This is a genomic window from Flavitalea flava, from assembly GCF_054461575.1.
In genome coordinates, this window is sequence record NZ_JBTLQH010000021.1 from 1 (window position 1) to 115,343 (window position 115,343).

Sequence of the window (115,343 nt, forward strand, 5' to 3'; positions counted from 1 at the left end):
CTCTAATATAGTCTCATCTTGCTTAACGGCATCGCCGGGTTGTTTGTGCCATTTCAGAATAGTGGCTTCCATGATACTTTCCCCCATCTTTGGCATTACCAGGTCAACAAGAGGCATAATGGTTGTTAGATTTTGGGTGTAAAGGTAATTATTTCCTCTTAAACGGTTGAATTCAATAAATTAGGTATCCGACAAGATAAATTTTCTCAAGAGATTCAAGGCATTTGTTGCAGTTAATTCAATGTTTCGCTGTCTGTCGAACCTGAAAAAGAATTTTTGAGCGATGATATTTCGATGGTTTCCAACAGCTATCCACACTGTACCCACCGGTTTATCGGTTGATCCTCCATCCGGCCCCATTATACCGGAAGTGGCAACCACATAGTCGGTGTTCAATACAGACAAGGCGCCTTCCACCATTTGCCGCACGGTCTCCTCACTAACGGCCCCTACACGGGCAATAGTATCCGCCCCGACTTTTAATACCTTTTCCTTTACCTCATTGTCATAACTGACCACACTGCCTTTATAATAATGGCTGGAACCAGGGATAGCCGTAAATAAATGGGCGATATATCCTCCCGTACAACTTTCCGCGGTCCCCACGGTTCTTCCTTTCTCCTTAAGCAGCTGCCCCAGCGCCTGCTGGATGGTCAGATCCTGATCGATCACCAGCCATTCTGTTACCTGTACCTTAAGGGTTTCGAACTGCTCCTCCAATTCCCTGGTCGTCATTTCCTTATCGGATCCCATTGCCGTCAGCCGGAGGCGCAGCATACCATAATTTGGCAGATAGGCCAATTTGATATGAGCAGGAAGGGCCGTTTCAAAGGATTGTATATGTTCCGCAAGATAAGACTCTCCGATACCTGCCAGCAGCAAGGTTCGGTGGGCGATAAAGGGCAGTTTAAAACGCCGCTGCAATTCGGGTAGTACGTAATCGGTCATCATCCCCTTCATCTCATGCGGCACCCCCGGCATGGATACAAAGATCTTACCGTCTTTCTCGAACCACATACCCGGAGCAGTTCCCCGTTTATTAGGGATGACCGTACATACATCCGGTACTTCCGCTTGTTTCAGGTTACGTTCGATCATCGGACGCTGGATGACCTTCTCAAAAATATGTTTGACGTTGGCCAGTGCACCTTCGTCCACCACCATCTTACCTCCAAAATAATCATTGAGCAGCGGTTTGGTGATGTCATCCGCCGTCGGCCCCAATCCGCCTGTGATCAGGATGATCTCCGCCTGCTGTGATTCCTGATCAAGCGTATCCCAGATACCCGACCAAACATCCCCCACGGCTACCCGGCGTCTTACCCAAACGCCAATCTTATTTAGTTCCTGCGCCATCCAGGCGCTGTTCGTATCGAGTACCTGCCCGATTAGCAATTCATCTCCGATCGTAATGATAGTGGTAAGGACCATAGTGCTTTATTTTTCCGGGGCAAAGGTATTGAAGTTTATGGTTAAGGGAAAGTGGATGATACGGTTAATGTATGACCGAATATATTACCGGGAACCATTTCTCCGGGTGAAAAAAATGGTTAAATTTAAGAAAGTTATACCCCATACCACTAACAAATACCCCAAACCTTAAACTATGCGCATCCAAAACTACCGCAATCACCGACGAACCGTTGTCCTTTATCATGGAGTTACCTTGCCCGCCATTCTCGCCCTGTTGGCCGGATCCCTGGTTAATCTGTTTAATCTCCTGCGCACATCCCATGAGGATCTTTTTTGTGCTGCTTTATTGGTGCTGGTCTCCCTGGTCCTTTTAAGCCTGTACTTCCATGGCCGGTATTTTCCCCTCCGCGCCCAGGACAGGGCGATTCGGGCAGAGGAAAACCTGCGTCATTTTACCCTTACCGGCAAACCACTGGATAAACAACTAACCATGCGCCAGATCATCGCCCTTCGTTTTGCCAGTGACGAGGAAATGGCAGGTCTTGCGAAAAGAGCGATCGACGAGGCCCTGACGAACGATGAGATTAAAAATGAGATCAGGAACTGGAGGCCCGATCATGCCAGGGTCTGAAAAAAGGGCGCCAGCTTTTTTCTCAGTTCTTCGGGCATGGTTGTCTTTTCCATGCTTTTGGCCTTCAGAAAATAAAGGCGAACCTTTCCGACTGTCAATAACTTTCCCTCTTCATTGTACACGTCCTGGTGGAATTCGATGCGATAGTCTGCCCGCAACTCCTTCAGGGTAGTTTTTACGGTCAGCAGGTCATCGTAATGGGCAGGCCGGAGGTATTTGGCTGTCCATTCAATGACGGGCATGATAACCCCCATGGCCTCCATATCCTTGTAGCTTAATCCTAACTGGCGGATCGATTCAACCCGCCCAACTTCGAAGTATTGCGCATAATTACCATGATAGACCACATTCATCTGGTCTGTTTCGGCATAACGTACCCGGATCTTCATTTCATGGGTGAACATATCGGAATCTATTAAAATTATCTCCCTGTATTTACACTTAATCTCTTCCCAAACTCCCCCTTTAGGGGGTTGGGGGGACCTATTTCCCCATCATCCCATCTACGCTTATCCTTCCGGGACCAAGCAGCAGGATCGAGAAAAAACCAGCCAGGTATAACAAGGCCGGCTCGTGTTCGGTTATAGATTGCCCTTTATGGAACAGAATAGCCGCTACAGCCAGGTTGATCACCAGCACCAGGGCAGCTACCCGGGTGAATAATCCCAATACCAGCAGCAAGGCGCAGAATATCTCTGCAAAAAGGACAAGGATCAGGGACCAACGGTGACCAATATGGAAAGGGTCGAAGAAAATGGCTTGCTGATTGCTGAAATGCATCAGTTTAGGAAATCCATGATCGATACAAAGCAACAGCCCGAAAGTCAGACGGAGGAAAAGGGTGGCCAGGTTAAACCCGGATTCGGCATACCCGGTGGACAAAAACTTCTTCATGCAATGGGAATTTTGGCCGAAGATATGGGGTCTGCGCCTGTTAAAAAAAAATTAACGTTTCCAATAGACTTAACAGCGTGGGGGTGCGAGAGGGGGGCGAGGGGGTGCGTTGATAGCGGTCGGGAGCGGGCCTAAGGCCCGGTAGGCCGTAGGGCCCGGGTCTAATAATGGCCCTTCGGGCAGTAGGCCTGTGGCCTACTTATCCACAGGTGTTTGGAACGATGTTTGGTAGAAGGTAAAATAAGTAGAAACTTTAGCCCGTAAATTATATGGTCCGAAACGGACGGAACGCCCGGCGGCGTTCTTAGAAAATCAAATAATTTTCACGTGAAGTATACTGTATTGTTTTTTTTCGTCATTCTTCTTAGCTCATCGTCAATTGCTCAGCAGACCAAATATTTTGACGACCCGCAAGCCAGTTTCAAACAGGCCAGGGAATTCTTCCAGAACGAATATTATAGCCTTGCCTATCCCATTTTCAGGGATCTGAAATATTCTCTGCGGGAGACGGACCGGAGCAATAACGACATTGAATACCAGGACATAAAATATTATTACCTGGTTTGCGCCCTGAAACAAAACGACAAAGGAGTCGTGGGCGCCGCACAGGATTATATTGCCCTGGAGAAGAGCGCCGGCCGGGTAGGGATGATGAGTTTTCACCTGGCTGAGTTTTATTTCCGGCAAAAAGATTATGCAGGTGCCGCCCGTCTTTATGAAAGTGCGGATATCGATAATCTGAGCAACCGGGATATAGCGGACCTGAAGTTTCACCAGGGGTACGGCTATTTTACCCAACAACAGTTCGATAAGGCTTTGCCTTTATTCAATGCCATACGTCAGTTACCGAAGGACCCGAATTATGTGGACGCCAATTACTACTATGGGTTTATCTGCTTTTACCAAAAGAAGTATGGCGAAGCCCTCACGGCCTTCAAAGTGGTAGAGAATGATCCCAGGTATGAAAAGGTCGTTCCCTATTATGTAGCCAATATTTACCTGGTACAGGGACAAAAAGACAAGGCCATCGAGTATGCAGAGGCCCGTCTCAAAAAAGGTAACCAGTATTACGATCTGGAGCTCCGGCAACTGGCTGGTCACGGCTATTATGAAAAACAGGATTTTGCCAAAGCTCTTCCTTACCTGGAGCAATATGTCAATCAATCCAAAAAGGTTACCCGGGAAGATCTTTACGAGCTTTCTTATTGTTATTACCAGACCCAGAACTGGAACAAGTCGATCGCCGGTTTCAAACAGCTGGGTGGCAAAGAGGATTCCCTGGCACAGAATTCCATGTACCTGCTCGGAGATGCCTACCTGCGGACCGGGCAGAAAGCCAATGCCCGCAATGCTTTTCTATTCTGTTCTTCCAACAGCAGCAATCCGGCGCAAAAAGAGATCTCCCGTTTCAATTATGCCAAACTTTCCTTTGAATTAGGCTACCAGGATATCGCCTTATCCGAATTACAGGATTTCCTTCAGCAATACCCCGCTTCCACTTACAATAAAGAAGCCAGGGAAATACTTGTCACCGTACTGGCCAAAACAAATAATTATAAGGATGCTTTAGCCCTGATCGATAGCCTGGACCACCCTTCAGAGGCCAGCCAGCGGCTCTATCCCCGGATCCTTTATGGACGGGCAACAGAAATGGTCAATGACGGTTTGTTGATCAGTGCGAACGAATTACTGGATAAGGCATTAAAGAATCCATACAATGCATCGGTCCTTCCCTATATACAATTCTGGAAAGGGGAGATCTCTTTCCGGTTGAATAAGCTCGATGATGCAGTCCATTATTATACCGATTACCTGAAGAGCGGTAATAGTAATGGCGAGGTCAACCCGGTGAATGCCAAATATAATCTGGGGTATTGTTTTCTTAAAAAGGAAAATTACCGCCAGGCGCAGGGTTTTTTCGAACAGGTCGCCGGTACCCCGAAGATCAGTTCATCCCCCATGGAACAGGATGCTTATATCCGAAACGCGGATTGTTATTATATGAACCGTGATTTCAAGACTGCACTGGCCATGTATAATAAAGTATTGGATCTTTCCTGGCCTTCCAGTGATTATGCCACCTTCCAAAAAGCAATGATCGCCGGGGTGAATAACGGAAAGGAAAAGATCAATTTGCTGAATTCCGTCAATCGAAAATTTCCCTCTTCCAGCCTGGCTCCCGATGCCAATATGGAGATCGCCGGTACTTACCTCGCCGCCGAACAGTATAAAGAGGCGCTGCCTTATCTGAAGAACGTTCTTCGCGGTTCCGGGGCAGATGCGCTGAAACCACGGGCCTATCTGCAATCCGGGATCGCCTGGTATAACCTCGATAATAATAAAGAGGCCCTGAACCAATATGACTCCCTGTTAAAACTGTTCCCCAATTCACCCGAAGCACAGGATGCCCTCGATAATGCCAAGACCATTTATGTAGAGGAAGGAAGAAGCAGCGAGTATGTGAATTTTGCCAAATCGATGGGTGTGGAAGTAAGCGCCAGCCAGGAAGATCAGCTGGCCTATTCGGAAGCCGAGGTTCAGTTCAATAACGGAAATTTCGTGGTTGCCAGCCAGAAGTTCGAAGACTATCTGTCCAAATTCCCGGATGGAAAATTTTCCCTGGAAGCCAGCTATTATAAGAGTGAAATTTATTTCTCGAGAAAAGATTGGGCAAAGGCCGCAGGCGGTTATGAAGCGGTTGCCGATAAAGCGCCGAACAAATTCGGAGAGAAATCCCTGCTGCAGGCCGCCCGCCTGAATTTTTTCGAATTGAAAAATTATACCAAGGCTGAAAAATATTTCGGTAAACTGAAGGATTTTGCCTCTTCCCAGGAGAATAAGATGGAAGCCATGCGGGGCCTTTTGCGCAGCCAGTACCAATTGGAGGAATGGCCCATTGCCGTAGAGAATGCCAAAGGTCTGCTTACTCAAAAAGGGGTAAGTACGGATGATAAGGTTCTGGCGAATATGGCAATCGCCAAGTCTTACCAGGTCGCCGGAAAATGCGAGACGGCCCTTCAGTATTTCAGAACAGCGGCATCACTCAGCAAATCTGCTTATGGGGCCGAAGCCAGGTATGAGGTCGCTGCCTGTCTGGTCGAGCAAAATCAACTCAAGGATGCCGAAAAGTCCTCCTTCGAAGTGATCAACAAATCCGGATCCTACGAAGTCTGGGTCACGAAGGCCTACCTGTTGTTAGGAGATATTTATTTTAAGGAGAAAGATCTTTTTAATGCCAAGGCTACCTTCCAGAGTATCATCGATAATGCGAAATCGGAAGAGTTGCGTAAGCAGGCTCAACAAAAGCTCGAAGAGGTAAAAGCGGAGGAAATGAAGGGGAGTAAGGTAACCCCCTAAAGGGGGAATGAAAGACATTATAAATAAGGGAAAGTATAAAAATAGTAGAGTCGAAAAAATATTGAAGCGTAAAGTATGTCTGAAAAAAATATAATACAAGGTTCGTTCAGGTTGGGTTTGTTCGTCCTGCTCCTGCATTCCGGTATTTCTACCAGGGCACAGGATACGACCAAACGCAGAACCATCGAAATCACTTCAGCCTTTAAGCCGGTACTCAGGGAAGCAGTCAAAATTAATTTTAATGCTGCACCACCCATTACTGATACGTCTAAGCCCAGACTTAGTTATTCCATCCCTGCCCAATACCTGTTCCTGAGCTACCAGCCCGGGGAAATGAAACCGGTCGCCATACGGGCAGATACCCTGGCACCCTGGGAGAACTATAACTGGGTAAAGGTCGGCTTTGGAAATGTGCATATTCCATATATCCGGACCGGTTTTAGTTTTGGGGATGGGAAAAACACCTTCTTCAATGTATTTGCCAATCAATTGAATTCCAAGGGTAATCTTTCTTATCAAACCAACAGTCTTACGGATGTGAAACTGGTTGGAACCGTAAAGACAGCAAATAACCTGGAATGGAATGGCAGTATCGGATTTAAGAATGACGGTTATTCTCTTTACGGGTACCGGCCCGATACGCTCAACTATTCAAAAGAAGATCTCAAACAGACTTTCCAGACTTATGAAGGCAGGCTCAGTCTGCGCAATATCGAGCCTACTGAATTCGGCTTGCTTTATCATCCCAATATCAAAGTATCCGTTTTTGCGGACAACCATAACCCCAAAGCAACCGAATCGAATGCTGTCCTGAATCTTCCCCTTGAAAAAACCTTTGGAAAGGAATATGCTTTCGATCTGGGTTTCACGGCTGATCTTACCAATTATAAAGTGAGCAGCGTGCCTTCCATTCAGAATAACGTTTATTGGGTGACACCGGCCTTCCTGGTCAAGACCCAGAACCTGTTCCTTCAGGCTTCTGTCGCGCCTTCCTGGGATAATAAGGATTTTCACCTATTACCCAATTTCATAGCGAATATTTCTACTTCCGACCAGCGTTTTGGCGTTCAACTTGGCTGGATCGGCTATTATGACAAGGGCTCCTATCAACGTTTCGAATCGATCAATCCGTGGCTGGCCCAACCCGGCATGCTGCTGAATACCCGGATACAGGAACGGTATGTAGGTTTAAAGGGATCCCTGGATAATCATTTTTCCTATTCGGGTAAGGTTGGATTCCTGCAATATAAGAACACGCCTCTTTTCGTAAACGATACCCTGAATGGCGGCAAACAGTTCCTGGTCCGGTACGAAAGCTCCATGGATGTGTTTCAGATTCATGGGGAAATAAGTTATATGCAGGGTGAACAGTTCAGCGCCACGGCGAGCGTTAATTTTAACCAGTACAATAAATTACAGACCGAACCCAAACCCTGGGGACTGCTCCCGGTAGAGCTGAACGCCGCCTTTAAATGGCAGGCCTTTAAGGATTTCTGGGCAAAACTGGACCTTTTTGCCTTTGACGGAGCCCAATACAGGGCCACCAACGGAGCCTCCTTTAAAGGAGATGGCGCCCTTGATCTGAATGCTGGAGTCGAGTTCAAGATCACCCGGCAACTGAACCTTTGGGTACAAATGAACAATATTTTCAATAAGAAATATGAACGCTGGCACCAATACCAGGTCTATGGATTTAATGTCCTGGGCGGGATCGTATTTTCTTTCGGCGGGAAATAAGGTTTTTTTTAATAGATTTGAGGCATGTTTTCTGTATTGAACGCCTATTTGTTCCAACATAGAAGTATCAGTATCCCCGGTTTGGGTTCCATTTACCTGGAAACCCATTCTGCTAACGTGGATGTTGCGGAACGCACTATCCTTCCACCTGTATACCAATTCCGTTTCGATAAGTATTTTGACGCGCCTGACAGAGAGTTTTTCTCTTTTATAGCGACCCAACGGAATATCCTGGATTTCGAAGCTATCAAATGGTATAATGAATTTTCTTTTGAATTGCGAAACAGGATCCGCACGGAAGACCAGGTAGACTGGGAAGGAGTGGGGATCCTTAAAAAAGATAATACGGGTAACGTGATCTTCGAACCTATCGCAGACAATGGGCTTTTTATGACCCCGACCCCGGCACTTCGCGTCAATCGCCAGAATGCCCAGCATACCCTGCTGGTAGGCGACCAGGAAAAGACTAATTTCGAAATGAACGAATGGTTGCATGAGGAAGCTTCCGGAAATAAGAAACTATCCTGGAAGCTGGCCGCCCTGATTATTGGTTTATTGGCTATTGCTATCCTGGGCTGGCATTTCTATTCGAATGGCTGGACCTGGGGTAATCAATTAAAGATGTAAAGGATCCTGCTTACAAAACTCCCTGAAATTCAACAATGGCTGAAGAATTACTGATACATTATGATAGCTGTCCCTCTTGTGGCTCGACCGATCTGCAAACTGCCCTGAGCGCAACTGATTATACTGTTTCCCATAAAAAATTCGAGATCCTTTCCTGCGATAATTGCCTGCTGCGGTTCACGCAGGATGTCCCGGATGCGTCCTCGATCGGACGGTACTACCGCTCGGACGATTATATCTCTCACACCGATACCAATAAAGGACTGGTGAACAGTCTTTACCACATGGTACGCAAACATACCCTGGGCAATAAGTATCGGTTGATCCAATCCGCCACTCGTCTTAAAAAGGGTGCCTTGCTGGATATCGGCGCCGGAACCGGGGCCTTTGCCGCTCATATGATAGAAAACGGCTGGTCCGTTACTGGTCTGGAACCCGACGAAGACACCCGGAAAAGAGCAATGTCCCTTAACCAAATACAACTTTATCCCATAGAAAAACTGTATTCTCTCCCTTCTGAAAGTTTTGATATCATCACGCTCTGGCATGTTCTGGAGCATGTACACGATCTCCATCCCTACCTGGATCAACTGAAACGGCTGATCAAACGGAAAGGAACCATTTTTATCGCGGTTCCCAATTATATGTCCTTCGATGCCCGCGTATACAAAGGAGCCTGGGCTGCCTACGATGTACCCCGTCATCTTTACCATTTTTCTCCCGCCTCGATGGAGCAGCTGCTGGAATTGCATGACCTCCAATTGCTGGGGAGCCGCCCTATGTGGTACGATAGTTTTTATATCAGCATGCTGAGTGAAAAGTATAAGACTGGCAAAGGTAACCTGGTGAAGGCCTTTTTTACAGGGGCTATTTCGAACCTGAAGGCATTCGTGGATAAAGCGAAGTGCAGCTCGTTGATTTATGTGGTGGGGAAATAGACTTTCTTTGATGCTTCTGGCAGCTTTATAGGTATGCCGGCGAGGTGCCTGTGTAGGCCATTAAATTAAGATTCTATTTTTAAAAGAGATGAGAAGAACGATTAAACTATTTCTGCTATTTCTGATTTGATAATCTCCCAGTGTTTTCCTAAAAGGCAGATTGGGTCAAAATCCTCATCGGCCAGAGAAAAGTCAGTAAAATGGTTTATGATTAAATTTTCATCATGGGAATAGGGATAGCGTTCCTTATGCAATGAAAGCATTTCCGTTAAGGAAAATTGATCCATTAAGATGTGCAAGTCCCAAAAGTCTTTTTTTCTCCCTCTCCGTTGAACTACATCCAATTTCATAGCAGTTATCTCTTCTAAAGAGGCAAGACGAATAACATCAGCTTTTTTAATGTCCCTTATGAATGGATCTGTATAGTACAGGTCGAGTTTGACCGCTTCTTGTGGGTTATCTCCCAGAATGTAAGAACGCCCCATTCCGACAATTCCTGGCGTTGGCTTACTAACGTATTTGTATTTAGAGCGAAGGAAGGCGTCCAATGCATGAAAATCCAGAGAGCCATATTTTGCATCAGTAAATAGGTCCACATCTACTGACAATCGGTGCCCGAGCTGGAGGCTTAGCGAAGTACCCCCAACGAGACGAAAAGGCTCGAAAAGTGGCTCATTCATTAACAACTCAAGGGAGTTGCGAAGAGGTTCGGTTACGGTATTCCAATGAATGGTATTCAGATGATTGTTTCTTTTATAGATTTTGCGATGCGTTTTACCTCAGTTTTTCCATAAAACCGCAAGAGCTCTTTTTTTTCAGATAATGTACCGCGTCCCAATACTCTTTCAATTACTGCCCTTTTTTGTTTTATCCAGTTAATTTGCTCCATTTTGGTATCCCAGAAAAGAGCGGGGCGAAATTGTTTTATATTAGGAATGTCAGATGATTGTTCCTTTTGCCTTTCTTGTTTGATGTCATAGAAGACCTGGAGCGTCATAAAAAAACCTTCTTCCATTCCAAAAGCATTTTCTATCCGAATGGCAAGTGAGGTGTTCATTCTGCGTTTCCCTTTGGTAATTGCTCCCAATATCTGTGGATATTCACCGATAGAAAGAGCAAATCGACCTTTGGAGATTTTTCTCTTTTTTAATTCACTTTCAAGGACAATTCCCGGGTGAATACCTTTGAGATATTGAAACGAATTCATATCTCAAAAGTAATCAATTTTATATAATCTAAAAAGTATAATCAATTTTGATTATTTTTAACAATTTTATTCTTTAGAACCACATCGTTAAAATGCTGAAAATCAATAATTTAAAAGCTGATTCCTGGAAAGTAAGGGAAAGTAAAGGAGCGGCGAAACTGCGATTTTTTGAAAATGGCGCGGCAGCTTAATACGGAAATTTGATTTCGTAAAGGTTCGGCCATAATTTCCCGGTGACATATACTTTTCCGGCAGTGGAGTCATAGGCAATTCCATTGAGGACATCGCTGGAAGGGTATTTGTTCTTTACCTCATTTACCAGGGAAGTCAGGTCCAAACGCCCGGTCACTTTGCCGCTGGATGTATCGATCTTCAGGATATAATTGGTTTGCCATACATTGGCATACAGGGATCCTTTGATCAGCTCCAGTTCATTGATATTGCTCACGGGGCCGTTGTTGTCCGTCACACCGAGAACCTTGATCAGGCGGAAGGTATTGGGATCCAGCCAGCTAATATTACTCGAGCCGTCGCTCATGATCAGGGAATTGCCATCAGTGGTCATTCCCCAGCCTTCTTTGCTGGGAAAGTTAAACTCTCCTATCTTTTTGAAAGTATGGGCATCATAGATAAAACCAACTTTTGTGGTGTAGGTTAACTGGTACACTTTGCCCTTCAGAAAGGCAATCCCTTCCCCGAAATATTTATTCCTGTCCAGTTCGACCTTTTTGTCGATGGCTCCCGTTTTGAGGTTCAGTACCCCGAATAAAGATCTGCGGCTTTCCGGCATGGAAGGCTCTGTTCCGGTGCTTTCATATAACTGGCCTTCATGGAACAACAACCCTTCGGTAAAAGAGGATGTATCGTGAGGCATTGCCTGCATGACGCTGAAATTGATAAGGGGAGGGGTATTGTCGCCGGCCGTTCCGGTACTTGTATTATCTCCACCGTTCCCTGAGCGGTCCGAATTGGTACAGGATATGAAAAAAGTCAAGAGAAAACCAGCGAATAGAAGAAACCTGCTCTTATAATTCATAGATAAACCGATAAGGGACAAATTTACACTTCAGCCTCTTCAATATGAGTGGGGAAATGCAAAATTTCTTCTAAAAACTTGCATTTCAGGTAAAAAATGTGTTCTTTTACAGTGCTTATTATCTGAATACCAACCCTACCGCCCCCCTTTCTGCCTTAATGTCCTTCGGACGGGTGTATTCTAAACCAGTTTACCGTATAATATCCTTCCTTGATTAGCCTGCCAATCTCCTCTAAGAACCTATTGCCATGCCCGCAATCCGTCACCTGTTTTGTTACCACCAGGGTACAAACGTCGAAATGCTGAAAGCTAAAGCGCCGCTAAAAGCACTTTTGGATTCTTTCAGTCTTTGCCGGGTTTGCTGCAATATTTATCCACCTAGAATTTGTCCAAGCGATAGTTTAGTATTTCTGGTTACCTGTCGTCCAATCCCTCCCATGAAAGCCCCTTAAAACAGGTTTCATGAAAATTTTTCTACCCTTAACGGTATTTTTATTAATAGCTCATCTGGGAACGATTGCTCAGGCCGACTGTCGTTCATCCCAATATAAGGAGGACCTGATCCGTAACACCCCGGGCCTTGCTATCCGTTTACAGGAAATCGAAAGTTTTACCCGCCGTCAATTGCAAAGACCATCTGTTGCCGTTACCGGGATCGACCACGGGACTTCACAAGGTAATAATAATGTGATCACGATTCCCGTTGTAGTACATGTCCTCTATAACTCATCCAATCAGAATATAACTGACGCACAGGTTAGATCCCAGATAGACGTACTCAACAGGGATTACCGGAAACTAAATCCGGATACGCTTCAGATCCCCGCTTATTTTAGTTCACTGGCTGCCGATTGCGGTATCCGGTTCGAACTGGCCAGGGTGGACCAGAATGGATATGCCACTACAGGAATTATACATAAACATACCAATGTACAGGCCTTTTCGGTCAATGATGCCATTAAGCTCACGTCGAAAGGCGGAGACGATGCCTGGGACAGGGATAGTTACCTGAATATCTGGGTGGGTAACCTGAGCCAGGGTATCCTTGGATATGCAAGCCCTGTGGGCTGCACCAAAGGAACGGACGGGGTCACGATCCGCTTTACTGCTTTCGGAACGATGGGAACAGCTTTTGCTCCCTTTAACCTGGGACGGACGGCTACCCATGAGATCGGTCATTGGTTAAACCTGATCCATATCTGGGGTGATGCTTCCTGTGGAAACGACCAGGTGGATGATACCCCGCAACAACAGAATTCCAGTTCCGGAAACCCCAGTGGTATTATCGTTTCCTGCGGCAACGGAAGTTATGGTAATATGTATATGAATTATATGGATTTTACCGATGACATCGGTATGCATATGTTCACCTCTGGCCAACGTAGCCGGATGCAGGCACTGTTCGCAGAAGGAGGTTTCCGCCGGCCCCTGCTTTCTTCCACCGCTCTTACTGCAGTTGCCATTCCAAATCCCAATCCTCCGGAGCCCGATCCTACTGCTTCCGGAGACGGCGAAAACGGAGCGGGTTTCCACATTTATCCCAATCCGGTTATCAACACCGTATCGGTGACCATTACCGAACCTTCCCATGCCGGATCCCTCCTGGAAATTTATAATCTTACCGGCCAAAAGGTCCTGTCTTTCCGGATCACGGCTAACCTTTTTCAGGAAGATCTTTCCCAACTGTCAAGAGGTATCTATTTTGCAAGGATCAATGACGGAACGAAAAGAGATGGATTTAAACTGGTTAAATTATAGGGGGTAGTTTTATATTTATAATAATATTTTATTTCCTTAGCACCTGTACAGGACCATTATAACCTGCCGCTACCAGGAATTGATGTTTGCCACCTTTCAGACCGATCAGGCTGCGGGTATCTCCTGGGATGTAAAGCCCGGTTTGTTCATAGGTAAGTGGAGTGAATTCTCCCTTGCCGTTTCCTTTCCCGCCATATTCAAGGATCAGGCCCATACCCGCATCCAATGGCCCAAGCTGAGCGCGAAACGGGTAAAAATTTCCCGCAAGAATTAGATTTCCTGTTCCCGCGGACCCCGGTTCAGGCACGATCCCATTGATCATGCTGATCTGTGCATAATTGGGGAGGGGGAGGATCGTCCATTTGCGGTTACCTTCATTATGCAAACAGATGGACGACAGGATCCGGACATTGCCGATACTTGCCCTGGCAAGCTGGTCGGGTGTCAGGAGATCTTCTATTTGAGCATCCGCATAATCGGCGTAACGGGAGAATTTTTTTTGCTGGGCCGGGAGTTCCCGGAACAATTCATCACGGGAGGCATAGGGATAACTTTTGCCTTGTATATAATAGGTGAGGAGCGGGTCGAAAGTGCCATTGCCGCTGAAATCCCCATAATAGATCTGCAAAGGTTCTTTTTCCGAGGCCCGGAATTGATTATTGGTGCCCATATTGCCGATAACCAGATCGGTATCGCCGTCTCCGTCAACGTCCAGTGCGGACAGGCAGGTCCACCAACCTTCGGAATGGGAAAGGCCATTGGCAGCGGTCTGATTAACCAGCTTGCCCTTCCTGTTCTCGAATAGGGTAACAGGCATAAAAGCGCCAACGACCACCAGGTCTGGCCATCCGTCTTTATTCAGATCTATCCAGCAAGCGTCCGAGACCATGCCGGGAGAGCCGAGGGTGCTGTCCCGCTGGTCTGCATCCTTTTCAAAACGGATATGACCCGGTGTGCTGTTGTTTTTGAGTAAAAAACTTTCAGGCGCTTTGGGAAACAAACCGGGACTGATTTTGCCGCCTACAAAAAGATCGGGTTTTCCATCTTTATTATAATCGGCAGCGCGAACACAGCCACCGCTGACGGTCTCTGCCGGAAGGGCACCTGGCAGAAAAGTGAAATTGCCCTTGCCATCGTTTTCGAAAAAGCGGTCCTGGTAATTCTTGCTGCCCTGTGGATAGTCTGCGCCTCCGCTCACCAGGTAAAGATCCTGATCACCATCTCCATCCGCATCGAAGAATAAGGCACTCGTATTGGCATGCTCCTTATCCTGGTTCCAGGGTTGTGAGCCGGCGATGTGGAAGTTGCCATCCGCCGTCTGGAGATAAAGCGCACTCTCCTGACCGTTAGTGCCTCCGATAAAGAGGTCTTCCAGCCCATCTCCATTTACATCGCCTTTAGCCAGACAGGGACCGACCCGGGATACCTGGTAGGGAAGAAGAGGGGAGATCTTAAAATCTACAAAATTGCTGCCTTTATGCACATAACTGACGCCGGAATTTTTCGTGATGTCCGAATAGACAGGATGGGCCAGTTGGGGTTTTGTAATGGCAGAATTGAATGTATTGGATAAAATGGATGGGGACGCTGGAGGTAAAGCGGCTTTTTCAAAAAGGGTAAGGAGGGTATCGGCCCGGAAGTTTTCCATTACCGATCTATTTCCTGTTGTCCAGATCACGGTCAGGGATTGGATCATTGAATCGATTCCGCACCCGATATGCATGACCGGATCAACCGAAGATTGAAATCCACGGGAAAGATATTGTTCCTGGTATTGTTTGCCTGCGGTTGTTTGTACGATAACCTTGGCGCCGATCCCGAACGTGTTCGGTTTGTCCCCTTCGAAACGAAGACGGAGATAATGGCCCTTGTGCATCACAGCAGCATTGTTCCTGTAAATAATCGGTCCGTCGTTCAGGGTATTGATGACGAGGTCCAGGGCGCCGTCATTGTTCAGATCCGCATAGACGGCACTGTTACTAATACTTTTTCGGGTAAGCCCCCAATCGGCAGATGTATTGGTAAAACTGAGATCATGGTTATTATGGAAAAAATAATTGGTCATTTTGGTGGAGGGCATGTCCTGTACCAATTTCCACATTTCCACCTTATTGCCGGTCTTTTCCCCCTGCCCCATGGAATATCCGGAGGTATATTTTACAAAATCCAGGTTGGTAATATCCCTCAGGATCCCATTGGAAATAAAAAGATCTTTCCATCCGTCATTATCAAAATCGGCCAGCAGAGGAGCCCAGCTCCAATCCGTATTGGACATGCCCGCCAACTGACCCACTTCACTGAACTTTGGAATGCTGTCCGGTCCTACACCATTGTTTAACTGAAGGGTATTGCGCATTTGCTGGTGATGAAAACCATGGTCCGCGCGAAGGGTATATTTATCATAGTTATCCGCACCCCTCAATAATTTCTGCCGGTGATTACTTTCCGGCAGCATGTCGAGCACGACGATATCGGGTTTGCCGTCATTATTGTAATCGGCGATCTCCGAACCCATCGCGAATTCGGAAATATGGCCGGTCGCCCTGGTGAGCACTTCCCGGAAAGAACCCCTATGATTATTGAGATAAAGGAAGTCCCGTTCGTCATAGTCATTGGTCACATAGATATCGGGCCATCCGTCTCCATCGACATCGCTGATAGAAACGCTCAATCCAAAATTGAGCCCGCTCCCGTCGATATGCGCCTGTTCACTGATATCTGTAAAATGCCCGTTGTCATTACGATAAAGCCGGTTCCCGAAACGGGGGTGCCGCTGCGCCCTTAATTTGTCCGTATTAAAAAAAGGATTAAAGAACATATCCGCATGGTTCACCATGAACATATCCAGATCTCCGTCATGATCGAAATCAAAGAAGGCTACGGTGGTCGTATAGGTTCCCGGGGCATCCAGGCCATATTCTTTTGCACTTTCCCTGAATACGGGTACGCCGTCCTTTAGGCCCTGGTTGATGTATAATTCGTTGGCCCTTGCTGCGTCGGTCCCCGGACCTGAATAACAAACATAGATGTCCAAAAGCCCATCCCCGTTCACATCCACCATTACGGCCCCGGTCTTCCATTTGTCACGTCCACGGACACCTGCTTTTTCGCTTACATCTTCGAATTGGAAATTTCCCTTATTCAGATAAAGCCGGTTGGGGGTCATATTCCCGGTGAAATAAATATCGGCCAGCCCATCTCCGTTGACATCTCCAACCGCTACGCCACCTCCATTATACAGGTACTCATAAGTAAGGATATTATAGTCCTCATTTTCCCTGATATCATTACGGAAATCAATATGCGTAGTTTCAGCAGGTATTTCGGTGAAAAGCGTATCGTTTTTTTGCGGATGGTCGCAGGCAAAGAAAAGAAGAAACAGAACGAAAGGGAGCCTTAACAATTTGTTCATGGGCTGAATTTATTAAAATAATATTAAAATATTTCTTTTAACTTTAATTTGCGAATCAAAACGAACTGATTAGTAACTGCTATGCCAATTCATATGGGCGTGTTATTTTCCGATAATGAGAAAGATGGCAGATCGCTGTTCGAAGCGATCGCCCTGGGGGATACCGCAGCATTTTCCAGCTTGTTCAAAAGTTACAGGGCGAGGGTCTACAGCCTTGCCTTTAAATGGACGAAAAGCACCTATGCAGCGGAAGAGATCACCCAGGACGTATTTATCAGTATCTGGACCGGAAGGACAAATCTTCCCTCCGTCAAAGATCCCCGTGCCTATCTCTACACGATCGTTTATAATAAGATAAGCAGGCATTTAAAGAAAGAAGCCAATAAAAACCGCATTCTCCTGTTGTCTCAATGGCATACCAGGGATGCTGTCAATGAGACAGAGGAAAAGATATATCTATCTGAAGGACAGCGTTTTGTGAATAGCGCGCTCGCAAAATTATCTCCTCAAAAAAAGATAATTTATGATCTGAGCCGGAATAAAGGTAAAAGTTATGAGGAGATTGGGGAAAGCCTGCATCTTTCTCCGCATACCGTAAAAAGCCACCTGGGAACCGCACTGAAATTTATCCGGAATTACCTGAAAAATAATGCTTTATTACTGGCCGGGTTGCTGTCTTCTTTTTTCTCCCATTGATTTTCCCTTCTTTTTCGCCCGTTGATTTTAGCTTCCCAAAAAAAATAGTTTTAAAATAACTTCCATCCCGCTCATCCTTTTTCTTTTGAGGTGACTCTATTATAGTAAGGAAATAGTTACGCTACTTATTATGGGTAAAGACAGGATTACTTATTTACTGCACCAATACAGTAATAACAGGGCTTCCCGGGAGGAGGTCGCCGAGATGTTCGAATGGCTGAAGACTGCTCAGGGCTCCGCGGCACTCAAAGAAATCATCCTCGATCCTGCTCATGAGCAGGAAAAATCTCTTGTTCGGGAGCAGGATTCACTCCTACCTGCCCCGGAAGATTGGGCCAGGATATGGTCCGGTATTAAACCGGCCGGTACAGTCCGTTTCATATCCCGGGCCCGTTTACGGGTTGCTGCGGCCCTTCTTTTACTGGCGATGACCGGCGCCTCTTTTTGGTTCTATGTTAACGGAAAAACAAAGACAGTCGCATCGCACCATACGATCACCGATCCCTATAAAAACGATATTGCTCCGGGTGGACAAAGAGCCCTGCTGACGCTGGCCAATGGATCGACGATCGTGCTGGATAGTGCAAAAGATGGAATGCTGGCACAACAAGGCGGCACACCTATCCTTAAACTGGATGCAGGTGCCTTGGCCTATAATGCAAAAAACAAGATGCCATCCGGTGAAAAGAACACAGGAGATGGAAGAAGTTCCGCAGAAGTATTATTCAACACCATTGCCACTCCTGCGGGGGGGCAGTACCAGGTCGTACTTCCGGATGGAAGCCGGGTCTGGCTGAATGCCTCTTCCTCGATCCGCTTCCCGACGGCTTTTACGGGGAAAGAAAGATCAGTGGAACTGACAGGTGAGGCTTATTTCGAAATAACCAGAAATCCAACATTGCCCTTTCACGTTCGGGTAGGAGGAGGCATGGATGTGCAGGTATTGGGAACGAATTTTAATGTTATGGCTTATTCGAACGAGCAAAATATCCGCACCACCTTGCTGGAAGGCGCTGTCAAGGTATTTCCCGCTGGCAGCGCGGGTATCAGAGCAGATCACCACGGAGAGGGAGGAATACCTAAGCAGGGAGTAAGGCTGGAACCCGGAAAACAGGCGGTCATCGATAACGAATCGCATGAGTTGAAGGTCGCCGATGCCAATATAGAACAGGTTGTCGCCTGGAAGAACGGCCAGTTCCGGTTTAAAGAAGCCCCGATCAGGGAATTGATGAGGCAGGTGGAAAGATGGTATGATGTAAAGGTTATTTATCAAACAGACCGGAAGGATCAGGACTATACAGGAATCGTACCCATTAATCAACCTGTATCGGCCTTGTTGCAAACATTGGAACTGACGGGAACGGTACATTTCCGGATCGAAGGCCGAAACATTATTGTATTACCCTAAAATATAACCCGTTGAAAAAAAACGTAAGAGAATAAACACCAGGAATAAGCCGGTAAAAAAACGGGAGCGGTTGGAGCCGCTCCCGGGAAAATAGTCCGGTTTTTAAACAGGCCCAAAGCTATAGGTCACTGAATTTTTAAACCAAACTTCTCAAAAGTATGAATCTAACTGCACACGGCAAAGTCACGCCTGTCAAGGGGCGATTGCCGGCCAAAATGCTAATGATTATGCGTCTAACTGCCATTTTACTGCTAACTGCCACGTTGCATGTCAGCGCTACCGGGCTCGCTCAAAAGGTTACTATTTATCAAAAGAATGCCCGGCTGGAGGAAATATTCGAGATCCTTCAAAAACAAAGCGGTTATAATTTTATGTATAACAGCCACATGCTGGCCAAGGCAAAAAAGGTGACGATCCGGGTCACCAATGCCTCCGTCGAAACTATCCTGGCCCTGTGTTTCAAAGATCAGCCCCTTACTTATGTCGTCCAGGATAAGATCATTGTGGTAAAGGAAAAGGAAGAACTGAAAAACACGACCTCTACGGCTCCTCCGGTTCCTCCTCCGCATCTGAGCGGTACGGTTCGCGACGAAAACAATAATCCCGTTGAAGGGGCCGCCATTACGGTCAAAAGTCTGAACACAGGTACGGTCACGGATAAACAAGGTAAATTCCAGCTCAATATTCCCGATGGAGCCTATGAGGTGGAGATCTCTTTTGTAGGCTATAAATCAGAAAAAAGGACGGTTACTGTTGCAGGTGGTCAATCTCCTGCGCTTACCATTACCCTGCACGTTGGGGCTTCAGGTCTTAATGAAGTGGTCGTGGTTGGTTATGGTACACAACGCAAAAGAGATGTGACCGGTACGATCAGTACGGTCAAGGGTGACGATCTGAAGAATGTTCCCGTCAGTAACCCCGCAACTGCCCTCCAGGGTCGTGCTTCCGGCGTCGATATCGTCCGCGCAGATGGTTCTCCCGGCAGTGTTCCCACCATCCGGATCCGGGGTACGGGTACGCTTAACAATGCCGACCCCCTTGTCGTCATCGATGGCGTTCCTGCAGGAACCCTGAATGATATCAATCCGAATGATATCGCCTCTATCGAAATTTTAAAGGACGCCTCGTCCTCCGCTATTTATGGAACCCGTGCCGCTAATGGCGTAGTGCTGGTGACCACTAAAAAAGGAAGTTTCGGGGATCAGATGAAAATTAGCGCCAATCTGTATACGGGTAATTCCAAGATCGTTAAATACCTGGACCTGTTGAAGGCGCCCGATCTGGCGCCGCTCAAACTGGAAGCCTATACGAATGATGGAGTTACCAGCGGTCCCAGTGTGGATTTCTGGAGCGATCAAGCCAATGCCATTCAACGGACCGATTGGCAAAAGGCGTTGTTCGGGACGGGCAAGACCAATAATGCGGATCTGGCTATACGGGGAGGAAATGCCAGTTCGAGTTACAGTTTCTCCGCGAACTATTATGATGAAAAAGGATTGATCATCAATTCCAATTTTAAACGTTACAGCGCACGAATCAACTCGGAGCACAAATTGAGCAACCGTATCCGGGTCGGAGAGAACTTCCTGTATTCGAAACGAAGCGGTTCGTCGCCTGATACCCGTTCTACGCAGACGGGGCTTGTCTGGAGTGCGCTCCGGTTCAATCCTTCCATTCCCGTGTTTGTCGATTCAACCGGTAAATGGGGATCATCAAAAGGCAAGTCCGAACAGGGGGATATCAATAACCCCGTTTTTACGGCAACAACCAATGACATTTCTCTTACCAATAACAATTTGCTGACCAATGCCTACATCGAGATCGATTTGCTGAAAGGGCTGAAGATCCGGGGAAATATCGGCTATGATCAGGAAGTAGAAGAACGGTATGAATTTTATCCCGCTTCTCCCGATCAGACCCGCGTACAACAATTAGCCAGTCTGAAACGGCAGCACCAGGAATATTCTTCTCTGCTCAATGAAATTTACCTGACCTATAACGGGCAGTTCGGCAAGGATCATAGCCTGATCTTCACCGGCGGTTATTCCGCACAGACATCCAAAGGGTATTATTATTATGGTCAGCGGACCGGGTTCACTGATACCGATCCTAACCAGATCGTGCTGAACAATGGAAACGGCGCCAATCAGTTTTCGGGTGGGGGCTCTGATAATTCCGTAGGTTCGAATACCCCAACCGGTCTTCTTTCTTATTTTGTCAGGGGTAATTATTCCTTTAAAGGAAAATACCTGTTAACGGGAACGATGCGTGCAGATGGATCCGGCAAATTCCCTCCCGGAAAAAGATGGGGTTATTTCCCTGCCTTCTCTCTCGGATGGCGGATCTCGGATGAGAATTTCTTTAAGAATAATATCACCTTCCTCAACAATCTGAAATTGACAGGGGGATGGGGACAACTGGGGAACCAGAATGTAAACGATTTTCAATTCCTGGGTATCCTGCAGAATGGTGGCCAGTATGCTTTTGGCGCACCCAGCAATGTTGTCAATGCCTCTTTTATCACCAGTCTTTCCAATCCAAATATTACCTGGGAAAGGGCGGAGATGACCAATATCAGTGCTGAGTTCGGTTTGTTAGGCAATCACCTGACGGGAACGGTCACCTATTTTAATAAGAACACCAGGGATATGCTGGTGCCTGCCTCCATTGTAGAAACTTATGGTGCGGCTCCCAGTATCTACGGAAATGTCAGTGTTCCCGACCAGAATCAGGGAATCCTGAATAACCACGGGGTGGAGATCGACCTCACTTATCAAAACACTTCCGGAAAACTGAGTTATGCATTCGGTGTGAATGGTTCCTTCATTAATAATAAGGTTACGCATCTGTACGGTACCAAGACCGATTATATCGGATCTGTTTTTTATGGCCGTGAGTCATTGGAAACATCACGTACCTATGAAGGCCAGCCGATCGCTTCCTTTTACGGATTTAAAACCAATGGTCTGTATCAGACCCAGGGTGATATCGATAAGGAACCCGGTATCGCCAATGATCCGAATAAGGCGAATATCCTGCCGGGTGATGTCCGTTTCGTCGATATTAACGGAGATGGAATCATCGATGATAAAGACCGTGTAAACCTTGGAAACCCCAATCCAAAATTCACTTTTGGTTTTCACGGCAACCTGGCCTACAAAGGCTTCGATCTGAGTTTCAATTTCGCCGGCCAGACGGGCAGCAAATTGTACAATGCCGACCGGATGGTAGGATTGGACGGCACACAGTTCTTCAATATGTATGAGGAGGCCAGGAACAGGTGGCACGGGGCAGGGACGAGCAACAGCGTACCCCGCCTGAGCAAGGCCAATCTGAACGTCAATAACAGGTCCTCCGATCTCTGGATCCAGAGCGGCAATTATATTTCCCTGAAGACAGTAGCGTTGGGATATACCTTCCCTAAAACGATGATCGGAACCCTGCAGATCCCGGAATCAAGGATCTATGTGAGCGGTTATAATGTATTTATGCTGACAGGTTATAAAGGTTATTCTCCCGAGCTGGGCTATACGCAGGCCGGTAATAACAGGCAAAGAGGGGTGGATGTGGCTCAATACCCATCGGCCAGAAGTATTACGGTTGGGGCAACGTTTAATTTTTAGCATGTAAAGTTCGGTCCGGTTGCCGGAATCCGGCGACGGTCCAGAATTTTTGAGAACCTTTAAAAGAAAAAATATGATTCCGAGTAAATCAAAATATAGTAAGATCCTGCTGGGAGGGCTCATGGCCAGCCTGATAAGCATGACCTCCGGCTGCGTAAAAAATGCGCTGGATGTAAAACCGGTCGGGCAGTATACGACGGCTACCTATTGGCGTAACCAGGACGATGTGATCACCGGAATCAACGGGATCTATAATGTGCTTACCCAGGAAGAAGGAGTTGGCCATAACCTGTATGCATTCGACGATCGGTCCGATGATATCGCCATTGACGGAGATCACCCGGATCTTTGGGCCATCGAACGGTTCACCGACGATGCTACTGCCTACCAACTGCATCCCACCTGGAGCTGGTCGTATGAACAGATCGCACGGGCAAATAATGCGATCATTTATGTTCCCAAGGTTCCGGTGATGGATGAAACCATCCGCAAACGTTCCATGGGAGAAGCCTATTTTCTGCGGGCCCACGGTTATTGGGTGCTGAGTCAGATCTTTGGCAGTGTACCGCTTATCCTCGAAGCGAATGTGCTTGACGGGGCCTATAATATTCCGAAAGCCTCCATCGATTCGGTTCGCTCACAGATCGAGTCCGATCTGCTGAAAGCCGCCGATATGCTTCCCGGAAGTTATGACGCGGTTGATAAAGGAAGGGTTACCAAGGGCTCTGCCTGGGGTTTGCTGACCAAACTTTATATGACCTGGGAAAAACTGGATAAGGCGATCACGTATGGAGAAATGGTGATCAACGACCCCAATTATGCGCTTGCCCCGAAATATACCGATAACTTTATGCTGGGCGCACAGGACAATAGTACGGAGCTGTTGTTTGCCGTATGGAATAAAAACAATTTCAACAATTCACCGATCAATATTTACTTCACCCCAAGAGCCTGGAACGGCTGGGGTTTCCATCATCCAACCGAGAATTTCGTTAGTCAGTTCGAACCGGCGGATTCCATCCGTAAAAGGACTACTATTCTCGCGGTAGGCGACTCTATTCCCTATCAGACGGCCCTGATCGAGATTACGGCGCCTGATGCCTACCAGATGTTCACCGGCATGACCGGAAAATCCACCGGTCGTATGCTGCCCAGTAATTCACCGACCACCGGTTATTGTATCCGTAAGTATACCGCCTACAATCCCGATGGATCCGGCAACCTGGATGGGGATCTTAAACAACCCCTGTTACGGACGGCCGATATCTATTTACTGGTAGCAGAAGCAAAGATCCGGACAAGTGGTGCGGGCTCAGGCGATGCGGAGATCAAGGCCGTAAGGGAAAGAGCAGGATTGACGGCCATCACGGGAGCCACGATCAATGACCTTATCCATGAACGCCGTGTAGAACTAGGCGGCGAGAATACGCGGTTCCAGGATCTTTTGCGCTGGGATAAAAAAGGCATCGTGAATCTGGACACCATTGTCGGTAAACCAAAGTTTGCATCGCCCCTGCCGCCGTTCAACGGAGCTGTGGCACTTCCGGCGAGGACTTTCCTCCGGCCAAAGAATTATTATTCACCCATTCCGCAAATCATCATCGATGAAAGTAAGGGCGTGATCACGCAGAATTAGTATTATGAAGCTATTAATGATGGTCCTCCTGTTCCGGTCTTTTGTTTTTGCACAGGTACCTGCATCTGATACCCTTGCTTCCTCCAGACCCGTATCCGCTACGCCCGAACAGATTGCCGTTATTCCTGTGCCGGTTTCTGTGAAGACCCTGGCCGGACCAGGCTGGCGTTTTGATGCCGGAGTGCGGCGGGCAGTTGCTGGTGGGGATAAGGGGAGCGTTGCCGGGATTTCCTTTCATCGGTTGGCCAAACGGGATTCGATCCTGGGCAATGAAGGGTACCGGTTAGGAATAAATGTCCACGGAGTAAGGATAGAGGCCAATGAACCTGCAGGACTTTTCTATGGCAGACAGACCCTGCTGCAATTATTGCCGGTTTCCGGTATCGGGGTTTTACCGGCCATGCAGATTATTGATTATCCCCGTTTTGCCTGGCGGGGATTGATGCTGGATGTCAGCCGGCATTTTTTTTCCAAGGCGGTCGTTAAAAATTATATCGACCAAATGGCTAAGTATAAATTCAATGTCTTTCACTGGCACCTCTCGGACGACCAGGGATGGAGGATCGAGATCAAATCCCTGCCTGCCCTGACGCAGACAGGAGCCTGGAGGGTGCCCCGGACGGGACAGTGGTGGACATTCGAACCTCCGAAAGAGGGGGAGAAAGCTGGTTATGGCGGTTATTATACCCAGGACGATATCAGGGAAGTCGTACAATATGCGGCCGACCGATTCGTGACAGTCCTTCCGGAGATCGATGTACCCGGCCATTCTTTAGCCATGATCGCGGCTTACCCCGAACTATCATCTACCGGTCTGCCCTATACGGTGAACAATGGTTGCAAATTCTACGGGAAAGTAGATAATGCGCTTTGCCCGGGTAATGAAAAGGTATTCGAAATATTGGATAAAGTGTTTTCGGAGGTTGCCGGCCTTTTCCCATCGCCGTATATCCATATAGGGGGTGACGAAGCCATGAAAGGATTCTGGAAAGATTGTCCAAAATGCAACCAACGGATGAAGGATGAGAACCTGAAGACGGTTGAGGAATTACAAAGTTATTTTGTTCGTCGCCTGGAGAAAATGTTATTGGCCAAACATAAAAAACTGATCGGCTGGGATGAGATCCTCGAAGGCGGGCTGGCTCCTGAGGCAACGGTTATGAGCTGGAGAGGAATGGAAGGCGGTATCAAGGCCGCCAAACAAGGACATTCCGTGATCATGACCCCCAATGACCATTGTTATCTCGATCTTTACCAGGGCGATCCCAGCGTAGAACCGGATACTTATTCGCGTCTTCGCCTGGAAGATTGTTATCATTTCGAACCCGTGCCGGAAGGTGTACCAGCGTCCGTAATCCTGGGCGGGCAGGCAAACCTGTGGACCGAATCGGTTTATAATGAACGTCATGCCCAATACATGACCTGGCCCCGGAGCCTGGCCACCGCAGAAGTATTGTGGTCGCCAAAAGAAAATAAGGATTGGAAAGGGTTCGTGCGACGAATGGAAAAGAGTTTTGTACGTTTCGATTCCGCCAAGGTGAATTATGCGCTAAGTGCTTATGATCCTATCGTTAGCCTTTCTGAGGAAAACGGAGTAAAGAGAATCTCTATCCGTACAGAGATCCCCGGATTGGCGCTTCATTATAGTTTCGATAACGGAAATCCGGATCTCTTTTATCCGTCCTATTATACGCCGCTGTCACTCCCTCCCGGAGCGACCTGGATAAGAGTGGCTGCGTTCCGGAATGGGAAACAAATTGGAAAACAGATCAATCTGACTATCACCGAACTGGAAAAAAGAAATAAAGAATGAGGAGATCTCTCTTCTCCTGGTTGTCCGGCTTCTGGCTTATGTTTGCGGGTTCCGGTTTGAATGGGTTGCATGCACAGGCACAAGGATCCGGAAGCCCGGTCGGGAATATTGATGATGCTATTAACCGGATAAGGAACCGAGACAGCATCGATCTTCTTTCTTATGTGAACCCTTTTATCGGAACGGCAAAAAGCAATGTATTTACCAGGTGGGGCAATGAAGGAGGTACTTTTCCCGGCGCGGCGGCTCCCTGGGGTTATATGCAGCTGACGCCCGAGACGCGAATGGGCGGAGGGTATGATTATGGGGATCCTTCCATCTGTTTTTTTAGTTGTTTTCATCATATGAGCGGTTACCCGGGAGGATCGGCCGGGCTGATACAAGTCATGCCGGTTGAAGGCGGTATGCGGGGAACTTCTGCAAACGCAGGAAGTCAGGGCAACGATTTTTTATCTGCCGGCTATTCCCGAAAATTCCTGCACCAGGATGAAATTGCAGAACCCGGTTATTACCGTGTTTTATTCCGAGATAATAATACCCTGGTCGAAACGACGGTTACCGAGCGAACCGGTATTTTCCGTTTTTCTTTTGCTCCGGGGGTAACCCCCAGGATTTTTATAAAGACACGTGGAAAGATCAGCCGCCGCTCCTCCGGATCTTCCCGGGAATGGCAGGGGTCTGGTCTGCCCGTAATCTTTCGGTTCAGTGAGACCTCCAGCCGGGAAGAAATTACGGAGGGCGGATTAATGCTGAGTTTCCCATCTTCATCTACCCATGACCGGGTGATCTTGCTGCGAACCAGCATTTCTATGGTCGGTCCGGAGAGTGCAGTAAAAAATATCGATGCGGAATCTGGCAACCTTGATTTCGATTTTCTCCGAAAAAGAGTGCAACAAACCTGGCTCAAGGAATTGTCGGTTGTCAGGATCGGTGAGGATTTGGCTGATCATAAGGATGATCATAAGAATGATCGCTACGAAGAAAAGAAAAAGATCTTTTATACCGCTCTTTATCATTCGATGCTACTCCCCTGGGTCATTTCCGATGTGGAAGGAAATTATCTGGGTAAGGATAGTGTAATCCATAAGACGTCTGGTAAAAAAGAATACGGAGGTTTTTCGCCCTGGGATACTTTCCGGTCGCTTCATCCCTTATTATGTCTTTTATTCCCGGAACGCCAGCAGGACATGGTCTTGTCGATGCTGGATATTTCCCGGCAAACAGGGTATCTCCCAACCGACCCCATGACCGGCAATCATTCCGTTCCGATCATCCTGGATTCTTATGCAAAAGGGATTCGGGGATTTGATCCGCAATGGGCCTATTCGCTAATGAAAAAAGGTCTGCTGCATGCCCCATTTCCCGAGAAGGATCGTAAGATCTATGGGGAACAAGGTTTTATTCCGTATACCTATCCCGAGTCCGTGACACGAACCGTTGAATATGCTTTTGACGACTGGGCCATTTCGGAATTTGCCAAACTGATCCATAGTAAGGATAAAGATGGGAAACTGGCGGAACGACAAAGTTTTAATTACCGGAACCTGCTGGACCCGGTTACTTTATTTCTTTTACCGAGAAGGGTTGAACCGCTCCAGGCTGGTGATCAGCCGTTCATCCGCCGTCCGGGTAATGCCGGTTATAAAGAGGGCGACAAATGGGTATACACTTATTTTGTACCTCAACACCCGAATGATCTGGTGAACCTGATGGGCGGCGTTCCGGAATTTACTGCCCGTCTGGACTCCGCGCTTGCCAACAAGGACATTCTGTTCGATAACGAAACGGTCTTTCATATTCCTTATTTTTTTAATTATTCCGGAAGACCGGACAGGGCTCAATGGTGGGTGCGCGAGATAATGAATAAACGTTTTTCAGCATCGCCGGGCGGACTACCTGGCAACGATGATCTGGGTTCTGTGTCCAGTTGGTATGTTTTCAGCGCCATGGGATTTTTTCCTTTCTGCCCCGGCCGCCCGGTCTATACGATCGGATCGCCTTTATTTCATTCCTTGACTTTAAGCCCTGAAGGGCGTAAGGAGTTTACCATAAAGACCATGGACGGAAATAGTGCAGACCAGGGAAAAAGTTATGTCCGTTCCCTGCTTGTCAATAATAAACCTTATTCCGGTCCGGAGATCCCTCATTCGCTGTTTTTGGAAGGAGGCGAATTGATTTTTGTGATGGGAGGGGATATGAATACGATCGCCCGAACGGATGAACCGGATTTTTATATGACGGATTGCTCCGTAGCCAGGAATCAGGTGGCTCCGAACGAATTATTCTGGCTGCGGTTTAATCTTGTCAATAAGGGTGGACCCGGTACAAAGATCCTGCGATTGAAAACGAATGGAAAGGAGATCAGTCATAAAAATTGCCTTCTGCTTTCCGGCACTACGGTTAAGGATTCCCTGCCTTGCCGTCTTTACGCTTTCGGCCGCACAAAGCTGGAGATGGAAGGAATGAATTCCATCGACATGGAGGTGATGGATAATAAATTTGATTCGGGTATGAATTCGGATATGGATTTGGTGATGGATTCGGAGATGGAAAAAGTACCTCTTGAAATCACCGGTCTTGCAATCAGGTCCTTGCTAAAAGAAGGGGAAAATCAATCCCTTTCCTTTTCCGCCCAAAATACCGGAGGAATTACCCGTCAATTTTTTATACCGGTTACTCTTAATGATATTGTGATCCAGACCGATACCATAGTGTTGGAGCCCGGAGAGAGAAAAGCCATTTCTCAGGAGTTACCAGTCAGCAGATCCGGATGGCAAATGATTCGGGTCGGGTGGGGAGCAAAGGTGAAATTCAAGGTATATAAGGGGAATATGGAATCCCTCCTGTTGGATCTGTCTAAGGATAGTCTGAAGGATCTGTCTGGTTTTGGTAATCATGGGAAGATCATAGCCGATACGGTAATAAAAAAGAATGGGCTTTTGTCGTATGGAAAAGAGCTTTATGCTGAGATTCCTTCCTCCCCAAGTCTAGATGACCTGGGAGAAACCCTTACGATGATGATCTCGGTTTATCCCACAGCCGCTTCCAGGGGATTGGTAGATCTTTTCAGCAAAGGGGATCATCATGTTTTGCAAATTACCGGAAATAAATACCTTAGTTTTTTTGCAGGGGGGTGGGGACGTGGGGATTGCACGGTTAAACTCCCTGCTAACTGGCTGAACCACTGGCATCAACTGGCCGGGGTCTGCACCGGAGATTCCCTGCGGGTCTATATTGACGGAGAATTGAAGGGAAGTTCTGCGGTCGATGGAAAGATTAATTTATCTGCCCCAGCTACCTGGACCCTGGGCAGGAACGAGGAATTCCCGGGTGAACGGATTTTCCAGGGATATCTGGATGATGTTAAGCTCTTTGCAGCTCCCCTGACAGAACAGGAAATAAGAGTTCTCTCTGGAAAAGAAAAATAATTCCCTACTAATTTGGTAGACTTGTAGTTTATGCTTTATATTTGTGCCGAAACCAGGAAGCTATATATTTACGCGTATTAACTATTAACTGTTATGGGAGCTATATTCTCATTGAAATCTTTATCCATTAAGCCGGCCGCCCGGAACGGCTTTTATTGCGGAATCCTGTTAAAGGAATGCTGCTGTTGTTGTTGCTGATAAATTCTGTTTGCAACCCTACCCTGATCTATTGCACATTTTATTTCCCGACGTATTGCATTGCTGTTTTGTATGAACCGGATGGTATTTCCTGAGTGTCATTCATTGATTTCAGGCAGACGTCAGGGAATATTGAATAAAATACTTCATTAATCATTAAAAAAAACAACTTAATGACTTAAATCGATCCAAAAAAAACCGGCAAGAATTGCTTCTTGCCGGGCAGGGGATGGGATCAGCGTAACGCCAATCACTAACTGATCTTCATCCGGATTACATTAACGATAAAAATATCATCAATATGAATCTGTTTCAAAGGTATATAAATTATACCTCTCTACCCGTATTGTCACCTGTATTGCCTCTTAAAACAGGATTAAAAATTGTCATTTTTCTTACAGCAGGTGTTTCATTTTTTCCTGTACATGCACAAACGCAGGTTCCTTCTCCAGCCCAGGGGCAGCCTTCTTCCCAGCCCCCTCATAATGTGTCCCTGCTCGGTCGGGTGGTGGATGAAAAAACAAAAGAGCCTTTGTCCGGCGCCGTCATTCATATCAAAGGGACAACCCATGAAGTAATTGCCGATAATAGCGGGGAATTCAAATTTATCACCGGTCAGCATGTTCCTGTCGTATATATCGTCAGTTACGTCGGTTATAAAACCCGCGAAGTTCCGGTGGATAGTTATGGCCATGCGGAGATCCGTTTGCAGGGAGGTAGTTTGTCCCTGAACGAAGTCGTCGTGGTCGGTTACGGTACCCAGCGAAGAAGTGATATTACCGGGTCCGTTGCCAGTGTTTCGAAAAGTCTGCTCAGCCAACCGGCTGCTTCCTTTGACAATTTGCTGCAAGGTTCCGTTCCCGGTGTAGCCGTAACGCAGAGTTCCGGTCAGCCCGGGAGCACGGCTACTATCCGCGTCCGCGGTGGTAATTCCATCAGTTTTGGAAATGCGCCTCTTTATGTGATTGACGGCTTCATTATCTATAATAACAATGATTTTACGAATACCGGCGCATCGAATGGCGCTACGGTAAATGCGCTCTCTACCATCAATCCAAGCGATATCGAATCCATCGAGATCCTGAAAGATGCCTCGGCCACTGCTATATATGGCTCTCATGGAGCCAACGGGGTAGTGATCATCAATACCCGGAGGGGAAAAAAAGGCACGGATGAGGTCAATTACAGCGGTTATTACGGCCAGCAGCAAGTGACCAAAAAACTGTCCCTGCTAGATGGGGCCCAATGGGGCTCGATGGTAAATGACCTCAATGTCAGCACCGGCAATCCGAAAACCTTCAGCGATTCAGCCCTATCCGCAATCGGCAATGGATCGGACTGGCAGCATGCAGCGCTCCGTAAAGGACCCATTCAAAATCATGAGCTGTCCATTTCAGGAGGTGATGATAAATCCCGGTATCTGATTTCCGGAAATTATTTTAACCAGCAGGGTACCGTTCTGAATACCGGGTTTAAACGATATTCAGCCAGGGTCAATTATGAACGGTTCGTTTCTGAGCGGTTCAAGGTTTCCACCAATGTATTCGGCAGCCAGACGGCGGAGGACAAACTGTTTGGAAGCACCTACAACAGTATCAATTTTGGCGGCGCATTTTCTACTTTGCTCCTTTCTTCCCCGGTGGACCGGATCAAAAATGCGGATGGAACTTATTTTACCGGCAGCTCTTATACGGCGACTCCTACGAATGCCCTTCAGGATATTACTGCTACAACTAACCGTAGTAACCTGACCCGGTTACTGGGAAGTATTTCCGGTGAATACAAACTCCTGAAATCCCTGGTGTTGAAAGTATCTGGAGGCGCCGATCTGATTAATACAAAACAAAATTATTACGCACCGTCTTTCACGACGCCGGGTTTTACCACCAGCGGATTTGCCTCCGTCGGTACGGCTACAGCCGTGAGCTGGCTGAACGAAAATACCCTGACCTATGATCAGACCTTTCATAACAGCCATTTCTTAAATATACTGGCAGGGTATACCACCCAGTTTCAAAAGGACGAATCAGCTGTAGCGAGCGCCCAGAAATTCCCGAATAATCTTACGACCTATAATAACCTGGCCTATGCAGGTACTGCTGTGGTTTCCGCGTCCAATGGCCACAGTTCTGCCTTAAACTCCTTTCTGGCCAGGGTCAATTATTCCTTTGACCATAAATACAATATTACCCTTTCTGAAAGAGCGGACGGTTCCTCCCGTTTGGGAACAAATAATAAATGGGGCTTTTTCCCCTCCGTTGGTTTGTCCTGGAATGTGGATAAAGAAGATTTCTTCGACCCTCTCAAAAAATGGATCAGTAATGCCAAACTACGTATAACGGCAGGAAAGACGGGTAACTCCGAAGTACCGCCATACAGTTCCCTGGCGGCTTTATCACCAACGAATTATTATTTCGGTAATACACTGGTGACGGGTATTTCCCCCTTACAATTGGCCAATCCGAATCTCAAGTGGGAGACGACTACCCAATACGATGCGGGTCTCGATCTGGGATTATTCGGCAATCGGATCAACCTCGTGTTCGATGCCTATTATAAAAAGACGACCGACCTCCTGTTGAATGTGCCCATTCCCCTCTATTCGGGTTATTCTTCCGTCCTTAAAAATGTCGGCAGCGTGGAAAACAAAGGGATCGAATTTGCGATCAACTCCGATAATATCAGGGGGCACGATCTAAACTGGAAATCGACCCTGATCTTTGCAGCCAATAAAAATAAGGTACTGAACCTTGGGCAGGGAGTAAGCAGCTTTTTCCCATTGGCACCCACCGGACAGGTTTCTCCGGTTATTGTACAGGTTGGCCTTCCTGTAGGGACTTTCTGGGGGTATTCCACCAACGGACTTTTGACGGCCGATGATGTGGCTAAAGGAGCGCCGGTCCTGGCCGGAGTTTCACAAAAGGCCGGCGATCAGCGTTATGCCGATCGTACCGGTGATGGGGTAGTAACGACTGCAGACAAACATAATCTGGGAAGTTCGCAGCCAAAATTTACGTTCGGCTTCTCCAATACGGTAAATTATCAGCATTTCGATCTGTCCTTTTTCTTCCAGGGTTCCTCCGGCAACAAAATTTTTAATCTGCTGCAGCAAAAACTGGAAGTGACGACCACCACGCTGAATGCTTCTTCTACCCTGCTGAATCGCTGGGATGCGGCGAAGAACCCCAACGGTACTTTCCCGAAAGCCGTCAATGCACCTGTTCCCCAGGTCATCGACCGGTATATCGAAGACGGCTCCTATATCAAACTCAAAAATATTTCCCTGGGTTACACTTTTTCAAAAGGGCTTATCTCGAAGATCCGGGCCAAACAATTGCGGCTGTATGTCTCCGCTCAGAACCCGATCGTTTGGACAAAGTATACAGGTTATGACCCGGAAGTGAATTTTTACGAGAATGACAATACCAAACAAGGGATCGATTATGGACTTTATCCATCGAATAAAACCTTTTTGGCAGGTTTGAATATCACTTTCTGATTGCTGAATGAATTAAGGGTAACTAAAAATTAAATTAAGATGAAAAATAAAATAGTTCTTGCGCTATTGCTGGTATCCTGCAATAAACTGACAGAAAATCCAAGCTCGGTCATCGTAGCTTCCCAGTTCTATAAGACAGCGGCCGATGCCACTGCCGCCGTAAGCGCCGTTTACAGTTCGCTGAACAGCGATGCGGCGGGGGATTTTCCAATTTACGGCCGCAATCTTAATCTGCTGACCGGCAATGGCAGCGATGACCAGGTCTACGCACCATCGAATACGAATCCTGACGTACGTGCCCTCGGAACGGCCACCTATGTGCAAGCCAATGACCGGGTCCGTAAGAACTGGCAGCAGCATTATTATGGTATCAGCAGGGCCAATGTCGCCATCGATAATATAGTAAATATCGCCATCGACACGACGCTGAGGTCCCGGCTGATCCGGGAAGCTAAATTCGTCAGGGCATTGTTGTATTTTAATATCGTTCGTTTCTGGGGCACCGCCCCACTGATTCTTCACGATCCTGTTTCTGTCGACGTGAATAGCCAGCAAATAAAAAGGGCATCAAAGGACAGCCTTTACGGGCAGATCATTGCAGACCTTACTGACGCAACCAACCTCCCTAAATCCTATGGAGGTTCGGATGTCGGCCGGGCAACCAGCGGCGCTGCCCATGCCTTGCTGGCAAAAGTTTATGTAACCCGGGGGTATTGGAATAGTGCGCTGGCGGAATTACAACAGGTCATCACCGCCGGTACGTTGCCGGGTAGCTCCGGTTCCTATGGGTATGATCTTTTTGCCAATTATAAGGATGCATTTCAACAGGCTACCAAGAATGGTAAAGAACATGTTTTCTCCGTTCAGTTCGGAACGAACCTGGGAGCGGTGAACAGCAGCCAGGTGCTGAGTTCCGCCTGTTTTAATTCCTTCAACCCGGCCGTTTATCCCGGCGATATTCCTGCCGACAGCACGTTGTGGAATTTATTCGACACTGCCGATACCCGACGGGCGGTCACTTTTTATACCTCCCTGTTCAATGCAGCCGCCAATAAAACGGTCGTATTTCCCGGAGCCCCACGTTTTGGCAAGTTCATCGATTTCAGTTTGTCCCCGCTGACCAGTCAGGGGATCAGCGGTCTCAACTTTCCGGTAATCCGATATGCGGATCTGCTGCTCCTTTATGCAGAAACCGTTAATGAAATCAATGGCGCACCGACTGCGGATGCTTATACCGCTATTAATATGGTCCGGACCAGGGCCAATATTACGGGTCTTACTGCCGGATTGAATCAATCGGATTTCCGGGATTCCATTTTTCTGGAAAGAAGAAAAGAATTTATCCAGGAAGGTAACCGCTGGTTCGATCTGTCAAGAAGGGGAGGGACCTATCTGTTCGACGCCCTTAAACAAATACCGGCCAAAACAGGCGCCGCGGTGAAGGATACGCTTTTCCCCGTGCCGCTGACCGAGATCCAGTTGAATCCCCTGCTGGGTCAAAACCCGGGATGGAATTAAAACCAGGATGACTGCTTGCCAGGAATAGCCGGACTTTCTATAACATCAAAAACATCTAAAAAAAACCATAATGAATAAACAGAATTTTCTCGCCTGGGCCTTACTGGCAGGCAGCACTATAGCCTCGTTCTCTGCCAGGTCGCAGGAGCAGCAACCCTACCAGGGCGTTGTCGGTAAAACCCTGGCCGAATCCAAAGAATGGTGGCCGGAACCGGTGAAGGCACCGGCAGGAGCACCAAATGTGATCTGGATCTTGCTGGACGATGTCGGCTTCGGAGCTTCCAGTTCTTTTGGGGGATTAATACGGACTCCTGTATTCGATAGCCTGGCCGGTCAGGGTTTGCGTTATACTAACTTTCACACTACGGCCATTTGCGCACCTACCCGGGCAGCGATTATGACCGGGCGTAATTCACATGTCGCCCATATGGGCGGCTTTGCTCATACCGCCTTGTCTGCCGGTTTCCCGGGGTATGACGGACGGATACCCTCCGATAAAGGGACTATCGCCGAAATCCTGAGAGACAATGGATATAATACTTTCGCTGTGGGTAAATGGGGGTTGACTCCGGATGAAGATGCCACAGATGCCGGGCCTTTTGACCGCTGGCCTTCCGGAAAGGGTTTTGATCATTTTATCGGGTTCCTCGGATCACAGACCGATCAATATGTTCCCGACCTGGTAGAAGAGAATGCGCATATCACACCAGACGGAAGACATCTCAGCGATCAGATCACCGATAAAGCACTTGGTTATATCGCCAGACAGCATAAGGTGGCCCCAAACAAACCCTTTTTCCTCTATTATGCACCGGGTGCAACACATGCCCCACACCAGGTAGCCAAGGAATGGAGCGATCAATACAAGGGAAAATTCGATGAAGGCTGGGATGTCTACCGGGAAAAGGTGATTGCCAACCAGCGTAAATTGGGCGTCATTCCTGCCAATGCCCAACTGCCTGCCCGTAATCCTTCTCTGAAAGCCTGGAACACGTTGTCGGCTGATGAAAAAAAACTGTTTGCCCGGTTCATGGAAGTATATGCCGGTTACCTGACCTATACGGATTATGAAGTAGGACGCATCGTGAATTATCTGAAAGAGATCAATCAACTGGAAAATACCCTGATCTTTATCGTTATCGGCGACAATGGCGCCAGCAAAGAAGGATCGCAACAGGGTGTCATCGTCAAAGGCGGCCCATTCGGTAAAAAACTGTCCCGCGAAGAAGCCTTTCAAACCAATCTGAACGAAATTGGCGAAATCGGCAAACCGGAAGGCAAACAAACCAATTATCCCCTGGGCTGGGCACAGGCTGCCAATACACCGTTTAAATTCTGGAAACAGGATGCCAATTCCGAAGGTGGAACACATAACCCGCTGATTGTCTTTTATCCAAAAGGGATCAAGGATAAAGGAGGAATCCGAACCCAATACGGACATGTGATCGATCTGCTGCCTACCACACTTGAGTTTGCCGGGATTCAGTCCCCGGAATATATACGAGGAGTGAAACAGGATTCCATACAAGGTACCTCCTTGTTCTACTCTGTCGGCGATGCCACCGCGCAGAACAGGCATACCGATCAATACTATTATATTTTTGGCTCCCGCTCTATTTATAAAGACGGATGGAAAGCGGCAACCGCCCATCACCCGGATTATGTCGATTTTTCCGACTCTGTTGCCGGTAAAGGCCCCGTCGAGAGGAATTATGATAAGGATGTATGGGAATTATATAATCTGAACGAAGATTTTAACGAACGTAATGATCTGGCCGCGAAAAACCCGCAGAAATTAAAAGAGTTGCAGGATCTCTATGACCAGGAAGCCAGACGTTATCATATCTATCCTTTTATCGATTGGGACGATGTCTTCAAAAGAAGGATTCACAATAAAGGTACGATCCCCGGTGCGGCGTTGGGGGGAGGCCATTAACAGATAAATTACTTTTTATGACATTCCAGGATATTTTCATTTTGATAAAAAAGATCGCGATCGGGATCGTTATATTTCTTATTCCGCTGCTGATCTTCCTGGTCGGATTAAAGTTAGTCCGGCATATTTGAGTGTACATTTTTAAATCTTGTTTTATGCAAATCAAAAAAGAACTTGCGCGGAAAATAAGCAGGGATGCAGCCATCAGCCTGTTCATTTACGCTCTTCCCATTGCCTTGTTATTCTTTTATCTAAAGGGAACCGGTCAGCGGCCCTGGGAGGAAACAAAAACCATTGTTCCTTTCGCTTTTCTGCAGCCTGTGGTGTTGAATCTTACCAGCTGGGGATTGCCGGTTATTATCCTGGTTGTTGGCGTTGCGGAATTTTTATTGGGTCTTTATGATAAACGGTGGGATAAAAATGAAAAGATCCTGGACGTCGTTTGTTTCGTAGGCTCCAAGATTTTCATTCGTCCGGCGGTCGTATATTTTACCCTTTGGCTTTTGCCCCTGGGTCTTCCCGGTCTGAAGAATGTTTTTTCCTGGGTACCTTTCTGGTGGGGTTTCTTCATTATCGCTGTAGCCGACGACCTTACCCAATACTGGTATCATCGTCTGCATCACCAGGTTCCTTTCCTCTGGCGTTTTCACCGCACGCATCATTCGGCTCCTTATATGGGTATGTCGATGGCCAGCAGGCAAAATATCCTGTATACTATATTTTTTTCACAGATCTATCTTACTGCAGCCCTGACCTATCTTGGCCTTGGGTATGCCGCCCTTTTCGTAACCGGTATTAAATCCCTGATTACGCTGGCCGCGCATTCCAGTATTCCCTGGGACAAACCTTTTTATAAATACAAGGCGCTGCATCCCGTTGCCTGGGTGCTGGAAAGACTCATCTCTACCCCCGCCACGCATCAGGCGCATCATGCGGATTCGAATGACGACGGGATAGGACACTATAAAGGGAATTTTGGGAATATGTTTTTTCTGTGGGATGTAATCTTTGGAACGGGGATCATTACCCGTAAATACCCGGCTGCTTTCGGGCTGCAATATTACCAGGGTGAAGAATGGTATGCCCAATTCCTCTGGCCTATCTTTAAATCCAAAAAAGAAGGAAGCGAATTGTCACGCGGCGGTCCGCTGGTATCGGATGAAGTGCCGGTCGGGGCAGTTGGCCCCGATGCACGGTTGGTGACGGCCGGAGATGGAGACTTATGGGTTCAGGCGGATTGATTAAACCCATCGGTTGATAATTAAAAGACTGTATGCGATCATGGGACAGACTCTGGAGTTAATTCTGACAAAAGGAGGGCTTGTTGACAAGGATTTTCTATATTAGTTCCCGATAAAGGCCTTGTTATAAAGTGTCTCATTTTGTTTGCTATGAAAAAACGTTCTGTCCTCCGGTCTTTTTATTGGGTTGCTCTTCTTTTCCTGTCAGCCTATATTTTCGTAGCTTTCAACGGGCCATATGCCCTGGCAGGCTGGTGCCTGATGCTGAGCCTGTTCAGCGTGGCTGTCGCTTTTCAGGGAAATAAGGTGCTCAAAGGTTTTTCTTTTACCCTGACTATTCTCGCCGTTGTAAGCCTCGCACTTTATTATCCACAATATTTTATCCGGGTGGACGGTTTCAAATTATCCGGTCTCATCGTGCCTTTATTGCAGGTGATCATGTTCGGTATGGGAACGGAATTGAGCCTGAAGGATTTTGCGCAGGTTTTGCGGATGCCGAGAGGTGTGATCGTTGGTGTTATCTGTCATTATACTATTATGCCTTTTGTTGGATTCGCCCTGGCACGGAGTTTTCATTTCCCGCCGGAGATTGCTGCAGGCATCATCCTGGTTGGCTGCTGCCCCAGCGGCCTGGCTTCCAATGTCATGTCTTTTCTGGCGAAGGCCAATCTGGCCTTGTCCGTTTCGGTGACTACGGTCTCTACCTTGCTGGCCCCCTTCCTGACCCCTTTGATGATGCGTTTGCTGGCAGGACAATTCATAGAAGTACACTGGCAATCCATGATTTGGGATATTACAAAAATGGTGATCTTTCCCGTAATTGCCGGTCTGCTGTTCCATTACCTGGTCAGAGGCCGGTTCAAAGGCCTGGATAAGGCCATGCCGCTGATCTCCATGGCGGGCATTGCCCTGATCATTGTAGTCATTACTGCAGCAGGCAGGGAAAGTTTGTTAAAAGTTGGTCCCCTGCTTGTACTGGCCACTTTATTGCACAATACTGCCGGTTATTTTCTCGGTTACTGGTCGGGGCGTCTCCTGCGGTTTTCCGAAAAAGATTGCCGCACTATCTCGTTGGAGGTGGGTATGCAGAATGCAGGTTTGGCCTCAGGATTGGCGCTCACCATGGGTAAACTGGCTACAGTGGGATTGGCGTCGGCCGTTTTTGGTCCGCTGATGAATACGACAGGTTCTTCACTGGCCAGCTGGTGGCATAACAGGCTGCCGGAGCCGGAGAAAGAAGCCATGCCATAAAAAAAGAGGCTGCTTCCCAGTAGAAACAGCCTCTTTTGGCCAATTGCAGATATCCAATAATTTGAACTATGGATTATTATTTATTCCACCATACATGCGTGAGCAGGTTATCGGTGCCCTGAACCTGGACTGCATTCAGGTAATTGGCGGAATTGATCGTTTGTTCGGAAAGGGGATACCTTGCACGGCGTGCCCATTCGGAAATAGAACTATTCGGGCCGGTTGCCGTTTCTTTAGGAACTCCGGTTCTTCTCCATTCGGACCAACCTTCAAAACCATTGTAGAATAAAGCGAACCATTTTTGCAAGCGGATCTTGTACAATTTTTCGTCCTGTGAACCGGCATAAGCCACTCCTGGCTGTGTAAAATAAGAAGGGTCGGGGGTGATGTCGGTCGGAACGGGATAAGTGAATCCGCCAGCATTCAGACGGCTTTGTAAGTAGGCAAACTGATCGGTGATCCCATTCATATAATAGATTTCGGCGGTAGAACCGGCACTGATCAGCCCGCGTTCTTTGGCTTCGGCCAGAATGAACTGTACTTCCGCATAAGTCAGCAACACCCCTTGGGCAGCGGTCCTGGAAGCCTGAGAGAAAGCTGCAATCGGCTGCAAAGCGGGGGATACCTGGGATTGGTAGTTGGATCCGCCATTATAGGAAGACTCTACCGTTCCGATCCCATTGGGTACGCCTGCATAGACAGGAGTTCCGGCTGCCACGCTTGCTGCGGTCGGCATAGCATAATAGCCGATGCGCTTGTCATTCAGATTTTTCAGATTTGTTTCCAAGGTCGTGCTCAAGTGATAATCCCCGATTGGATTATTGTGATAAGCCGGGAATTCATTGCCCTGTTCCGACAGGTAATTTAATGCCGCCTGGTCTGAGTAGGAACCGAATAAAGGATAGGTCGCTGGGTCGTTTACGATGGCATTCATTTCCGTTGGAACATCGATCTTCAGACCGGTCTTGGAAGAAACGCGCATCAGCAACCGTAAACGTAGGCCATTGGCAAACATTCTCCAGCGAAGTGCACTGCCGCCCATAAGGATATCGGAGTTGATCGGATCCTTGCCTGTGGTCAACAGGGTATTGGCTCTTTTCAGCGTATCCATTAAGGCGTAATAGATATCTTCCTGTTTGTCGAATACCGGAGCGAAATTGCCCGTCGCCTTTCCCTGGATGGCCTGGCTGAAGGGGATATCACCGAAGATATCTGTCATCACCTGGAATTGCCAGGCTTTCAGGACAAGGGAGATGCCCTCATTGTTGTCGTATCCTTTTTTATGGCTCAGGACCCGCAGGTTCTCTACATCGCGTAATTGCTCGTAGAAAGACCAAAGAAATGCCCCTGTGACCGATGTAGCGGTCCAGGCATCGTCGAAACCACTGGTGTACTGGTTGGCGTAATAATCGCAGGCAACACTGGCCGTGAACTCAGAGGTATAGGAATAGGGACGGACCGAATTGATGATGATCGATGGGATCAATAATTGTGGATTCTCCACGTCCTGTGCGCTGTTGGGATTTTGGTTGATGCTGTCGAAATGTTTGGTACAACCACCGCAGAACAACAGGGTTAAGGCAAGACTTCCCGCCAGAAAACCGGTACCCTTTCGAATGCTCATTCGTCTGTTTTTTATTTGATTATTCGTAATTCGTTTCATACTAAACGGCATTATATGGTTTAGAAATTAATATTCAGGTTCACACCCAGACTACGGGTCGTTGGCAAACTGAGGTTTTCGAAACCTCCTACCAGACCGGCTCCTGTGGAAGCTCCGGTTTCGGGATCAAAATGCTGATTCTTTGTCCATAAAGCCAGGTTACGTCCTACCAGGGCGAATGATATGTTCTGTACGGGCAGTTTGTTGTACAATTTCCTGGGAATATTGTATCCGATCTTCAATTCTCTCAATTTGACAAAAGACCTGTCGATCAACTGTGCCTCGGAGTTATGATCGTAATAACGTTTGTAGAAATCACGCGGACTGGTCCCATTTAAACCCTTGCTGTAAGATCCGTCAAATACCTGGAGGTTACGGAGATAAGATCCGTCATTCTGAAGGACTGCTCCATCCCGGTAATAAGTAGCATCATATACATGATCTTTTTCCCGTGTAATCCTGGCTCCCTGGGTTTCGATCAACTGACCGGCGCCAATCGCCTTGTTGATGAAACGGGATACCATTACGCCTCCTTTGCTGATATCCAACAACCCTTCCACGAAGATACCTTTGAAAGAGAACCTATTGGTGATACCCATGGTCCAATCCGGATTGATATTACCGAGGTATAAGGATGAAGAAGATGTTACAGGGCGTCCATTGGAACCGATGATGATCATCCCTTTCAGATCTCCTGTCGCAACGCGTGTAAAACCCGGGCCGTATAAGGCGCCCATCCGCTGGCCCACATGGGCTTCGATTGTGGCGTCTTCGCCGGGGGCCGCCTGTACGATCTTGGTTACACCGGGATATAAGGTTTCGACCTTACTGATGTTCTTTGCGAAATTGACATTCACGCTCCATTCAAAGCTATTCTTCAACCTGACCGGAATGACATGTAACTGCACTTCGACTCCTTTATTGGAGATCTCTCCTGCATTGATAATACGTGCGTCATATCCGGAAGAGGACGGAGTGGGAAGAGGCAGGATCTGGTTTTTGGAACTGGTCTTATAAACCGTTACATCCAATCCCAGTCTTCCGGCAAACATATCCAACTCGGCGCCGATCTCCATCGTGCTGCTTTTCTCAGGTTTCAGGTTCAGGTTATTCAGCTGGGAACTTTCTGACAGGGAGGGGATACCCGCCCACAAAGCCTGATAATTGTATGCTGTTATGATCTGATAAGGATCTGCATCGTTACCGGCCTGTGCAAAAGCCAGACGTAATTTAAGCAGATCTACCTTTGGCGTCATGGCGAATATCTTGTTCAACAGGATACTGGAATTGACCGAAGGATAGAAATAGGAGTTATGGGCTGCAGGTAAGGTGCTGGACCAGTCGTTACGACCTGTTACATTGACATAGACCTTGTCCTGGTAATTCATCTGAAAAAAGCCATACAGACTGTTCGTCTTTCTTTTCTCATCATAAGAACCTCCCTGCAAAGCCGAACTGGTATTGTTCAGCGAGTAGATGCCCGGGATCAGCAAGGTGTTGGCTGTACTGCTCCTTGTGCTGCGGGTCCGCTCCATCGTATTGCCACCCGCGGAAACATCGAAATGGAAGTCTTTCACACTGGTCTTATAATTGATAAGGAAGTCATAGTTGTTCTCCTGGCTCTTCAGTACTGTCTCCTGGTAAAAACCGGTGGGAGAGTTGAACGTACTGTAGGCCATTCTTCTTGGCCGGAAGTCATTAAAATAATCCGTTCCCACACGGCCCATGATACTTAGATTATCCAGTATCTTGTAATTCAATTTGATATTCCCGTATAACTGATCCTTATTCTGCGCGCTTGTATTCTCGTAAGCATAAAAGAAAGGATTGTCATGACCATTCCCATAGTCATTGGAGAACTGCTGCAGACCTTCGAGGCCGGGCTGCCAGTAGTTGCGCAGGCTGTTGATATTGACATTCCGGTTCATCCATACAAATTCGTACATGGGCGTACCTTGTCCGTATCCCAGATCGGGGCGGCTGGTGCTGGTGGTCTTGGCGTAATTCACCGTGGCATCTGCCGTTAACTCATTCGACAATTTATACCCTGTCTTCAGGTTAAAGGAATTACGGGTTAGGTTATTATTAGGAGTAATACCTACCTGATCATTGTTCGTATAAGAAAACCGGTAGTTGGAAACATCGTTGCTGCCGGAAAGCGCCACGGAATTGAACCGGGTATGACCGGTTACGAAAAAATCCTTCATATTGTTGGGGGCAGCTACCCAGGGAGTGGCAATGATATTGCCTCTGTTAGGAAGGTATACATCACCCCCGCGAAAACCGTTGTCGGTTTTGGAGTCGAATTGGGTCATAGGCGAACCGTCCAGGGCCGGTCCCCAGCTTTCATCCCAATCTTCGTTGATGCCGTCCGCATAAAGGCCACCGTTACTGTACCCGAAATTGGAGCCTTTGTATTGGCCATTCTGACCTGCACCAAAGGAATTCTGAAATTTTGGTAAACGCAAAGGATTTTCCCAGGTATACCCCCCGGTATAACTTACCCCGATACCTTTTCTGCCTTTACCGGATTTGGTGGTGATCACCAGCACCCCGTTAGCTGCCCTCGATCCATATAAGGCAGATGCTGCGGCGCCTTTTAATACATTCACCGATTCAATGTCCGCGGGATTCAGTTCGCCGATCGAGCTTCCGAAATCCGGAACAGTGCCTCCGTTATTCTGTACCGGATCATTTCCTACCGGCACACCATCAATGACGACCAATGGCTGATTTTTCTGATAATTTAAGGAAGATTCTCCCCGGATCGTGATGCGGGCGCTGCTTCCTACTCCGGCACCGGAGATGATATTGACCCCGGCAACCCTTCCGGAAAGAGAGTTCACGAAGTTATTATCCCTGGCCTCATTCAGGACAGCTCCCTTGACTTCCTGAGAAGCATAACCCAGGGATGCTTTTTTCTGAACGATACCCAGGGCCGTTACTACAACCTGACCCAACTGCTGATTTTTTGGCCGCAGGATCACCGATAAGGATAAATGGGTGGTCTCATTGATCGTATATCCCTTCAACGTGTCGGAGGTATATCCAACATAACTCAGGATAAAATGATAGGGGCCTCCTACAGGAAGTTTGGAGAACAGGAAGATCCCTTTCTCATTGGATGCAGTCGTGGCAATGGACTTGCTGTCCTCATTCTCCACCTTTATTACCACTCCGTGTAATACTTCTCCATCGTCATTTTTGACAATACCGATGGCGGCGGGTTTGGCATCCTGCGCCTCTACCTGCCAGATGCAGGCATTCAGACAGAGCAGAAGCCCTAAAGCCTTGCGAAATCTCTTAGCATGTTTGATTTTGACCTTCATATTGTTTGGGTTTAGACAAAACGTTTCCATGGCACCGTTGACCGTTGCGGTACCCCGTAGGGCATTTACCTTTTGTTATTGAATTATTGAGTGATCGTAATAACCTTATTATTTTGTTTTAGGTTAAGGCTGTTCAGGGTTCCGAGCGTATTTAAAAAACTTTCCAGGGATTCCTTATGGGCATCGAATACTCCTGTAAAATTCATATTATCGAGCAATCCTTCTTTATACTCAAAACGGAGATGATAGGTCGATCCAATGGTATTCAGAATATTGACTAAGGATTCGTTATTAAAGGTCAGGATTTTTTTGACAGCCAGGGCCGCTGCCTTTTGCCCATCCGGTGTGTTGGTTGGTCTGACCCTGTCGATGGAAACCGTATAGTGCAGATTCTCCAGAAGCATGGCCTGACCGGGTTGTAAATAGATTTCTTTTACCCCGTTTTTTTGCAGATTACTATCCGGTCTCACTACGCATCTGCCGCTTAACAGGTAAACCCTGGTATTGGAAGACCCCTGGTTCTCCCAGGCGGTGATCTTAAAAACAGTGCCCAATGCAGTAGTGTATAAACCGCCGGCATAGACCGTAAAAGGTTTGTTTTTGTCATCCGCCACTTTGAACAAGGCCTGTCCCTTTAACTGAATAACTCTTTTATCGCCGGCAAAAGGTTCCGGATAAGTGATCCCGCTTTTGTCCGCGAGTTCGACTACTGTCCCGTCCTGTAAACTAAAACGCATCAATTTGCCGGTATGATTACTCCTTTCTTTCCATTCCGGCTGGTCTTTTTTCGGAGCTTCTTTAGAGGCAGCGGCAATTCCCTTTCCGGTCATCTCTTTACGGGATTCCCCGGCAATCCACCAGTAACCTGCTACACATAAGATCAATACGGCCGCTGCTGAAGCCACCCGGTAACCAATTTTCCTGATCCGGGCTTTTTTATAGGTATTGCCAGCGATGACCCGTAGCATTTTCTCCGAAAGGGGGCTGGCTAAATGGTCATCTGCATGAAAATCCTCCCAGCTTTGCATCGTCAGGTGTTCCCGGAGAACCTCCGGATTCTGACTGAAATATTCTTTTACCGCCTCCTGCTGCTCCCTATCACATTCACCCCGGAAGAATTTTTCAATTAATGGTGCTGTAACCTTCATATAGTAAGTATTCGTTTGTCAAAGGGGGATTCCCTCAGTGTAGTCTTAACTTTTTTTTAAGTATAAATTGTTTCAGAAAAAAAGAGTACAGAAAAGAATAAGGAGCAGGGCATCCTTTAATTGGCGGAGGGCCCGCCCAATGTGATTTTCTACTGTTTTGGGAGATATAGACAATTGCTGGGCGATTTCTTTATGGGGAAGACCATTAAAACGACTGAGTTTAAAAACAGTCTTTCTTACCGGTGACATTCCTTCAATTATAGTATAGACATGTTGGAGCTCATCTTTCTTCAATGGCTCAGGTTCAAAACGAAGATCGGAAGATTCATTGGCCAATGCGGCCGTATGATCCTGCCGTTTGCCTTCCTTACGCAGCAGATCGATCATCGTACTTTTCGCTACCCTGAAAAGCTGGGGAGAAAGTTCAAGATCTTCTGTAAGACCCTCCCTTTTTTCCCAAAGTTTGATAAAGGTCATTTGGACGGTTTCTTCAGCCAGGTATTCCGATTGGGTATGCTTCAGTACGTAATAATATAATTTTTTATGATATTGATAGTATATCAATTTGAAGCTTTCAATGTCTCCACTTTTTATATTTGTTACAATATCATTCATAGAGGGAAGCAAATATCCTTTCTCTTCGTTTAAGAAAGAGGAAGGGGGCATTATGGTATTGTTATTTTACTATTAACAGTCGTTCTATCCTCCCTGCATCAGGTCCGCCACCTTCTCACCAATGACCGGCGCCAGGGCAACACCCATGCCGCTCATGCGGACTGCACAAAAGACCTGGTCATTGATCTGCCGGACAATGGGCGATTTCTCTCCGCCCATACCCATGATACCGCTCCAGCGGTCCTCGATCGTATAGTTCCTGCCCGGCAGGATCACTTCTTTCAGAAATCGTTCCAGCTCCTGCTGGATAGTATCGGTTATATTCATTTGCTCCGTCGTCTCTTCTGCAAATGCCTTGTTACGGGCTCCCCCCAGCAAAACTCTGTCACCCAGGTTGCGGAAATAATAGAAACCCTCTTCATAATGAAAGGTGCCTTTAAAAGGAAGATTATCGATAGGAGAGGTGACGAGTACCTGCCCCCTGGCCGGCTCGATATCCAACTGCGGTAAAAGCTGCCTGGCAAACGCATTGGTGCAGATCAGCAGTTGGCTGGCCGTAAGCGTTATCGATCTGTCCGTGAATAATTGCAGATGTCCGTTCATTTTTTCAAAACGCAGGATCTCTATATTATTCAATACGGTTACGCCCATGGATTGTACCATCTGTAACAAAGCCTGGCATAATTTTCCTGAATGCAGCTGGGCTTCTGCCTTGTTCTCCACCAGGTATTGAACACCGGCAAAACCGAACCTGGCTATTTTATCATGCTGCAGCCGGAAGGTTTTTTGTTGTTTGATGAGTTTCTTCAGTTTCCGGTTCAGCCAGTCAATCTGGCTGCGAAGTACATTACTATCCATTTCCTGGTGATGGGCGATCAGTTCGTAGCCTCCTAACCGCTCAAAACCGGTCTCCTGGTCGCCGAAGAGTTTGGCGATCCGTTTGAGCCCCTTATAACGCATCTCCACCAGTTCGAGCATTTTATCCTCGCCCATTTTCAGGGAATCGGCCACCAGTTCAGAAAGGCTGCCAAAACAGGCAAATCCGGCATTGCGGGTGCTGGCCCCGGTAGGGATAAGACCGCGGTCGATGATCTTTATGGATAAGGAGGGTTGGGCCTTTTTCAGGTAATAAGCGCTCCACAAGCCAACAAGGCCGCTTCCTGCAATGATGATATCAGAAGGAGCAAAAAAGCTTTCTTTTTCCCAGACGGACAGTTGAGTCATGGTTACGCGTTTGATAGACCGGGGAGGGATCCGGATTGACCTGTGCGGTTAATTAAGGGGTTAACTATTGGTTACCCGGAGCCTTTCCCGAAGGGAAATTACAAAAAAATAACAGGATACTTGTGATCCGGGCGGTCCTTTTTTCACCCTGCAACAGCTGGCCGGCGGCAGTGCTGCCATTTGCGGGGCTATAGACATGGCGGTGCTCAACTCATTTTAATGATAATAGGATTAAAGGCCTTGGAAGCCACCATTACCTTTTGCCCGGTTCGCAGGCCATCGATCTCATCCTTTGTAGCAATGACTTTTACGATGGAATTTGCACAAAGGACGCTTACTATGTAGACGATATCTGCCTTTACGATGTCAATGATCTCTCCGGTGACCTTAAATTTTCCGCTTATTTTTTCTTCGGCGAAAATGGCCGAAGGGTTTCCTTTTTTCATGATTTTTCCTTTTTCCAGTACGATCACCTCATCAGAAAGGCGGAAGATCTCGGGTAAATAATGGCTGACCAGGATGGTCGTCAGGTTAAAATGGCGATGTACTTTGAGAATATAGTCCTGAAGTTTGAAACGCATTTCGTCGTCGAGGGCGGAGAGAGGTTCATCCAATAGGAGGAGTTTGGGCTTCCGGGCAATCGCCCGTGCGAGCGCCACCCGCTGCTGCTGACCGCCGGATAGGAGGGCGGGCAATTTGTCCTGAAGCGGAGCGAGCTCCATCATATCCATTAATTCTGAAACGATCTTTTTGTCATCTCCTTTTTGCAGGGCGAATTCCAATTGTTCTTTTACCGTCAGATGCGGGAACAGGGCGAAGTCCTGGAATACGAGACCTATAGAACGACGACGGGGAGCTTGGTTGATTTTGTAGTTCTTTATTTTATTTTCTCCCGGATTGTTTCCCTTTATAAACCAGGTCTCCCCATCTACCATTACCCAACCTTTCTCCATATCGGTCAAGCCCGCGATGATCCGTAAGATGGTAGTCTTTCCTGCACCGGAGTTCCCATAGATCGTCAATAGTTTTCCTTTTTCCAGTTCAAAAGAAATATCCAGGGGGACATTCCCCTGAGCGGTATGAAGCATTTTGAACGCCCGGAATTGCAGGAATGGATTTGGGGCATTCATGGTAAAGGATTCGTTTTTCGGGATTGATGATTGAACAGGTATACCCATACTAAAATGGCAAATGAAAAGGCGAGTAGTATAACAGCCTGTTTGTTAGCCGATGAATAATGCATGGCTTGTACCTCGTCATAGATGGACAGGGAGGCCACTCTTGTTCTACCGGGAATATTGCCGCCGATCATGAGCACCACACCGAATTCTCCGATCGTATGGGCAAAACATAAAACGATCCCCGTGAGCAGCGATGGCCGGATATTTGGAAGGAGTACTTTGATCAGGGTGGTGAACCTTGATTTGCCCAGCGTTCCGGATGCTTCTTTCAGAGCAGGCGGCAGGCTGCTGAATCCGGCCTGAATAGGATTGACCATGAAAGGAAGACTATAGATCAGCGAGGCAATGACGAGTCCGGGAAAGGAAAATACCAGGCGGATGTCCATATACTGATCCAGGAATTTACCGAATCCATTTTCCGGGCTGAAAGCCAGTAACAGATAAAATCCTATAACGGAAGGGGGAAGTACCAGTGGCAGGCTGACGATGGCTTCCGCCACTACTTTTGCACGCCAACGGCTATACGCCAGCCAGTAAGCCAGGGGCACGGCAATAAAAAAGAGGATCACCGTGCTGAAAAGCGCTAAACGTAAACTTAATAATAATGGTTGCCAATCAATCATTCGGAGATAAACTTACTTCATTCGTTTTGATCAACGCAATTATTTTTTCACCGGGTTGCAGGTTCAATTGTTCGCAGGCATTGCGGGTGATGATGGACCTGATCCGCCAGGCTGTTCCTGTCTTTTGGCTTTGCATGAGCAGGGTCAATTCACATAGGATCTTTCCGTTGTCGATCTTTTCTATGCTGCATTCGATCTTATTCTGGATACTGATGGCCAGGGGGGAGACGGGATGATCGCCGGAGCCGGTTTGGGGTAGTTTCGCGATGATCACTTCGGTCTCCTTAAAAAGCAGTTTGACCGGGTTGCCCTTTTGTAAATAAGGGCTTGATGCCGGGGTATCCAGGACAAGGGAGCTGAATATCCATTCGTCTGCCCTGACTTTTACCAGGGATATTTCGTCCGCTGTTATGATCTCTATGATTTCTCCCTGTAAGGTGTTCATTGTAAAGATTTTTCACAATCCAAAATAACGTAAAACGACCGCAGCTCTGGCAGAATTAATAAAACCCGCAAATCTTTCTGCTGTGACATTGCCTTTGGCATGTTGTAACAGGACATATCCCTGGTCCAGGGGTTGATGTGTTTCAGCAGGAATCAGCCAATATTTTCCCCCGTCCTTTTGCATCGTTGGAGACATGGCCAGGGAAAGGGCGAGGATGCCAATGTCTGCTGCGCCGCTTCTGGCGAATTGGGCGGCTTGTGAAATGTTCTCTCCCAACACCAATTTGTTCTTAACCTTATCATATATTTTATAATAACGCAGGCTCTCTTCTGCCCGTTTGCCATATGGCGCATGTGCCGGATTGGCTATCGCTATTATATGTACTCCTGTGACGAGCAGACCATCCATTTTTTCCAGGGAGGGGTCTTTCTTTTGGCTCCACAGTACGATCTGCCCCGTGCCATATTGTTTTACCGGAGTCAGCGTCTTTTTTTGTCCCTGCAGTTTGCGTGGATAATCCATATCGGCTGAAAAGAAAAGATCGAAGGGGGCGCCGCTGCTGATCTGTTCATAAAAATTACCGGAAGAACCATAAACTGGTTTTATGACGGTGCCCGGATTTTCATGGATAAATACCGTTATGAGCGAATCCATGGCAAACTTGAGATCTGAAGCTCCGGCTATCAGGACTTCTTTGGATGCTGTAGCATCTTTTGCCTCATTGATTTTTTTGGCTGGCGTTTGCGAAAAGGCGAAGGTGGAACAGCCTAACAAAAGATACAGAAGAAATGGTTTCATGCCTGTGTATGGATTTATGATTTTCCGGATGATAATTTTTTCGTTGTTTCTTCAAATATAGGACGGTTATGGCGTATATAAGCGGGAGAATTGCACAAAACTGATACAGGCCCTCAGAAAAAAATCGTACCTTTATTGTTATTTCCAGACGCCATAAGGCTGAGAAATTTTTTAGGGTTCTGATTAAATTATAGCTAAATTAACTGTCTAATTGTCCTTTCTTGTCCAACATACTGATCACGATCTTTTTCATCTGATCGCGGAAGGTAATGAAGCTGCTTTTGCAGTACTTTTTCGTCGCTATGACCGGCGCATTTACCCCTTCGTTCTGAAAACGATAAAGACAAAGGTCCTCGCTGAAGAGATCACCCAGGAAATATTTATCAAGATCTGGCGGCACCGGGAAAAACTGCCTCAGATAGATCAGCCCGAAGCCTATATCTTTACCATTGCAGCCCGCCTCTCCCTGGATTATGTTCGAAAGGGCCTCAACGAGAACAGGATGTTGCAACGCCTGTCGGCCAGCCTCCCTCCTGCACATAATAACACAGAAGATGCCCTTTTTCTTAAAGACAAGGAGGCACTGGTTCAACGGGCTATTGCGCAATTGCCCCCGCAGCAAAAGGCCGTTTATTTATTGAGCAGGCAACAAAGTCTTAGTTATGAAGAGATCGCCCGGGAAATGGGCATCTCGGTCAATACAGTGCGGAACCATATGGTAAAAGCTCTTCATTCTATCCGCACCCGTCTCGATAAGCAGGATCAAATTCCTGTTTTCCTATTGGTATGTGCTCACTTTTTTCTGAAAAAATAAAATATTTTTTACCCCTGACTAGTCTTCCGACCTCTTTGTTACGTCTCATCTAATACAAACCATTGATGCAACAGCCAGAAAACTTATACTATTTATTTGACAAATACATTGCGGATACGGCTACGACCGATGAACTCGATGAGTTGAAATTATTTCTGAATGATCAGTCCTATGACGCTATGTTCCGTGACCGGCTCGTAAGCCTGTTAAGACAGACCGAGCCCATTGCGGAACATAGCGAAACCCGGTGGCAGGCGATCCTGCGGCAGATCCGGGAAGAGAAAGGAACTCCGGCACAACGGGGTCGGGTAATTTCCCGGAGCTGGTGGACGGCAGCAGCAGTTCTTCTGGCAGGTGTGACGGCAATATGGTTGTTCGAACGTCCGCTTTCAGGGAAACCTGCCATGGCTAACCAGCAGTCGATACCTAATGACAGGGCACCTGGTAGAAATGTGGCGATGCTGAGGCTGGGAGATGGTACGACCATTACCCTGGATAGTGCACAAAATGGCATCCTGGCGCAACAGGGCAATTCAAAAGTTACCAAATTAAGCGATGGCCGCCTTGCCTATAAAACATTGGATGAAAAACCGACCGCTTCCGTTGCGAACACACTGAGCACTCCCCGCGGGGGGCAGTACCGGCTGGTGCTTCCGGATGGGAGCGAAGTCTGGCTCAACGCTGCTTCTTCCATTACTTATCCGACCGTTTTTACCGGCGGAGAAAGAAAGGTCACCATCAGCGGGGAGGCCTATTTCGAAATTACATCCATGGCCTCCATGCCCTTCCGGGTTATTGTTCATGCTCCTGCAGGCGAACAAACGGTGGACGTACTCGGTACGCATTTCGATATAAAGGCTTATGACGACGAGACAAACGTGACGACCACGCTGTTGGAAGGAAGTGTAAGGATTACCGGCAAAGGAGCCACGACCTTCCTGCAGCCGGGCCAGCAGGGGCAGTTGCGTTCAGACGGACTAATTCATTTGGATCCTCATGCCGATACCGAATCCGCTATTGCCTGGAAGAATGGGCTTTTCCATTTTGAACAGGGGGATATCAGGGACGTCATGCGGCAGATAGCCCGCTGGTACGATGTCGAAGTTGTTTTTGAAGGAAAAATACCGGAAGAGCGGTTCGACGGAGACATACCCCGCAACAGCAAATTAACGGAAGTATTCAAAATACTACAATTCAGCAATGTCCATTTCAAGGTAGAGGACAGAAAAGTAACGGTGACGCCATAGGAGATTATTTTTTAACCAAAAAAAGAGTACCGTAAACATGAGAAAGTTTTATCCTCCGCTAAACTGGTTTTAGCACCTACACCTTTTCCCCATCATCTAACAACTTGTAGCAAACAATGATCGAGATCATTAAAGGCGGAGCTTTGCACGAAAAAAAGCTCACGCCGACCAAAACTATTCTGGTTATGAGATTAACTGCTCTGATTTTACTGATTACGAGCCTGCACGTATCGGCGGCAGGATGGGGGCAGAAAGTCACCCTTAATGAGAAGGGTGCCTCCCTGAAAAAGATCTTCACAGAGATCAAACGACAGACCGGTTATGTATTCTTTTATAAGGCCGGGTTGCTGGACAATACCCATCCCGTCTCCATCGTAGCTAAGGACGAAGACCTTTACAAAGTGCTGGAGGAATGTTTGCAGGGCCAGCCGCTAAGCTTTAACATCGTAAATAAAACGATTGTGCTTTCTTCGAAAAGAGAGGTCAGGCCGCCCGCCGTCTTTTCAGAAAGCGACTCGACTCCTGCCCGTATCCTTGTCAGGGGCAAAATAACGGATGAGTCAGGCAAGACGCCGATAGCAGGCGCCAATGTAGTGATAAGAACAAAGGGGGGGCCAATGGGAAGTACCTCCGACAAAGATGGTATGTTCAACCTGTATATTAGGCCCGGCGTCAGCTTGGAAGTCAGCTGCATAGGGTATATCAGCCAGGAGATAAAGCCAAAGGAAGGTGTTATCATCAACGTGAAGCTTTCGCCTGGTACCAGGGACCCCATGGCTAATATGGTCGTTACGGGTTACCAGGTGATCAACAAAGAAAGTTTTACCGGTAATGCCATCACCGTGTCGGGAGAAGAGTTAAAAAAAGTCAATCCCAACAACATCCTTCAGAGTCTGCAGGCCTTCGATCCTTCTTTTAGTATCGCTACCAACAACCTGCAGGGCTCCAACCCCAACGTACTGCCCACCATCAATGTTCGCGGATCGACCGGCTTGCCTACCGGCAGCAGCGCCGTGTTATCCCGGACCGATCTGTCAAGCAATGTTAACCTGCCTACCTTTATCCTGGACGGATACGAGGTAAGTCTTGAAAAGGTATATGACCTGGACGTCAACCGCATCCAGTCCATTACTTTATTAAAAGATGCCGCCGCTACGGCCGTATATGGCTCGCGTGCAGCCAATGGCGTAATGGTCATCACCACCAAGGCGCCCAAGGAAGGCAAGCTTTCTGTCTATTATAATTACGAACTGACCCCTTCGGTCCCGGACCTATCGGCTTATCATGTGCTGGATGCCCGCCAGAAACTTCAGTACGAAAGCCTGGCCGGGCTTTATACGGCAAGCAACAGTCTGCAGAACCAGGACGATCTGGACCGGATATATTATCAAAAGCATCTGGCGATGATCAGCGGTGTCAATACCTATTGGTTATCCCAGCCTTTGCGGAACTCCTTTGGAAATAAACATTCCATGTTTATAGAAGGCGGTACTCCGCAAGTGCGTTATGGTATCGACCTGCAATACCAGACTGCTCCAGGTGTGATGAAAGGCTCGGGCCGCGACCGCTATGGCCTGGCCGTCGATCTTTCTTATAGCCCGACCCCGAAATTTATCTTTAAGAACGTTCTTTCGGTTCAGCAGGTCAATTCAACTGAATCACCGTATGGCAATTTTTCCGACTATGTCCGGATGAACCCCTATTATGCTAAAAGCGACAGTCTCGGGCATATCGTTCAGGATGTCGACAGCTGGATCAGGGAGACGGCGAAAAACGGTACAGCGCAATACCAGTACACCGGGGTGTTGAACCCGATGTTCGAGTCTACGCTGGGCAGCTTCAATAAATCATCCTACCTGGAGTTTACCGATAATTTTTCGGCAGAGTGGAACATAACCCGTGGTCTGCGGCTGCGCAGCGTAATCAGCTATGACCGGAAGAACTCCACCCTGGATAATTTTGTCTCCCCGCTGAGCAACCAGTTCTTTTTTTATTCGCCCAGCCAGGCTACACAGAAAGGCAGTTATTTTTACGCGACGAATGCCGAGAATACTTTTGATGGCAGCCTGACGCTGAACTATAACCAGCAGATAGGCGCCTCGTTCTTCAACGTAGCGCTTGGGGGCAATGCCCGTACTTATTCGACGGATACAAAATCCTTTCAGGCGGTTGGATTTGCCAACGACCGGTTCTCCAATATCGGTTTTGCCGCCGGTTATGCTACCGGCAGCACACCCAACGGTGATTTCGCCAAACAGCGGCTCGTCGGCAGCTTTCTGAATGCCAACTATTCCTGGCTGAACAAATATCTGCTGGACCTGTCCGTCAGGGCCGACGGTTCTTCCTTGTTCGGTGAGAACAACCGGGTCGCACCTTCCTGGGCGGCCGGGATAGGCTGGAATGCCCACAAAGAGGACTTTTTTCGCAATGCAGTTGTCAGCCAATTGCGGCTGCGTGCCAGTACCGGTCTTACAGGGTCGGTTTCCTTTCCTCCCTATATGGCCCAAACGACTTACAATTATTATACGACCAACTGGTATTCCTCCGGTATCGGCGCAATTACCAATAACTATGGCAACCAGAACCTGAAATGGCAGCAGACGCATAATTATGATGCCGGTATGGACCTGGGGCTCTTCAAAGACCGGGTCATCATCTCTCCGCGTTATTACTACAAATTGACAAAGGGAATGCTGGCGGACATCCAGCTGCCGCCATCGGCCGGTTTTTCTTCCTATACGGATAATCTGGGTGATATGGCCAACAAGGGATGGGAGTTGAATTTCAAGGTGACAGCTTACCGCAGCAAGGATTGGAATGTCAGCGTATTTGCGAACCTGGTCCACAATACCAATGTCATCAAAAAAATATCCAGCTCGCTGACCTCTTATAATGACAAGGCCAATCACGCACAGCAAACCGATAGTGCTCTGCGGACCATGCCTTTGCTGCATTACCAGGAAGGTCAGTCGATCAACCAGATCTATGCCGTCCGTTCGCTGGGGATTGATCCCGAAAGCGGGAGGGAGATCTTTGTAAAGAAGGACGGTACCCATACCTATACTTATGACGTTAAGGATATTGTTCCTTTGGTCGATCCTACGCCGAAAGTACAGGGGTCTTTTGGTACCTCTATGTCATTCAAGGGTTTCCAGTTCAACACCGTTTTCATGACCACTATTGGCGGAAAAGATTATAACCAGACTTTAGCCGACCGTGTCGATGATGCCGATCCCCGTTACAATGTCGACAGCCGCGCCCTGTCCGACCGCTGGAAGAACCCGGGTGATCACGCCCAATTCAAGAGCATCTCGGACCTCTCGGTCACTTATCCGACGAGTCGTTTCATTCAGGATCTTAGTACGCTGGACCTAAGCTCGGTATATCTATCGTATGATTTCGGCAAACGTATTTATTCCCGCCTGGCGATGAAAAACCTACGGGTAGCCATCACTGTAAATGAAGTCTTTTTCTGGTCAACGGAAAAGATCGAGCGGGGTATCAACTATCCCTATGCCCGGAGTTTCACCTTTTCCATTCAAACAAGCCTTTAAACTGAATACTCATGAAGAGATTAACTATATATCTGTTGCCGTTGGCGTTGCTGACCACATCGTGCAAAAAATATCTCGATGTCAAGCCTCAATCGCAGGTGGCGGCCGAAGCATTGTTCACCAGTCCCCAGGGTTTTGAGGAAGCCCTTGACGGTATCTATACCAGGTGCAGTCAGGGTGATCTTTATGGTACGGAGATGACCATGGGTTTGCCCGATGTGCTGGCCCAGGACTGGATGGTAACCCCTAACGAAGACTACTGGCTGAACTACCTGCAGTCGATGTTGTATAATTACAAAGACCAAAATTTTATTTCAAAAAAAGATGGCATCTGGAACGGCCTTTACAATGCCATTGCCAATGACAACCTCCTGTTGCAATATGCCGATTCAGTCAAGATTTTGTCTGCTTCCGAATATTCGCTGATCAAAGGGGAAGCCCTGGCATTACGGGCCTATATGCACTTCGACGCACTACGCCTGTTTGCTCCTTCCTATCTTACCGGCGCCGGCACTGCTGCTATACCTTATGTCACTTCTTTTTCCAATAAGGTAACACCAATGTCTTCGGTCGCCGATGTCATCAGGCAGACCTTAAAGGATCTGAATGACGCCAAGGCTTTGCTCAGGACCGTTGACCCTATCCTCAACGCGCCTTATACGGTGGGTTATCCCAGTGACACCAGTTCGGAAACCATCTCGCCGAACCTGTTCATGCAAAATAGAAGGAACCGGCTGAACTATTATGCCGTCTGCGGTGAGTTGGCGAGGGTTTACCTGTATATGAATGATAAAACAAATGCATTAAGCAATGCCCTGGAAGTTATCAATTCGAGGAAATTCCCCTTTACGAAGCAATCCGATCTTATCAACCCGGATGACAGGCTAAAAGACCGGATCCTGTATAAAGAATTGCTGTTCTCCTGGTATATCCCCACCATGAACGTTACGCTGATCAACTATTTCGGTGTGAACGGCACATCCACTAATGGCAATGCCCTTAAAATGACAACCGATATGGGGAACCAGGTTTATGAGACCGCAGGGGCAGGCGCTGCCGATCTTCGTTTCAAGCATTGGTTCAAGCCCACTGACCTGCTTTACCTGGTGAAGTATAGCCGGGACCCGCAAACCAACCGGGATTCACTGGTTGCTCCGGCCCTCCGGCTTAGCGAGATGTATTATATAGCCGCTGAAGCCTCTTATAGTATCGATCCGGTAAAAGCCGTCAGTTATGTTGACACGGTACGTGCCGCCCGTGGCGTCGATCCAATGCAGGTCTCCACACAGACTGACTTTATGACCCAACTGATCAGGGAGGCAAGAAAGGAATTTATTGGCGAGGGACAGATCTTTTATATGTACAAACGCCTGAATATGGGCATCGTCGGACCAACGGGTATCGTCAATGCGCCCACAGACAGGGTTTTTGTATTGCCGCTACCGATCAATGAGATCCAGTTCGGAGGCCGATGATCCAATTATGTAAATGAAAAAAAGAGATTTGAAATGAAAAATATCAAAACTATACCGGCGGTGCTGTTAATTATCATGGTGCTTGTCAGCTGTCATAAAGAAGGGCTCCCGCTTTATCAGCAGACCCAGGATAATGTTTATTTTGATTTTACCAAAGCTATTGACAGGGACAGCATGACCTATACATTCGCCTATACTCCCGGTGTGCTTATCGATACGCTTTATCTTCTGGTCCGTATTTCGGGCAACCGGTCTGCAAAAGGCATGTCTTATAAAGTAGTAGTGACGGACAGCGGGACTACGGCTGTCGCAGGGCTGGATTATGTGGCCCTGCAGCCATCCTATGCTATAAGGCCAAACGCCGGTACTACCCTGCTGCCCATCGTGCTGCTAAACAACGATACGCTGCTGACACAGCACTCCGTGGGTCTTAACCTGCACCTGGAAGCTACTTCAGACCTCGGAGTTCAGCTATCGGATATCATCAAGGCCCGGGTCATCATCTCCAATAAGCTGGAAAAGCCGGCCTGGTGGGACCGGTGGATGACTAACTATTCCGATGAGAAATTCGAATTGTTTATCATTGCGACAAATGGCGTTACCCAGCTGGCTAATGATGATGGCACTTATGGCTTATTTGCTCCCCAGTCCCTTTATTATATGGGGCTGCTGACTAATCTCATCAATGACCCCGCAGGCTGGATAACCCAGAACCCGGCGCGTGGATATGTGCTGCAGCCCCAGAGTGATGGAACCTATTATTTTTATAATACTACTACTCCTTCCAACAGAATACAGGTAATATTCGATCCTTCTGCCAACAGATATTATTTTGTTCAGAAGGCCGGAGGTTATGTCACCCCTAATTAAAAAGCTATAAAATGAAACCAATTTTTTTTTATATTCTACTCCTGACAGGTATTGGTTTTTGCGTGGCCTCCTGTACCAAGGACAAGGGTAATTATATCTATCATGTTCCGCCGATGCCGGTCGTCCACCTGGATACGCTGTACTACGCTACGCTGGGGGATTCGCTGGTCATCGATCCAAAAGCGACCATCTCCGATAAGGCGCATATACTGGGTTATGCTTGGGAGATCCAAACAGGAATAACGACGCCTCCGATCGTCTCGAACGGCGCACAGCTGAAGATCGTCTTTACCCTGGCCGCCGCCCGTTATTTTGGTAAGCTGACGATCATCGACAGCGCCAATGGGCAAAAATATTTCTACTCCTTCATTGTCCAGGGGAATACGATCTATGCCAAAGGAACCCTGGTCTTAAGCCAGGAAGCGGGTGTGTCGCAATTGTCCTTTGTACTGCCGGACAGCAGCATGCAACTGCGGATCTATAAAACGCTGAATGGAACAGACCTTCCCCCCAATGCACAGCAGTTGATCCCTATGATCAATACCAATTTCTCCAACGGGCAGCTTTTTAATTACTGGATAATTTCTTCGCAGGGAAGTAACCCGGGTGTACAGCTGAATCCCAATACACTGCTGAAGATAAAGACCATGAAGGATAATTTCTTTACTACTCCTTCGGGCATCACTCCCGGGCAATTCAGCAACGATCCGCAGACGGGTGTGCTGAAAGGCGTACTCAACGGCCAGATATACATGGGCGCCTGGCAAACGGCATTTTTTTCGGACATCTACGGGCAGTTCGGTCTGCCGGCGACCGGCGACTATCAGCTTTTTCCACAGGCCATTTTTAATCCGATCTTCCCCTATTTCCTGGGGTATGAATCCGGTAAAAAACAGGTGGTTGCCTTCACGAACTTCGGGTCACCTTCTTATATCGGCACCGGATATATAGATACCGTTACAGCACCATCCTTTGACCCCACCAATGTTGGATTGAACATGCTGGATTTCGAGCAGATCAATGCAAGCAACTGTTATATGTTCGGCAAGGCGGCGAATGATTCGATATATGAACTGGAGTTCGGCGCTGTCTTCCAGGGGATCATCCAGGTAAACCCGGTTTACAAACGCGCCTTTGCCCGCCAGGACCTGATAAAGACCAATACGAAATGGGCCAGTTCGCCAAAGGAGATCTTCTTTTTCAGTTCGGGTTCCACCATTTATGAATACAATCCGCTGAACCAGTCGTTCAAACCGCTGACCACCGACTTCGGCGGGAAAGAGATCACGATGCTAAAGGCGTCGGCCGATGGCAATACCCTGACCACCGGTGTGGATGGGTCGGTCTTTTTCCTGGACGTAAGCACGGGCAAATATGGAGACGTTATCCGGCGCATCGATAATATTCCCGGTTCACCGATGGATGTTTATGTCCGTGAAAATTAAATTACTTATGACCAAAAAATTATTCCTGTTAGCGGGTCTGCTGCCTTTGCTGCTGATGGCAAAGGCCCAGTCCAAAAATTCAAGGGCAGCGTCGTCCGGTTTTATGCTGGAAGGCAGGATCGGCCATTTCAATTCGCCGGCAAAGATCTATTTCGATCATATGGAAGGGGATATCGGGCATACCGATTCGGCCGTACTGGTGAATGGCGTTTTTTCTTTTGCCGGTAAGGTCAACGGGCCTGCGGCGGTACGTATGGCGTTTGCTCCGAAAGGAGACGGAAAAGAAAAGGCTATTTACACCGGGGACGTAATTTATTTCTATATCGGGGCCGAACATATCAATATCCGGTCCGAAGATTCACTGGGTAATGCAAGCATCACCGGCTCTCCGGTCAATGATGCCTATAAAGCCTACAATGTCTTTATCGGAGGCAGCATCATGGCGCTGAACAAGGCGGCTAATGACGACTTCAACAGGGGGACGGAAGAACTGAAAAAAGATACGGCTTATTACCATGCGGTAGACCGGCAGTTCCGGCAGCATGTAGCGGACAGGGCCAAACGCGAGATGGAATTTGCAAAGACGCATCCGCATGACTTTTTTAGTGTCGTTGCGTTGATGGAGCAGACCCAAAACGCGGCGGGCGCCGCCCGGTCAAAAGCTGTTTTTGCGACACTGGACGATTCATTGCGTCTTTCGTTCGCCGGCAAAAAACTGGATGAAAAGATGGTAGCATTGACTGCGGTGGTCGCCGGCTCAATGGCCCCTGACTTCACACAACCGGACACGGGCGGTAAGCCGCTGAGCCTGTCCCGGTTACAGGGGAAATATGTCCTGGTGGATTTCTGGGCCAGCTGGTGCAGTCCGTGCCGGGCAGAGAATCCCAATCTGAAAAAACAATATCAGCTATATAAGGAGAAGGGGTTTGAGGTAATTTCCGTCTCTCTTGACGACAACAAAAAGAAATGGCAGGATGCCATCGAAAAGGATGGGCTGCCCTGGCTGCAGGTGTCCGATCTGAAAGGCTGGAACAACGAGGCCGGAAAACTTTATGGGATCTCCGCGGTACCGTCCAGTTTCCTGGTGGACCCGCAGGGCAGGATCGTGGCTACCGGCCTGGTGGGGGATACGCTGAATAAAAAGTTGGCGGAAATATTCGGAGCCGTGAAGACCGGGGCCGGGGCCGGGGCCGGGGTTTCCCAAAAGATTCCCCTGAAGATATTGTATGTCGGATACAGCCCTGATAGACCTTTGCCGGACAAACAGGTCTATTATACGCAATCCGATAGCATGCTGAAAGAGGTGCATGCACAACGTATGGATGACTGGAAGTCCTTTTTGGTAAAACATTTTGCCATCGTAAGGACGGTAGACGTTCTGGATTATTCGGCAAAACTTTCCGATTCGTCCGATGTCACCATTATGGACGCGGGTCCGGTATCGCTGCCTGCCAACTTCGACCGGCCAATGATACTGATGCATGCCATGGCGCCGCTGGTCGGAATGCCGATCGGACTGAAGTTCGACTGGTATTGCCAGTGCCTCGAGTCGGATGCGTTGAATATCCGTACCGGGCATGCTATCTTCCATATGCCCAATAAAGTGAACCTGACCCTGGTTGACAAGCCTACGCCGGGCTCCTTTTACAATGGATTTCAAGGGGAGCATATCCCGGCAGTCATGCCCATGTGGCGGGTGAATACGCTGGGATATATTACTTCCCCCTATCTGGTAGGGATGGTGGCGCATGGCGAAGGTTTCAACGATTCCCCGGACGCAGAAGCCATCTCCGGAGGAGTATGTCTCAAGAATGCCGAAGCAGTATCGCTCGGACGACAGGGGAATTATTTCATGTGGGGCTTCTCCGGTTCCCCGGAATATATGACCGAAGAGGCCAATGACGTCTTTGTCAATGTCATTTGTTATATCAAAAAGTTCGATCACCAGCCTGCGATCGTAAAAAAGGTCCAGATAGAAACAAGGGAAGGTATCGATGAACTGATCTATCGCATCGACCGCGCCGTTTATGATCAGGCGATCGTCTCCCGCCGGGAGGGCAATCGGCGGTTGTTGCGGATGCAGGACTCGCTGCGGGGAAGGAAGGCTGCCGGTTTCGACATCGGCCACAGCAATGAGATGTTCCTTAAGATGCCTATGACCGACGCAATAGAGAGTTTTGAAGACTATCTGAAGGGATACGCGGGACCGGAGCTGTTCGCAAAATTCGGGACTAATACGAAATCGTATCATGAATATTACCGCGATAATTATGAATATTATTATCCACTGAACGGATATAGACTGCAGCTGGATTCAGATGCGCAAAAGCTGGCCATCTCCAACCGGAAGATAGCCCTGCTGGAGAAATGTATCGGTTTGCTGGAAGCGAAAAAGGATACCGCGATGGCGCGCCGGGTATTATTGCGATATACGATGGAGCGGTTTGCCACGGCCGCTGCGTGGAGGAATTGGCTGACGGAAAATAAGGGTAGATTGTTCTATACGGAGTCCGGTGGATTTAAGTTCATGGTCAATACCTATGCGGCTGCGGTTGCTTCTGTTGCTTCGATTGCTTCGGAAACAACGGAGGCTTCTTTACCGGGTACAGGACCTGGTTCTGCGGATCCGGTGGCCGTAACGGGTAGGTTGGAAAGGGGAAGGATCATCGTCGACGCGGATATTTTAAAAGGATGGCATATTTATGCTTATGTTCCGAAGGAAGATCCGTTTATACAGACGGAGATGCTCCTGGATTTGCCCGGAGGCGCGGTTTCGGATAAACAATGGGAGAGCACGGCGGGTTTACCTTACCCGGGGAATGAGGGTGTTTATGTATATGAAGGGAAGGTCCGGTTCTCGGTAGCCGTCGATTGTTCACGGGTAAAACCAGGGGCGACGATCAAATGCGGCATTTACTACCAGGTGTGTGACAAGACAAAATGTTTTCCGCCGAGGAAAAAGACCGTGGAAATAAAGATATAATCTTTTTTGCTTACGACTTATTCTCCCCAGGCCTTAGCAGCTTCCCAGCCGATCATCGCAGTCTTGCGGGTACTCCCCCAATGATAATCTCCAGTCTCTCCGGTGGCCCGTATTACCCGGTGGCAGGGGATCAGAAAGGCTACCGGGTTGGCGCCGACCGCGGAACCTACGGCCCGGGATGCTTTGGGACTTTCGATCTTTTCTGCCATCAGCGAATAAGAGGATAACTGTCCCATAGGGATATGAACAAGGGCATCCCACACTTTTAATTGAAAGGTCGTTCCTTTTAAATGAAGTTTGATCTCGGATAATTTGCTCCAATCCTTCGTGAAGATGTAAAGCGCATTTTGCTGAATCAGGTCTACCTTCTGCCTGTATTGGGCATGAGGAAATCTGGCTCTGAGGGTAGCGAGCGCCTCTTCTTCGTTCTCTGCAAAAGCGAGATGACAGATGCCTTTGGGAGTGGAAGCTACAATGATCTCACCGAACGGGCTTTCCGCAAAACTATATTGTATGGACAAGGCCTCACCTCCATTTTTGTATTCTCCTGGTGTCATGCCCTCGATCTTTATAAAAAGATCATGTAAACGCCCGGTACCGGAAAGACCCGTTTCGAAGGCGGCATCGAAAAGTGTTACGCTTTTATCCTTCAGCATGGCCTTGGCATGCTCGACACTTAGGTATTGCAGGAATTTTTTGGGGCTTACTCCGGCCCATTCCTTAAACATGCGCTGAAAATGAAAAGGGCTGACATGGACTTTCCCTGCTACTTCATTCAGATCAGGCTGCTCTTTAAAATGTGTCTTTATGTAGTCGATCGCTTCGGCGATCCTTTCGTAATTCGTAAGATCCTGCATAGCTGTATTTTTTTGTACGATACAAAACTAGGCCCCTTTTAAGAGGTGCAAAACCCGGAACTTGCTTAAGTTAATGAATCATTTAAAGTAGGACAGGGGGATGGTTTTCCACATATCATGAGAAAGGTGCCCGGTCAGTAATTCATAAAGGAGATAGATAGGCCAGAAAATATAATGGATGATCAGCAGGATGATGGAATGATTGTAATACCAGCTTACCAAAAGGGAATAGATACCCAGGATGCCGTAAATGATGCTTTTGTCCCTGCCGTTCATACGTCGATGATTGAGATTTAAATCTACGCAAAAAAAGGCAGATCCTGAAATCGGGATATTCCCGGGGGCAATACACAGGTATTTAATGCAGAGTTAACTCGATTTGCCGTTTAACCCCTCTGAAGTCGGTAATAAACACAGCAGCCACATCCTTGTCCAGTCTAAGCTTTCGGGAAGATTGCGACAGATAGGTGGATCCATAGTAACATTCGAGATGTTTTTTCCGGTTATCCCGGTAAAGGATATCCACCAAAAAATCCTCCGGCCGGAGATCGATCCATTTTGGCTGAACGGGGTTGTAAAGAGTGTTTTTTTGAAAAGCCAGCAGGCTATCCTGGTTCTGCGTAACGATCCAGATATCTTCCCCCCTGGCGGTATGAACCTTTGCCAGACCTTTGGCATCTCCCTTTACATAAAAACCGCTCCCGGAGATAGGTAAAGGAATGAATTTTCCCCTTCCGTCTCCTTTCAGACATAAACCCATAAAGGCATCATGACGTCCGCTATAGGGTTCCATACCATAATCATTCCCAGTAAGTAAAAGATCATCGTTCCCATCCCCGTCTATATCCTCGCAAGCCATTCCATAAACAGGTGCCATCTGAGCCTCCGGGGGAAGGGGGCTTATCGCAAACTTCCCATGGCCCAGGTTCTCGATATAACTGGTGTTCAAATCTGTCGCCTTGAATACCATGGCATTCTCCTTGTCTTTTTTGCTCCAGAGTTCATCCAGGGACGCCATGCCATAGGCTTTGTAAGTAGGGTAACGTTTGCGGATACCGATCATCTGGCTGATCATATCGTCTCTGGATGTCATTGGAAAAGGTATTCGCGTCCCATCTTCCGCCTTCATATAACAAAATACCATGGCATCTAAAAGCCCATTCTCATCCAGATCTTTCGCGTAGAGAATCATTGGCTCCTTATCCGTCCCCTTGTAATTGGAATTGAGCCCTAGATTTCCCGCTATATAATCGATATCGCCATCGTTGTCAAAATCTCCAGCAACCAGGCTGTTCCACCACCCGGTATGACCAGCGATTCCCGAGGAATCATTGCCATTTACCAAGGCCCCGCCTGTATTATGCAGAAAGGTTACCGCCATCCATTCTCCGGTAAGTACGAGGTCAGGTTTGCCATCTCCATCAAAATCAGACCAAAGGGCGTCGGTGATCATGCCCATGTTTTGTAATTCCGGGCACCATCTTTTGGTCACATCAAAGAAACTGCCGGAATGATTTTCCAGCAGATAACTCTGAGGCGCGGTTGGATAGGCACCCGATACGCATCTTCCTGCAACGAACAGGTCAAGATCCCCATCTCCGTCGAAATCTGCTGCCCGGACACAACTGCCATTGGAAAACATTTTAGGAAGGGCCCCATAATTCGGGGTAAATATCCCTTTCCCGTCATTTATATATAATACATCCTGGCTGGAAGGCTGTCCTGGTACCAACTCATAACTACCGCTGACTATATACAGATCCAGGTCACCATCATTATCGGCATCAAAAAAGAGAGCGCCCATATCTTCCGCAGGATGATTGTCGTTGACCAGGATCCGATTCGAATCTATGGAGAACCCTCCTTTTGCATCCTGCATAAAGAACATTCCCCGATGTCCGACAGAACCCCCCATATAGAAATCTTCAAAACCATTATTGTCAATATCCCCCACCGCAATTCCGGGACCATACTGACTCAATTTATGCGGAAGAGCCGGCTGAATATTATAATCGATCACATCTTTCTCGGTATGTTTAAATTTTAGTCCATAGGCGGCGGATGCGTTTTTGAAAAGAGAAGGAGTGGATGATTGTATAAAGGGGCTTATGGAGTCCGCTGATTTCGAAGTGGTGGCAGAATAGGTGACTTGTATGATTTGGTCTGTCACAATATTGGTTGCTATCTGACTTTTGCCATCGGGCCACCGTACCCGCAGGGAATCTATCCTTTTAGCCTTACCCACGCCAAAATGTGCGCGGTAGTCATCAGTGGACATATACCCCCTGCAAGGCTGGTGCTCATAATACTGCTGTTTGTTCCCGTCGTAATAAATACGCAGGGTAGCTCCTATTGCATTTTTATTAAGGCCCTTTCCTTCCAGAACTATGGATATGTAGTGATTGTCGACCTTACTGTATTGATTATTAGTTGGGTTGTTGCGGTCTTTGTTACTGTATCCTTTTTCATAAAGCGTATTTTCATAAATAAAGGCTGCATCATTGATATTGTTGATCACGACATCCAGATCCCCGTCATTATCCAGATCTGCATAGGCCGCACCATTCGAAAAGGAAGGCTGTGTGAAACCCCATGCCTTACTGGTATTCAGAAATGAATACCCATCCAGGTTTTTAAAAGAATAATTGGCCAGCTTAACTACAGGAAGAGAATCCGTCATTTTTAACGTTAGATTGGCGATTCCACCTCCCTGTCCATTATTAAAGTTGACATAGTCCAGATCGGTCACATCCCTGGGCAGACCATTGGAGATCACCAAATCACGGAGTCCGTCATTGTCGAAATCCGCCACCAGAGGGCACCAGCTCCAGTCCGTCTCGTAAATGCCCGCCTGGTAACCTATCTCGCTGAAAACGGGATGGCCTTCGGGGCTCATCCCTCTGTTGAGTTGAAGCACATTACGCACGTATTGATGCGTATACCCATAACGCTGGCTATTGAAATAATTATAGTATTCATTCCCACTCAACATTTTTTTCTTGCGGAGATTATTTTCAGGTAGCATCTCTAAAGAGATAAGATCGGGCCATCCGTCATTGTTGAGATCTGCAATATCCGTACCCATGGCATTCCAGCCTGTGTGTTTGAAATATTCCCCCAACCGGTCTGTAAAAGTGCCGTCCCTGTTGTTTATGTATAACAGATCGTTCGACACAAAATCGTTGCTAACGTAAATGTCCGGCCAGCCGTCCCCGTTAATGTCGGTGATGCAGGCCGAATGCCCCCAACCCTCCATATTGATCCCTGCTTCCCGCGATACGTTGGTAAAGGTTCCATTGCCATTATTGCGGTAAAGACGGTCTGTATTTAATGCGCTTCCATCAGAAACCTTTGGCCTGAACCGGATCGGTGTTTTGGGGTCGTCTAATTGGTTGGTTACCAGATAAAGATCCAGGTCGCCGTCATGATCATAATCAAAAAAGAGACCTTGAGTGCTAAAGCCCGTATCGGCTATTCCATAAGCAAGAGCGGATTCTTTGAAAACCGGTATGCCATCCTTGTCCGTTCCCTGATTGATGTATAGTAAATTCGTCCGTAACTTCGGATCTTTCCGGAACGATGCGGATACATAAATATCCAGCCACCCGTCTCCGTTTATATCCACCACAGATACTCCGGTGCACCATCTTCCATCTCCTGTGACACCTGCCTTTTCTGTGATGTCGTCAAATTTTAAACCACCTTTATTCAAATATAATTTATTGGAAACCATATTACCGGCGAAATAGATATCTACCAGGCCGTCATGGTTAAAATCACCAATGCCGACACCTCCGCCATTATAAATATTTGCCTGTCGTAAAATGTTAAGGGAATCGCTCTCGGTGATCTTATTGGTAAAATGGACTCCTGTTACCGAAGGGGGAAGAAGTTTAAAAAGGGGAGAGGATTGGGCCCGGACGATTAATCCTATTCCCATTAATATACTTGTCAGGAACATGGCTGCCATGACAAAACGAAAAGACGGGACCGGCAATAACATCGTTAGCTTTTCTTTAGTTTGCACAATATATATCAATAGCTTATAAAATGAAGGCGGCAGGAATCTTTGTAACGTCCTGAATAAATAATGACCGGAATTGTATAAAGAATCCGCCGATATTGCAGGTGATGAATAAAAAGACTTTTTATTTCCTGCTGTCACTGGTCGTCTTAACCCCCTTGACTGCCCTTCGATCCCAGGCCCGGCAATCTTCCGGTGATTCTCCTGATTGGGAGAAAAGGACGAACGACCCGGACTATATCCACCGCTCGGTTAAGCAGGTAACGGATGTGATCGTGCATGATATTTTTTCACCTCCCGTTGCCAGCCGGATCTACGCATATGTTACCATTGCAGGTTATGAAGCAGCGAGGAACGGCAGTACGGACCATTTTTCCTTCGCTGGCCAGTTGAATGACCTTAAACCGTTGCCTGTTCCGGATTCGGGTATAAAGCTATCCTATTCATTGGCTGCCGTACAGGCGATCCTGTTGGTGGGAAAAGCACTTGTTATTTCCGAAGAACAAATGGAAGTTTTCCATGATAAAATGATCAAAGAGTTCAAAGATGCCCGAATGCCGGAGGAGGTGTATACGAATTCGCTGGGGTACGGGAAAAAAATTGCGGACCAGGTACTTGCCTGGGCCGGAAGAGATAATTATAAACAAACCCGGTCTTTTCCCAAATATGACGTCAGCGAAGATAGCGGTACCTGGAAGCCCACACCACCTGCCTATATGAAGGCTGTTGAACCCCATTGGAGTAAAATGCGAACGTTCGTAATGGATTCTGCCCGACAATTCAAACCCGGTTCGGCGGATACTTTTTCGACTGATAAAAACAGCCGTTTTTACAAAGATGCCCTGGAGGTCTATTACACAGGATTAAGACTGCAGCCGGAGCAAAAAGCTATTGCGGATTTCTGGGACTGTAACCCTTTTAAAATGAACGTAAACGGACACGTTATGTTTGCCACCAAAAAAATTTCACCGGGAGGACATTGGATCAATATAACCGCCCTGGCCTGTAAAAAAAACCACTTGGATTTTATCAGGTCTTTGGAGGCTTATGCGGATATCTCCATCGTCATTGCCGACGGTTTCATTGGCTGCTGGGATGAAAAATACACCAGCAAGCTGATACGTCCGGAATCATTTATCAATCAATATATCGATCAGCAATGGATGCCTTTATTACAAACACCGCCCTTCCCGGAACATACGAGCGGGCATAGCGTAGTATCGGCTTGTGCTGCTGTAATGCTAACCAAATTATTCGGAGACAATTTTTCGTTCGGGGATTCTACTGAACTTGAATTTGGCATCCCCGCACGGCAATTTATGTCCTTTCGTCAGGCTGCGCAAGAAGCCGCTATCAGCCGCCTTTACGGAGGTATTCATTTCAGGCCCGCCATTGTAGCTGGGTTGGAGGAAGGGGATAAGATCGGGACCTTCATAGCTGCTAAGTTAAAGACCTCTTTGTAAACGTTTACGGAATGGATAACGGATTTACCCGTTTTTGCTCTCTTTTTGTTTGGAGTGCATATAGTCGGTTGGCGTCATGTTAAACTGTTTTAAAAAGATCCTGGCAAAATTGCTTTGGGAACTAAAGCCAACCATATCGGAGACTTCATAGATCCTGTGTTCTCCTGAAACCAGCAATTCGGCGGCTTTTTTCAAACGGGTTATATTGATCATTTCGGTGGGAGACAGGTCGGACAAGGCTTTTATTTTCCGGTAAAGGGTGATCCGGCTCATAATCATGATCCGGGCCAGTTTTTCCACATCCAGTTCCACGTCTTCCATGTTTTTACAGATGGTCTCGTTCAAGGTTTCCAGGAAACGTTCATCTGCTTTGGTATGAGCCAGTTTTTTTATATGTACGAGCGGTGAGCTGGAGAAAAACTCCCTGACCATATTGCGGTTATACAGCAGGCTGGCGATCTGGGCCTGGAGATGTTCTTTTGAAAAAGGTTTTTCAATATAAGCGTCAGCGCCTAATTCAAGTCCTTTTATTTTGGATTGAAGGGTATTTCTGGCGGTAAGCAGGATAACGGGAATATGAGAATGCTCGACAGTCGATTTGATGATCCTGCATAATTCGAACCCGTCCATTTCCGGCATCATGACATCACTCACCACCAGTTGGACGGCTTCCATCTCCAAAATGCCGAGGGCTTCTTTCCCATTGGCAGCCTTAAGAATGGAATACCGGTTATTCAACATCCTTTCCAGGAATTCAAGGATTTCCTCTTCGTCGTCCACAAGTAAAAGGAATGGCAGCATGTTTGGTGTTTTTCTGATGAAATGTAATCGTTTTATCTGGAGAAATGCAATCGTTTTTTTAAAGATAATTTTTTGGGTTTGTCAGGCCCGGACAATATGGGCAGACAAAGGATAAATGCGTTAATCCCTGGTCTCAGCGGATCCAGGTAAACCTTTCCTTTGTGTAATTCTACCAGGGACCGGACTAAGGCCAGGCCTATGCCGGTACCTTTTTGTTTGATGGTTTCTTTTAGCCGGTAAAAAGGCTCGAATATCTTTTCATTCATTTCCTGGGGAATGACAAACCCGTCATTCGTAAACTCAATTGTTATAGATGTGTCTTCATCTCCGGGACTGACAAGCAGGACGGATGCTTGTTCCCCGGCATATTTTATGGCATTACTGAGGAGATTGCTGAAGATCTTGCGAAGGGCTTCCTCGTCTGCTTGTAACCATACCTCTTCCCGGGGATGGTCGAACCGGTAAACCAAATTCTTTTTTTTAGCGAGTGAACAGAAATTCAGGTATTCTTCCTCCAGGAGCTTCGTGACATTGACACGGGTGAAGTCAAGGCTGAATCCCCTGGTCTCCGTTTGTCGGAAATCGAGGATCTGCGTGATCAGGGCCATCAGCCTGTTGGTATTTCTTTCCATGGTGATCACGTCTTCCTTTATCTCCGGCAGGATATCGATCATTTCACGAAGATTTTCAACAGGCCCTTTTATCAGGGTTAATGGCGTTCGGATCTCATGGGCGATATTAGTGAAAAAATCGATCTTTGCCTCGTAGATCTCTTTCTCTTTTTTTATCTCGGCCCTCCTGTGATAACTCCGGACAACATAATAAATCAGCAGGATTACCAGAACGGCATATAATAAATAAGCCCATTTCGTTGCCCAGAACGGAGGAAGTACTTCGATAGAAAGCTGTTTTTCGTTATTGCCCCAATGGCTTCCGGTAGCTGCTTTTACATGGAAATGGTAGGAACCCGGAGAAAGATTGGTAAAATAAACTTTTCGGTTCGTTCGCATATCGGTCCAGGCTTTATCCAGCCCTTCCATAATATAACTGTATTCCGTTCTTTCGGGAGAGCTGTAACTCAGCGCGGCGAAATCGATACTAAAAGAAGACTGATCATAGGGGAGCGTGATCTTATCGGTATAAATAATGGATTTTGTGAGAAAGGAACGGTCCCTTCCGATCTTTAATTCTTTGTTATCGACCTGGAAACCGGTTATATAAACAGGGGGCACGAAACCCGTGGGAACAAAATCATTTGGGTTAAAGGTTATCATCCCTTTCACGCTTCCAAAATATAACCTGCCATCAGGAGCCTTATACCCGGAACTGTAATTGAACTGATCATTGAGCAGGCCATTGGCCTTGGTATATACCGTTACCGGACCGTTACCCTGGTGAAGATTGACCAGTCCCCTGGAGGTGCTGACCCAAATGTCTTTATTATTATCTTCTAATGTTTTGAAGATAAAATTGCTCGGAAGACCAGTAGCCATGGTTAAACCCGAAAAATTTTTCCGGTTCGCCGACAGCCGGCATAAACCTCCTCCTTCTGTAGAAAACCACATATTATTATAGCTGTCTTCCATGATGGCATTGATGACGAACCCGGTTCCTCCGGAAGGATTGTCCGCATAATGACCTTTTTGCCCGGTGACAGGGTTATAATAAAACAGGCCGCCTCCATGCGTCCCGATCCACAGGGTATGAAGATGGTCTTCAGCAATGGCGGCAACGAAAATATCCGGAATGCCGGGGATGGGTGTGAAATCGTTGGTCTTTTCATTATAAACAAATGCGCCCCTGGAAGTTCCCAGAATTAATTTCCCAGCTTCCGTACGTATAAAACAAAGGGCAAAATTGCTTTTTAGTTCATTCGGACGAGGGCCTGCAAGATATCTGCGTTTCACCTTCCCTGTCCTTATATCCATAACGTCAAGGCCATGCTCAAAAGTACCGATCCAAAGATCGTTCCCTATGGCTATGAGACCATGAATATTAGAATAGGCGATATCCGTGGAGGCCCCTCCTGGTTTAAAATGGGTGATGGCCCCTGTAAGCGGATTTACCTTATTCAGACCGGCGTCTTCCGTTCCTATCCAGATATCGTTATACTGGTCCTGGCAGATCTCCCGCACCGCGCTTCCACTTATGGAAACAGGGGAATTGTCCGGGAAATATTTCTGAAAGGAGGAGTATTGCCGGGAATAATAGTTGACGCCTCCAAAAAAAGTACCTGCCCACACGCCGCCTTCGGTGTCCTTACAAAGCGTATACACTGCGTTGTCCGAAAGAGAATAAGGGTCGGAATATTTTTTTCTTAAATTGGTCAGCGCCTTGTCTTTAAGATTCAGGATAAAAATCCCCGATTCAGTAGCCAGCCAGAATTCATTGGGTGAATACGGGAGAATATCCCTGACGAATATGGCCGTTTTGTCGGAGTTATAGGTAAGTATATCCTCGTAGGTTCCGGTGGAATCATTAAAGGTCTTCAGCCCCTGATTGGATGTTCCGATCAGGAAAATATGATTGCCCGCATATCTGATCCGTTGCAGCCATCGTGAACTGGGCTCAGGGGAATGGGAAAAAAGATCATAGGCTGTAAACGATTTCACCCGCGGATCATATTGCTGAAGATGGCCATCATTAGTGGTGAACCAGACCTGACCGTTCACCGATTTACAAATGGATGTGGCAGAAAATCTTTGCTTTTCGGAGTAGTTGGCCAGGTTCTTTGTTGCCAGATCATACCGGTAAACCCTATTAAAGCTAAGAAACCAGAGATTACCGTTGTCATCTGTTTGTATCCAGTTGATCTCGGTCAGGGAATCCAGGACACGGACCAGTTTCTCCTGCTTTTCGTCGAAACGGAACAGACCGTTCTGTCCTCCTACCCATAGGGTGCCCTGCGAATCACAGAACAGACAATAAATGAAATCACTGCTCAGAGGGCCTTCATTGTGATCATTACGGGTAAAAAGGGAGAAATGCGTACCGTCGAAACGGTTGAGCCCTTCCTTGGTACCAAACCAAAGAAATCCTTTTTTATCCTGGACACTGCAAAAGACGGTATTGTTGGAAAGGCCGTTCTCCACCTGGTAATGTCTGAAATAATAAGGCTGGCCAACAACCGTTGTTGCATCGCTTACTAATAAGGCAACTGAACATATAAGCATCCGTATGGTGGCAAGACCTAAGGAATGTAACATGATGAAAAAATTTTGATACGGAGGGAATCAACAGCCTCGAAGGGAACGGGTACTTTCACATGATGATTTAAAAGTAGGGATTTAGATCGAAATAAATCATGTAAACGTTTGCAACCATTCAATAAACCAACAATTAATTGCTGTATGAAAATTTTTCCCCCAAAGAAATTTTTACTCCCCGCCATTACCATTTTTACTTTTTGCTGGTCTTTTGTTCTTACCGGGTTTGCCCAGGGCAGCACAAAAATTAATGTTTCGGGGGAAGTAAAAGACAGTTCCGGCACAGGGATGCCGCAGGTTACCGTTACGGAAAAGGGAACAACCAATGCAACCAGCACCGGTAACGACGGCCGGTTCAACCTCGCTGTTGCCGGAGAAAAGTCCCTTTTGGTATTTTCATCCGTTGGCTATACCACCGTTGAATTACGGGTGGGTAATAAGAAGGATGTAAATATAACCCTTGAAAGATCCAATAAAGATCTGAGTGAGATCGTGGTCGTAGGTTATGGTACCCGCAGAAAGGAATCGCTGACGGGCGCGATCGCTACGGTTACTTCAAAAGATCTGGACCGGGTACACGGCGGATCTACGGTAAGCACTGGCCTGGCCGGTAAATTACCGGGTGTGACTTTCAGGATGCCCGACGGCCGTCCGGGGTCGGCTGCCTCGATACAGATTCGTAATATGGGTACTCCTTTATACGTAATCGATGGCATACAGCAGGATGAGACACAGTTCAATAATATCGCACCCAACGATGTAGAAAGTATTTCCGTCCTGAAGGATGCCTCTGCTGCCATCTATGGGGTGCGCGCTGCCAATGGAGTGGTGGTAGTAACAACCAAAAAAGGAGTACCGGGACGCAATAACGTGAATGTGGATGCTTATGCCGGAGAGCAGAATTGGTCGCGGTTCCCAAAAGTATTGACGAATTCCTATGATTATATGAGTTACCGGGCGGATGCGGAAATGAATAGCTTCGGAAGCACCGGAATTACACCCGAAGAACTCGCTAAGTATAAACAGGGAGCCAGCGCCGGTGACGCTTACCGGAGTTTTGACTGGAGGAGTTATGTCCTGCGGGGAAATGCCCCTCAGAATTCGGTGAACGTGAACATTAACGGGGGGTCGGATAAGGTAAATTATTATGTCTCCGCTACGAATTTCTTTCAGAACTCGGTTCTGGGAAGGGAGTATAAATTCGGACGGTCCAATATCCAGGCCAATGTAACGGCAAAAATCACCAAACGATTGAAAGTAGGCGTGGATATGAACGGGCGGGTGGAATATCATGAGAATCCTGGCGTTCCGGGTGGGGATGATTATTTTCTGGCCAGGCTGGCTGTACTGCGGAATACCCCGGTGGAAAGGCCCTATGCCAATGACAATCCTGCCTATCTGAACGATCTTGGGCCGCACCTGGAATCGAATTATGCCTTCCTGAATGAAGGGCTCTCCGGAAAATACCGGAGCGATAAACGGGTGATACAGACCAATTTAAATTTGGAATACCAGGTGCCGGGCATCACGGGTCTGACTGTCAAAGGAGTGTACTCGTATTATTTTGCGGATTATCTGGAGAATAACCAGGAATATACCTATAATGCCTATACCTATCATCCGGATACCAAGACTTACCAGATCACCGGCGGCAGCACCAATCCCTGGCGTGACCGTGAACAGATCAAAAATGTAAATACGACTCAGCAGCTGCAGCTCAATTATAATAATACATTTGGCCTGCATACTATCGGAGCGACTGTCGTGGCCGAAAGGATCAATATCGATAATCGCCGGAACTGGCTGCATGCCTCACCTATTTCCAATAATCTGCCACTGATCTATTTCCCCATCATGGATCAATACCAGGATAATCAGGACAACCAGGCACGGATCGGTTATATCGGACGTTTTACCTACAGTTATGCCAACCGTTATTTCCTTGAAGCATCTGCAAGACGCGATGCCTCTTATCTCTTTGCTCCCGACAAAAGGGTTGGTTATTTTCCCGGTGTCTCAGCTGGATGGAGGATCACGGAAGAACCATTTTTCAGGAACCTGTTGAATGATAAACATTATGTCCTGAGTGATCTGAAGTTCAGGGCTTCCTACGGTCAGCTGGGTGATGACCGTAGCATTTCGGATGATAAGGACGTATTCGGGAATAAATTTCCTATTGTTCCTCCTTATGCCTATCTGCCTGGTTATAATTATAACCAGGGTACCGCGATCCTGGATGGAAATGCCGTTACGGTTTCCCGGGATAAAGGCGTTCCCATTACCCGCGTGTCCTGGTCGACAAGTAAGATCACCGATGTCGGGATCGATTTCAGCTGGTTAGGCGGAAAACTGACAGGAGCCGTTGATTATTTCTACCGTAAACGCAGCGGATTGCTGGGAAATAAAAATGATGTTGTAGTTCCGCTGGAGATCGGGTACAACCTGCCCCAGGAAAATATCAATACCGATGCGCAATATGGAGAGGAGATCTCATTGAACTATAATGGAAGGGCGGGGCAGCTGGTGTTCAACGTCGGAGGCAATCTTTCCTTTACGCGATCCAAGTTCATCAGTTCCTATAATCCCCTTTTCTATAACTCCCTGGACAGGTACCGTAATTCCCCGGAGAACAGGTATGCCAATCTTGATTGGGGTTACACCGTGATCGGCCAGTTCACTTCCATGGAACAGATCAATAGTTATAAGGTGGATATAGACGGCCAGGGAAATAAGACCCTTCTTCCCGGGGACCTGATCTATAAAGATTATAACGGCGATAGTAAAATAGACGGTAATGACGATCGCCCGCAAGGCTTCGGTTACGGAAAACAGCCAAATATAAATTTTGGATTTACGCTGGGAGCTGCCTACAAAGGATTTGATTTTCATGCAGACTTTTCGGGAGCCGCCGGCTATACCTGGTATCAGAACTGGGAGTCCCGTTGGGCATTCCAGAATAACGGTAACCTGAATTCGATATTTACGGACAGGTGGCACCGAAAGGATCCTTTCGATCTCAACAGCCCCTGGGTTGCCGGCAAATACCCGGCGAACAGGTACAATGTTGGGAACGGGCACAGCGATTATAACCATAACTCCGATTTCTGGCTGCATAATGTCAAATACCTGCGGGCAAGAACGCTCGAATTGGGGTACAGCCTGCCTGCCTCTGTTATTAGCAAGGTGAGGATACAACGGGCGAGGTTCTATCTCAATGCCTATAACCTGTTCTCTTTCGATAACCTCAAACAATATGGGGTTGACCCGGAAGTGGTGGACGATAACAGTCTTCAATTCCCTCAGAATAAGGTGGTCAACATAGGTGTGAATCTTACCTTTTAACCAATCATCAGATTAACTCCTGAAGTAATTATTATTTCCATGAAAATGAATTCAATGAAAAAGATATTCTCTCCTTCGATACGCATGATCCTGATACTTGTCGTATGTCTGATCGTGTTGGGAATAACAGGTTGTAAAAAAGACAGCGATTTTTTAAACATCCCGCCTACCCAGGTCATTCCCAATGATGTAGCCTTTTCCGATCCTGCCCTTGTATTATCCATTTTGGGGGATCTCTATAACAGGCAGTCCGATTTTTCTTCCCTGGATGGTTATTTACTGGATCCGAATGATCCTAATAGCGGTGTCGCCGGCTGGCGGACCTTCGCAGATTTCGGAGAGAGCTTTCCTTCTGAAGCTGGAAGTTATTTTATCGTGAAAAATTCCGGATGGGGCTATAATACCTGGTGGACCTGGGATTATGGATATGTGAGGGATCTTAATCTTTTCATTCAGCGCGATAGCGCCGCCACGAAATTGACGGCGGCCGATAAAGCCAGGTTTCTTGCCGAAGGAAGATTTCTACGGGCGAACTATTATTTTGAGATGGTAAAAAGAATGGGTGGTGTTCCGCTGATTCTCAATCCGCTGCAATATGATTATAAGGGGGACGCTACTCCCTTGCAATATCCAAGGGCAAAAGAATCGGACATCTATGATTTTGTGATCAGCGAAGCCGAAGCGATCAAAGATCAATTACCTTCCGATCCTACGGAAAAATCAAGGGCAACCAGGGCCGCAGCTTTGGCAATGGAGGCCAGGGCTGCTTTGTATGCGGGATCCATCGCAAAATATGGAGTAAATACACCTTCGGTTTCCCTGCCCGGGGGAGAAGTGGGTATCGCTTCCAACCTGGCAAACGGCTACTATACGAAAGCGTTGGCCGCTGCCGTCCAGATCATCAATGGCAGCGCCGGTTCCTACGGTCTGTATAAAGTATTGCCGGATTTGTCCGATAATTTTGCCGCCATCTTCACAGATAAAAGCAGCGTTAACCAGGAGTCTATTTTTGTAGAGGATTTTAAGGCAGGCGCCGGTAAAACACATGGCTTCACGATAAACGATCAGCCTTATTCTTTTTCCGACGAAGGAGGGGATGCAGGCCGCCTGGACCCATCCCTGAATCTGGTGGAAGCGTTTGAAAAACTGGACAATACTTTTGCACCGATCCCCACCACGGACGCTTCCGGTAACCCCATTTACTATACAGACCAACAGGATATTTTTGCAGGCAGGGATGCCCGCCTGGCAGGAACGGTCCTTTTGCCCAACGGTCTTTTCAAAGGAAAACACGTGGATATCTGGGCAGGTTATCTCCTGGCGGATGGAAGCATTGTTACCAGCGATGAGGCGGGCAATCTGAAGACATTGCCCGGAGGTACCGGCAGTGTGCAGGTCGTAGGTAAGGACGGCCCCGTCAACGGACTGGAATTGCGGACCCAGAGCGGTTTTTATATCCGCAAATGGCTGGACCCTACAGTAGGATCGGGCAGAAGAGGCAGAGGCAGCGATGTCCCCTTTATCCGGTATCGTTTTGGGGAAGTGCTGCTGAATGCCGCTGAAGCAGCTTTTGAACTGGGACAGGCTGACGTAGCTGCCAGTTATATGAACCAGGTTCGTTCAAGGGCGGGGCTAACGACGGCACTCACCACAGGTGATATTACTTTTGACAGGATCGTACATGAAAGAAGAGTGGAACTGGCCTTCGAAGGGCATATCCTTTTTGATATGAAACGCTGGCGAATAGCCACTAACATATGGGATGGCTTTCCAATGACCAAGACCGATCTGCTGGGTAATATCGGTAAGGCAACCAAACGGAATACACAGCCATGGGGTCTTTGGCCCTACCGGTATTATAACCCGGGCGGACCGAATGATGGCAAATGGGTGTTCAGGGAAACGCTGCCGGCTGCCGTCACCGGTTCCTGCAGGTTCCTGCTCGGCAACTATTACTCCGCCATTAATGATAATATCCGGGCTGCCAATCCCAAGATCGTCAAACAGCCAAATCAATAAACACCGAAGTAAACAACTTGTCTTTTATCTTAAACTGCCAGTTATGAAAATAAATAGTTCCCATATAGTCTTTATCGCATTTTTTTGGGCAGGATCAGCCTGTCAAAAGGATAATTACCATGCACCAGCGTCCCTGTTAACAGGACAGATCCAATATAAAGGAGAGGCCATCGGCGTGGAAAGGAACCAGGTGCCTTTCCAGCTGTATCAGCCAGGGTATGGTAAAACCGGTCCCATCAATGGGAGTTTTTCACAGGTTGGCACATTTTCCTCCCTGCTTTTCGACGGGAATTATAAGTTCCTAATTCCTTCCGGCCAAGGCCCTTTCATTTGGAAAGAACTTTCTCCCGGGATACCGGATACCTTAATGGTTACTATGAAAGGCAATCAGACCCTCAATGTCGAGGTAACCCCTTATTACATGATCAGAGATCCGCAGATCACGGGTGCTTCAGGTATGGTAACGGCTTTATGTAAAATAGAAAAGATCATTACAGATGCCAATGCAAAGGATATCGAGCGGGTAAGTCTTTATATCAATAAGGGGCAATTTGTTTCCGGGGGAGATAATATCGCAGGAATGGACATTGCCGGTTCTTCGATCGCCGATCCGGATCATATTATGTTAAGTGTGTCCGTTCCGGCGATCGTGCCTGCTCAAACCTATGTATATGTACGAATTGGCGTAAAGATCGCAGGCGTGGAAGACCTGATCTATTCACCGGTACAAAAAATTAGTTTCTGAGGTGATAATTTAATAAATATTTCTTAGATTTCCAGAGATGATAAGAGCAGTCTATGTACGATGTTTTTGGCTGGCCGGGCTTATTCAGCTTTTTTCTGTAACCCGGCTGCCTTCCCAGGAAAGAGTAAAAGCTTCCGTCATAAAGAAGAGTCAGCATACGGCAGCAAACCGATTTTATGAAAACAACAAACAGCCTTTACTAAATGGGTATTTCAGCAAGCTTCCGGTGACTTCCTTTGCCCCGGGAGGGTGGTTAAGAAAACAACTGGAATTACAACGCGATGGCCTTACAGGTCATTTGGGAGAGATCAGCATCTGGCTGTCAAAGAAGGATAATGCATGGCTAAATAAGGAGGGTAAAGGCAAATGGGGATGGGAGGAATTACCTTATTGGCTGAAAGGGTATGCCAATATCGGTTATATGTTGAATGACAGGCAGATCATTAAAGAAGCCGGGTTCTGGATAAATGCCGTGTTAAACAATCAACGTGAAAACGGGGATTTTGGCCCTGAAGTGCTGCGCAACGGCAACAGAGATCTATGGACCAATATGCCTATGTTATGGTGTCTGCAATCCTATTTCGAATATTCCCGTGATCCGCGAGTACCGGTTTTCTTAAGCCGGTATTTTAAATGGGAATTATCCATACCCGACGCTCAGTTCCTGAAAGATTATTGGGAAAACAGCCGCGGTGGGGATAATCTGTTAAGCGTATATTGGTTGTATAATCTTACGGGTGAAAAATGGTTACTTAAACTGGGGGCCAAGATCGACAGAAATATGGCAGACTGGCGGGGGAAAGGCAAACTGCCGAACTGGCATAATGTGAATATCGCCCAATGTTTCCGGGAGCCGGCGACGTTTTATCTGCAAAGTCACCGGCAGGCCGATCTTGACGCCACCTATGCGGATTTTGCATTCGTGCGGGAAAAGTATGGCCAGGTTCCCGGGGGAATGTTCGGGGCGGACGAAAATGCCCGGACAGGATATGATGATCCCCGACAGGCAGTAGAAACCTGCGGTATGGTCGAACAAATGACTTCAGATCAGGTTCTGTTACGATCCACCGGTGATACCTATTGGGCGGAAAACTGCGAGGACGTAGCTTTTAATACCTTTCCGGCTTCCTTTATGCCGGATTACCGGTCGCTTCGATACCTGACTGCTCCAAATATGGTCATCAGCGATAGTAAGGATCATTCTCCGGGTATCGATAATGCCGGCCCGTTCCTAACCATGAATCCCTTCAGCAGCCGTTGCTGCCAACACAACCATGCTGCGGGTTGGGTCTATTATGCGGAGAATTGCTGGATGGCTACACCGGACAATGGTCTGGCCGCACAATTTTTCTCGGAGGGTACGGTAACAGCCCGGGTAGGAGATGGCACAAAACTGCGCATAACCGAAAATACCCGGTATCCTTTCGAGGAAGAGGTTTCATTTACGATTCATACTCCCCGTAAAATATACTTTCCCCTATATTTGCGGCTCCCTGCCTGGTGCAAAAAACCATCGGTTCTGGTAAACGGAAAGGAGATAACTTCTTCGCTTATCCCGGGAAATTATATAAAACTGGAAAAAAACTGGCAGGAGGGAGATCGTATCCGCTTGTTGGTGCCCATGGAAATAAAGGTCAGGCAGTGGATATACAATAAGAACAGCATCAGTATAAACTATGGTCCTCTGACATTTTCAGAAAAAATAACTGAGCAGTATATTCAAAAGGATAGTAAAGAAACAGCGATAGGAGATTCAAAATGGCAGGATAGCGCAGATGTGAAAAAATGGCCTTCTTATGAAATTTATCCGGCTTCTCCCTGGAATTACGGGTTGGTATTATATCAGGAGACCACAGATCCGATGTTCAGTGATGAAGATTCTTTGCGTAAAATCTTCAAAGTAATAAAAAAGCCCTGGCCTGCCGATAATAATCCTTTTGTTAATTCATCCGCGCCTATAGAGATAAGGGCCAGAGGAAAACAAATCCCTTTCTGGACGACCGATCAATATGGTTTGTGCTCCATCCTTCCGCAAAGCCCGGTTGTTACGGACAGTCCGCTTACCGAACTTACTTTGGTGCCCATGGGCGGTTCAAGATTACGGATATCGGCTTTCCCGGTTGTCAGGAATGAATCCGATCATTCAGGGAATGTTCTTGTGAATCCATTACTTCCTTCGGGACCCGATCCATATAGTTTTTACAGGAATGGATACTATTATTATACACATACCATGGGCGACAGACTCGTTCTATGGAAAACCAAAAATCTGGCGGATCTGAAAACAGCTTCTTCCAGGACAATTTTTGTGCCTCCTGCCGGTACCGCATTTTCAAAAGACCTGTGGGCTCCGGAAGTCCTTTTTATCGATGGTAAATGGTACGCTTATTTTGCTGCCGATGACGGGGATAATAAAAATCATCGTTTATACGTGCTGGAAAACAATGCCGGCGATCCGATGGAAGGAAATTGGGTGTTCAGGGGCAAGATATCGGATGTCTCGGATAAATGGGCTATCGATGGTGACGTGTTCCGGTACAAAGAAAAATTATATATGCTCTGGTCCGGATGGGAAGGAGACCGCAATGGGCAGCAAAATATTTATATTGCTAAAATGAAGGATCCCCTGACTATTGAAGGTCCGAAAACGCTTATTTCCAGTCCCGCATTTCCCTGGGAGAAAATGGGAGATATCCATAATTCCCATGAGCTTTCCGATTCTGCACATATCGATGTGAATGAGGGGCCTCAGGCCTTGCTGCATGGTGACCGTCTTTTTGTCGTTTATTCGGCAAGTGCCTGCTGGACGGATACCTATGCACTCGGCTTATTGACCTTTACGGGTGGGGATGATCTTTTGGATGTCACCAAATGGAAAAAAAGCCCCGAACCAGTATTCCGGCAATCGCCGGAGAACAAGGTATATGCTACCGGGCACAATTCATTTTTTATTTCTCCGGATGGAAAAGAAAACTGGATCTTATATCATGCCAATTCGCAACCCGGACAGGGTTGCGGCAATACCAGATCGCCAAGGGCCCAACCATTTACCTGGAATGTTGACGGATCTCCGTCATTTGGTTCGCCCGTGAAGGAAGGGGTGGTATTGCCGGGGCCATCATCTGGCCATTAGTCATTAAAGTAACAGCAGAATAATAAATCACCAATTAATTAAAAAAAATGATCAGAAGATTGCGCGTTTATGGATCTTTAATACTCCTGGTAAACATGACGGGGGCTACCGCTACTTATGCACAAAGGGTGGGAAAGACTGCCGTTCCGGTATCCATACCCGGTAAAGTATGGTCTGCTGAAAAAGCCAATGCATGGTACAGGGAGCACAAATGGCTGACGGGGGCAAATTATATTCCGGCCACTGCGATCAATCAATTGGAGATGTGGCAGGCTGATAGTTTCGATCCGGCCACGATAGATAAAGAATTAGGCTGGGCCGAAGGGATAGGTTTTAATACCATGCGGGTTTTTCTTCATTCCATTGCCTGGAGCCAGGATCCTGCCGGATTTAAAAAGAGAGTGGATCAGTTCCTGTCTATTTCAGATAAACATCATATCCAGCCTTTGTTCGTATTTTTTGACGACTGCTGGAATAAAACTCCCAAAGCAGGACTGCAGCCTTCTCCCAAGGCCGGTATCCATAATTCAGGCTGGGTCCAGGATCCCGGACAACCAGCTTCTGCTGAGGAAGCGAGATTCCCTGGACTGGAAAAATATGTAAAGGATGTGCTCACTACGTTCGGACATGATAAACGGATATTACTTTGGGACTTGTATAACGAACCCGGGAATTCGGGCAAAGGGGATTCGACCCTTGCCCTTTTATCGCTATGCTATAAATGGGCCCGGGAAATCAACCCGGACCAACCCATAAGTTCAGGTCTTTGGGACTGGAGCCTGGAGAATATCTCTATCCTGCAACTGAATAATTCAGATGTGATCACCTATCATGATTATGATGAAGGGCCGGCCCATAAAAAGGTAATCGAGATCCTGAAAGCCAATAACAGGCCATTGATCTGTACCGAATATATGGCGCGTACGAGAAACAGCCGTTTTTCCACGATCCTACCCTTGTTAAAAATGAAAAATGTCGGGGCTATCAACTGGGGGTTCGTAGCCGGTAAGACCAATACCATCTATGCATGGGATACGCCAATGCCGGACGGAAGTCAACCCGTTGAATGGTTCCATGATATTTTCAAAACGGATGGAACTCCTTACCGGGAGGATGAAGTAAATCTTATCCGCAAATTGAATGGGGTGCAATAACCGGTGTAATGAGCGACCCGATATTACCAGTTACCTTAACGGATATTGCCCGTGCGCTTAATATCACCGCCGCGACGGTATCCCGTGCACTTAATGATCAGCCGGGTATCAGGGATTCTACCCGAAAGGCGGTAAAGGATGCCGCTGCCAGGCTGAATTATCAACCCAATAAAATTGCTTCCTCGCTTCGCCTGGGGAAGTCGAACATTATCGGGGTGATTATTCCCAGTGCGGAAATAAATTTTTTCGGATCGGTGATACATGGCATTGAAAAGATAGCGAATGAAAACAAGTATTCCATCCTGATCTACCAGTCAAATGAATCATACGAGAGTGAAAAAAAAGGCGTACAGACTTTTCTTCAGGCAAGAGTGGATGGCGTACTGGCCTCCATATCCAAGGAAACGATCAACCTTGATCATTACAGCGAGATAAAAAAGAGGGGTATTCCGCTTATTTTTTTCGACAGGGCCAGCGATGCCCTTGATGTATCGACCGTTGTCGTTGATGATTATGCAGGCGCATTCGCAGCTACGCAACACCTGATCGGTCAGGGCTGTCACCGGATCGCCCATATTGGCGGCCAGCAGCATGTAAATATCTTTAATCTGCGGTTAAAGGGATATATCGATGCACTGAACGTCAATGGACTTACCGTGGATGAAGACCTGATCATTTATGGTAAGGTAGGGATTGAATCGGGAAGGGAATGCATGAAAAAACTGCTGGCGCTTCGTAAAATACCGGATGCGGTTTTTGCGGTGGAGGATTTCACTGCTCTGGGAGCTATTCAGGCGATCAAAGAGGAAGGTAAAGTAATCCCTGAGGAAATTGCCATCGTAGGTTTTGCCAACGAATCCTTTGGTGAATACCTGACACCCTCTCTTTCTACCGTGAACCAGCAAACGGTTTCGATGGGAGAGGAGGCTGCAAAACTATTTTTCGAAGGGCTCGGCAAAGGCGATCCCTACCGGAACCCTTCCCGTAAATTGATCCTGGAACCAAGACTGATCATCCGGCAGTCGAGTCGTAAAAAAGGTTAGTGAGGTAATTATCCCCACCTTTCCATAAATTGCGTCGTTAGGAGCATTTACACAAACGATCTGATTGAAATAATTTATTTAATGCAAATTCCCCATGAACAGAACACTCCGTTTGTCAATTTTTTTAGCCCGGTTCCTGTTGCTGCAAATCATTGTTTCGCATGCGCAGGAAAGACTGGCTCCGGCTTATCCGCTGATCAATCACGATCCTTATTTCAGTATCTGGTCCACAACCGACGAGTTAAATGCGTCCGTTACCAAACATTGGACTGGGGCCAATCAGTCCCTGACCGGTTTGATAAGGGTCGATGGGAAGGTTTACCGTTTTATGGGGAATGAACCCAAAACTTACCAAACGGTTGTTCCTGCATCCGACGAAGAGAACTATTCCAGTAAATACCTGGAAACTGAGGCACCGGCAGATTGGAAGGAACCCGCGGGCAAAGAAGATAACTGGAAGACCGGGAACGCTCCCTTCGGCGATAACGAACAAACCGATAAAACACCCTGGAAAACCAGGGATATCTGGATCCGCAGGACATTTATGATGGGGGAGCCTGATTTTAAGAAACTATATCTTAAGATCAGTCATGATGATAATGCCGAAGTTTATCTGAACGGAGAAGAAATTTATCGCAAAACCGGATGGCTCAGCCATTTCGATTATGTAGAATTAAATACATCGGCCATAAAAAAATTAAAGAAAGGGAGGAATGTGCTGGCCATACATTGTGAGAATACAGCCGGAGCCGCACATCTCGATGCCGGTCTTGTTACCGACCCCCCGCCATCGGAACATACCGGTCTTATACTTCCGGCGGAACAACGGTCTGTAAATCTGAATGCGACCCAGACCATTTATACTTTTGCGTGTGGAAATATCGACCTGACTCTGACCTTTACCTCACCACTGCTCCTTACTGATCTGAATTTGTTGTCCAGACCAGTCTCTTATATTACGTACAGTGTAAAGGCAAACGACGGGCAAGCGCATAGGACCGACATCTACCTGGGGGCATCCACGGATATTGCCGTGAATCTTCCTTTCCAGGCAGTTGCCGCCCAGCAATATGCAACCGGCGATCTGAATATCCTAAAAGCAGGAACCAAAGAACAGCCCATATTAAAGAAAAAAGGCGACGATCTGCGAATCGACTGGGGTTATATGTACATCGCCTCACCGGGAATGGATAAAAGCAGGCAATATATTACTACTGCCGCACAAGCCCAGTATAGTTTTGTGGAAGACAGGGCTGTCTCTACCGTCCATGATGGGAAAGGGCTTGTTTTAAATACCGTTTTATCCTTCGGTGATGTGGGCGGCCAGGCGAAGGAAAAATATCTGCTGATCGGTTATGACGATATCTACGCCATTCAATATTTTAAAAAGGATCTTAAGCCCTGGTGGAGGGAAGATCCTGCACAGACCATCGAAAAACAGCTTACCGCGGCGGCAAAGGAGTACAGGTCCGTTCTTGACAGATGTAAAAAGTTTAACGATGAAATGCAGGGGGATGCCACCCTTGCAGGAGGGGAGAACTATGCCCGCTTATGTGTTCTTGCCTACCGCCAAAGTATTTCGGCGCATAAACTGGTAAAAAGCCCACAGGGAGACCTGCTATTCCTGTCCAAGGAAAATTTCAGCAACGGCTGTATCAATACGGTGGATGTAACCTACCCTTCAGCCCCCTTATACTTGTTGTATAACCCCGAACTGATGAAAGGGATGCTGAACGGCATTTTTTACTTCAGCGAGAGCGGTCTTTATACCAAACCCTTTGCAGCGCATGATCTGGGGACCTACCCTTTGGCTAACGGACAGGTTTACGACGAAGATATGCCGGTGGAAGAGTCCGGGAATATGCTGATCCTTACCGCTGCCATTGCCAAGGCGGAAGGCAATGCGGAATATGCCCGCAAACATTGGAAAACGCTTACCACATGGGCTGAATACCTGATGAAATCCGGTTTTGACCCGGCAAATCAACTTTGTACGGATGATTTCGCAGGCCATCTGGCCCGCAATGCCAATCTTTCCGTAAAAGCGATCGAGGGGCTGGGGAGCTATGCCTTGCTGGCCGATATGCTGGGCGACAAGGCTACGGCCGGAAAATATAAAGATAGTGTAAAGGCAATGGTTCCGGAATGGGAAAAACTCGCCGGGACGGGGGATCATTATTCCCTGACCTTTGATAATAAAAACACCTGGAGTCAAAAATATAATATGGTCTGGGACAAAGTACTCGGATTGCATCTTTTCCCGGAAACCATTTACGATAAGGAGGTGAAGTTTTACCTTACCAAACAACAGGCTTTTGGCCTGCCCCTCGATAGCCGGCAGACCTATACCAAATCGGATTGGGTATTATGGTCGGCCTGTTTAGCAACCGATCCGGCCGATTTTAAGGCCTTGTCGGACCCCATGCTTACTTATGCAACCGGTACCAAAAACCGCGTCCCGCTCAGCGACTGGCATCAGACGACAGATGGTTCCATGGTCGGATTTCAGGCCAGAAGTGTAGTAGGAGGGTATTTTATGAAGTTATTGGAATGGAAATTTAAAAAATAGTTCCCCTTTTTGTCCTGTTTGTCCTTCTTCATGCGTCTTATAGGCGGACGCATCGCGGCCATTAGGCCGGGAACAGCCATTTTTTGTTTTTTAGAAGCCAGCTTTATCCGGTTTGTTTGTTATCCATCTTCCCGTGAGGCGACAGGAACTACGTTTTCTTGCTGACTTTCCTGCTGGCTTTATATAGCATTAATATTTATGCTACTATTGCTGACATAGGGTTGTCACTCCGGGGGCCTTTCTTTGTGGATGATCTCAAAAGCAGAAAGGCAGGGACTGCTCTTTCGAAAAATGGACCTTATCCCTGTGGGAAGAGGAGGAAATAAAAAGATAATGCAAAAAACTTTTGCTGGTTTTAGAAACGTCGTTATCTTTGCTGACAGTGTTAGGATAAATTCCATTGTAAGTATGGGCACCATAGAACGTAAACAAAGGCAAAAAGAAGAAGTCAGAACAGCTATCCTTCAGGAAGCCTGGCGCCTTGTGAAAGAGGAAGGCTGGCAGGCTTTGTCGATCAGAAAGATCGCGGATGCCATCGAATACAGCACTCCTGTCATCTATGATCATTTTGCCAATAAGGAGGCAATTCTATATGAATTTGCTAAAAATGGCTTCCTGTTATTGTCAAAAAAAATATCGGCGGCCAAAAAGAAGTATGCCGAACCTTCGGAACGTTTGGAAGCCATGGCGGATGCCTATTGGAAATTTGCGACTCAAAACGAAGAGTATTATAAATTGATGTATGGCCTGGGGATGCCTCCCTGCGAGGTAGAAAACAAAATGCCGGACTGTGAATGTTATGACAGCCTGTTACTGGAGACGATCAGGGAGATCCTGGCGAAGAACAAGAACCTGGCAGCCGATCCGACATTAAAGTATTATACGTTATGGTCAGTTCTGCACGGCCTGATCGCCATTAACCAGATGAAAAATGCGCCGTCTTCCAATGGATTGAATCAATTGATCTTAAAAGATGCCATTCATGGTTTTATTCTGGGATTAAAGGGATGACCGGCAAAGGGTGGCTTCAGCCAACGGGATGGGAAAATTGAGATAAAGTAGTATTTTTATATTGAAAAAAATATGGGTTTTTGTTGAAAAATTAATCCCACCTATTGAAAAAAGAGTGCCAACTTTTAATAAAAAGATAATTTAAAGTTGAAACACTAATTTTTTCGTGCCTAGGGAAAGACCTTCCTTCGTCCTGATGGCTTGCCGCACATGTAAAAAAAGATAGCCCGGTTTTGGTTATTCAATATTTTTATAAATAATTGGCTTTTTACACAACCATTTACTTGCCTGGCTGTTATACTAGCCCCTGTTCTGAATAAGACCAGGTTTTTACAGAAACTGAAAAAAGATAAAGTAGTAGATCTTATATTTTATAACACTATAAAACAATGCTTATGACACAAAAAAAATTCTCCACGACTCAAATAAACTGTTTTTAATTATTAACTGGCAACTATTAACTGACAACCGGACCCAGACCGTTAGAAAGAACTTCTAAAAAAGTAAGCAAACAAAAAACAAACAACTCACCAACATGAAATCATCAGCACCATCCGTTAATTGGAGACGGAACAGTATATTCATTTTCCTTATAGCAGCAGTTGCACTGAGTAGCTGCAGCTCCTCTTCCGGCAGCCCGGAAGGAGCAGGAATGGCCATGCCGCCCCCTGCTTTACCGGTGATCGATATCAGCAGCATGGCTGCTACCACTTATCAGGATTATACCGCTTCGCTGGAAGGGACAAAAAATATCGATATCCGTTCGCAGGTTGACGGTTATCTCGATAAGATTTATATGGACGAAGGAACTTATGTTAAGAGGGGTCAACCTCTTTTTAAGATAAACTCCCGGCCTTATGAAGAACAGGTAAATAATGCAAAGGCAAATCTTTTGGCAGCCAAGGCAAATTTATCCAGCGCGCAGATCAATGTCGAAAAGCTGGAGCCACTGGTAAAAAATAATGTAGTCTCCGATGTTCAGTTGAAGACGGCACAGGCTTCTTTCGAAGCTGCCAAGGCCAGTGTTGCACAGGCGGAAGCCACGGTCAGCAATGCGCAGATAAACGTGGGCTATACCCTCATCACATCGCCGGTAGACGGCTATTTGGGGAGGATACCCTATAAAATAGGTAGCCTGGTAATAAAAAACGATGTCAATGCCCTGACCGTTGTGTCCGACATAAACCAGGTATATGCTTATTTTTCCTTAAGTGAAACGGATTTTCAGCAATTCAAGAATCAATTCGTTGGCAGCACTGTCGAGGAAAAAATCAAACAACTGCCTCCCGTAGAACTGATCCTTGCCGATAATACCGTTTATGCACAAAAAGGGAAAGTAGGGATAGTAGAAGGCCAGTTCAACCGGTCAACAGGCACCATTAGTTTTCGTGCCAGTTTCCCCAATGAGAAAGGACTGCTGCGTTCCGGCAATACCGGTAAAATAAGAATTCCTCACCAGGTGGCCTCTGCCGCCATTATTCCACAGGAAGCCACCTTCGAAATACAGGATAAGGTGTTGGTCTTCGATTTAGGAGACAGTAATAAAGTGTTCAGCAAACCCATTACCATAACCGGCAGGAGTGGTACTTATTACCTGGTGGAAAAGGGAATAAACCCAGGTGAAAGAATTGTATACACCGGCATGGATCGTTTGAGAGATGGCATGGTCATCGTTCCTCAAAAGATGTCGATGGATAGCATATTGAAAGTAAGGCCATTGTAGAAGAAACCGACAGGAGACCTATCATTAATCAGCACAAATGCAGGCAGTACTTTTTTCTGCCGGCATGGAGAAAATAATAATAATATGCTCAGGAAATTTATCAGGAGACCGGTTTTATCAACCGTAGTTTCCATTATACTCACTTTATTGGGATTATTGTCCTTGTATTCGTTGCCAATAACGCTGTTCCCGGATATTGCCCCGCCCAGTGTTCAGGTAACAGCCGCCTATCCCGGTGCCAATGCGGAAGTGGTAGCCCGTTCGGTGGCCACTCCCCTGGAAGAAGCGATCAACGGGGTGGAGAACATGACCTATATGACATCCAATTCCAGTAATGACGGAACCATGTCACTGACAGTCTATTTCAAACAGGGTACCAATCCTGACATTGCTTCGGTGAATGTGCAGAACCGTGTATCGAAGGCGGTCAGCCAAATTCCGCAGGAGGTTATCCAGGCAGGTATTTCGACCCAAAAACAGCAGAACAGCATTATTATGTTCGTTGCGCTGTCCAGTAAGGATAATACCTATGACGAGACTTTTTTGCAGAACTATATCAAGATCAACCTTATCCCCCAGATACAGCGTATCCCCGGGGTGGGACAGGCGCAGATCTTCGGTACCAAGGATTATTCCATGCGTATCTGGTTGAAACCTGATCGCCTGATTGCCAATAAACTTACTCCGCTGGATGTAACGAATGCGATCAGGGCCCAGAGCCTGGAAGCAGCGCCGGGAAGGTTTGGAGAAAGCAGTAAGGAAGTATTCGAATATGTATTAAAATACAAAGGAAAATTAAATAAGAACGAAGACTACGAGAACATCATCATCAAGGCGAATAGCGATGGGTCCCTTCTTAAGTTGAAGGACCTGGCCAGAGTGGAATTCGGGTCTTATACGTATTCTTCCAATGGTATGCTGAATGGTGGCCCTACCTCGGGTTTCGCGGTTTTCCAGACAGCGGGATCGAATGCCAATGATATCCTGACAGAAGCCGAGCGGCAGATAAAAGCCTTTTCGGCAGATCTCCCTAAAGGTGTGAAGGCGACTATCATGTACAACTCAAAAGAGTTCCTCGATGCGTCTATCAGCCAGGTGCGTGAAACGCTGATCATCGCGTTCATCCTGGTCTTTATCGTCGTGTTTATCTTTCTGCAGGATTTTCGTTCCACGCTGATACCGGCCATTGCCGTGCCGGTGGCGATCATCGGGACCTTCTTCTTTATGCAGCTGTTTGGGTTTACCATTAACCTGCTCACGCTGTTCGCCCTCGTATTGGCGATCGGTATAGTCGTGGATGATGCCATTGTGGTCGTGGAAGCGGTGCATTCCAAACTGGAAACTACCAACCTTCCGGTAAAGGAGGCGACCCTTCAATCTATGAATGAGATATCCGGGGCCATCATATCCATCACCATGGTAATGGCTGCGGTGTTCGTACCCGTAGGTTTTATGCAGGGTCCGGCAGGGGTGTTCTACCGGCAGTTCGCCTTTACATTGGCCATCGCCATTTTAATTTCAGCCGTAAATGCATTGACCCTGAGTCCCGCCTTGTGTGCCTTGTTCTTAAAGAGCCCGCATGGCGAAGATGGTCATCCTGTTAAAAAAGGTTTTGGCGCCCGTTTCTTTGCCGGCTTCAATGCAGGATTTGCGAATATGACCAATAAATACAAGAGCAGCATTGCATTTCTAATTAAGCGGAAATGGGTCGCTATCGTTGGTTTGCTGCTCATCACGCTGACCACCGTCTGGCTGGTGCGTAAAACCCCGACAGGGTTTATTCCTACCGAAGATCAGGGCTTTTTGCTGTACGCTGTAAATACGCCTCCCGGTAGTTCTCTGGACAGAACCCATAAGGCCATGATGGAAATAGACAGCATCATTAAAGGAGAACCCTATGCAGAGAACCGTTATATCATCGAAGGGTTGAACTTTATCAGTAATGCCAATGCATCGCCTTATGGAGCCGGCTTTATACGGATGAAGGATCTCGATAACAGAGGACCTGTCAAAGATGTCAACCAGATATCCGCCTCACTGGCACAGAAAGTGAGCCAGGTGAAAGGGGCGAATGCCTTCTTCTTCCAGTTCCCGACCATCCAGGGTTTTGGTAATGTGAGCGGTTTCGAATTCATGTTGCAGGATCGCAGCAACGGGTCGCTGGATAAACTGGCGGCTACCACGCAGGCCTTTATCGGCGCCCTGTTTGGAAGAAAGGAGATCGCCTATGCCTTTACCACATTCGCCGCTGGGAACCCCCAGTATATGATCGAAATAGATGATGCCAAAGCCAGGCAGTTGGGCGTGTCCGTGAGCGATCTGCTGCAAACAATACAGATCTATTACGGCAGCAGCTTTGTATCCGATTTTAACCGGTTCGGTAAGTATTACCGGGTTATGGCACAAGCCGATATTAAGTACCGGGCCAACCCGGGAACCTTAAATGAGATCTTTGTAAAGAATGCAAGCGGAGAAATGGTTCCGGCTAATTCAGTGGTAACACTTAAAAGAGTATATGGTCCTGAAACGGTAACCCGGAATAATATGTTCGATGCGGTAACCATTAATGGTTCTCCTAAACCCGGTTTCAGTACCGGCGACGCCATCAAGGCTATCGAGGAAACAGCCAAACAGGTGCTCCCCAGAGGGTATGCCGTAGAATTTACAGGTATGACCAGGGAAGAAAAAAGTGCAGGTACGCAAACCACCCTGATCTTTATCCTCAGTATAGTATTTGTCTACTTCCTGCTGGCCGCCCAGTATGAAAGCTACATATTGCCGCTTGCCGTAATATTTACGGTACCTACGGGGATCCTTGGGGTGTTTGCCTTTATCAATCTGACAGGTATAGAAAACAATATCTATGTACAGGTCGGTTTGATCATGCTGGTTGGTCTTTTGTCCAAAAATGCCATTCTTATCATTGAGTACGCCGTGCAACGGCGCCGTGCTGGAATGGGCCTGGTAGAGTCAGCTTTGGAAGCGGCAAAATTGAGGTTGCGCCCGATCCTGATGACATCGTTTGCCTTTATCGTAGGCTTGTTACCCCTGGTATGGGCGCATGGAGCATCCGCTCTGGGCAACCGGTCAATCGGTACAGGCGCTGTAGGCGGCATGTTGACAGGAGTGGTACTGGGTATATTCATTATCCCGGTGTTATATGTGATCTTCCAGTATTTACAAGAGAAGGTTACAGGACCTCCGGTACCGACGACGTCGAACTATTCCGAATAGTCGGGCTGTGGCCGACTATTCGGAATGGGCCGAAGGCCCCGACATGAGAGCAAGAGAAGAAAATTGCTTGCAATTTTCTTCTTAAGTGTATCGAGCGAAGAATCAGGACGAAAAACAAATCATCTTTCAAATCATTTATCAATAAGTTATGGCAAGCAAAATAAAATCAGCAGGCAGGTTTAGCACCAAAAGGGCAGCGGGGTATGCGGCACTTTTGCTGGTAGCCGGTTGGCTCGGCGGCTGTAAAGCAGGCAAGGACTATCAGCGCGCTGAAGTACCTGCACCGGCTGCTTTCCGCACAACTTCAGGATCAACGGCAGCACCCACTGCTACAGCGGATACCAGCAGTATCGCCAATATTGAGTGGAAACAATTTTTTACCGATACGACCCTGCAAGGGCTTATTGCCCGTGGGATCGCGTATAATTATGATCTGCAACTGGCCATTAAAAGGATCGATGCGGCTAATTCACGGTTAAAGCAGGCAAAGCTGCTGCAATTGCCGAACGTCAACTTCCAGGTAACTGCGCAGACCTCGCGTCCTTCGGACAATAGTCTGAACGGGTTAAGTACACAAAGTTTCCTGAAGACAAACCATTTGGAGGATTACAATGCCAATATAGGTATCTCCTGGGAAGCCGATATCTGGGGCAAGATCAGGAGGCAAAAGGAAGCCACGGTGGCCCAGTATCTCCAGAGCTATGAGGCAGCCAAGGCCGTACAGACGCAATTGGTTTCCGATATCGCACAGGGTTTTTACAACTTGCTGATGCTGGATGCCCAACTGGATATAGCCGTGAAGAACCTTGCGCTCCGGGATAGCACCCTTCAGGTGACCAGGTTTCAAAAAGACGCCGGTGACGTAACACTGCTGGCTGTAGAACAAGCCGAAGCACAGAAACAGACCACAGCCATTTTGATACCTCAGCTGGAACAGGCTATTGCCATCCAGGAGAATGCCCTCAGTTTGCTAACCGGGGAAGTGCCGCATGTTATCGCACGTAATCCAAACGGCCTGTTACAGTTCAATGTACCTGAAAATCTTCCCACCGGGTTGCCGGCTGCCATTGTCAGCCGCAGGCCTGACGTACGCTCTAACGAGCTGGCACTTATGTCATCGAATGCCCTGGTTGGTGTAGCACAGGGAAACATGTACCCATCCCTGGTGATCACGGCTTCGGGGGGGCTCAATTCATTCAAAGCCAGCAATTGGCTGAATATTCCCGGCTCTTTATTCGGTTCGGTCGTTGGCGGTCTTACCCAGCCCATCTTTCAGCATCGTGAATTCAAAACCAAGCTCGAGCTGGCTAAAAATCAACAGGAGCAATCGCAGATCATTTTCCGTCAATCCGTATTAAATGCGGTGGGAGAAGTCTCCGATGCCCTGGTCAAGGTGGATAAACTGAAACTGCAGAAAGAGATTTCTGCGGCACAAGTGGAGACCCTGCATCATGCGATAAACGATGCCCATCTGTTATTTAAAAGCGGATTGGCCAATTACCTGGAGGTGATCACCGCACAGACAAGCGCTCTGCAGGCAGAGTTAAACCTTGCTGATGTCGAACGCCAGCAATTAAGCTCAGTAGTGGACTTGTACCGGTCCCTGGGGGGAGGTTGGAAATAGGATAACAAAGAGATTGTAGATTAACGAATTGGCTTTATTAAAAGAGAGGCTTTCAACACATAGGTCACCAAAGAAAAAGAGGCTGTCAATTTATTTTGACAGCCTCTTTTGTATTTTATCAATTCTGTATTTATACATTTATCTCTGTTCACTTTAGGGGCTACAGATGGATCGCTTCCCCGTATGCCACTTCGATAGCGTCTTTTACGCTTTCGCTGATGGTCGGGTGGGGGTGTATGCTGTTCAGCACTTCCTGATAGGTCGTCTCCAGTTTACGGCCTACTACCGTTTCGATAATGACCTCGGTGACGTTATAACCTATCATATGCGTTCCGAGCCATTCTCCATATTTGGCATCGAAGACAACCTTTACAAATCCTTCTGTATGACCGGCAGCCGATGCTTTACCGGAAGCACTCAGGGGGAATTTGCCAACTTTTACTTCGTATCCTGCATCCCTGGCCTGTTTTTCAGTAAGCCCAACAGAGGCAATCTCCGGTGTGCAATAGGTACATCCCGGCACATTGCCATAATCAAGTGCCTCTGGCTGATGCGCATATTTCTTTTCGTTGTAACCGATATTTTCCACGCAGATGATGGCTTCTTTGGAAGCCACATGTGCAAGGGCCTGACCAGGAGCGCAGTCGCCGATGGAATAAACGCCCGGTACATTGGTAGAATAGAATTTGTCAACGACGACCTTTCCTTTATCTGTTTTTACGCCCAAGGTTTCCAGACCGATATTCTCGATGTTGGCGGCAATCCCGATCGCACTCAAAACGATATCCGCTTCGAGGGTTACTTCACCGGTCGGCGTTTTTACCTTGGCTTTTACGCCGGTACCGCTCGTATCCACGCTTGTCACTTCGCTATTGGTAAGGATATCGATACCGCTCTTCTTGTATATTTTTTCCAGCTCCTTGGATATATCTTCGTCTTCGACCGGAACGATCCGTGGCAGAAACTCAACGATGGTCACCTTTGTGCCCATACTATGATAGAAATAGGCGAATTCCACTCCGATCGCGCCGCTTCCTACGACGATCAGGCTTTTGGGTTGCTCGGGCAGCGCCATCGCTTCGCGGTAGCCAACCACTTTTTTCCCATCCTGTTTCAGATTCGGCAGCTCACGGCTGCGGGCACCCGTTGCAATAATGATATGTTTTCCTTCGACAATCTGGGTCTTGCCATCCGCGGCAGTTACTTCCAACTGACCTTTTGCCTTGAGCTTGCCATATCCCATGATCACGTCGATCTTATTTTTCCTCATCAGGAACTGGACACCTTTGCTCATTTTGTCGGCAACTCCCCGGCTGCGTTTGATGACCGCAGGAAAATCCGGTTGACCGCTGGCCTCGATGCCAAATTCTTTTGCGTGTTTAATATCTTCGTAAACCTGAGCGCTTTTCAACAAAGCCTTTGTAGGAATACATCCCCAATTGAGGCAAATGCCTCCCAGGCTTTCCTTTTCAATGATCGCTGTCTTAAAGCCTAACTGTGAAGCACGGATAGCAGCTACATATCCGCCTGGACCGCTACCGAGAACGACTACATCGTATGCCATGTCTACCTGTTTTTAATTTTAAATGTAAAAATGCGACCTGCGAAACTACTTCAGAATGGGCAAATAGCCAAATACACCCATCAGGGAAGCATTAATAGAACAATTAAGGATTTGAATGGTTTAAACCTGGTATTTTGCCATGCAGATTATCCAGGTAAAGCCGTTATTTTTGCATGCCCGAATGAGTTTTTTTGGAATATTTTTTACAATCCTTCAAAATTTAAACAGATGAAACTGGATATTCTCGCCATAGCGGTTCACCCTGACGATGTAGAACTCGGTTGCTCAGGGACCCTGCTCATGGAAAAAAGCCATGGGAAAAAGACAGGAGTGGTAGATCTAACCCGGGGCGAATTGGGAACCAGGGGGACTGCCGAAATAAGGGCAAAAGAATCCGAAAGGGCCGCTGCGATCCTCCAACTGGATGCCCGGGAGAACCTGGGGATGGCCGATGGTTTTTTCCGTAACGACGAAGCTCATCAGCGATTGCTGATCCGGGCCATCCGGAAATACCGCCCGGAAATCGTACTGGCGAATGCCCTGGCCGACCGTCACCCCGATCATGGGAGAGCGGGTAATCTGATCTCGGAAGCTTGTTTTCTCAGCGGATTACGCAAGATCGAAACCCTGGATCAGGACGGAATACCCCAGCAGCACTGGCGCCCGAAATATGTATTCCATTACATTCAGGACAGGTATGCCAATCCTTCCTTTGTTTATGATATCACGCCGGTCTTTGAGCAAAAGCTGGAATCGATCAAAGCCTATTCTTCCCAGTTCCACTCGGTGGAATATGGTAAGGAAGAGCCCCAAACTTATATATCCACCCCGGAATTCCTGAATTCCATCATCGGCAGGCACCAGATGTTCGGAAAAATGATCGGTGTGCCATACGCGGAAGGATTTATTACGGAAAAAATGATCGGTGTAAGGGATTTTGACGCGCTGGTCAGGCTGGATACCTAGGCGATTCTTACCACCCGATAAAACAAATATCTTACGGTCACGTTATTATAAGATACTGAGCATGACAGACCTAGGTGCTCTGGCCGGAAAACCGGCATAATTATACGGTCTTTAACACTTTATCCCTTAAAAAAAGATTAAATTTGCACATTAATTAATTTTTCATTAACGGACTTATCATGGCCACTCCAAAATTTGCGAACACTCCCCATTCTTTTCACACCGAACTGAAAAAAAGGATCGGCAGTTATTTTGAAGAAGTGGGCAAGTCTCAAACGGGCAATTACAGTCTTTTTCTGAAGGCCGTGATCCTGATGGTCTGTTTTACCTTCGTGTATATCCACCTGGTATTTTTTACACCGGGAACCATTTGGGCAATCCTTGAATGTGTTCTTCTTGGTTGCGTCGTGGCCGCGATCGGTTTTAATGTAATGCATGACGGGGCCCACGGAAGTTTCTCAAAATATAAATGGGTTAATCTTTTTGCCGCTTTCTCCCTGAATATCCTTGGCGGTAACAGTTTCATGTGGAATATGAAACATAATATCATTCACCATTCCTATACCAATGTGGACGGCATCGATGACGATATCGATATCCAGCCCTGGATGCGGATGAGCGCCACTCAGAAAAAATACCGGATGCACAAATACCAGCATATGTACTTCTGGTTCCTGTATTCCCTGTTGTATATCTTCTGGATCTTCGTATTGGATTACCAGAAATATTTCAAGAGCAAGGTGGGAAATATGGCCCTGAAGAAAATGAGCACTTCGGATCATTTGGTGTTCTGGGGTTTCAAATTGTTCCATGCCTTTTTATTCGTCGCCCTGCCGATCTATATGATCGGATTTACGGACTGGGTTATCGGTTTTGTCATCTTTACCTTTGTAGCCGGTTTTGTGCTGAGCCTGGTATTCCAGCTGGCACATACCGTAGAACATACGGCTTTTCCCGTCGCCAATGTGGAGACAGGTAAACTGGAAGACGAATGGGCTATCCATCAGATCAAGACCACAGCCAATTTTGCTACCAGCAACAAGGTAGTTTCCTGGCTGGTCGGAGGATTGAATTTCCAGATCGAACATCATCTTTTTCCCAAGATCTCCCATATACATTACCCGGCTATCAGTAAGATCATCCGTCAGGCTTGCCAGGAATACGGAATCGCTTATATAGAATACCCCAGGGTGCGGTATGCTGTCGCCTCACATGTTGCCTTTCTCCGCCAGATGGGTAGGGGATAAAACCCCCTGACCCTCTAAAGGGGGAAGTAGAATCCTTTTTTTATCTATTTTTGCATCTCCAAACCGGGCTGGGCCCGGAGGTAAAATCATTATTATGTTCCGGAATCCACCTTTGCGGGCCAGGCCCGGTAGTAAAATAATTATTTGAACGTCAAACTATGAGTAAAGTAAAAGTGGGCCTTGTACAGATGACCTGTTCTGGCGATAAAGCGGCAAACCTGCAGAAGGGGATCGATAAAGTGCGTGAGGCTGCGGCCAAAGGTGCCCAGATCGTTTGTCTCCAGGAATTGTTCACCTCTCTCTACTTTTGTGACGAGGAGGATTACGAAAACTTTAAACTGGCAGAACCCGTTCCTGGCCCCTCCACGGATCTTTTAAGCAAACTGGCCGCGGAACTAAAGATCGTTATTATTGCTTCCCTCTTTGAAAAAAGGGCGCAGGGCCTTTATCATAATACTACCGCGGTGCTGGATGCGGACGGGACCTATCTTGGAAAATACAGGAAGATGCATATTCCCGATGATCCTGCTTATTACGAGAAATTTTATTTTACGCCCGGAGACCTGGGCTATAAGATCTTCCGGACCAAATATGCCTCAATCGGGGTACTCATCTGCTGGGATCAATGGTATCCCGAAGCTGCCCGGATCACGGCCCTGATGGGTGCAGAGATCATTTTCTATCCAACAGCCATCGGGTGGGCAACCAGCCAGGACGAAGCGACCAATACTGAACAATATAATGCCTGGCAGACTATTCAAAGAAGTCATTCCGTTGCCAACGGCGTATACGTGGTGAGTGTCAACAGGGTAGGATTGGAGCAGAATGGCGCCATGCAATTCTGGGGCGGTTCCTTTGTATCGAACCCTTTCGGGACCTTGTTGTTCAAAGCCTCTCATGACCAGGAAGAGACTGCCGTCGTGGAGATCGATACGGAGAAGACAGACCGTTACCGAACACATTGGCCCTTTCTGCGTGACCGCAGGATCGACTCTTACCAGCCCATTACGAAAAGATTTATCGACGAAGATTAGAGATTATAAAAATGAACGCAACGCTTACTCCACGGGAACTCGGTTATTTTTTTCCGGCAGAATTCGAACGACATGCGGCCACCTGGCTTAGCTGGCCTCATAAAGAGGCGTCCTGGCCCGGGAAGATCTCCGCTATCTATCCCTATTACAGCCAGTTCATAAAAGAACTGGCCCTGGGAGAAAGGGTCTGCATCAATGTGAAAGATGAAGCCATGAAGGCCTTTGCTCTAAACTATTTAGCGGAAGCCGGGGTTAGGCTGGACCAGGTTAAATTCTATTTTCACCCAACCAATGACGCCTGGTGCCGTGACCATGGTCCTGCATTCCTGGTCAACCCAAATGCAGAACAGAAAAAAATTATCGTCGACTGGAACTATAATGCCTGGGGCAATAAATATCCACCTTTTGATCTTGACGATGTGATTCCAACCCTGATCGGCAAAGCCCTGAATATCCCGGTCTATAATCCGGGTATTATCATGGAGGGCGGTTCGGTGGATTTTAACGGGAAAGGGACGGTGCTTACTTCTTCCTGTTGTCTGCTTAATCCAAACCGTAATTCCCATCTTAACCAGGACCAGATTGAATCCTATCTGAGGGATTATTATGGAGTGGAACAGGTTTTATGGGTAAAGGATGGGATCGTGGGTGACGATACGGATGGTCATATCGACGATACCGTACGTTTTGTCAATGAGGATACCGTACTTACGGTGATCGAGGAGGACAAACAGGATGAGAATTATTCTTTGCTGCAGGAAAACCTGGCCGATCTGAAAAAGATGCGTCTTCTTAACGGGAAACAACTCAATGTGGTGGAATTACCGATGCCCGAAGCGGTAGTTTATGAAGACCAGCGTTTGCCAGCCTCCTACGCCAATTTTTATATCGCCAATGCATCCGTGATCGTACCGACCTTCCGCTCCGACCGTGATGATAAAGCTCTTCAGATCATCTCGGATTGTTTTCCCGGGAAGAAGGTTGTGGGAATCGATTCGACGGAGATCATCTGGGGTTTGGGGAGCTTTCATTGCCTGAGTCAGCAGGAGCCGGCCTAAGCCGGCTCGGCCGAAGGCCCATCATAAGACCGTGACAGGCATAGAGCCCGCTCTATGCCGGGTGGATTAAGACATCCGGAAGGATTAGGAAGGATTCATCCTTCCGTGAAAGATTTGGTCATCCGGAAGGATTCATCCTTCCGTGAAAGATTTGGTCATCCGGAAGGATTTATCCTTCCGTTGTAGATTCAGTCATCCGGAAGGATTCATCCTTCCGTTGTAGATTCAGTCATCCGGAAGGATTTATCCTTCCCAAGATTCTATCCTCCCAAAAGATTAAGACCTTCCCCGGATTTTTAAGTTGCCGAAAAGGTTTTAATCATCCCCAACAATCAACTCCCCTCTCCGCCACCAGGAACAATTCCGTCCCCTGTCTCGGCCCTATCGAATTATAACAGGGCTCAAGTGTCCTGATTCGAAATTTCGCAGTAAAAAGCGCAGCATATTCTTCTTTATGCCCTCCGAAAGGCGGCCCTCCGACGAAGTTCTTGTCGAAAAGCACTCCTGCCAATTTCCCACCCGGATTCAAAAGCTCCGTCATTTTTGTAACATAGTTTTCCCGCAGCGAAGGATCCAGCGCACAAAAAAAGGTTTGCTCGACGATCAGGTCAAAACTGCCCTTCAGTTCAAAAAAATCACCCGTGATAATGGTCAGCAGAGGTTTGCCACCAGAGGATGGCTTATTCGCATAGTCCTTAAATTTTTCCATCAATTCCGAAGTCAGCAACGCCGAGATATCCACTATGGTGATATTCGAAAACCCATTTTCCAGCAAATAACCGGCTTCATAACTATTTCCGCAGCCGGGGATCAAAATAGAGATGTTTTTATCCGGTAATTGATCGAAATAGGTTTTCAGCGGGGGAGAGACCTGCCCCATATCCCAGCCGGTATTGTTATTCTGGTAACGGTCATCCCAATATTCAGCAGAGAGAACGGAAGTAGTCATCAGATAAAGTTAGCATAAAAAAAGGCTGACCCTGGTTAAGAGTCAGCCCGTGAATTATTTTGACGTTCTTAGGCCGTGAAAGCCACGATCGGCACTTCACTATGATAGGCCAGTTTGGTCGTATTGGTCGTTTTGAAGATATTACTCAGGAAGGAATGTTTCCTGGGGAAGGTCAGGATAAGGTCGATCTCTTTGTCCGCTACGAATTGATTAGTAGCTTCCAGGAAATCATACATCCGGATAAAATAAAATTCGGGTTTGTACGCTTTCAGCAGGGATTCCAGTTTGGCTCTTTCTGCCTTATAATCTTCTGTCAGCTCGACATAATGCTCATGATCCACGTTCACTATATGCAGGCTGGGATTAAACAGGTTAAGCACGTTTTTGACAGACTCAATGGGAATGGTGTTCTCTATGTCCTGGAAATCGGTCAGTAACATGACATTCTTGGCCGATTGGGAGCGGGTATCGGGTGGAACGATAATCACAGGCACAAGCCCTCTTTTGACAATATTGAGGGTATTGCTGCCCATGAATATTTGTCCGAGGCGGGTTGCTCCTGTAATACCCATGATAACCAGCTTAATATCATTGGCCAGGATATATTTTTCCAGGCTATCGAGAAAATGATTATTTTCTTCGGCCACCGACGAGATCTTAGCTCCGGTAATGGATGATAATTCTGTCTTTACACTCTCCAGGGCCATCTCCATAATCGTCATTCTGCCGGCGTCTTCTGCGCCTTCCGTACCCAGGGGACTGCTGTCCGATCCGTATTCCAGCGTATCAAATACATTGTACAAAATAAGATGTGCATCGGGAACCAATGTCGAAATGTAGGCAGCATAACGGGCAGCATTCTTGGAAGTCTCGGAAAAATCAATGGGAACGATAAAATTAGTCATACAATGGTTGTTATTTCTGATGTTTTGGATTAAAATATGCTTTAAAAGTATAAAAAGCCTCTGTTTTTTAAATATAAATTTATTTTACCTTTTTATCCGGATTAATATCCTGCCCTAACTTACTTAAAAATACGACCCGTTGAACATATTTGTTTTTATATTCTTTGTAAATGTATGACTTTCATAGTGAATTGGCTGCAAGGGCATTAGAAACAGGACTACCCAAATTATTCACCAGTTTTCAACAGGGGCGAGTAACATTAAGCATTTTAATGTAGGTTTGCCATCCGACAAAGGGGACATGGAGAATATCACGTTGCTCAAGTTTGCCTGACTTAAACAAGCTCAACTATAAATATATTTCACTTTGCGATTAAAGAGTTTAGAAATCAAGGGTTTTAAAAGTTTTGCTGACAGGACCCTTATCAGTTTTGACGAAGGGATCACAGGTATTATCGGACCTAACGGCTGCGGAAAAAGTAATATTATCGACAGTATCCGCTGGGTTATCGGCGAGCAGAAGATAAGCCATCTGCGTTCCGAAAACCTGGAGAGCCTCGTCTTCAATGGCAGCAAAACCAGATCGGCATCAGGGCTGGCCGAGGTGAGCCTCACCTTTGAAAATACCCGTAACCTGTTACCTACCGAGTTCGGTACGGTAACGGTCACCCGCAAGTTCTACAAAAGCGGGGAAAGCGAATACCGCCTGAATGACGTCACCTGCCGTCTGAAGGACATTCAAAATCTTTTTATGGACACCGGGATCAGCACGGATAGTTATGCTATCATTGAACTCGGCATGGTAGATGATATCATCAAGGATAAAGAGAACAGCCGCCGGCGTATGCTGGAACAGGCAGCAGGGGTTACCATTTACAAAACAAGAAAAAAAGAGGCCCGTCAGAAACTTGACGCTACAGAGCAGGATCTTTCCCGCATCGAGGATCTGTTGTTCGAGATCAACAACCAGTTGAAAAGTCTGGAGAACCAGGCTAAAAAGGCAGAGAAATATTACGAGATAAAAAAAGAATACAGGGAGCTCAGCATCGAGCTCGCCAAAGCTGCGCTGGAGGGATTTAATATTCATTACAGGGAACTTAATGAACAGGCAGATACCGAAATGAATAAAAAAGTCCGTCTTGAAGCGGTAGTTGCGCAGGAAGAAGCCAGCCTGGAACAGGAAAAGGTAGGCTTTATCGAGAAGGAAAGGGCCTTGCAATCCATGCAGCATGAATTTAATGACCTGCTGCAGAACCTAAGGACAAAGGAGAATGAAAAGAACCTTGCCAGCCAGCGTCTGAATTTCCTGAAGGAGAAAGAAAACAGTCTGCAGGAATTCCTGCTCAAAGGCGAAGGCCAGTTGAAGGGTTTGGAAGAAAGCATTGTCTTTACCCGTCAACAGGTAGAAGAGGAAGAAAATAAATTATCCGGTCTCCAGGAACAACTGGAATCCTTAAAAGCTTCGGTGGATGAAACCCGTCAATTATTTGACGCTAAACGATCCTCCGTTGATGGCCTGCGTCGGGAAAATGCTCAGATTCAACGCGATCAGTTCGAAGCGGAAAAGAAAGTAGCCGTGGCCGATACCTCCATTCAAAACGTACAAAGAGGTATCCGGCAACTGGAAGAAGAAAGGATGATCAGGGATAGTCAGCTCAAACAACTGGAAGAAGAACGTTTGCTGAAAGAACAGGAACTGGAGTCCAAACAAACAGAACTTCAGCAATTACAGGAACATCAGGAACGTACCAAGGAAAATATATTGCAGACCCAGGGACAACTGGAAGTGCTCCGGCAAAAGCTGGCCGATGAAAGCCGCAAGCTGGATTCGAAGAAGAACGAACACGATCTTCTCAAGAGCCTGATGGATTCCATGGAAGGTTATCCGGAAAGCATCAAGTTCCTTCATAAGAATCCGTCCTGGAACCATACAGCGCCCATCCTTTCCGATATCATTTACGTGAAGGAAGAATTCCGGGCTGCGGTGGAAAACGTGTTGGAACCCTACCTCAATTATTATGTAGTGAATAATCTGCAGGAAGGATTGCAGGCTGTGCATTTACTCGATGAAAATAAGAAGGGGAAAGCGAATTTCTTTTTGCTTGACAGGATCAACGGCCAGGTTATTACCGAAAATCATAAGCCGGAAGGCATGACCCCGGCCATGGAGGTGATCGAAGTGGACGGGCAATACCGTGACCTGGCAGAACATCTGCTGGGTAATGTATTCATCGCCGAGAATGAAGAAGCAATGGAAAACAGCAATGGAGCCATTGTTCTGGAAAAGACCGGTAAATATGTAAAAGGCAAATATTCCATTACCGGGGGAAGCGTCGGTCTGTTCGAAGGAAAGAAGATCGGCCGTGCCAAAAATCTGGAGAAATTAAAAGAACAGATCCTGGTCCTGGAATCGAACGTGAATGGTCTGAAAACGGCCATCCAGGAGAAACATAATGAGGTAGCCGGGTATAATGAACAACTTAAAGAACAGGCGATCCGCCAGGCCCAACAGGATATCAACCGTCTGACGAATTTTGTTTTTTCCCTGCAGAATAAGGTGGAAAATCTTCACGGGCAGCAGCATAGTTCGCAGAACAGACTGGAAGAATTACAACTGAGCCTGGAAGAGACGATTGGCGGTATCGAAGATACCCGTAAGGAATGGATCGAGCTGGTGAAGGTGGTGGCGGAATTGAAAGAAAAGTCACAGGTTGCGGAAGAGGACTATCGGTCTGCAGAAATTGCCTATAACAATTCCTCGGCAGGATATAATGAATTTAATCTCCAGGTAACCCGCCAGCATAGCCGGATCAGCGCCCTGAAACAGGAATTGGATTTTAAGAGCAAACAACTGACCGATCTGCACACGCAGATCGAGGTGAATGCTTCACAACTTAAACAGACCAATGAAAGCATCGCCGAAAGCGAGGAATTGCTGACTGGTTCGGAAGGAGCATTGATCGAATTGCTGCGTAGAAAGGAAGAAGAGGAAAAGAAACTGAACGAAGCCGATCAGGCTTATTATAACCTCCGCAATGTACTTGGTGAACGGGAAAGCGAGCTGCGCGTCAAGGTTAAGGAAAAGGACCACCTCGAACATTTACTGAGCGAAATAAAGGATAAGCTGAATGAATTGAAACTGCAGCTTGCCGGGATGAAAGAGCGGCTGAATGTGGAATTCAGGATCGATCTGGACACGATCATCGATCAGCCCAGGACCGGCGACACGCCCGTAGAAGAGTTGCAGGAAAAAGCCGACAGAATGAAAAAACGTATGGAGAACCTCGGTGAGGTTAACCCAACGGCGATCGAGGCTTTCGAGGAAATGAAAAAACGTTATGATTTCATCCTCGAACAAAAGAACGATCTGGTCGGCGCCAAGGACAGCCTTCTGCAGACTATCCAGGAGGTTGAGGCAACGGCTAACCAACAGTTCCTGGATACCTTCAATAAGGTGCGGGAGAATTTTCAGCGGGTCTTCAAATCCTTGTTCACAGAAGAGGATACAGCGGATATGGTTTTGGAAAATCCGGAAAATCTTGCCGATACGGGTATCGATATTATCGCCAAACCAAAAGGAAAAAGACCATCTTCCATCAACCAGTTGAGCGGGGGAGAAAAAACACTGACGGCCACGGCCCTGTTGTTCTCGATTTACCTGATCAAACCGGCTCCCTTCTGTATCCTCGATGAGGTGGATGCACCGCTGGATGATGCCAACGTAGGGAAGTTCACCAATATGATCCGTCAATTCAGCGAAAACTCCCAGTTCATCATTGTTACCCACAATAAGATGACTATGAGTACCGTGGATGTGATCTACGGTGTAACTATGCAGGAACCGGGGGTCAGCAAACTTGTTCCCGTGGATTTCAGGGGATTGAATTAGGATTTCAGGGGACTGAATCAGACTTTTATGCGTACCATCCTCCTGCTTTTTGCATCGAATGTTTTTATGACCATCGCCTGGTACTGGCATCTCAACCATAAAGAACTGGCTTTATGGAAGGCTATCCTGATCAGCTGGGGAATTGCTTTCCTGGAATATTGCCTGACTGTTCCGGCTAATCGCTGGGGATCCAATCACGGATACAGCGCCTTTCAATTGAAGATCATCCAGGAGGTGATCACCCTCGTCCTTTTTTCGGTATTTGCCGTCTGGTATCTGAAAGAACCTTTCCATCTTAAATACTTACTCGCTTTTGCCTTTTTGATGGCTGCGGTCTACGTGATGTTTAAAAAATAGCTTTTATAGCACCAACTTTGCTATTCTTCCATTTCCCCCGGCCAGAAATACAGCCTTCCCTTTTTTTGCCTTCCGGCAAACATAGAATCCTTCTCCGGAGATCAATTGCCAATTCAGACCATTGTCCGCGGAGATATCCACTCCGGATGTTCCGCAACTAAGGACCTGGTCCTTATTGGTATATTCCACGCAACTACGATAGCCATGCGGCGCAGTCTGTGGGCTGATCCAGGTCTTGCCGCCATCGAAGGTCAGGGTACAATTTTTTTCCCGGGAGGTATCGTGACTAAAGTCTCCGCCTACGACGATCAGCTGCTGGCCTGCTTTTAATTTGCGGTTATCCTTTACTGCTACCGAATTGGCTCCTGTCGTTTCTTTTCCCTGTAATAAGGGCAGGTCAATGCGGCTATCGCGGATAAATAAACGGGAACGAAGGCCTCCGCTGACAAAACAGGCTTCACTCCGGCCCAGGCTCCGGACATTTGTTCCGCTGGAGGCAAAACAAGCTTCTCCTGAATCAGCCTCCGGCAATTCCCTGGTTGGTATCTCGTGCCATGTATTTCCTCCATCAAAACTTCTTGCTATGAAAAATTTTCCATTGACCGGATCTCCCAGCACAATCCCGCTATCCTTATTCCAGAATTCCATGGCATCAAGGAACATCCCGGCGGCCTTGTTCTCATAGACCGTTACCCAGGTCTTTCCGCCATCTGTTGTCTTGAGGATATTGGCAGGCTCGGCAATGGCCATGATGATGGCGGTATGCTCATCAAAAGCCTCTATATCCCTGAAATCCCTTTTTTCGTACCCGGGAACGATGATCCATTGCCAGGTCTTCCCCCCATCCAGAGACTTCCCTATGGTGCCCTGGCTTCCACTAACCCAGACTACTTTATCACTGACCACACTCAGACCTCGGAAGGAGGCCTTGGTTCCGCGGTTACTGGCACTGTCCTGAATGCCAGGGCTATTTCTTCCGCTGGTCAGTATCTCTATTTTTTGGGCCGTTGCGGGTTCTCCGGTAATAATAAGAAAACTTGCCAGGAATAATAAAAGGGGAAATTTTAGGGGCATTTTTTGGCTAAATTGGGGATTATTGGTCATTATTCGTTAAAAATAGGGCCTTTTTGGCTTCCGGAAAAATAGCACAATATTGGTATTCTCCTCTATATGATATTCGTGAACAAAAGGTTTATTGTTATTCTTATTGGTTGTTTGTTGGGGTGTTTAGCGTCACAAGTGGTGGATGCCCAAAATCCATCCGGAATGATCGTTCCAGGGGACAGCTCCGTTAGGGATACTTCCGGTCAAAAGGATCTTATTGAGATTGTGGTGAAAGCAACACATATTCATTTTAAAAATCCCTCGAAGGCTAAGGACCGGGCCGTCTATTATTCCTTGCTGCCCCTTAGTTCATCCGTTCCCGGTGGAGGAACTGCGCTGATCACTTCTACCACGGCCGGTTTCTATATGGGGGACAGGAAAAATACTTATCAGTCGAATGTCACCTTTTCTCCCGGTTTTAATTTTCACGGCGCCTTTAATTTTCCATTCCGATCCAATATCTGGTCTGCGGGTAACTCCTGGAACTACCAGGGTGATATGCGTTTCTCGATCTTTCCCCGTTATACCTGGGGATTAGGCGGAGGGCAGGATTATAAGGACAAGTTATTGATCCGTTACCAATATGTCCGGTTCTACCAGAATGCCTTAAAACGGATCACCCCCTATCTGCTTGCGGGTTTTGGTTATAACCTGGATTATAATATCGGTGTGCATACCGATGATTCCATTCATCTGGATAAGTTCTCCGGTTATCCCTATGGCACGGCCAACCACGCCAATTCATTTTCGTCCGGTATTACATTCAACCTTTTGTACGATACCCGTAACAATTCGCTGAACCCTTTGCCAGGATCCTTTTTGAATGCTATTTTCAGGGTCAACCCCACCTTTATGGGAAGCAATTTCTACTGGACCTCCTTATACCTGGATGCACGGAAATATTTTTCCATCCGCCCGAAGGGACAGAATGTACTGGCCTTATGGTCTTATCTCTGGACAACGCTTGGCAGTAACCCGCCTTACCTGAATTTGCCGGCTGTCGGAGGAGATACTTACCAACGTTCGGGAAGAGGGTTTTACTCCGGACGATTTACCGGGAAATCAGTGGCTTACCTGGAAAGTGAATATCGCCGGGATATTACAAATAATGGTTTGTTCGGTTTTGTTGTTTTCGCAGAACTGGTCAGCGCCACCGAACCGAATACCAAACAGTTTGCCTATTGGCACCCTGCTGCGGGGGGCGGATTGCGAATCAAATTCAATAAAAAGTCGGGAACGAATATAGCCTTGGATTACGGGTTCAGTAAGGGCTATGGTGCGTTGAATATAAGTTTGGGAGAAGCTTTTTAAGAGGCTTATGCCTGGTGGCTTTTTAGGGACCTATTTTTTCGCCAGCACACCTTCTTTGGTCATATTCTTCACGACGATCCGGCTGTAGTCCTTTCCCATATCTCCCGCCGACGAGGGATTGAAGGATTCGGATTGAATGGAATAAAGCAGGTTTTTGGTGGTCACCTCATAGAGGTTGCTTTCCCACAAAAAACGGGTATTCACGGAAATATAACCAGGGCTGTACATACGGCCGTACATATAGTTGTAATATCCCCAGAAAGGAGAATAAGGATTATAGCCAATTCCGGGCTGGTATTCTTTCTGTCTGGCTTTATCAAGGAGGCTGATAGTCAGTACCTCGTCAATGCCGCTGGTATGCAGGGTATTGAGAACATCTTCTTCATTTTTGTTGCTGAACATTTTTGGTCCATACAAGGTATAGGATGATACGGCATTATATCCTCTGGCCTTTAGCTCGTCCACCAGGTACCCTTCCATCTGCATACGGAGACGAACGTCTTTTTCCTGAATGATTCCCAGCACCAGCACTTTATTACCAGGGGCTATGCTGGATACGCTGGCTGCCTTCCAGGTAGAAGTGACCTTGGTATTGGAACAGGAAACGGAGATTAGTATTGCCAGGATGGCAATGCCGGTTAATTTTAATGTCTTGATTTTCATAGCCTAACTTTTAGATTATTAGTAAACTACTTTTAAAGACTCAAATGTGGTTCATGGGTTTAATGGAAGTAGGGATTATAACAAAGCGTTACAAAAATTTGCTAACATTTTTAGGTCGGATAGCCCTATGACATATATTGCATTCTTAAATATAACCCAACTATGAATAATATAAAACTATTTGAGAGCAAAAGGGTCCGGTCGGACTGGAATGAGCTAGAACAACAATGGTATTTTTCTGTGGTTGATGTGGTTGGTATTTTGACAGATAGTGCTGATCCAAAGGACTATGGTATCGGATAAAGAAAAGGGAAAAAATTGCAGGAATTGAGTTATCGACTATTTGTCGACAACTGAAATTGCAATCTTCAGATGGAAAGTCTTATAAAACGGATTGTGCAGGGCTCTAAAAAGAAGGAAATCAAACCGTGATCATTCGTCACGATTTGATTCGTTTAACGTTAAATGAAGTATTAAATAAATATCAGTATTCTATGATCTTTCATCATCCGATCGTGATCTCCTGATCCAGGTAAACGTCCTGTATGGATTGGATCATATCCAGTCCTTCCTGGAAGGGGCGCTGGAAAGCTTTGCGGCCGAGTATCAGGCCCATTCCACCTGCACGTTTATTGACCACAGCCGTATAGACGGCGTCGGCCAGATCGGAGGCGCCCTTGCTTTCCCCGCCGCTGTTGATCAGCCCTACACGGCCGCTATAACAGTTCAGCACCTGATAACGGGTAAGATCTATGGGGTGATTATCCGGAGTCGTTAATTTGCTATAAACCAGCGGTGAGGTCTTGCCATGTTTGGTGGCGAGATAACCTCCGTTATTCGTAGGTAATTTCTGTTTGATGATATCCGCCTGGATCGTAACGCCGAGATGATTGGCCTGACCGGTAAGATCGGCTGAGGTATGATAATCCACTCCATTGACGACAAAACCGTTATTACGCGTGTAACACCAAAGGATAGTGGTCATTCCCAATTCATGCGCCAGTTCGAATGCTTCCGAGATCTCCTTTAATTGCCGTGTACTTTCTGCGCTGCCCCAGTATATCGTAGCACCGACTGCTACTGCCCCCATATTCCAGGCATCCTTTACTTTTCCGAAAAGGGTCTCATCAAAACGGTTGGGCAGGCTCAGCAATTCGTTATGGTTGATCTTTACCACAAAAGGGATCCGGTGAGCATATTTTCTGCTCATGATACCCAGTACGCCAAAAGTGGAGGCTACCGCATTACATCCGGCTTCCAGGGCAAGTTTGATTATATTTTCGGGATCGAAATAGATGGGATTGGGGGCAAAAGAGGCGCCTGCGCTATGTTCTACGCCCTGATCTACCGGAAAAATGGATAAATAACCTGTACCTGCCAATCTTCCGTGCCCGATAAGGGTTTGCAGACTTCTTAAGACCTGGTTGGGGCGGTTGGAATTCACCCATATTTCTTCCACGTGACGAGGGGAGGGGTGGGTGAGGGTGGATTTGTCAACGACGGGTTTGTAATCAAGCAGATAAGAGGCTTTATCACCGAGAAGATCAACGATCTTTTTTGAAGGCATATAGAATGGATTTTGTACTGCAAGCTAATCAATTATTGGATTCCTCCGACAGGGGCGGGGAAGCCCTAAAACCAGGCAATAAACGAGGCTGTAAAACAAGAAAGCCCCGCTTTTTCAGCGAGGCTTCCTTTGAAGTCCTATTAAGGGGTAAAAGAGTTTCTACCTTTTCAGCTTATGCGTTCCTGTTGATACAATTCAGGTCTTCAAAAGCGACTTCCAGGCGTTTGCTGAAGGTCTCTTCGCCCTTACGCAACCACACCCTTGGGTCATAATATTTTTTATTCGGCTTGTCAGCGCCACCCGGATTACCCAGCTGGCCCTGAAGATAAGCTTCATTCTTAACATAATACTGCTGAATGCCTTCCCAGAAAGCCCATTGCAGATCTGTATCGATATTCATTTTGATCGCTCCGTAACTGATCGCTTCCCGGATCTGGTGCTGAGGGCTGCCACTACCTCCGTGGAATACGAAAAATACAGGCTTTGGACCGGTCTTCAATTCCTTTTCGATAAAGTCCTGGCTGTTTTTTAGAATGACCGGACGCAATTCAACATTGCCCGGGCTATATACGCCATGTACATTTCCGAAGGCTGCAGCTACGCTGAACAGTTTGCCCACCTTGCTCAATTCTTTGTAAGAATAAGCGACATCAGCCGGCTGCGTATAGAGTTTGTCATTTTCCACACCGCTGTTATCGACACCATCTTCTTCTCCGCCGGTTACTCCTAATTCGATCTCGATGCCCATTCCAAGGGGAGCTATCCGTTTGAAGAATTCAACGGAGGTATGAATATTTTCTTCCAAAGGTTCTTCGGAAAGATCCAGCATATGAGAGCTGAATAATGGTTGTTTTTTTTCTTTAAAAAATTGTTCGCCCGCATCGATCAGACCACTGATCCAGGGGAGCCATTTTTTGGAAGCATGGTCTGTATGCAGCACTACCGGAACGCCATAATATTTTGCTACATTATGGATATGAAGGGCCCCGGAAACTCCTCCGAAAATATTCCCCTGTAGCTGGTCGTTGGGCATTCCTTTCCCGGCAATAAACTGGGCTCCGCCATTCGAAAATTGAATGATTACGGGTGAATTTACTTTAGCTGCCGTTTCCAGAACAGCGTTGATCGTATTGGTTCCAATGGTATTTACTGCAGGAAGGGCGAACTGGTTGTCTTTGGCATCTTTATACAAGGCTTCTAACTCGTCTCCAAATAATACGCCGGCTTTGTATTTCTTCATTTTTTGAATGGCTTTTTAGATTATATATTATTAAATGCTTAAAATGTTGAAAAATATGCAAAAGCAAGCCTCGTTCGTTAAAGGAGCTGCGAATATACGGTTTTAGAACGATTTCAAACAGGCTCAATCCTCGAATTTGCTGAGGTTTTTTTGGATCAGGGCCAGATTCTTCTGGAGGGTCTGTTTGAGCTGGCGCTTGACCAATTGACCCATTGACTTGCATTTCAGGAAGGCGGTACTCTTAAAATGGTCTGCCAGTTCGGTTTTTAGCTGAAGCAGTTTTTCAGGCCGGTAGATCTCATCCTTGGCCATGATATTCAATAGGTCCATAAGACGAAACCGGGAAGAAGCGACCCGGAAAGCCATCATGGTCCTTTCTTCCGTCTGGTATTGTTCGATCGATTCCCGGTTAAGGTGTCGCAGACAGAGTTCCACGAACTCGATATTCTCTTTAAAGAACTGAGGAATATAGAGGTTCTTTTTTCCTTCATAGGATTGCTGGTCAAAGTCGATGGCCCGGATCCGGTATTGATAATCCTCGATGTCCGGCGTGATATCCACCACAAAATTATAGGAACGCATATCTCCCAGCAGACGCACAAAACAGCGCTCATTGAATTTTACAAATTCCTTTGACAAACGGATTTTATTAGTCTGGGGATCATCCGCAAAACTTTTAATGAACAGGTCGCCCGGAATCCCGGGGATATGTTCCTCCACCAGGGTGTTCAGATGAGTGAAATAAGTGATCCGGTTGGGAGAAAGCAGATGTTCCAGCTCCAATCCATAAATACGGGAGGCATCGGCCTGCTTAATATAATAGTGATCGTAATTGTCGTTGAATTTATTGACGATACGGATCCGGAAAGGGCTGGAATTGGCAAAACTGCAGAAATCGATTCTGGCCACATCGAGATGGTTGATATAACTCAGATCGCCCTCGGTTTTCAGGATGGCATACATCTGGACCAGACCCTTGCGGATAAAATCCCAGTGCCGCATATCGTATAAGGCTGTCTCCCAAAGGGTGTCCTGCTGGTGTTTGTCCTTCAGGGGAACAGAATAGGTGATATGCTGGAGCAGATCTTTGTAGGATACCGGTAATTTCACCTCACGCCCATGATGTTTCAAATATTGCCGTAACGATTCGCTGACCGGAAAGATGGGTTTTTTCCGGGACGGTTTATTCGATTCATGTGGTGATAAAGGCCCCAGATCGGTAAAATCCATGTATCAATTGATTTTGATTATCGAATCTAAATATTTAAGTCGAATGTTCAAGAAGCCGGCGGAATTAGTCGGCTGAAGTAGTCAGGAGCAAGTAACATCCGGCTGCCATACCAGCTGAATAGTTCTCCATCCACCAGGCTGATATGGGCATCGGGCAATATTTCACGGATTTCCTGTATATGCTGCTCCCGGAAAGGATAGGGCTCGGAAGAGAGCAGAACGATTTCGCAGTCCAGGGCTGGCAATGATTCCAGCGTAACGGAAGGATAACGCATCTGGTTTCTGAAAATATTGTCGAGACCGCAACGATCCAGCATATCGTTTATGAAAGTACCTCCTCCCGCTACCATCCAGGGATCACGCCAGATGAAATAGGCTGCCCGCGGTGCTGCATGGGGAGATGGTTGGGAGGGCGATTTAGCCGGTTGGAAAATTGTCGAAAAGCCTTTTTCAATTTCACCCGCCAAAGAGGCTGCTTTTTCTCCTTTTCCGATAAGTTCTCCGACATTCCGGATCATTTGCAGGGCATCCTCCAGGTTGGAGACATCGCTTATCCAAACCGGGTAATGAGCAGTTAGTTCTTCGATCTGGTCCCGCTCGTTCTCTTCCTTATTGGCGATGATCAGGTCCGGTTTTAGTCTGTGGATGGTTTCCATTCGGATATTCTTTGTTCCGCCTACCCTCGGTTTGGTGCGGAACCAGGCTTCCGGATGAACACAAAATTTTGTAATACCGGCTACCTCTTCCTGTAAGCCCAGCGTATACAGTAATTCGGTTTGCGATGGGACCAAAGAAATGATCCTTCGGGGAATTTGGTCCAACAAAATAGTTCTACCCATTTGATCGGTGAAAAGAGGCATCGGAACGATTATTCCTGCAAGATAAAGAAGGTAGATGGTAAATAAAGAAGGGAGAAGGTAATTGGAAAGCTAAGGCGATAGATTGGAGGAGGCTGTCGGTAATTGCCTCCTGCTAAATTCACGCACTAATCAGAGTTTAGCAGGAGGGTACCAGAGATTAAAGCAGATGGTTTAGTTCACTTCGGATTGGATACTGCTTAGGTTTAGCCCAGGACGTTGGATTTTGACATTGGTTTTTCGGTCAGGGATCAGGTTTTAATTCGGTTTTTTAGGATCTGGACGGTTTTTCGGATCTGGATGGTTTTTAGGATCTGGATGGTTCTTCAAGTCTTGGATTGGTTCTTCGGTTCTTGGATTTAAAAACGGTTCTTCAGAATTGGACGGTTCTTCGGATTTTGGATCGGTCTTTCAGGATTTGGATCGGTTCTTAGGATTTGGACTGGTCTTTCAAGGTAAGGACAGGTTCTTCGGATTTTGGATTTGGACGGTTCTTCAGGTTTGGATCGTTGGTCTTTTTTCTTCAGGATAAGGATTCGTTAGTTTTGGATCTTGGTTTGGGTCTTTCGGTCTTCCCGGATAATTGGATTTTGGACGATTCAATTTGGACAAAAAAATAGAAGTTGACTGATATTGGATTTTTTAATTCGGTTTTCCCTGGATATTGGGTTTGGTTTTTTAATTGGATCCTGGATATTAATTTTTGGTTTTTCCGGATATTGGTGATTGATAGATATCAATCAACTTCTGAATCAAAAATACTTTGTTAAAGTTAATGGGACA

74 protein-coding genes are annotated in these 115,343 nt (G+C 47.0%); 43 read left to right on the top strand and 31 right to left on the bottom strand.

The genetic code is table 11. The annotated features are described in order from the left end of the window. Together ACX0G9_RS18055 and ACX0G9_RS18060 are read right to left on the bottom strand one after the other, a co-directional pair. Positions 1-117 (bottom strand): biotin/lipoyl-containing protein (locus tag ACX0G9_RS18055; protein ID WP_459066425.1); only part of this gene is annotated, 117 nt, incomplete at its 3' end. A gap of 63 nt (positions 118-180) precedes the next feature. Continuing rightward, a complete protein-coding gene (locus tag ACX0G9_RS18060; protein WP_459066343.1) occupies positions 181-1,431 on the bottom strand; it encodes a CinA family nicotinamide mononucleotide deamidase-related protein in 1,251 nt (416 codons plus the stop codon). A 175-nt stretch (positions 1,432-1,606) separates the two neighbouring features. On the opposite strand from ACX0G9_RS18060, the gene ACX0G9_RS18065 reads away from it, so the two are divergent. Then, positions 1,607-2,044: a DUF6526 family protein gene (locus tag ACX0G9_RS18065; RefSeq protein ID WP_459066344.1), complete on the top strand. Its 438-nt coding sequence runs from the start codon at positions 1,607-1,609 to the stop codon at positions 2,042-2,044. Here ACX0G9_RS18065 and ACX0G9_RS18070 read toward each other — a convergent pair. Then, complete coding sequence (locus tag ACX0G9_RS18070; protein ID WP_459066345.1) at positions 2,029-2,448, bottom strand: acyl-CoA thioesterase; 420 nt, start codon at positions 2,446-2,448, stop codon at positions 2,029-2,031. The genes ACX0G9_RS18065 and ACX0G9_RS18070 overlap by 16 nt on opposite strands. Before the next feature lie 79 nt (positions 2,449-2,527). Then, positions 2,528-2,938: a DoxX family protein gene (locus tag ACX0G9_RS18075; protein ID WP_459066346.1), complete on the bottom strand. Its 411-nt coding sequence runs from the start codon at positions 2,936-2,938 to the stop codon at positions 2,528-2,530. A gap of 327 nt (positions 2,939-3,265) precedes the next feature. Here ACX0G9_RS18075 and ACX0G9_RS18080 point away from each other — a divergent pair, with 327 nt between their 5' ends. From ACX0G9_RS18080 to ACX0G9_RS18095, 4 genes are all read left to right on the top strand, one after another. Further along, complete coding sequence (locus tag ACX0G9_RS18080) at positions 3,266-6,295, top strand: tetratricopeptide repeat protein (protein ID WP_459066347.1); 3,030 nt, start codon at positions 3,266-3,268, stop codon at positions 6,293-6,295. A 75-nt stretch (positions 6,296-6,370) separates the two neighbouring features. Next, positions 6,371-8,032: a TonB-dependent receptor gene (locus tag ACX0G9_RS18085; RefSeq protein WP_459066348.1), complete on the top strand. Its 1,662-nt coding sequence runs from the start codon at positions 6,371-6,373 to the stop codon at positions 8,030-8,032. Positions 8,033-8,056: 24 nt separating this feature from the next. Then, complete coding sequence (locus ACX0G9_RS18090; protein ID WP_459066349.1) at positions 8,057-8,659, top strand: hypothetical protein; 603 nt, start codon at positions 8,057-8,059, stop codon at positions 8,657-8,659. A 35-nt stretch (positions 8,660-8,694) separates the two neighbouring features. Beyond that, on the top strand, positions 8,695-9,597 hold the full coding sequence (locus tag ACX0G9_RS18095; RefSeq protein ID WP_459066350.1) for a class I SAM-dependent methyltransferase: 903 nt from the start codon (positions 8,695-8,697) through the stop codon (positions 9,595-9,597). A 101-nt stretch (positions 9,598-9,698) separates the two neighbouring features. Here the strand turns inward: ACX0G9_RS18095 and ACX0G9_RS18100 are convergent, their stop codons facing one another. The 3 genes from ACX0G9_RS18100 to ACX0G9_RS18110 form a co-directional block, all read right to left on the bottom strand. Next, positions 9,699-10,277, bottom strand: a complete 579-nt coding sequence (locus ACX0G9_RS18100) for a nucleotidyl transferase AbiEii/AbiGii toxin family protein (protein WP_459066351.1) — start codon at positions 10,275-10,277, stop codon at positions 9,699-9,701. A 56-nt stretch (positions 10,278-10,333) separates the two neighbouring features. Then, the gene (locus tag ACX0G9_RS18105) at positions 10,334-10,804 is read right to left on the bottom strand and encodes a helix-turn-helix transcriptional regulator (RefSeq protein WP_459066352.1); all 471 of its coding nucleotides are present in this window, start codon (positions 10,802-10,804) and stop codon (positions 10,334-10,336) included. A gap of 187 nt (positions 10,805-10,991) precedes the next feature. Further along, positions 10,992-11,798 (bottom strand): glutaminyl-peptide cyclotransferase, encoded by an 807-nt coding sequence (locus ACX0G9_RS18110; protein ID WP_459066353.1) that lies wholly within the window; start codon positions 11,796-11,798, stop codon positions 10,992-10,994. Between the two features lie 504 nt (positions 11,799-12,302). Between ACX0G9_RS18110 and ACX0G9_RS18115 the strand changes: the two genes are divergently transcribed. Beyond that, positions 12,303-13,598 carry a T9SS type A sorting domain-containing protein gene (locus tag ACX0G9_RS18115; RefSeq protein ID WP_459066354.1) on the top strand — a complete coding sequence of 432 codons (1,296 nt, stop codon included), beginning with the start codon at positions 12,303-12,305 and terminating at the stop codon, positions 13,596-13,598. Between the two features lie 28 nt (positions 13,599-13,626). Here the strand turns inward: ACX0G9_RS18115 and ACX0G9_RS18120 are convergent, their stop codons facing one another. Next, positions 13,627-17,010, bottom strand: coding sequence for a VCBS repeat-containing protein (locus ACX0G9_RS18120; protein ID WP_459066355.1), 3,384 nt, complete (start codon positions 17,008-17,010; stop codon positions 13,627-13,629). An 81-nt stretch (positions 17,011-17,091) separates the two neighbouring features. Here ACX0G9_RS18120 and ACX0G9_RS18125 point away from each other — a divergent pair, with 81 nt between their 5' ends. From ACX0G9_RS18125 to ACX0G9_RS18175, 11 genes are all read left to right on the top strand, one after another. Further along, entirely contained in the window at positions 17,092-17,706 is a 615-nt protein-coding gene (locus ACX0G9_RS18125) for an RNA polymerase sigma-70 factor (RefSeq protein WP_459066356.1), read from the top strand. 130 nt (positions 17,707-17,836) lie between these two features. Beyond that, positions 17,837-19,114 carry a FecR family protein gene (locus tag ACX0G9_RS18130; RefSeq protein ID WP_459066357.1) on the top strand — a complete coding sequence of 426 codons (1,278 nt, stop codon included), beginning with the start codon at positions 17,837-17,839 and terminating at the stop codon, positions 19,112-19,114. A gap of 158 nt (positions 19,115-19,272) precedes the next feature. Then, positions 19,273-22,737 (top strand): TonB-dependent receptor, encoded by a 3,465-nt coding sequence (locus ACX0G9_RS18135; protein ID WP_459066358.1) that lies wholly within the window; start codon positions 19,273-19,275, stop codon positions 22,735-22,737. Between the two features lie 73 nt (positions 22,738-22,810). Next, the gene (locus ACX0G9_RS18140; RefSeq protein ID WP_459066359.1) at positions 22,811-24,373 is read left to right on the top strand and encodes a RagB/SusD family nutrient uptake outer membrane protein; all 1,563 of its coding nucleotides are present in this window, start codon (positions 22,811-22,813) and stop codon (positions 24,371-24,373) included. A 4-nt stretch (positions 24,374-24,377) separates the two neighbouring features. Beyond that, the gene (locus ACX0G9_RS18145) at positions 24,378-26,186 is read left to right on the top strand and encodes a beta-N-acetylhexosaminidase (RefSeq protein WP_459066360.1); all 1,809 of its coding nucleotides are present in this window, start codon (positions 24,378-24,380) and stop codon (positions 26,184-26,186) included. Further along, entirely contained in the window at positions 26,183-29,614 is a 3,432-nt protein-coding gene (locus ACX0G9_RS18150) for a GH92 family glycosyl hydrolase (RefSeq protein ID WP_459066361.1), read from the top strand. The genes ACX0G9_RS18145 and ACX0G9_RS18150 overlap by 4 nt, the downstream gene beginning before the upstream one ends. Before the next feature lie 499 nt (positions 29,615-30,113). Further along, positions 30,114-33,311 carry a SusC/RagA family TonB-linked outer membrane protein gene (locus ACX0G9_RS18155; protein WP_459066362.1) on the top strand — a complete coding sequence of 1,066 codons (3,198 nt, stop codon included), beginning with the start codon at positions 30,114-30,116 and terminating at the stop codon, positions 33,309-33,311. A gap of 39 nt (positions 33,312-33,350) precedes the next feature. Continuing rightward, complete coding sequence (locus tag ACX0G9_RS18160; protein ID WP_459066363.1) at positions 33,351-34,829, top strand: RagB/SusD family nutrient uptake outer membrane protein; 1,479 nt, start codon at positions 33,351-33,353, stop codon at positions 34,827-34,829. Between the two features lie 70 nt (positions 34,830-34,899). Further along, entirely contained in the window at positions 34,900-36,765 is a 1,866-nt protein-coding gene (locus tag ACX0G9_RS18165) for an arylsulfatase (RefSeq protein WP_459066364.1), read from the top strand. 155 nt (positions 36,766-36,920) lie between these two features. Continuing rightward, on the top strand, positions 36,921-38,006 hold the full coding sequence (locus ACX0G9_RS18170; protein ID WP_459066365.1) for a sterol desaturase family protein: 1,086 nt from the start codon (positions 36,921-36,923) through the stop codon (positions 38,004-38,006). A 150-nt stretch (positions 38,007-38,156) separates the two neighbouring features. Then, positions 38,157-39,257, top strand: coding sequence for a bile acid:sodium symporter family protein (locus tag ACX0G9_RS18175; protein ID WP_459066366.1), 1,101 nt, complete (start codon positions 38,157-38,159; stop codon positions 39,255-39,257). Positions 39,258-39,333: 76 nt separating this feature from the next. Here the strand turns inward: ACX0G9_RS18175 and ACX0G9_RS18180 are convergent, their stop codons facing one another. The 9 genes from ACX0G9_RS18180 to modA all read right to left on the bottom strand — a co-directional run bounded on the left by ACX0G9_RS18180 (position 39,334) and on the right by modA (position 50,283). Then, on the bottom strand, positions 39,334-40,881 hold the full coding sequence (locus tag ACX0G9_RS18180; protein ID WP_459066367.1) for a SusD/RagB family nutrient-binding outer membrane lipoprotein: 1,548 nt from the start codon (positions 40,879-40,881) through the stop codon (positions 39,334-39,336). Between the two features lie 59 nt (positions 40,882-40,940). Further along, the gene (locus ACX0G9_RS18185) at positions 40,941-44,249 is read right to left on the bottom strand and encodes a SusC/RagA family TonB-linked outer membrane protein (RefSeq protein WP_459066368.1); all 3,309 of its coding nucleotides are present in this window, start codon (positions 44,247-44,249) and stop codon (positions 40,941-40,943) included. Positions 44,250-44,332: 83 nt separating this feature from the next. Next, positions 44,333-45,397 (bottom strand): FecR family protein, encoded by a 1,065-nt coding sequence (locus tag ACX0G9_RS18190; RefSeq protein WP_459066369.1) that lies wholly within the window; start codon positions 45,395-45,397, stop codon positions 44,333-44,335. Between the two features lie 72 nt (positions 45,398-45,469). Further along, positions 45,470-46,063 (bottom strand): RNA polymerase sigma factor, encoded by a 594-nt coding sequence (locus ACX0G9_RS18195; RefSeq protein ID WP_459066370.1) that lies wholly within the window; start codon positions 46,061-46,063, stop codon positions 45,470-45,472. Between the two features lie 33 nt (positions 46,064-46,096). Then, complete coding sequence (locus ACX0G9_RS18200) at positions 46,097-47,236, bottom strand: NAD(P)/FAD-dependent oxidoreductase (protein WP_459066371.1); 1,140 nt, start codon at positions 47,234-47,236, stop codon at positions 46,097-46,099. 206 nt (positions 47,237-47,442) lie between these two features. After that, entirely contained in the window at positions 47,443-48,366 is a 924-nt protein-coding gene (locus ACX0G9_RS18205) for a sulfate/molybdate ABC transporter ATP-binding protein (protein WP_459066372.1), read from the bottom strand. Further along, complete coding sequence (modB, locus tag ACX0G9_RS18210; protein WP_459066373.1) at positions 48,363-49,040, bottom strand: molybdate ABC transporter permease subunit; 678 nt, start codon at positions 49,038-49,040, stop codon at positions 48,363-48,365. The genes ACX0G9_RS18205 and modB overlap by 4 nt, the downstream gene beginning before the upstream one ends. Continuing rightward, the gene (locus ACX0G9_RS18215) at positions 49,033-49,485 is read right to left on the bottom strand and encodes a TOBE domain-containing protein (protein WP_459066374.1); all 453 of its coding nucleotides are present in this window, start codon (positions 49,483-49,485) and stop codon (positions 49,033-49,035) included. The genes modB and ACX0G9_RS18215 overlap by 8 nt, the downstream gene beginning before the upstream one ends. A 12-nt stretch (positions 49,486-49,497) precedes the next feature. Next, positions 49,498-50,283: a molybdate ABC transporter substrate-binding protein gene (gene modA / locus ACX0G9_RS18220; protein ID WP_459066375.1), complete on the bottom strand. Its 786-nt coding sequence runs from the start codon at positions 50,281-50,283 to the stop codon at positions 49,498-49,500. Between the two features lie 211 nt (positions 50,284-50,494). Between modA and ACX0G9_RS18225 the strand changes: the two genes are divergently transcribed. The 7 genes from ACX0G9_RS18225 to ACX0G9_RS18255 all read left to right on the top strand — a co-directional run bounded on the left by ACX0G9_RS18225 (position 50,495) and on the right by ACX0G9_RS18255 (position 62,671). After that, entirely contained in the window at positions 50,495-51,097 is a 603-nt protein-coding gene (locus ACX0G9_RS18225) for an RNA polymerase sigma factor (RefSeq protein WP_459066376.1), read from the top strand. Positions 51,098-51,162: 65 nt separating this feature from the next. Continuing rightward, on the top strand, positions 51,163-52,344 hold the full coding sequence (locus tag ACX0G9_RS18230) for a FecR family protein (RefSeq protein ID WP_459066377.1): 1,182 nt from the start codon (positions 51,163-51,165) through the stop codon (positions 52,342-52,344). Positions 52,345-52,529: 185 nt separating this feature from the next. Next, positions 52,530-55,898, top strand: coding sequence for a SusC/RagA family TonB-linked outer membrane protein (locus tag ACX0G9_RS18235; RefSeq protein WP_459066378.1), 3,369 nt, complete (start codon positions 52,530-52,532; stop codon positions 55,896-55,898). Between the two features lie 11 nt (positions 55,899-55,909). Beyond that, positions 55,910-57,373 carry a RagB/SusD family nutrient uptake outer membrane protein gene (locus tag ACX0G9_RS18240; protein ID WP_459066379.1) on the top strand — a complete coding sequence of 488 codons (1,464 nt, stop codon included), beginning with the start codon at positions 55,910-55,912 and terminating at the stop codon, positions 57,371-57,373. 33 nt (positions 57,374-57,406) lie between these two features. Continuing rightward, entirely contained in the window at positions 57,407-58,243 is an 837-nt protein-coding gene (locus ACX0G9_RS18245) for a DUF4843 domain-containing protein (protein ID WP_459066380.1), read from the top strand. A gap of 11 nt (positions 58,244-58,254) precedes the next feature. Continuing rightward, positions 58,255-59,688, top strand: a complete 1,434-nt coding sequence (locus tag ACX0G9_RS18250) for a PKD-like family lipoprotein (RefSeq protein ID WP_459066381.1) — start codon at positions 58,255-58,257, stop codon at positions 59,686-59,688. A 7-nt stretch (positions 59,689-59,695) separates the two neighbouring features. Further along, positions 59,696-62,671, top strand: a complete 2,976-nt coding sequence (locus ACX0G9_RS18255) for a redoxin family protein (RefSeq protein WP_459066382.1) — start codon at positions 59,696-59,698, stop codon at positions 62,669-62,671. Between the two features lie 17 nt (positions 62,672-62,688). Here ACX0G9_RS18255 and ACX0G9_RS18260 read toward each other — a convergent pair whose 3' ends face one another. The 3 genes from ACX0G9_RS18260 to ACX0G9_RS18270 all read right to left on the bottom strand — a co-directional run bounded on the left by ACX0G9_RS18260 (position 62,689) and on the right by ACX0G9_RS18270 (position 67,555). Beyond that, positions 62,689-63,528 (bottom strand): bifunctional transcriptional activator/DNA repair enzyme AdaA, encoded by an 840-nt coding sequence (locus ACX0G9_RS18260; RefSeq protein WP_459066383.1) that lies wholly within the window; start codon positions 63,526-63,528, stop codon positions 62,689-62,691. 78 nt (positions 63,529-63,606) lie between these two features. Continuing rightward, positions 63,607-63,804 carry a hypothetical protein gene (locus ACX0G9_RS18265; protein ID WP_459066384.1) on the bottom strand — a complete coding sequence of 66 codons (198 nt, stop codon included), beginning with the start codon at positions 63,802-63,804 and terminating at the stop codon, positions 63,607-63,609. 82 nt (positions 63,805-63,886) lie between these two features. Beyond that, entirely contained in the window at positions 63,887-67,555 is a 3,669-nt protein-coding gene (locus ACX0G9_RS18270; protein ID WP_459066385.1) for a VCBS repeat-containing protein, read from the bottom strand. Positions 67,556-67,659: 104 nt separating this feature from the next. Between ACX0G9_RS18270 and ACX0G9_RS18275 the strand changes: the two genes are divergently transcribed. After that, a complete protein-coding gene (locus ACX0G9_RS18275; protein ID WP_459066386.1) occupies positions 67,660-69,015 on the top strand; it encodes a vanadium-dependent haloperoxidase in 1,356 nt (451 codons plus the stop codon). Between the two features lie 24 nt (positions 69,016-69,039). Here the strand turns inward: ACX0G9_RS18275 and ACX0G9_RS18280 are convergent, their stop codons facing one another. Both ACX0G9_RS18280 and ACX0G9_RS18285 read right to left on the bottom strand, forming a co-directional pair. Continuing rightward, positions 69,040-69,816, bottom strand: a complete 777-nt coding sequence (locus ACX0G9_RS18280; protein WP_459066387.1) for a response regulator transcription factor — start codon at positions 69,814-69,816, stop codon at positions 69,040-69,042. A gap of 32 nt (positions 69,817-69,848) precedes the next feature. Then, positions 69,849-73,022, bottom strand: a complete 3,174-nt coding sequence (locus tag ACX0G9_RS18285; RefSeq protein WP_459066388.1) for a ligand-binding sensor domain-containing protein — start codon at positions 73,020-73,022, stop codon at positions 69,849-69,851. Positions 73,023-73,166: 144 nt separating this feature from the next. On the opposite strand from ACX0G9_RS18285, the gene ACX0G9_RS18290 reads away from it, so the two are divergent. The 11 genes from ACX0G9_RS18290 (at position 73,167) to ACX0G9_RS18340 (ending at position 94,619) form a co-directional block, all read left to right on the top strand. Continuing rightward, positions 73,167-76,364 (top strand): SusC/RagA family TonB-linked outer membrane protein, encoded by a 3,198-nt coding sequence (locus ACX0G9_RS18290; protein ID WP_459066389.1) that lies wholly within the window; start codon positions 73,167-73,169, stop codon positions 76,362-76,364. 54 nt (positions 76,365-76,418) lie between these two features. Further along, the gene (locus ACX0G9_RS18295) at positions 76,419-78,383 is read left to right on the top strand and encodes a RagB/SusD family nutrient uptake outer membrane protein (RefSeq protein WP_459066390.1); all 1,965 of its coding nucleotides are present in this window, start codon (positions 76,419-76,421) and stop codon (positions 78,381-78,383) included. Between the two features lie 43 nt (positions 78,384-78,426). Next, complete coding sequence (locus ACX0G9_RS18300; RefSeq protein ID WP_459066391.1) at positions 78,427-79,128, top strand: DUF3823 domain-containing protein; 702 nt, start codon at positions 78,427-78,429, stop codon at positions 79,126-79,128. A 37-nt stretch (positions 79,129-79,165) separates the two neighbouring features. Further along, positions 79,166-82,261, top strand: a complete 3,096-nt coding sequence (locus ACX0G9_RS18305) for a family 43 glycosylhydrolase (RefSeq protein WP_459066392.1) — start codon at positions 79,166-79,168, stop codon at positions 82,259-82,261. 47 nt (positions 82,262-82,308) lie between these two features. Continuing rightward, positions 82,309-83,415, top strand: a complete 1,107-nt coding sequence (locus ACX0G9_RS18310) for a glycoside hydrolase 5 family protein (RefSeq protein WP_459066393.1) — start codon at positions 82,309-82,311, stop codon at positions 83,413-83,415. A gap of 8 nt (positions 83,416-83,423) precedes the next feature. After that, positions 83,424-84,458: a LacI family DNA-binding transcriptional regulator gene (locus tag ACX0G9_RS18315; RefSeq protein ID WP_459066394.1), complete on the top strand. Its 1,035-nt coding sequence runs from the start codon at positions 83,424-83,426 to the stop codon at positions 84,456-84,458. A gap of 94 nt (positions 84,459-84,552) precedes the next feature. After that, on the top strand, positions 84,553-87,027 hold the full coding sequence (locus tag ACX0G9_RS18320) for a glutaminase family protein (RefSeq protein WP_459066395.1): 2,475 nt from the start codon (positions 84,553-84,555) through the stop codon (positions 87,025-87,027). A gap of 408 nt (positions 87,028-87,435) precedes the next feature. Then, positions 87,436-88,038: a TetR/AcrR family transcriptional regulator gene (locus tag ACX0G9_RS18325; protein WP_459066396.1), complete on the top strand. Its 603-nt coding sequence runs from the start codon at positions 87,436-87,438 to the stop codon at positions 88,036-88,038. Between the two features lie 535 nt (positions 88,039-88,573). Beyond that, a complete protein-coding gene (locus ACX0G9_RS18330) occupies positions 88,574-89,761 on the top strand; it encodes an efflux RND transporter periplasmic adaptor subunit (protein ID WP_459066397.1) in 1,188 nt (395 codons plus the stop codon). An 84-nt stretch (positions 89,762-89,845) separates the two neighbouring features. Next, on the top strand, positions 89,846-92,995 hold the full coding sequence (locus ACX0G9_RS18335; protein WP_459066398.1) for an efflux RND transporter permease subunit: 3,150 nt from the start codon (positions 89,846-89,848) through the stop codon (positions 92,993-92,995). Between the two features lie 148 nt (positions 92,996-93,143). After that, positions 93,144-94,619 carry an efflux transporter outer membrane subunit gene (locus tag ACX0G9_RS18340; protein WP_459066399.1) on the top strand — a complete coding sequence of 492 codons (1,476 nt, stop codon included), beginning with the start codon at positions 93,144-93,146 and terminating at the stop codon, positions 94,617-94,619. 160 nt (positions 94,620-94,779) lie between these two features. Here the strand turns inward: ACX0G9_RS18340 and lpdA are convergent, their stop codons facing one another. Beyond that, positions 94,780-96,183, bottom strand: coding sequence for a dihydrolipoyl dehydrogenase (gene lpdA, locus ACX0G9_RS18345; protein WP_459066400.1), 1,404 nt, complete (start codon positions 96,181-96,183; stop codon positions 94,780-94,782). A 228-nt stretch (positions 96,184-96,411) separates the two neighbouring features. Between lpdA and bshB1 the strand changes: the two genes are divergently transcribed. The 4 genes from bshB1 to ACX0G9_RS18365 all read left to right on the top strand — a co-directional run bounded on the left by bshB1 (position 96,412) and on the right by ACX0G9_RS18365 (position 100,488). Next, positions 96,412-97,149 carry a bacillithiol biosynthesis deacetylase BshB1 gene (gene bshB1 / locus ACX0G9_RS18350; RefSeq protein WP_459066401.1) on the top strand — a complete coding sequence of 246 codons (738 nt, stop codon included), beginning with the start codon at positions 96,412-96,414 and terminating at the stop codon, positions 97,147-97,149. 179 nt (positions 97,150-97,328) lie between these two features. Then, the gene (locus tag ACX0G9_RS18355) at positions 97,329-98,396 is read left to right on the top strand and encodes a fatty acid desaturase family protein (RefSeq protein ID WP_459066402.1); all 1,068 of its coding nucleotides are present in this window, start codon (positions 97,329-97,331) and stop codon (positions 98,394-98,396) included. A gap of 158 nt (positions 98,397-98,554) precedes the next feature. Then, complete coding sequence (locus tag ACX0G9_RS18360; protein ID WP_459066403.1) at positions 98,555-99,430, top strand: carbon-nitrogen hydrolase; 876 nt, start codon at positions 98,555-98,557, stop codon at positions 99,428-99,430. Between the two features lie 11 nt (positions 99,431-99,441). Next, positions 99,442-100,488 (top strand): agmatine deiminase family protein, encoded by a 1,047-nt coding sequence (locus ACX0G9_RS18365; RefSeq protein ID WP_459066404.1) that lies wholly within the window; start codon positions 99,442-99,444, stop codon positions 100,486-100,488. A 319-nt stretch (positions 100,489-100,807) separates the two neighbouring features. On the opposite strand, the gene ACX0G9_RS18370 is transcribed toward ACX0G9_RS18365, so the two are convergent. Together ACX0G9_RS18370 and ACX0G9_RS18375 are read right to left on the bottom strand one after the other, a co-directional pair. Next, complete coding sequence (locus ACX0G9_RS18370) at positions 100,808-101,437, bottom strand: methyltransferase domain-containing protein (protein ID WP_459066405.1); 630 nt, start codon at positions 101,435-101,437, stop codon at positions 100,808-100,810. A gap of 68 nt (positions 101,438-101,505) precedes the next feature. After that, complete coding sequence (locus ACX0G9_RS18375) at positions 101,506-102,342, bottom strand: universal stress protein (RefSeq protein WP_459066406.1); 837 nt, start codon at positions 102,340-102,342, stop codon at positions 101,506-101,508. Between the two features lie 367 nt (positions 102,343-102,709). Here ACX0G9_RS18375 and smc point away from each other — a divergent pair, with 367 nt between their 5' ends. Both smc and ACX0G9_RS18385 read left to right on the top strand, forming a co-directional pair. Next, positions 102,710-106,231 carry a chromosome segregation protein SMC gene (gene smc, locus ACX0G9_RS18380; protein ID WP_459066407.1) on the top strand — a complete coding sequence of 1,174 codons (3,522 nt, stop codon included), beginning with the start codon at positions 102,710-102,712 and terminating at the stop codon, positions 106,229-106,231. A gap of 27 nt (positions 106,232-106,258) precedes the next feature. Further along, the gene (locus ACX0G9_RS18385) at positions 106,259-106,588 is read left to right on the top strand and encodes a DMT family protein (protein WP_459066408.1); all 330 of its coding nucleotides are present in this window, start codon (positions 106,259-106,261) and stop codon (positions 106,586-106,588) included. Positions 106,589-106,591: 3 nt separating this feature from the next. Here the strand turns inward: ACX0G9_RS18385 and ACX0G9_RS18390 are convergent, their stop codons facing one another. Continuing rightward, the gene (locus ACX0G9_RS18390) at positions 106,592-107,662 is read right to left on the bottom strand and encodes a WD40/YVTN/BNR-like repeat-containing protein (protein WP_459066409.1); all 1,071 of its coding nucleotides are present in this window, start codon (positions 107,660-107,662) and stop codon (positions 106,592-106,594) included. 192 nt (positions 107,663-107,854) lie between these two features. Between ACX0G9_RS18390 and ACX0G9_RS18395 the strand changes: the two genes are divergently transcribed. Next, entirely contained in the window at positions 107,855-109,003 is a 1,149-nt protein-coding gene (locus tag ACX0G9_RS18395; RefSeq protein WP_459066410.1) for a BamA/TamA family outer membrane protein, read from the top strand. Between the two features lie 30 nt (positions 109,004-109,033). Here the strand turns inward: ACX0G9_RS18395 and ACX0G9_RS18400 are convergent, their stop codons facing one another. The 5 genes from ACX0G9_RS18400 to ACX0G9_RS18420 form a co-directional block, all read right to left on the bottom strand. Next, positions 109,034-109,666: a hypothetical protein gene (locus tag ACX0G9_RS18400; RefSeq protein ID WP_459066411.1), complete on the bottom strand. Its 633-nt coding sequence runs from the start codon at positions 109,664-109,666 to the stop codon at positions 109,034-109,036. Between the two features lie 505 nt (positions 109,667-110,171). Continuing rightward, a complete protein-coding gene (locus tag ACX0G9_RS18405; protein WP_459066412.1) occupies positions 110,172-111,233 on the bottom strand; it encodes a class I fructose-bisphosphate aldolase in 1,062 nt (353 codons plus the stop codon). Between the two features lie 172 nt (positions 111,234-111,405). After that, the gene (gene fbaA / locus ACX0G9_RS18410; protein WP_459066413.1) at positions 111,406-112,473 is read right to left on the bottom strand and encodes a class II fructose-bisphosphate aldolase; all 1,068 of its coding nucleotides are present in this window, start codon (positions 112,471-112,473) and stop codon (positions 111,406-111,408) included. 123 nt (positions 112,474-112,596) lie between these two features. Further along, the gene (locus tag ACX0G9_RS18415) at positions 112,597-113,703 is read right to left on the bottom strand and encodes a hypothetical protein (RefSeq protein WP_459066414.1); all 1,107 of its coding nucleotides are present in this window, start codon (positions 113,701-113,703) and stop codon (positions 112,597-112,599) included. 47 nt (positions 113,704-113,750) lie between these two features. Next, entirely contained in the window at positions 113,751-114,563 is an 813-nt protein-coding gene (locus tag ACX0G9_RS18420; protein WP_459066415.1) for an ABC transporter substrate-binding protein, read from the bottom strand. Positions 114,564-115,343: the final 780 nt, after the last annotated feature.

Excerpts from the sequence above, each read along its gene's own strand:
- ACX0G9_RS18115 (WP_459066354.1), top strand. The coding sequence starts at position 12,303 with ATGAAAATTTTTCTACCCTTAACGGTATTTTTATTAATAGCTCATCTG.
- ACX0G9_RS18185 (WP_459066368.1), bottom strand. The coding sequence starts at position 44,249 with ATGAAGGTCAAAATCAAACATGCTAAGAGATTTCGCAAGGCTTTAGGG.
- ACX0G9_RS18290 (WP_459066389.1), top strand. The coding sequence starts at position 73,167 with ATGAAAATTTTTCCCCCAAAGAAATTTTTACTCCCCGCCATTACCATT.
- ACX0G9_RS18390 (WP_459066409.1), bottom strand. The coding sequence starts at position 107,662 with ATGCCCCTAAAATTTCCCCTTTTATTATTCCTGGCAAGTTTTCTTATT.
- ACX0G9_RS18370 (WP_459066405.1), bottom strand. The coding sequence starts at position 101,437 with ATGACTACTTCCGTTCTCTCTGCTGAATATTGGGATGACCGTTACCAG.
- ACX0G9_RS18065 (WP_459066344.1), top strand. The coding sequence starts at position 1,607 with ATGCGCATCCAAAACTACCGCAATCACCGACGAACCGTTGTCCTTTAT.
- ACX0G9_RS18180 (WP_459066367.1), bottom strand. The coding sequence starts at position 40,881 with ATGAGCATTCGAAAGGGTACCGGTTTTCTGGCGGGAAGTCTTGCCTTA.
- ACX0G9_RS18105 (WP_459066352.1), bottom strand. The coding sequence starts at position 10,804 with ATGAATTCGTTTCAATATCTCAAAGGTATTCACCCGGGAATTGTCCTT.
- ACX0G9_RS18215 (WP_459066374.1), bottom strand. The coding sequence starts at position 49,485 with ATGAACACCTTACAGGGAGAAATCATAGAGATCATAACAGCGGACGAA.
- ACX0G9_RS18325 (WP_459066396.1), top strand. The coding sequence starts at position 87,436 with ATGGGCACCATAGAACGTAAACAAAGGCAAAAAGAAGAAGTCAGAACA.
- ACX0G9_RS18315 (WP_459066394.1), top strand. The coding sequence starts at position 83,424 with ATGAGCGACCCGATATTACCAGTTACCTTAACGGATATTGCCCGTGCG.
- ACX0G9_RS18305 (WP_459066392.1), top strand. The coding sequence starts at position 79,166 with ATGATAAGAGCAGTCTATGTACGATGTTTTTGGCTGGCCGGGCTTATT.
- fbaA (WP_459066413.1), bottom strand. The coding sequence starts at position 112,473 with ATGAAGAAATACAAAGCCGGCGTATTATTTGGAGACGAGTTAGAAGCC.
- ACX0G9_RS18285 (WP_459066388.1), bottom strand. The coding sequence starts at position 73,022 with ATGTTACATTCCTTAGGTCTTGCCACCATACGGATGCTTATATGTTCA.
- ACX0G9_RS18330 (WP_459066397.1), top strand. The coding sequence starts at position 88,574 with ATGAAATCATCAGCACCATCCGTTAATTGGAGACGGAACAGTATATTC.
- ACX0G9_RS18420 (WP_459066415.1), bottom strand. The coding sequence starts at position 114,563 with ATGCCTCTTTTCACCGATCAAATGGGTAGAACTATTTTGTTGGACCAA.
- ACX0G9_RS18095 (WP_459066350.1), top strand. The coding sequence starts at position 8,695 with ATGGCTGAAGAATTACTGATACATTATGATAGCTGTCCCTCTTGTGGC.
- ACX0G9_RS18295 (WP_459066390.1), top strand. The coding sequence starts at position 76,419 with ATGAAAAAGATATTCTCTCCTTCGATACGCATGATCCTGATACTTGTC.
- ACX0G9_RS18245 (WP_459066380.1), top strand. The coding sequence starts at position 57,407 with ATGAAAAATATCAAAACTATACCGGCGGTGCTGTTAATTATCATGGTG.
- ACX0G9_RS18100 (WP_459066351.1), bottom strand. The coding sequence starts at position 10,277 with ATGAATGAGCCACTTTTCGAGCCTTTTCGTCTCGTTGGGGGTACTTCG.
- ACX0G9_RS18190 (WP_459066369.1), bottom strand. The coding sequence starts at position 45,397 with ATGAAGGTTACAGCACCATTAATTGAAAAATTCTTCCGGGGTGAATGT.
- ACX0G9_RS18060 (WP_459066343.1), bottom strand. The coding sequence starts at position 1,431 with ATGGTCCTTACCACTATCATTACGATCGGAGATGAATTGCTAATCGGG.
- ACX0G9_RS18235 (WP_459066378.1), top strand. The coding sequence starts at position 52,530 with ATGAGATTAACTGCTCTGATTTTACTGATTACGAGCCTGCACGTATCG.
- ACX0G9_RS18340 (WP_459066399.1), top strand. The coding sequence starts at position 93,144 with ATGGCAAGCAAAATAAAATCAGCAGGCAGGTTTAGCACCAAAAGGGCA.
- ACX0G9_RS18275 (WP_459066386.1), top strand. The coding sequence starts at position 67,660 with ATGAATAAAAAGACTTTTTATTTCCTGCTGTCACTGGTCGTCTTAACC.
- ACX0G9_RS18130 (WP_459066357.1), top strand. The coding sequence starts at position 17,837 with ATGGGTAAAGACAGGATTACTTATTTACTGCACCAATACAGTAATAAC.
- ACX0G9_RS18360 (WP_459066403.1), top strand. The coding sequence starts at position 98,555 with ATGAGTAAAGTAAAAGTGGGCCTTGTACAGATGACCTGTTCTGGCGAT.
- ACX0G9_RS18405 (WP_459066412.1), bottom strand. The coding sequence starts at position 111,233 with ATGCCTTCAAAAAAGATCGTTGATCTTCTCGGTGATAAAGCCTCTTAT.
- ACX0G9_RS18165 (WP_459066364.1), top strand. The coding sequence starts at position 34,900 with ATGAATAAACAGAATTTTCTCGCCTGGGCCTTACTGGCAGGCAGCACT.
- ACX0G9_RS18150 (WP_459066361.1), top strand. The coding sequence starts at position 26,183 with ATGAGGAGATCTCTCTTCTCCTGGTTGTCCGGCTTCTGGCTTATGTTT.
- ACX0G9_RS18300 (WP_459066391.1), top strand. The coding sequence starts at position 78,427 with ATGAAAATAAATAGTTCCCATATAGTCTTTATCGCATTTTTTTGGGCA.
- ACX0G9_RS18335 (WP_459066398.1), top strand. The coding sequence starts at position 89,846 with ATGCTCAGGAAATTTATCAGGAGACCGGTTTTATCAACCGTAGTTTCC.
- ACX0G9_RS18085 (WP_459066348.1), top strand. The coding sequence starts at position 6,371 with ATGTCTGAAAAAAATATAATACAAGGTTCGTTCAGGTTGGGTTTGTTC.
- ACX0G9_RS18090 (WP_459066349.1), top strand. The coding sequence starts at position 8,057 with ATGTTTTCTGTATTGAACGCCTATTTGTTCCAACATAGAAGTATCAGT.
- ACX0G9_RS18395 (WP_459066410.1), top strand. The coding sequence starts at position 107,855 with ATGATCGTTCCAGGGGACAGCTCCGTTAGGGATACTTCCGGTCAAAAG.
- ACX0G9_RS18205 (WP_459066372.1), bottom strand. The coding sequence starts at position 48,366 with ATGAATGCCCCAAATCCATTCCTGCAATTCCGGGCGTTCAAAATGCTT.
- bshB1 (WP_459066401.1), top strand. The coding sequence starts at position 96,412 with ATGAAACTGGATATTCTCGCCATAGCGGTTCACCCTGACGATGTAGAA.
- lpdA (WP_459066400.1), bottom strand. The coding sequence starts at position 96,183 with ATGGCATACGATGTAGTCGTTCTCGGTAGCGGTCCAGGCGGATATGTA.
- ACX0G9_RS18120 (WP_459066355.1), bottom strand. The coding sequence starts at position 17,010 with ATGAACAAATTGTTAAGGCTCCCTTTCGTTCTGTTTCTTCTTTTCTTT.
- ACX0G9_RS18240 (WP_459066379.1), top strand. The coding sequence starts at position 55,910 with ATGAAGAGATTAACTATATATCTGTTGCCGTTGGCGTTGCTGACCACA.
- ACX0G9_RS18075 (WP_459066346.1), bottom strand. The coding sequence starts at position 2,938 with ATGAAGAAGTTTTTGTCCACCGGGTATGCCGAATCCGGGTTTAACCTG.
- ACX0G9_RS18230 (WP_459066377.1), top strand. The coding sequence starts at position 51,163 with ATGCAACAGCCAGAAAACTTATACTATTTATTTGACAAATACATTGCG.
- ACX0G9_RS18125 (WP_459066356.1), top strand. The coding sequence starts at position 17,092 with ATGCCAATTCATATGGGCGTGTTATTTTCCGATAATGAGAAAGATGGC.
- modA (WP_459066375.1), bottom strand. The coding sequence starts at position 50,283 with ATGAAACCATTTCTTCTGTATCTTTTGTTAGGCTGTTCCACCTTCGCC.
- ACX0G9_RS18320 (WP_459066395.1), top strand. The coding sequence starts at position 84,553 with ATGAACAGAACACTCCGTTTGTCAATTTTTTTAGCCCGGTTCCTGTTG.
- ACX0G9_RS18310 (WP_459066393.1), top strand. The coding sequence starts at position 82,309 with ATGATCAGAAGATTGCGCGTTTATGGATCTTTAATACTCCTGGTAAAC.
- ACX0G9_RS18200 (WP_459066371.1), bottom strand. The coding sequence starts at position 47,236 with ATGACTCAACTGTCCGTCTGGGAAAAAGAAAGCTTTTTTGCTCCTTCT.
- ACX0G9_RS18365 (WP_459066404.1), top strand. The coding sequence starts at position 99,442 with ATGAACGCAACGCTTACTCCACGGGAACTCGGTTATTTTTTTCCGGCA.
- ACX0G9_RS18155 (WP_459066362.1), top strand. The coding sequence starts at position 30,114 with ATGAATCTGTTTCAAAGGTATATAAATTATACCTCTCTACCCGTATTG.
- ACX0G9_RS18175 (WP_459066366.1), top strand. The coding sequence starts at position 38,157 with ATGAAAAAACGTTCTGTCCTCCGGTCTTTTTATTGGGTTGCTCTTCTT.
- ACX0G9_RS18400 (WP_459066411.1), bottom strand. The coding sequence starts at position 109,666 with ATGAAAATCAAGACATTAAAATTAACCGGCATTGCCATCCTGGCAATA.
- modB (WP_459066373.1), bottom strand. The coding sequence starts at position 49,040 with ATGATTGATTGGCAACCATTATTATTAAGTTTACGTTTAGCGCTTTTC.
- ACX0G9_RS18355 (WP_459066402.1), top strand. The coding sequence starts at position 97,329 with ATGGCCACTCCAAAATTTGCGAACACTCCCCATTCTTTTCACACCGAA.
- ACX0G9_RS18140 (WP_459066359.1), top strand. The coding sequence starts at position 22,811 with ATGATTCCGAGTAAATCAAAATATAGTAAGATCCTGCTGGGAGGGCTC.
- ACX0G9_RS18070 (WP_459066345.1), bottom strand. The coding sequence starts at position 2,448 with ATGTTCACCCATGAAATGAAGATCCGGGTACGTTATGCCGAAACAGAC.
- ACX0G9_RS18255 (WP_459066382.1), top strand. The coding sequence starts at position 59,696 with ATGACCAAAAAATTATTCCTGTTAGCGGGTCTGCTGCCTTTGCTGCTG.
- ACX0G9_RS18160 (WP_459066363.1), top strand. The coding sequence starts at position 33,351 with ATGAAAAATAAAATAGTTCTTGCGCTATTGCTGGTATCCTGCAATAAA.
- ACX0G9_RS18145 (WP_459066360.1), top strand. The coding sequence starts at position 24,378 with ATGAAGCTATTAATGATGGTCCTCCTGTTCCGGTCTTTTGTTTTTGCA.
- ACX0G9_RS18375 (WP_459066406.1), bottom strand. The coding sequence starts at position 102,342 with ATGACTAATTTTATCGTTCCCATTGATTTTTCCGAGACTTCCAAGAAT.
- ACX0G9_RS18415 (WP_459066414.1), bottom strand. The coding sequence starts at position 113,703 with ATGGATTTTACCGATCTGGGGCCTTTATCACCACATGAATCGAATAAA.
- ACX0G9_RS18170 (WP_459066365.1), top strand. The coding sequence starts at position 36,921 with ATGCAAATCAAAAAAGAACTTGCGCGGAAAATAAGCAGGGATGCAGCC.
- ACX0G9_RS18265 (WP_459066384.1), bottom strand. The coding sequence starts at position 63,804 with ATGAACGGCAGGGACAAAAGCATCATTTACGGCATCCTGGGTATCTAT.
- ACX0G9_RS18260 (WP_459066383.1), bottom strand. The coding sequence starts at position 63,528 with ATGCAGGATCTTACGAATTACGAAAGGATCGCCGAAGCGATCGACTAC.
- ACX0G9_RS18250 (WP_459066381.1), top strand. The coding sequence starts at position 58,255 with ATGAAACCAATTTTTTTTTATATTCTACTCCTGACAGGTATTGGTTTT.
- ACX0G9_RS18195 (WP_459066370.1), bottom strand. The coding sequence starts at position 46,063 with ATGCCCCCTTCCTCTTTCTTAAACGAAGAGAAAGGATATTTGCTTCCC.
- ACX0G9_RS18385 (WP_459066408.1), top strand. The coding sequence starts at position 106,259 with ATGCGTACCATCCTCCTGCTTTTTGCATCGAATGTTTTTATGACCATC.
- ACX0G9_RS18135 (WP_459066358.1), top strand. The coding sequence starts at position 19,273 with ATGAATCTAACTGCACACGGCAAAGTCACGCCTGTCAAGGGGCGATTG.
- ACX0G9_RS18280 (WP_459066387.1), bottom strand. The coding sequence starts at position 69,816 with ATGCTGCCATTCCTTTTACTTGTGGACGACGAAGAGGAAATCCTTGAA.